Raw genomic sequence first — 113,795 nt, forward strand, 5'->3', positions numbered from 1 at the left:
GCAGCAGCGCAGGTGTCCGAGCTGCGGCCAGGGTGAACATGAACACAGCGCACGATTTTGTAACCGCTGCGGAAGTGCGTTACCGGATTAAATAAAAAAGGCTGCCATCGCAGCCTTTTTTATCATTCGCGCCAGAGAATATGGCACAGCTTGTGGTCTTTCTCTCGACACAGCAGCACGCGCGCGAAGATGTCGTTAATTTCGCCGCCGTCTTCATCGGCCAGGCCAATCACCACTTCGGCAAAGAAATCAGGATTCAGGTCGAAATCAACGTGTTCAGCCCAGTCCTCCGCAGGGTCGAACAGCTCGGCACCGCCGCGTTCTTCAAACTGCAGATTAAAGAGGATCACGTCAGCGGGATCGAGGTTATCAACCGCCAGTTCGAGAAAAATGTCGTAGGCCTGCTCGAGCGTTTCGTCTTCGGTCAGGCGATTGTTCAGATCCATTTCCATGATGACTACCTAATTAACATCGTTGGGCACGTTTTACAGCAACGGGCTAAAGAAGTAAAACAGTCGTTCGGCAATTCGCTGCCAGAGCGGGCGTTTCACCCAAAGCCGGGCATCAAGCAGGCGTGAACGGGAGATATAATCGTCCTGAACCGCGGCCAGATCGCCGCCAAAACCGGCATCGTCGATCACCAGCGTGATTTCAAAGTTCAGCCACAGGCTGCGCATATCAAGATTAACCGTGCCCACCAGGCTCAGCTCGCCGTCGACCAGTACGCTCTTGGTGTGCAGCAGCCCGCCTTCAAACTGGTAAATTTTCACGCCGGCAGCCAGCAGTTCCGTAAAGAACGCCCGGCTGGCCCAGCCGACCAGCAGGGAGTCGTTTTTGCGCGGCATGATGATGCTGACGTCGACGCCGCGCTGTGCGGCGGTGCAAATGGCGTGCAGCAGATCGTCGCTCGGCACAAAGTAAGGCGTCGTCATGATCAAGTATTCACGCGCCGAGTAGGCCGCCGTGAGCAGCGCCTGATGGATCAAATCCTCCGGAAAGCCCGGCCCGGAGGCGATAGTGTGAATGGTATGACCGCTCGCTTCTTCAAACGGCATGATATTGCCGTCCGGCGGCGGCGGGAGAATACGTTTACCAGTTTCAATTTCCCAGTCGCAGGAGTAAACGATCCCCATAGACGTGGCGATGGGGCCTTCCATCCTCGCCATCAGGTCAACCCATTGCCCAACCCCCGAATCCTGCTTGAAGAAGCGCGGGTCGACCATGTTCATACTGCCGGTATAGGCAATGTAGTTATCGATCATGATCATTTTGCGGTGCTGACGAAGGTCCATTCGGCGCAGAAATACGCGCAGCAGGTTGACCTTCAGCGCCTCGACCACTTCAATGCCGGCATTACGCATCATCCCCGCCCACGGGCTGCGGAAAAAGGCGACGCTGCCGGCGGAATCCAGCATCAGTCGGCAGTGGATGCCCCGGCGCGCGGCGGCCATCAGCGACTCGGCCACCTGATCGGCCATCCCGCCAGGCTGCCAGATATAGAACACCATCTCGATATTATGGCGAGCGAGCTGAATATCGCGGATAAGCGCCTGCATCACATCATCGGAGGAGGTTAACAGCTGGAGCTGATTGCCTTTTACCCCACCGATGCCCTGGCGGCGCTCGCACAGCTTGAACAGCGACGAGGCGACGCTGCTGTTCTCTTCGGCAAAGATATGTTTGCAGGCCTTAAGGTCGTTCAGCCATTTCGCGGTCGAAGGCCACATGGCGCGGGCGCGCTCGGCGCGGCGCTTGCCCAGATGAAGTTCACCGAACGAGAGATAGGCGATAATACCCACCAGCGGCAGAATATAGATAATCAGAAGCCAGGCCATGGCAGAGGGTACGGCTCTGCGCTTCATCAGGATGCGTAACGTCACACCCGCGATTAACAGCCAGTATCCCAGAATGACCAGCCAACTCACCACGGTGTAGAAGGTTGTCATAGACAGAAAAATCCTTTTGAAAGCGTATTGTTATGAGTGTACGCATCAGGATTCATCTGGTAAATAAAAACGCCAGATAAAAGCGCTGGCATGCCGCTGGGTTGGGTTTATAATGGCGCCTCTGTTAGAGAATGAGTTGTAGACATGAAGCGCAGTAGAACAGAAGTAGGGCGCTGGCGCATGTTGCGACAGGTGAGTCGTCGTAAGGCTCGTTGGCTGGAAGCACAATCCCGCCGCAATATGCGTATACACGCCATCAGAAAATGTGGACTGAACAGACACCGTAATGCGTTACTGTTCGCAGTCCAGGATATCTGAATAAAGCAGGGCACCGTCAAGGTGCCCATTGTTTATATAAAGGCTATCAATTTTTGCAGTCTATCCCCTCCTGATATCCGCGCTATACTGTGCCCCCCTAACGTCATGAAATTAAAAGATGAATCCATATCTCTGGGTTTTTATTGTGCTTATGGCGCTGGATGCGCTCAGGGAAGATTTAGGGCTGTCATCATTCTCCTCGCTGGCAAAATATGTTTTCACCTGGGGAGCGCATTGGCTTAATTAAAAGGATAAAAGGAAAAAAGGATGAATGGAAAAATGGTAGCGGCACTTCTGGGCGTGGTGATAGTCAGCGGCTGTGCCAGCACCAAAACCTCGCCAGAGCGACACGCCTTCTATTTTGTGTCGCATAAATCCAGCTTTATCGGCGGAAACTACACCTCGAGCGTCTCGCAAAATTATCGACTCAACGTGCCTCAGTTCAAAGAGCTGTATGCTCAGGGCAAAAGCGATCGCGCAGCGGGACGCACGCCAGATGAAGCCCAGGAGTATGCGCAAAGCATCCGCGAACAGCTGAAGAAAGAGGCGAACACGGACCAGTCCTTCACCGGTAATGCGAGCGATAAATGGTCTTCAAAGATGGAGCCGAAGGACGCCGTTTTATTCGGCAATGAACTGGCCGCGACTTATCTTGATGGCTATAACGGCGTACAATAGATCCACTGATTTGGGGGATACCGTTTTTGCAGCGGTATCCCCGTTGTTTTAGCAAAAGGAGGGAGAAGTGTTTGCGGAGTTTGGTGTACTGAATTTCTGGACCTATGTTGTCGGCGCATTTTTTATCGTACTGGTACCGGGGCCAAACACCCTGTTCGTGCTCAAGACCGGGATTGGTCACGGCGTTAAGAAAGGCTACCTCGCCGCGACCGGCGTGTTTATTGGTGATGCAGTACTAATGTTCCTGGCCTGGGCGGGCGTTGCGGCGTTAATTCAGACCACGCCCGTCCTCTTCAATATTGTCCGCTATCTGGGGGCGTTCTACCTGCTGTGGCTGGGTGGGAAAATGCTCTGGTCGGTGATCACCCGACAGAATAATGCCCACGAGAGCGGCACGGAGCCCGCGAGTGCGATCATGAAGCGCTCGCTGGTGCTGAGCCTGACGAATCCAAAAGCGATTCTGTTTTACGTTTCGTTCTTTGTGCAGTTTATTGACGTGCGTGCGGAAAATACGGGGACCTCGTTCCTGATCCTCGCCATTACGCTTGAGCTGATTAGCTTTATGTATATGAGCTTCCTGATTTTTTCTGGCGCGTTTGTTACCCGTTATCTGAAAACCAAAAAGAAACTGGCAAAGTTGGGGAACGGTCTTATAGGGCTGCTGTTTGTGGGATTCGCGGCGAGATTAGCGTCGCTGCATTAAGTGAAATTAAGGCTCCTGAGGGAGCCTTTTTAATTATTTACTGCGAATGAACATTTCTTTCGAGGAGTAAACAACCGAGTTATCAGGGATATCTTTATTGATGAACGTTAAGGCACCAATCGTGACGTTATGACCGACGCTGATATCACCAAGAATACAGGAGTTAGCGCCTATTTCGACATTGTCCCCGATAGTGGTAAAACCTACGTCTTCATCCCTGCGAGCGCCTATAGTAACCCCCTGACGGATAACCGCATTTTTGCCAATCACGGTATGACCACGCATAACAATGCATGAAAAATGGACGATCTTCATGCCCGCACCAATCCGCGCCTTAGGATTGATATCTATCGAATATTTGCGGTTAAGCGATGACATTCTGTTCTTTGCGAAGTGACTTAACCCATATTTGTTGGTTTGATAAAAGTAGGTCCATATCCGGTACCAGAAGTAAAAACGGCGGTCTTTGCACTTTATTGCGCGACGTATCGTTCTTGCCCAGGAGAAGGACTTACTCCCTTTTTGAACTTCTTCTTTGAGACATTCCGTTAAATTTAAATACATTAAGCTATAACCAAACTTTATTTTTTTCAGAAAAATCTGAGCGCTAATGTAATGTTTATCTGCAGTCTGGTCTACGGTTCATCGTAAAGAATACGCATCAGCCTGCCAAAATAATTTCTTTGACACTGTCCGGGTATTTAGTTGTATAGTACAACTAAATAAGGGAGAAAAAGAAATGCACAACAACACGCCCGTCGTTAACGATATCCGTACTGCCTCGCGCCTGATGGTCAGGGAGCTGGGGTTTATGTCCGCCACGCTCGCCTCAACGGACTACTCGCCCTCTGCCGTTCACACCCTCGTTGAAATAGCATTGCGAAAAGAGATGACCGCTGGACAGCTGGTGCAGCTGCTGGGGCTGGAAAAATCCAGCGTTAGCCGCCTGCTGGCGCGCCTGATTGCCGCCGGTGAACTTGAGGAGGGGATATCCCCGCACGATGCCAGAGCGAAATCTCTCCGGCTGACGGAAAAAGGGCGCGCGACGGTTGAACAGATCAATGCCTATGGCAGCAAAAGGGTGATCTCGGCGCTCAAGTCGCTCAGCGCCACGCAGCAACAGTCGATTGCTCAGGGCCTGTCACTTTATGCTCAGGCGCTGCTGTCGTGCCGGGAAAACGAGAGTGACGCACAACCCGACGCGCTCCAGATCGTTCAGGGCTATCTTCCCGGAATGATTGGCCGCATCGCGGAGATGCACGGGTGCTACTACGCGCGAGAGCACAGTTTTGGTCGCTTCTTCGAGGCCAAAGTGGCTGCGGGACTGGCGGAGTTTAGTGACCGTATCGACAAGCCCTGCAACCGGATCTGGCTGGCGGTTATGAACGGCAGGATTGTAGGGTCGGTAGCCATAGATGGTGAGGACCTTGAACAGGGAGAAGCCCATCTGCGCTGGTTTATTCTCGATGATGGGTGCAGGGGAAACGGTGCAGGTAAAAAACTGCTGACGGAAGCGATAACGTTTTGCGACGGTTACGGCTTCTCTGCGGTACATCTCTGGACGTTCAATAAGCTCACCGCGGCCCGCCGTCTGTACGAATCATTCGGCTTTACGCTGGTGAAAGAGTGGGAGGGCGATCAGTGGGGAAGCCTCATTACGGAGCAACAGTTTACGCGGGTCCGTAAGGGATAAGCATGTAAAAAAGGCCCCTTACGGAGCCTTATTTACATCAGAACACTTTCTTATACGGTCGTACGGTCACTTTGGCGTAGACGCCAGCGGCAACATAAGGATCTGCTTCCGCCCATGCGTTTGCGGCTTCAAGAGACTCAAATTCGGCAATCACCGTGGAGCCGGAAAAGCCCGCAGCGCCAGGATCGTTACTGTCGACCGCAGGCATAGGGCCAGCGGTCAGTAACCGGCCTTCATCCTGCAGCAGCTGCAGGCGGGCAAGATGGGCTGGACGCACTGAAAGGCGTTTTTCCAGGGAATCGGCGTTATCTTCAGAATAAATCACGTAAAGCACGGTGAAGCTCCTTAACCGTTAAAAGTGTCATTTACGTTATGTGAAAGCAGAAATGACTGCAATGTAAAGATAGAAACAATGTTAATACCCTGATCTGAATGCGCCTTTTTTGGCCTCTGTTGCGCTTAAATTGCCTCAGAACAAAGTGTCTTATTGAATATGATTGCTATTTGCATTTAAAATCAGGGTTCGGTTTTTTAACGTTGATGATTATGACTTCGATGACCCTTGATTTACCTCGCCGCTTTCCCTGGCCGACGCTGCTTTCTGTCGTTATTCACGGTGCTGTCGTGGCGGGTTTACTCTATACCTCGGTTCATCAGGTTATTGAAATGCCAGCGCCCGCGCAGCCAATTTCTGTGACCATGGTATCGCCAGCAGATCTTGAGCCACCCCAGGTTGCGCCGCCACCGCCTGAGCCGGTTGTAGAACCAGAGCCGGAGCCAGAACCCATTCCGGAGCCGCCGAAAGAAGCGCCCGTGGTGATCCATAAACCGGAACCTAAGCCAAAACCAAAGCCGAAGCCAAAACCGGTGAAGAAGGTGGAAGAGCGTCCGAAACGTGAAGAACGCCCGGTTGAGCCGCGAGCGACCCAGCCTGTTGAAAATGCGGCTCCGTCACGTCCATTAATGAACAATACCGCAACGGCTGCGAAGCCGACGGTCACCGCGCCGGCGGGGCCGCGCGCCCTGAGCCGCAATCAGCCGCAGTATCCTACCCGTGCGCTGGCGCTACGCATTGAAGGTCGTGTACGAGTGAAATTCGACGTTACGCCTGATGGCCGTGTGGAAAATGTTGAGGTCCTTTCCGCGCAGCCTTCAAACATGTTCGAGCGTGAAGTGAAAACCGCAATGCGCAAATGGCGCTATGAAGCGGGTAAACCCGGTAAAGGATTGATAGTCAATATTGTTTTCCGCGTGAACGGCGGGGCACAGATGGAATAAAAAAAGCCTCCGAAAGGAGGCTTTTTTTACGGGGCGTCAGGCCTTTGGAAACTGGCGAGGTTTACCCTCGTTATCGACCGCCACATAAATAAACAGCGCTTCTGTGGCCTTATAGCGCTGCCCGATGGGTTCAGAAGATACCTTTTTCACCCACACTTCAATGTTGATAGAGATCGACGTATTGCCGCGCTTCACGCAGCGTGCATAGCAGCAAACCACATCGCCCACCGCAACGGGACGCAAAAACGTCATGCCGTCCACACGAACGGTAACAACCCGACCATGCGCTATCTCTTTTGCCAGAATCGCGCCGCCCATATCCATCTGCGACATCAGCCAGCCGCCAAAAATATCGCCATTGGCATTGGTGTCCGCGGGCATTGCCAGTGTGCGTAAAACCAGTTCGCCCTGAGGGGCGTCATTTGTTGTCATTGTTTTAACTCGTAACTGAAGACTTCAGGCGGGATGCTACTATGATTTTTAACCGGAGAGAATAGGGGAAAGCGCCCGCGGTGCGGGCACTTGGGTGTTAGAACGTCATGGTCACGCCGGCATAATATGCACGGCCCGGTTCGTTGTAGGTTGATGCACCGTCATTCTCGCGGTAAATCTGCTTATCAAAGAGGTTGCTGATCCCGGCGTTCAGGCGAAGGTTTTTCGTCAGCTGATAGTGACTGCCGATCCCAACGATGGAATAGGCGCCGATCTCTTTATCGGACATGGCGCTTTTCTCATTGCGGATCTCAGCATTCTCCCGCGGCTTCTGGCGACCGTACATTGTCCAGCTAACGTTCGCTGAAAGCCTGCTGTTAACCTCCCAGTCGAGCATCGTGTTGACGGTGTATTTGGGGATAATCGACAGCGGGTTACCGGTGTCTTTATTTTCAGACTGGATCATATACGTCGCATTAGTACGCCAGGTTAAGGTGTCGCGGATGACCGGTACGGTCAGATTACCTTCCAGCCCCTCAACCACGGCCTTCCCACCGTTCTCCCACTGAAGGATGTTTACGCCGCTGCTTGTCTGCCCCAGTACGTCCGTGCCTGAAACGATCTTGTTCTTGTAGTCGTTACGGAACCAGGTGATGCCGGCCTCGTAGCCTTCCAGGGCAAAAGCCAGCCCTATCTCTTTATTCACGCTGATTTCAGGATCCAAATCTGGATTGCCTAGCAGGTAACAGCTTCCCTCAGCGACGTTAGTCGGGCAACCGTTGCCGCGGGTAGAAAGTAAATAGCCTTCGCTTGACTGGTAAAGGTTAGGCGCTTTAAACACCCGCGCGATGCCCGCTTTAACCTTGAACATTTCGCCGACGTCCTGAGAAACGTTCAGGCTTGGGCTCCAGTTGCTGCCGAATTCATTGTGATAATCAAAGCGGACCCCAGGGATCAGGTTAGTGCCCTGGCGCGCTTCAATATTGTCCTCAAGATAGATACCGGTGAGGTCAGCACTGTTTTTGCTATTGCGTTCAGACGCCGTGCCGGGAACTCCGTTAATCACTTCTCCCGAAACGTTCGTCGCCTGCATGGACGCCGGGTCATTAAGTTCATCGCGATTCCACTCTGCGCCTAGCGTGAGGGTCTGTTCGACTAGCCAGAACAGCGGAATGTTTAGCTCACCCGTGGTACGGTATGACTCGAGCCGGCTGGTATCGTATTTGTCACTGTTGATCATCCCCTCAACTTTGCCCGTCGAACCTTCCTCCAGGCGGGTGTTGTTGGTTTTTTCGTAATAGACACCGAATTTCGACTGCCCCCAGTCCCAAATCCCGTTGTGGGTTAGTCCATACGACTGGCGGTACATACGGTTGGTTTCGTGTCCATACAGGGACGACACGACGCCGTTTGGGCTGAGGTTGCCGTTGCTGTACTGCGTATCGCCTGCATAAATGTTGCCCTGGCGACTGTATGAATAATCAAAATCGATTATCTGCTGCGGCGTGAGTTTCCACGAGAGCAGGGCGTTGATATCTTTGTTGCGCACGCCTTCGCGCCCGGCGGCATAGGAGCCATTTTGTGCCGTATTGATATCCTGAGCGTCCGCGTCGGTTTTGTTGATATTGCCGTACAGGCGCATGGTCAACGCATCGCCCGCGAGCGGGCCGCTGAGGTCAAAGTTTGCGCGTTTGGTCGCCCCCTCTTTATCATTTTCGGGCTGATTGGTGTAAAGGGAAAGCGAACCGTGCCAATCGTTGGTCGGGCGCTTGGTAATGATGTTGACGACGCCCCCTGCGGCACCGGAACCATAGCGGGCGGCTGCCGGCCCACGAAGAACCTCAACGCGCTCGACCATTTCTGGCGGTACCCAGTTAGTGTCTCCGCGCGTATCGCGCTCGCCGCGCCAGCTGTAGCGCACCGAGTTGCGTGAGGTGACCGGAACCCCATCAATCAGAATCAGGGTATTTTCCGGCCCCATACCGCGAATATCGATCTGACGATTGTTACCTCGACTGCCCGTCGCGCTGTTTCCGGTGAGGTTAACCCCGGGCATTTTACGAATAATTTCTGAAAGGTCGTTAACCGGGGGATCCTTCTCAATATCCTTTGCCGTGATGATGGAGACCCCCGGCTGCTGCTTCAGCGCCTCTTCGGCCGTCGCCTGAACGACCATGGTTTCCCCATCAGCGAGGTTTTCGTCTGCTGCGTGCGCGCCATGGCTTAATGCCGCAAGGATGGCCAACGTAAGAGAAGCGGGGGTAAATCTTATTATATTATTCATCAACTCGTTTCCATTTGTTAAAAATGCGAGAACGAATATTAATGATAGTGATTCTCATTACAATAAAGTGACGGCAATCTCCACAAAATCTTCATGATTCAGACATTGTTGAAGAAGGAAATGTTGATTGTGAAAGGAAAGAGGAGAAGGGCCAGATCGCGGCGCGATCTGGCCAAACGGATCAGTGCTTGTCGTCCTGAGGCATGTGTCTGTAGATATAGACGCCACTTAGCAGCGTGAAGATAAGCGTCAGGGCGGTCAGGCCGAAGACCTTAAAGTTGACCCAGATGTTCTGCGGCAACCAGAAGGCGATATAGATATTCGCCAGGCCACACAGGATGAAGAACACTGCCCAGGCGATATTCAGGCGCGACCACACTGCCTGTGGCAGCGTCAGCTCTTTACCCAGCATGCGCTGAATGAGGGGTTTTTTCATCACCCACTGGCTTATCAGCAAGGCACCCGCAAACAGCCCGTAAATCACGGTCACCTTCCACTTGATGAATTCATCATTGTGGAAGAACAGCGTCAGGCCACCAAACACAGCCACCATGATGAAGGTGATCAGCGCCATCTTTTCCACTTTGCGATACCGAACCCAGCTGTAAATCAGCACGACAGCCGTAGCGATAATCAGTGCCGTTGTCCCGGCATAAATGTCGTACAGCTTGTAAAACGCGAAAAAGACCACCAGCGGTAAAAAATCAAGAAACTGCTTCATTCTACGATCCCACTTACTGACGAATTAACATATACAGGCGGAACAAGTAGACCAGCAGAACTGCTGAAATCAGGTTGCTCAGCGTATTGGCAACGACCGCGCCGACGTTCGGCGTTAACACGGCAAAATTTGGTGCAAACAACAACAGGAGCGTTTTAGCAAGCAGCCAGCCGATAACGGCAGGCGCCACCAGACGCATGTTAGCCCACGCCAGTCGTATGCTGCTGCGCATCGCCGTGAATATCCCCATTTTATCCTGCACAACCATAATGGGGGCGAAGGAAAGGACAATCGCCAGCAGCACGCCCGGCACCACGACCAGCATAATCCCCATTTGCACCAGCAGGGTGGTTAAAAAGATGAGGATAAAGAGCTTGGGCAATACGGGAGCACTTGCGCCTATTGCACGTAATGCGCTTACGCGATGACCGGCAGACACCAGCTGGATCATCAGCAGAACGCCACCCGCCAGAACCGCATTACCGATCAGGCCAGAAAACGTCGATGCTGCAGAGGCGCGCAGCAGGATTTGCTGCTGGTCCGGCGTCATGTTTTGCACCAGCTCAAACAAGCCGACGCTACCTGCAAGGTGATCCCCCTGGCTCAGACTGGCAATCTGTTCTTCACTTGGAGAGAACGCGTGACCGAGCACCACGGTGATAAAGGCGCATAACAACGCGATCAGCAAAAAGGTAATGAACTGATTGCGGAAAAAATTCCCGGTGTCACGGTAGACAGACTTCGCCGTGATAGACATGCACTCTCCTTGAGTATTGCAGGTGTTAATTAGCCGGCAATTGTACACCGGATAAGAGTGCCGTGGCAGCATCAAGGCTTGTATGGAAAAGCATATCTTTGTAAAGCGGCGGTAATTTTAAGCCTGTCACAAAAATTTGATGTAGAGACAACCTGGCATCTTATGTTTGATTATCAAAAATTAACCCAGATCAATGAATGTTAAGTTACTGGTTCTAATGTGATCTGTGTTAGATCACTTATTACTTATTTGTGAGTATATTGCCTCCGCTATGAAAACCACAACGATGGAGCGGATATGAAAAAATTAGCGGTGGCAGCCCTTATCTTAAGCAGTATCTCTGGCGGCGCGTATGCGCATGAAGCAGGCGAATTCTTTATTCGTGCCGGTTCGGCAACGGTTCGCCCAACGGAAGGGTCTGATAACGTGCTGGGAATGGGCGGTTTTAACGTCAGCAACAACACCCAGCTGGGTTTAACCTTTACCTATATGGCCACGGATAACATCGGCGTCGAGCTTCTGGCCGCAACGCCATTTCGTCATCGCGTTGGTTTAGGACCGACCGGCGATATCGCCACGGTGCATCATCTGCCGCCAACGCTGATGGCGCAGTGGTACTTTGGTGATTCCAGCAGCAAGGTGCGTCCGTACATTGGCGCCGGGGTGAACTACACGACGTTCTTCGATGAGAAATTTAACGACACGGGCAAAGCGGCCGGGTTAAGCGATCTCAGCCTGAAAGATTCATGGGGGATGGCGGGGCAGGTTGGTCTGGATTATCTGATTAACCGCGACTGGTTGATAAACGCCTCGGTCTGGTACATGGATATCGACACGGACGTACGCTTTAAAGCGAACGGCGAGCAGCAGAGTATTAGCACGCGCCTGGATCCGTGGGTGTTTATGTTCTCCGCGGGTTATCGCTTCTAAGCAATAAATCTACTGGCCGCACCGCGGCCAGTAGAGGTTCAGAAGCTGGGGTAAACGGGTCGCTCATCCAGCTTTGCGCAATGTCTGAGCATGGATTCGCCATCATACAGGTAGGTGAACGCGTCGCTTGAAACTGAATGGAACAGAATATCGCCGTTCGCAAAAGGAATGATTTCCGTATCACCGGACCGTTTATGGCCTGCGCCGGTTTCAAAATTACCCTGCCATTTTTCCTGAGTATGCCCATAAAGATGGAGAATAACTTCCACGACGCCCCTGTCAGGGCAGTTCAGTCGTAAAAGAGTGGATGAGAAATTCAGAGACGAAGCGTGAAGTGGCACAAAAAAGATAAAGCAAAAGAATAATCTAAAAAACATCAACCCAATAAAGCCTTACTCAAACCAGGAATGGGATTTTACTTTAGTAAAAAAATTTAGCTTTGCCGTGGATCAATAAGACTTAGTTTTCAAGAGCATGTCAGCGTTGGCCAGAATGACTGACGCATTATCAGACGATATATCCCTGTTAAGCCAATAATTACGGTATGGTGGTTGTTCAATACAACTGGCCGGAGGGGATATCCCCGACATTAAATTTGAGTGTCCGGTCTGTGCGGGGACACAGTTTCATTTCACCAGCTTTGCCCCGACGCAAGACCTTCCTCATGGTGCAGTATGCTCTGAATGCGGAACACGACTCACCGCACATTCATGCCTCCCGAAACTTAAACGACGACGGTGGCCAAAGCCAGTCAATTAATTAAAGGCCTCATAAGAGGCCTTTTTTGATCCCCGACGTTACTTCTGAATCAAATAACGAATGGTGGGCCCATCCTGCTGAATATCCAGCACGGTGTAACCGTGATTTTTGGCATCCAGCGGAATATTATTTATTGACTGAGGGCAATCGCTTACCACTTCCAGAATTTCACCTTTCTTGAGCTGGGGGAGCGCTTCAAGCGTAGCGACAGCGGGATAAGGACAGGGTTCACCGACCATATCGAGGCGATAATCGGGTACTATCTCTTTCATGCAGCATTCTCCTGCGTTGCAGTTTTAACGGTGGCACGACGGAAGAAGCGTTTCTCCTGTGCAATAACCAGTAAAAAGGCGATAAGCAGCAGGGCATAAGTCACCACGAGCCCACCGAGTGGGCCAAAGGTGTTCAGCAGATTAACCTTGTCCCAGTTCGTCGCCAGTACGGGGGACACGTCATCCCAGTAATAGGCCAGGATGGTGGAGCCAATCACGTTCCCGAGTCCTACCCACCAGTAATGTACCTGGCCTTCGACGGCGCGATACATCCAGCCGGTTTCGCACCCGCCTGCCAGCACGATACCAAAGCCAAACAGCAGCCCGCCGATGACCGCGTTAGGGCCAGCCCACATGATTTTCGGTTCCACGCCGAGCTGCACGTAGCTGAAGATGCCGATCGCGCTCACGGCCATCCCGGCAATAATGGCTTTCGCCATCATGGTGCGCCCGGTGATCCACATATCGCGAAACGCTGAGGTAAAGCAAATTTGGGCACGTTCAATCAGCAGGCCAAAGCCCACGCCGAACAGCATCGCCAGCCCCAGCTTCGGCTGGTTTAGCGCCGTGCAAAGCGCCCAGGCAATCATGGCGAAAAAGACCAGCATGCCCAGCCGGAAGCGGCGGCGCGCCTGGGCCGGTTTTTGCGTCAGCGGCGAGGCGGCGCTGACCTTAACAACCTTAACGGGAATGCGGAACAGCGGCAGCAGGGTGAATTTAGCGCCAAAGTAGGATCCAACGGCGGTGGCGACGGCAAAGAACCATGCGTGGAGTGAAAACTGAGGAATGCCGGTAAAGAAGGCGGCGAGATTGCAGCCCATCGCCAGGCGTGCGCCAAATCCGGCAATGATGCCGCCGGTCACCGCCTGCAAAATGCGAATCCGGCTTTTAGGCATTCTCAACTTAACGTTGTTTGCCCACAGCGCCGCGGCAAAACAGCCGCCGAACATGCCGATAATCATCATTCCGTCGATGCGGGTCAGCGGCGTGCCGTCCAGATGAATCAGTTTGAAATATCCCCACTCCTCTGCGTGCACGCCCGCAAGCTGCAGGAGCTGACCGCCCCAGCGGGTAAATTCGCCGGTGACGGCCCAGAAGGTGCCGGTAATGCCGAAATAATAGGTAGATAGAATGCCCGCCGCGATGACCGCCGGAACGGGTGACCAGAACTTAACCAGGTAAGCCTGTTTGAAGTGTTGCCATGACATGTGTAAGCCTCTGAACTCAGAAGGTATAACCAGAAAGAAACCGAATCATACGCTTACGATGGGTTTTGGAAAGTCATTCACGCCAGGAATATCGACGCGATCAATTTTGACGTAACCCTAAAGGGGAGGCGGGGGACCCGTCTGGCAGGCGCGCCAGACGGGTTAGGGCATCAGGCTTTGCGCGTTGCCGCTTTCATCTCGGTGACGAACGTTTTCAGTTCAGCCAGCATCTGCTCTGGCTTATCGACGTTTTTCTCAATAATTTTGACGATAGCGGAACCGGAAATCGCCCCGGCGGCTTTCGCATCGATTGCCGCTGCGACCTGATCGGGGGAAGAGATCCCAAAGCCCTGCAGCGGCGGTGCGGCGTGGTACTCCGCCAGCTTTTCAACCAGATGGTGTAAAGGAACCGCCGCCTTATTCTCCGCGCCGGTTACGCCCGCACGGGAAAGCAGGTACGTATATCCGCGACCGTGAGAAGCAATCTGGCGCAGCAGTTCATCATCGGCGTTCGGCGGGCAGATGAAGATAGGTGCGACGTTATGGCGCATGGCCGCCTGACGAAACGGCGCTGACTCTTCAACCGGCACGTCCGCCACCAGCACGGAGTCGACGCCAACGCGCGCGCACTCGGCGTAAAACGCATCAATACCGCGGTTAAAGACCAGGTTGGCATACATCAGCAGGCCGATCGGAATGGTCGGATGCTTCTGACGGATCGCCGCCAGCATTTCGAAGCACTGGGTTGGGGTCACGCCGGAGGCAAAAGCGCGCAGCGTCGCATTCTGAATGGTCGGGCCGTCCGCCAGCGGATCGGAGAACGGAATACCCAGCTCCAGCGCGTCGGCACCGGCTTCAATCAGGGTGTCGATAATCTTCAGCGACTGTTCCGGGCCCGGATCGCCCAGGGTGACAAAGGGAACGAACGCGCCTTCCTGGCGAGCCTTCAGCTGTGCAAATGCGTTATCGTAGCGTTCCATCAGATTTCCCCTCGTGCTTTCAGAATATCGTGAACGGTGAAGATATCTTTGTCACCGCGGCCGGAAAGGTTCACCACCAGCAGTTGCTCTTTTTCCGGGTTCTCTTTAATCATTTTCAGCGCGTGTGCCAGCGCGTGTGAAGACTCCAGCGCCGGGATAATCCCTTCGTTGCGGCACAGGGTTTTAAAGGCTTCAAGCGCTTCATCATCGGTAATGGAAACATACTCCGCACGACCGGTGCTGTTCAGGTACGCATGCTGTGGCCCCACTGACGGGAAATCCAGACCGGCAGAAATGGAGTAAGATTCCTCAATCTGGCCTTCATCAGTCTGCATCATCGGGGACTTCATGCCGAAGTAGATCCCCACGCGGCCATGCTTGAGCGGCGCGCCGTGTTCACCCGATTCTATGCCGTGACCGGCAGGCTCAACGCCAATCAGGCCTACGCTGGTGTCGTCGATGAAATCAGCGAACATGCCGATGGCGTTAGAACCACCGCCTACGCAGGCAATGACGGCATCCGGCAGGCGGCCTTCTTTTTCAAGGATCTGCGCTTTGGTCTCTTCACCGATCATGCGCTGGAATTCACGCACGATGGTCGGGAACGGGTGCGGGCCTGCGGCTGTGCCGAGCATATAGTGCGCGGTGTCGTAGCTGCCGGACCAGTCGCGCAGCGCTTCGTTACAGGCATCCTTCAGCGTCGCGGAGCCGCTGTGTACCGGGAGCACTTCGGCCCCCATCAGGCGCATACGGAACACGTTCGGGGACTGACGCTCAACGTCTTTAGCACCCATATAGATACGGCATTTCAGGCCGAGCAGGGCGCTGGCAAGGGCAGAGGCCACGCCGTGCTGGCCTGCGCCGGTTTCGGCGATGATTTCGGTTTTACCCATACGCTTGGCGAGAAGCGCCTGGCCCAGCACCTGGTTAGTTTTATGCGCGCCGCCGTGAAGGAGATCTTCGCGCTTGAGGTACAGCGTGGTGTTGGTGCCTTCCGTCAGGTTGCGGCATTTGGTCAGCGCCGTAGGACGACCCGCGTAGTTTTTCAGCAGGTCGGTAAATTCAGCCTGGAACGCCGGGTCTTTCTGCGCGCTCACAAACGCTTCTTCCAGCTGGCGCAGGGCGGGCATCAGGATTTGCGGGACGTACATCCCGCCGAACTCACCAAAATAGGGGTTTAGTAATGTCGTCATCTTCTCTTCCTTAATATGCACGCAGAGTTTTAAAGACCGAGGCCAGCTTGCTGGCATCTTTGATACCCGGTTGGGACTCTACGCCTGAATTGAAATCGAGGCCTGCGCAGCCTGCTTTAGCGGCTTCTACGCAGTTATCCGGGCTTAATCCGCCCGCCAGCAGGACGTTGTCCAGCTTTTCGCCGCTCAGCAGCGACCAGTCAAAACGCTGGCCGGTGCCGCCCTGGCCGTTATCGAGCAGGTATTTATCCACATGGTTCAGGTTACGCGCGGGCAGGGTCTCGCCGACGCTTTGCGCTTTCCAGATCTGAACCTGAGGCGCCAGCGCGGCGCGCAGAGCATCGATATAGGCCTGATCTTCATCGCCGTGGAGCTGCACCGCGCTCAGGGATAACGCCTCGGCTTTTGCCGCAACGTCTGCAATATCCGCGTTGCGGAAGACGCCGACGTAGCCGAGCGGGGCCGCCGCTATCACCTTATGCGCCTGTTCTTCGCTGACTGCGCGAGGGGACGAATCCACAAAGATCAGCCCGCCGTAAATCGCCCCGGCTTCATACGCGGCCTGCGCATCCTGTTCGCGGGTTAAGCCGCAGACTTTGTTCTCACCCAGCAGCAAGCGGCGCACCGCAGCGTTGAGATCGTCATGCTCCATCATCGCGGAGCCAATCAGGAAACCGTTGGCGAAGTGGCTGAGTTCGCGCACCTGGGCGTAGCTGTTAATCCCGGATTCGCTGATCACCGTGACGCCAGACCCCAGACGCGGCGCCAGCTGGCGCGTGCGGTTCAGGTCAATGGACAGGTCGCGCAGATCGCGGTTGTTAATGCCGACCACTTTGGCTTCCAGCGCAATCGCGCGCTCAAGCTCTTCTTCGTTGCTCACTTCGGTCAGCACGCCCATGTTCAGGCTGTGCGCCACGGCGGAAAGCTGGCGATACTGCTCGTCGTCGAGCACCGAGAGCATCAGCAGGCAGGCGTCGGCCTGGTAAAAGCGCGCCAGCCAGATCTGATACGGGTCGATAATAAAGTCTTTGCACAGGATCGGCTGCGGCGCGATGCCGCTGACGATCGGCAGAAAATCGAAGCTGCCCTGGAAATATTTCTCATCCGTCAGCACGGAGATGGCGGACGCATGGTGCTTATAAATTCCGGCAATACGCGCCGGGTCGAAATCGTCACGGATAACGCCTTTCGACGGGGAGGCCTTTTTGCACTCAAGAATAAACGCGGTGCGCGCGCCCTGCAGGGCGTCATAGAAGCGTCGTTGGCTTGGAACGACGTCATTCTGGAAGCTGGCAAGCGGCTGCTGCTGCTTGCGGGTTTCAACCCAAATGGCCTTATCGGCAACGATTTTCGCTAAAACGGTCTGCATTCTTTACCCTCTTGCCGCAAGTGCGGTAACGCGGTCGTAAGCTGCACCGGAGCGCAGTACGTCCAGAACTTTTTGGGCGTTGGCCTTGAGGTCTTCCTCGCCGTGCAAACGCATCAGCATGGCGACGTTGGCGGCCACGGCGGCCTCATGGGCGACCTCTCCCTTACCTTGTAATAAGCGCGTGAGAATGTCACGGTTTTCTTCCGGCGTGCCGCCTGCCAGGGCTTCCTGGTGATACGGCGCCAGGCCGAAGTCAGACGCGTCCAGCTGGTAGCTCAGGATTTCACCGTTGTTCAGTTCGGCCACCAGCGTCGGCGCATGAAGCGATACTTCATCCATTCCGCCGCTGTGTACGACGGCAGCACGCTTGTAGCCCAGCACCCGCAGCGTTTCCGCAATCGGCAGCACCAGTTCAGGGCTGTAGACGCCAATCAGCGCCAGCGGCGGATGCGCCGGGTTAATCAGGGGGCCAAGCACGTTAAACAGCGTGCGGGTCTTGAGCTGCTGGCGCACCGGCATCGCGTGGCGGAAACCGGTGTGATACTTCGGCGCAAACAGGAAGCAGACGCCCAGGTCATCCAGCGCCTCACGGGAGCGTTCTGCTTGCATGTCGAGGTTAATACCAAACGCGGCCAGCAGGTCAGACGAACCCGAACGGCTGGAGACGCTACGGTTACCGTGCTTTGCTACCTTCAGACCACACGCCGCCGCAACGAACGCGCTGGCTGTAGAAATATTGATGCTGTTGCTGCCGTCACCGCCGGTCCCGACGATATCGGCAAACTGATAGTCCGGGCGCGGGAACGGCGCGGCATTTTCCAGCAGGGCCGTAGCGGCACCGGCAATCTCCTGCGGGCTTTCACCGCGCACCTTCATGCTGACCAAAGCGGCGGCCAGCTGCTCTGGCTTCAGCTCGCCGCGAACGACCGCAGAGAAAAGCTGGTGGCTCTCCTGCTGGCTCAGGGTCTGCGCCTGATACAGTTTTTCCAGAATCGGCTGCAGGGTATTGGTTTGCTCCAGTTTCTGTAATGCCCAGTCGAGCGTTTGCTCCAGCAGGCGCGCGCCGTTCGACGTCAGAATGGATTCCGGGTGGAACTGCAGGCCGCAGACGCGATCCGCATCGTGGCGAACCGCCATCACCATGCCTTCAAAGGAGGCGTTAATGGTCAGCCCGGCCGGAATGTTGCTGCCCACCAGCGAATGGTAACGCGCAACGGGGAGCGGATTGGGCAGACCGGCAAACATCGCCTGGCCGTCATGTTCAATGCTGGACGCTTTGCCGTGCAGGATCTCACCCGCCTGGCCGACGTAGCCGCCGTAGGCTTCAACAATCGCCTGATGGCCGAGGCAGATGCCGATGATAGGCAATTTGCCCCGCATACGGGTCAGTAGTTCCGGCATACATCCCGCTTCGCTCGGTGCGCCTGGCCCAGGGGAGAGCATCAGCACCGGATTTTGCATGGTGCCGAGACGATCGATCAGCGTCTGGGCCGGAACGTGGTTGCGGTAGATAACGACGTTATGCCCATTCGCACGCAGCTGATCTGCCAGGTTGTAGGTAAATGAGTCAATATTATCGAGCAGCAGAATGTCAGCCATCAGAAAATCTCCTGTGCATGGTGTGCGGTCGCAATGGCGCGAAGGACCGCGCGAGCTTTACTGCGCGTTTCGTCAGCTTCAGACTGCGGAACAGAATCAAGAACAATCCCTGCACCTGCCTGTACGGTGGCGATGCCATCTTCAACGTAGGCAGAGCGGATCACGATGCAGGTATCCAGGTCGCCGTGTGCGGTGAAATAACCCACCGCACCGCCGTAGCTGCCGCGACGACGGCCTTCTGCTTCGGCAATCAGCTGCATCGCGCGAACTTTAGGCGCGCCGCTCAGGGTGCCCATGTTCATGCAGGCTCGGTAGGCGTGCAGCACGTCGAGGTCGTGGCGCAATTCACCGACCACGCGGGAGACCAGGTGCATCACGAACGAATAGCGGTCGACTTTAGTCAGGTCCGCCACGTAGCGGCTGCCGGGGGTGCAAATGCGGGCCAGATCGTTACGCGCCAGGTCGACCAGCATCAGGTGTTCTGAAAGCTCTTTGTGGTCGGTACGCATCTCCAGTTCGATGCGGCTGTCGAGGTCGCGATCCAGTGAACCATCGGCACGGCGGCCGCGCGGACGGGTTCCGGCAATCGGGTAGATCTCAATCTGGCGGCTGGTGGCGTCGTATTTCAGGGAGCTTTCCGGCGACGCGCCAAACAGGGTGAAGTCGTTGTCCTGCATGAAGAACATGTACGGGCTCGGGTTGCTCTTTTTCAGCACGTCATACGCTGCCAGCGGTGACGGGCAGGGCAGCGAGAAGCGGCGGGAAGGCACCACCTGGAAAATTTCCCCGGCGCGAATCGCTTTTTGCATCTGGCGCACGACGGCACCGTACTGGTCGTCGGTCTGGCTGACGTCGCACTGCATCTCCTCAACGCGCTGCACCGGCAGCGCAGGCGGTTCTTCCGTCATCTGCTGCTGCAGCTGTGCGATACGTTGCAGAAGACGATTTTTCTCCGCGGTGGAGGGCGTGAACAGGCTGGCCTGGATGCGGGTATATTTTTTCTGATGGTCGATCACCAGCAGCGTTTCAGCCAGGTAGAAGCAGTAATCCGGGCAGCGGTTGCCCTGTTCGGTTTCCAGTAATTCCTCGAAACCGGCGACCAGGTCGTAAGCAAACAGCCCGCCGAAGAACATGGCTTCGCGTTCATCTTCCGGCACGGTGACCAGGCCTTGCAGCAGGCGGAAGGCATCGAAAACGGACAGTGAGCAGAGGCGCGCGTCTTCGTCCAGCAGCTGGCTCACCGGCGGAAAATGCAGAATGCGCATGTCCGGGTGACGCTCGTTTTCAATACCTGAAGGAAGGGCGGCGTCCAGCAGCGGCAGCAGCGATGCGCCGTTGTCGGATAATGCCTTGATGGTGACGGTATCGCCTAACGCGGTAATGCGCAGGGCGCTATCCACCAGCAGCAGGCTTTTCAGATCGTCCTTGCTGTCGATATCGGCAGATTCCAGCAGCAGCGTGGCAGGACGAGCGCCGCATACCTGATGAAACAGCGCGGTTGGGTTGTGGCGATAGGCCGCCTCGCAGGTCAGCAGTTCGAGGTGTGGTTTGGCTGTTTGCATGGTGTTGTTCTCATATTTTGTTCAAAAAAAAGCCCGCTTGTGAGCGGGCTGGGTATCTGTTTGCATTTCGCAGACGCGTGACACTGCCCGATAGTCAGGAAGTGCGCCACCAACCGTGCAGAGTGAAATGTGCTGTCATTTTCAGATACCTTTCTCGTGTGAACTTGCGTACTAGTTAACTAGTTCGATGGCCTATTGTCAACCCTTGATTTCAGAATTTCGCGGCAAGTCGTTATCATAGGGTTTTTGGAAGTCTCCAACCTGTGACGGGAAGTGCTTTGAGCGATACCACCTACGCCATAATTTACGATTTACACAGCCACACTCAGGCTTCTGATGGTCTGCTTACGCCCGAAGCGTTGGTTCATCGCGCCGTTGAAATGCGAGTCGGCACGCTGGCAATAACCGATCACGATACGACTGACGCCATTCCGGCCGCGCGCGCAGAAATTGCCCGCAGCGGGCTGGCGCTGAATCTGGTGTCCGGTGTCGAAATTTCGACCCTCTGGGAAAACCATGAAATTCATATCGTTGGCCTGAACATTGATATAGAACATCCGGCAATGTGCGCGTTTTTGCAAGAACAAAAAACGCGCCGCAACCAGCGCGCGGAGATGATAGGCGAGCGTCTGGAAAAAGCGCACATTCCGGGTGCGCTGGAAGGCGCAAAAAAGCTGGCAAACGGCGGGGCGGTAACGCGCGGTCATTTTGCTCGTTTTCTGGTTGAGGCCGGCAAAGCGACGACGATGGCGGACGTCTTTAAAAGGTATCTGGCGCGCGGGAAAACCGGATACGTTCCGCCACAGTGGTGTACAATAAAACAAGCTATTGATGTGATTCATCATTCTGGCGGTAAGGCGGTACTGGCCCATCCGGGACGGTATAATCTTTCTGCTAAATGGCTGAAAAGACTGCTGGCGCACTTTGCCGAATGCGGCGGTGAGGCGATGGAAGTCGCCCAGTGTCAGCAGGCGCCCAACGAGCGTGCACAGCTCGCAACCTACGCCCGTCAGTATGGCCTGCTTGGGTCACAGGGTTCTGATTTTCATCAGCCCTGCGCGTGGATTGAGCTGGGGCGCAAGCTCTGGCTACCGGCAGGCGTTGAGCCTGTCTGGCAGCTTTGGGAACAGCCGCAGCAAATTGAAGAGAGGGAAGTATGAGTCAGTTTTTCTATATTCATCCGGATAACCCGCAGGCCCGTCTGATTAATCAGGCCGTGGAAATCGTCCGCAAGGGGGGCGTTATCGTCTACCCGACCGATTCAGGCTACGCGCTGGGCTGTAAAATTGAAGACAAAGGGGCGATGGAGCGTATCTGCCGCATCCGCCAGCTGCCGGACGGCCACAACTTTACCCTGATGTGCCGCGATCTTTCCGAGCTGTCGACCTATGCCTACGTCGACAACGTGGCGTTTCGTCTGATCAAAAACAACACGCCGGGCAACTACACCTTTATCCTGAAAGGGACGAAAGAGGTGCCGCGTCGTCTGCTGCAGGAAAAACGCAAAACCATCGGGATGCGCGTGCCGTCTAACCCGATTGCCCAGGCGCTGCTGGAAGCGCTTGGGGAACCCATGCTCTCGACCTCCCTGATGCTGCCGGGCAGTGAGTTTACCGAGTCCGACCCGGAAGAGATCAAGGATCGTCTTGAGAAGGTGGTTGAGCTGATTATTCACGGCGGTTACCTCGGCCAGCAGCCAACCACCGTGGTCGATTTAACGGAAGATGCACCGGAAGTGATTCGTGAAGGCGTGGGTGATGTTAAGCCTTTCTTGTAAGGGTGTAAGCAGATATACTACGCGGCCATCAAAGCTGGGCTCAATCCCGCTTTGACCTGATTCGACGCCTGTGAAGGCGACACCTGAGGAAGCTCAATGAGCGAGAAGTTACAGAAAGTGCTGGCGCGCGCCGGCCACGGTTCGCGCCGTGAAATCGAAGCCATTATTGAAGCAGGTCGCGTGAGTGTGGACGGTAAAGTCTCCACTTTGGGCGACCGCGTAGAAATCGTACCGGGGCTGAAGATCCGCATCGACGGTCATCTCATTTCGGTCAAAGAATCTGCTGAACAAATCTGTCGCGTGCTGGCTTACTACAAGCCGGAAGGCGAGCTGTGTACCCGCAACGACCCTGAAGGTCGCCCGACGGTGTTTGATCGTCTGCCTAAGCTGCGCGGTGCCCGCTGGATTGCCGTTGGGCGTCTGGACGTGAACACCTGCGGCCTGCTGCTGTTCACCACCGATGGTGAACTGGCAAACCGTCTCATGCACCCAAGCCGCGAAGTTGAGCGTGAATACGCCGTTCGCGTCTTTGGTCAGGTTGATGAAAACAAACTGCGCGACCTGTCGCGCGGCGTGCAGCTTGAAGACGGCCCGGCGGCGTTCAAGACGATCAAATTCACCGGTGGTGAAGGGATCAACCAGTGGTACAACGTGACCCTGACGGAAGGCCGTAACCGCGAGGTTCGTCGACTGTGGGAAGCGGTAGGCGTGCAGGTTAGCCGCCTGATCCGCGTGCGTTACGGCGATATCCTCCTGCCAAAAGGCCTGCCGCGTGGCGGTTATACCGAGCTGGATCTCACCCAGACCAACTACCTGCGCGAGCTGGTCGGCCTGACGCCGGAAACCACGTCTAAAGTCGCGGTCGAGAAGGATCGTCGTCGCATGAAGGCGAACCAGATCCGACGTGCGGTGAAGCGTCACAGCCAGGTGAGCAACAACCGCCGCTCTGGCAGCCGGAATAACAACGGTTAATCAAAAAGCCCGGTCAACACACCGGGCTTTTTCTTTAGTAATCAATACCGATTTGCGCTTTGATACCGGCGTCAAAGGCATGCTTCACCGGACGCAATTCGCTGACGGTATCCGCAAGCGCCAGAATATCCCGATGGCAGCCGCGCCCGGTGACGATTGCCGTCTGGTGCACGGGGCGATTCTTTAACGCTTCCAGCACCTCTTCAAGCGGCAGATAGTCGTAGGCCACCATGTAGGTGATTTCATCCAGCAGCACCATGTTCAGGCCGGGATCTGCCAGCATGCGTTTAGCATGTTCCCACACGGCCCGACAGGCGGCGGTATCGGTTTCGCGGTTCTGGGTATCCCACGTAAACCCGGTCGCCATCACCTGGAACTCAACCCCGTGAGGCTCCAGTAGGTTACGCTCTCCGTTAGGCCATTCGCCTTTGATAAACTGAATCACGCCCACCTTCTGGCCGTGGCCGACGGCTCGGGTAGCGGTGCCAAACGCGGCGGTGGTTTTGCCTTTACCGTTGCCGGTAAAGACGATGATAATTCCGCGTTCGTCCTGCGCCGCGGCGACGCGGGCATCCACTTGCTCTTTCAGACGCTGCTGGCGCTGCTGATGACGTTCTTCACTCATTGCGAAATCCCCGGCTTGCGCCCCGGCTGGGCATCAAAGGTCATCCCGGTTTTACGGCGGCTGTCATCGCCCATCAGCCAGAGATAGAGCGGCATAATATCGGCGGGCGTTTTGAGCTTCTGCGGATCTTCCGTCGGGAAGGCGCTGGCGCGCATTTTGGTGCGCGTCCCGCCTGGGTTAATGCAGTTCACGCGCAGATGGCGGCTTTGATACTCCTCCGCCAGCACCTGCATCATTCCTTCGGTCGCAAATTTAGATACGGCGTAAGCGCCCCAGTTTGCGCGCCCCTCGCGACCTACGCTGGAGGAGGTAAAGACCAGCGAGCCGGATTCAGAGCGGAGTAATAAAGGAAGCAAAGCCTGGGTCAGGAAAAAGGTGCCGTTGATATTGACCTGCATCACCTCCTGCCAGATAGCCGGGTCTTGTTCATCCATCGGGCGTACTTCGCCCAGCAGACCGGCATTGTGCAGCACGCCGTCGAGACGGGGATAGTCATCTCCAATACGTTCGGCAAGCTCCTGGCAGGTCGCCGCGGTGCAGGTGAGCAAATCAAGCGTGTACCAGCGGGCGGGGAGGCCGCCTGCAGCGTCAATCTCACGGGCGACGTTTCGTAATTTATCGTCGTTACGGCCAATCAGGATGACGCTTGCGCCATATTCTGCGTACGTCAGGGCGGCTTCACGACCAATTCCGTCGCTGGCACCGGTGACAAGGATGATGCGGTTCTGCAGTAAATTTTTTTGTGGCTGATAATGCACGGTGACTCCTCTGGCGCACTGAGCGGCTATTGCGCCTTCTTTTATGACTTTTCGGCTTTATGCCCGAAATAGCATGAGAATTCAATCAGTCTACAGGAGGCATCGCTGCGTAATTAACAATTTGCAAATATTTAAACCCGTTTCGGGGGATTCCTGAAGCAGGCTCGCAGAGGTAATGTCACGAGCGAGACGCCCGAGCAGGGCTGTTGTACACTGGCGTGTAGGAATCGTGGTTAAATCAAGGTGGAGCGCGTGGAATTACTTTCTCAATATGGGTTGTTTTTAGCCAAAATCGCGACGGTTGTTATCGCCATCGCGGTGATTGCCGTTCTGATTGTTAACCTGACGCAGCGAAAGCGTCAGCGTGGTGAATTACGCATTACCCGCCTGAGCGAACAGTATAAAGAGATGCAGGAAGAGATGTCCCTGGCGCTGCTCGATAGTCATCAGCAGAAGCTATGGGTGAAAGCGCAGAAAAAACAGCATAAGCAGGAGGCTAAAGCGGCAAAAGCTAAAGCCAAAGCGAATGCGCCGCAGGACGAGGCAAAGCCACGCGTCTACGTGCTGGATTTTAAGGGCAGCATGGATGCACATGAAGTGTCTTCTCTGCGTGAAGAGGTCACGGCTGTACTTGCCGTCGCAAAACCGCAGGATCAGGTGGTTGTACGTCTGGAAAGTCCAGGAGGCGTCGTTCACGGATACGGGCTGGCGGCTTCCCAGCTTCAGCGCCTGCGTGAAAAACAGATCCCGCTGACCGTGGCGGTGGATAAAGTGGCGGCGAGCGGCGGCTACATGATGGCCTGCGTAGCGGATAAAATTGTCGCAGCACCGTTCTCTATAATCGGTTCTATCGGCGTGGTTGCGCAAATTCCGAACTTTAACCGCTTTCTGAAAAACAAAGAGATTGATATTGAACTGCACACCGCAGGTCAGTACAAACGTACCCTGACGCTGCTGGGTGAAAATACGGAAGAGGGGCGTCAGAAATTCCGTGAAGATCTGAACGAAACGCACCACCTCTTCAAAGACTTTGTCCACCGCATGCGCCCAACGCTCGATATTGAGCAGGTCGCAACCGGCGAACACTGGTACGGCACTCAGGCGCAGGATAAAGGGCTGGTGGATGAGGTTGGTACCAGCGACGATCTGCTGCTGAGCCTGATGGAAGGCCGTGAGTTAATCGGCGTACGCTTTACGCAGCGTAAGCGTATGCTCGACCGCTTCACGAATAGCGCGGCAGAGAGCGCGGATCGCCTGCTGCTACGCTGGCTGCAGCGGGGGCAGAAGCCGCTGCTGTAAACAAAAACGCGAGGCATCTGCCTCGCATTTTGCATTAATCGACCAGGTGATACTTCTCTGAGAGGGTGTGCGCCAGGTATTTAAACATGTTAAATACGGCGGTGCTTTTTGGCGTAGGCAGCCCCTGTTCATCAAGGAAGTACTCCCCGCTGAATACCAGCACACCGTTACGCTGTTCCACTCCCGTGGCTTCAATACCCGCAAGGGTGTCTTCATGGTTGCGAATCAGTTTATTCGCTTCGACAAGCAGAGAGGCTCGGTCAATAGGTTGGGTTGTATTCTGCATAATCCACTCCTTAAACAGTGACAATAGTCTACGCCCGAGGGGCTTTGGGGGCAAATTTTCCCTGTAATGTGAGAGGGTAAGGCAACGGTGGTCGGCTGGCGGGATTTGCTTTTGCATGCTAATAAAGTTGCGTAACGAATTTTATCAGGTACAGTGTGCGCTTTCGTCATTCTGGCAACAGAATTGCTTGACATTCGACCGGGAATTCGTCACGAATTATAGTAAGTGTGAAAAAAATACCCGTTAAGTCAATGACCTGGGCATCATCTGTTTGAGGTCAGGCAAGACAAAGGGGTTGATATCCCCTGACGCAGTCGCAATATCAATGGCTCGTCGTCAGCGGAAGGGAAATCAACGTGCGGCGTATTCCTGGAAGAATTAAATTAGGTAAAGGTGAATATGGGTAAAGCTCTCGTCATCGTTGAGTCCCCGGCAAAAGCCAAAACGATCAATAAGTATCTGGGAAATGACTACGTGGTTAAGTCCAGCGTTGGTCATATCCGCGATTTGCCGACCAGTGGCTCAGCCAGCAAAAAGAGCGCAGACTCTACCTCCACCAAAGGGGCCAAAAAGCCTAAAAAGGATGAACGTAGCGCGCTTGTCAACCGCATGGGTGTTAACCCATGGCATAACTGGGACGCACAATATGAAGTGCTGCCCGGGAAAGAAAAAGTCGTTAACGAGCTGAAGCAGCTTGCTGAAAAAGCAGACCACATTTATCTCGCAACCGACCTTGACCGCGAAGGGGAAGCCATTGCATGGCACCTGCGGGAAGTGATCGGGGGTGACGACAAACGCTACAGCCGTGTAGTGTTTAACGAAATTACTAAGAATGCGATTCGTCAGGCGTTTGAGAAGCCGGGCGAACTGAACATTGACCGTGTAAACGCCCAGCAGGCACGTCGCTTTATGGACCGTGTTGTGGGCTACATGGTATCTCCACTGCTGTGGAAAAAGGTTGCACGCGGTCTGTCCGCAGGCCGTGTACAGTCTGTCGCTGTACGTCTGGTCGTTGAGCGTGAGCGCGAAATTAAAGCCTTCGTGCCGGAAGAGTTCTGGGAAGTGGACGCCAATGTGACCACGCCGGGCGGTGACGCTCTGCCGCTGCAGGTAAGCCATCACAACGATAAGCCTTTCCGTCCTGAAAACCGCGACCAGACCATGGCCGCCGTAGCGCTGCTGGAAAAAGCACGCTATCAGGTGCTGGATCGCGAGGATAAACCGACCAGCAGCAAGCCGGGCGCACCGTTTATTACCTCTACGCTGCAGCAGGCTGCAAGCACGCGCCTGGGCTACGGCGTGAAGAAAACCATGATGATGGCCCAGCGCCTGTATGAAGCGGGTTACATCACCTACATGCGTACTGACTCAACTAACCTGAGCCAGGACGCGGTCAGCATGGTGCGCGGCTACATCAGCGATAACTTCGGTAAGAAATATCTGCCGGAAAGCGCAAACCAGTACGCCAGCAAAGAGAACTCGCAGGAAGCACACGAAGCGATTCGTCCTTCTGACGTCTCCGTTTTAGCGGAATCGTTGAAGGATATGGAAGCGGATGCGCAGAAGCTCTATCAGCTGATCTGGCGCCAGTTCGTGGCCTGTCAGATGACGCCTGCTAAGTACGACTCCACGACGCTGACCGTCGGCGCGGGTGATTTCCGCCTGAAAGCGCGCGGTCGTATTCTGCGCTTCGACGGCTGGACGAAAGTCATGCCTGCGCTGCGTAAAGGTGATGAAGACAGAACGCTGCCTGCGGTCAACAAGGGCGATGAGCTGTCGCTTGTCGATCTGGTTCCGGCCCAGCACTTTACCAAGCCGCCTGCACGATTCAGTGAAGCATCACTGGTGAAAGAGCTGGAAAAACGGGGCATTGGCCGTCCGTCCACCTATGCGTCGATTATTTCGACCATTCAGGATCGAGGCTATGTCCGCGTTGAAAGCCGCCGTTTCTACGCCGAAAAAATGGGTGAAATTGTCACCGACCGTCTGGAAGCAAACTTCCGCGAGTTGATGAACTACGATTTCACCGCACAGATGGAGGACAGCCTGGACCAGGTTGCCAGCCATCAGGCGGAATGGAAAAAGGTTCTCGATAGCTTCTTCAGCGACTTTACCGACCAGCTGGAAAAAGCCGAAAAAGATCCTGAAGAGGGCGGCATGCTGCCAAACCAGATGGTACTGACCAGCATCGACTGCCCAACCTGCGGCCGTAAGATGGGGATCCGTACCGCGACGACGGGCGTCTTCCTCGGATGCTCCGGCTACGCGCTGTCGCCAAAAGAACGCTGCAAAACCACCATCAATCTTGTACCTGAGAACGAAGTGCTCAACGTGCTGGAAGGTGACGATGCGGAAACCAATGCCCTTCGCGCCAAGCGTCGCTGCCAGAAATGCGGCACGGCGATGGACAGCTACCTGATCGATCCTAAACGCAAGCTGCACGTCTGCGGTAATAACCCGACCTGCGACGGCTATGAGATCGAAGAGGGCGAGTTCCGCATTAAAGGCTATGACGGCCCGATCGTTGAATGTGAGAAGTGTGGATCTGAGATGCACCTGAAAATGGGGCGCTTCGGTAAGTACATGGCTTGCACCAACGACGAGTGCAAAAATACGCGTAAAATCCTGCGTAACGGTGAAGTGGCTCCGCCGAAGGAAGATCCGGTTCCGCTGCCAGAGCTGCCGTGCGAGAAGTCTGACGCCTATTTCGTGCTGCGCGACGGTGCTGCAGGCGTATTCCTGGCGGCCAACACCTTCCCGAAATCGCGCGAAACGCGCGCGCCGCTGGTCAAGGAGCTGTATCGCTTCCGCGACCGTTTGCCGGAAAAACTGCGTTATCTGGCCGATGCACCGCAGCAGGATCCTGAAGGCAATAAGACCGTGGTGCGTTTTAGCCGCAAGACCAAGCAGCAGTACGTTGCCGCTGAAAAAGAGGGTAAAGCGACCGGATGGTCAGCGTTCTTTGTTGACGGAAAATGGGTTGAAGGTAAAAAATAACCTTCTCTTACCGTAGCTTACCTGTGAAAGGGCCGGAATTCCGGCCCTTTTTTATTACGATGTTATTATTTTTTGTTCCGTACTATACAGTCAGGCTATAAGTGATATAGTGGTTATAGTTAACCCTTTTCTTATTATCAAATCGTCTTAAGCGATTGACCGCGTGCGCTAAATCGGATGGTCTGGCATGAAACTACAGCAGCTTCGTTATATCGTTGAGGTGGTAAACCACAACCTTAACGTCTCCTCTACCGCTGAGGGGCTTTATACCTCGCAGCCGGGCATCAGCAAGCAGGTTCGCATGCTGGAGGATGAGTTAGGCATTCAGATATTTGCCCGCAGCGGTAAGCACCTGACGCAGGTGACGCCCGCCGGGCAGGAAATCATCAGAATTGCACGGGAAGTCCTCTCTAAAGTTGATGCGATAAAATCCGTAGCGGGGGAACATACCTGGCCGGATAAAGGCTCGCTCTATATAGCGACTACGCATACTCAGGCGCGCTATGCGCTGCCTGGCGTGATCAAAGGCTTTATTGAACGCTATCCACGCGTTTCCTTACACATGCATCAGGGATCGCCAACGCAAATTGCAGAGGCGGTTTCTAAGGGCAATGCGGATTTTGCTATCGCTACGGAAGCGCTCCACCTGTATGACGACCTGGTCATGCTGCCGTGCTACCACTGGAACCGTTCTATTGTGGTCACGCCCGATCATCCTTTAGCGGGTAAAGGCTCGGTGACCATCGAAGAGCTGGCCCAGTATCCGCTAGTGACCTACACCTTTGGATTTACCGGGCGCTCAGAGCTTGATACGGCATTTAACCGCGCGGGGCTTACGCCGCGTATCGTCTTTACAGCAACCGATGCTGACGTCATTAAAACCTACGTCAGGCTCGGGCTTGGCGTCGGCGTTATTGCCAGCATGGCGGTAGATCCGATTTCGGACCCCGATTTGGTACGCCTGGATGCGGACGACATCTTCAGCCACAGCACCACGAAGATTGGCTTCCGTCGAAGCACCTTCCTGCGCAGCTATATGTATGATTTTATTCAGCGCTTTGCTCCTCATTTAACGCGTGACGTAGTCGATACGGCCGTTGCACTGCGTTCAAATGAAGACATTGAAGAGATGTTTAAGGATATTAAGCTCCCCGCCAAATAATCACTTCCGGTATCTTTCCCCTGTGGAAAGATACCGAAATAACCCCTCAAACCTAAATTAGAATTATCATCATCTGCACCCTGCTGACGTAAAATGTCATTACCCTTTTAATGTTTAAGGTTTTACTGTCGCGAATTTGCGACAAAAGTAGAAAGTAATTAACGCCTTCGCAAATATTTCTTTTCAATTATTTATTTCTGGTCAAAAGAATGAATATTTCCCAGGTACAGATGCGTAAATTCACTGGCTTTTCAGCTAAAGTTTCTTTAGGATTTATCTCAACAGATGATTAATTGTACCAATTGTTTGGTCATAAAATGATAAGTGATATCGATTGTATGAGGTTAGCAATGCCTTCAGGAAGTGAAGAACCGCAAAGGGATCCTGCTCTCAAACGCAAAGCCTGGTTAGCGGTCTTTCTCGTCTCTGCCCTGTTCTGGGTTGCGGTTGCTCTCCTGGCCTGGAAATATTGGGGTTAACTATGGCAGTCACGGCACGTTCAGAAATGACAAAACCAATGTGTCAGCCGCGTGACAACGGTCACAAAGCTCGCAAAGCACCTGCGACCAGTGTTCCTGCGTCCTGGAAACTGACGCCTCAACAGCAAGCCTTTATTGATGTGTTCGCAGAAGACGAACCCAAAAAACAATAATTTAGTTAATTGCGTAACGATGCAAATAGTCTGAATAAAGACTCTGCGCTTTTGTACTCTTTAATAAATACACATCAGCAATATAGAACTGAGGGCAGACCTCGGAAACTTTAATAAATAAAGCCTGGTGTCCCTATGATGAATAACATGACAACTCTCAAATACTGGTCATGGATCGGCGTTTTCTCCGTGTCGATTCTGTTCTGGTGTCAGCTCATCTGGCTGGCTCTCCACTAAATCCAAAAACCTCGCTTCGGCGGGGTTTTTTGTTTTCATGGCGCGAGACCATTCCTAAATTTATCAATTTGGGTTGTTATCAAAACGTTACGACATCTATGTGTTATCTTTAAATACAGCCCTGATGATTGTCAGGACATCTCTGTAATTAAGGAGGAGCTTATGTCGTTAACCCTACGCGAAGCCAGTAAGGACACGTTGCAGGCAGAAAATAAAACCTGGCACTACTATAGCTTGCCGCTGGCATCCAAAACGCTTGGTGACATTTCGCGGTTACCCAAGTCGTTAAAAGTGTTGCTGGAAAATCTCCTGCGCTGGCAGGATGAGGATTCCGTCACTTCTGAAGATATTCACGCGCTGGCAGGATGGCTAAAGGATGCCCATGCTGACAGAGAGATAGCCTACCGTCCCGCCAGGGTTCTGATGCAGGACTTCACCGGTGTTCCTGCGGTGGTCGATTTAGCCGCAATGCGTGAAGCCGTTAAGCGCCTTGGTGGCGATACGGCCAAAGTGAATCCGCTCTCGCCCGTTGACCTAGTTATTGACCACTCGGTAACCGTCGATCGTTTCGGTGACGATGATGCCTTTGGCGAGAACGTTCGTCTGGAAATGGAACGTAACCACGAGCGCTATGTGTTCCTGAAGTGGGGGCAGCAGGCGTTTAGCCGCTTCAGCGTTGTGCCGCCCGGCACGGGCATTTGTCACCAGGTCAACCTTGAGTATCTTGGCAAAGCCGTCTGGAGTGAACTGCAGGATAAGGAGTGGGTAGCCTATCCTGACACGCTGGTGGGCACCGATTCGCATACCACCATGATTAACGGCCTGGGCGTGCTGGGCTGGGGCGTCGGGGGCATCGAAGCCGAGGCGGCTATGCTCGGCCAGCCTGTCTCTATGCTTATTCCGGACGTGGTGGGCTTCAAGCTTACCGGTAAACTCTCTGAGGGGATCACCGCCACCGACCTGGTGCTGACGGTAACGCAAATGCTGCGTAAGCACGGCGTGGTAGGCAAGTTTGTTGAATTCTACGGCGATGGCCTGGATTCTCTGCCGCTGGCGGACCGCGCCACCATCGCCAATATGGCGCCCGAGTACGGCGCGACCTGCGGCTTTTTCCCTATCGATAGCGTAACGCTGGAGTACATGCGCCTGAGCGGCCGCAGCGAAGAGCAGGTGGCGCTGGTTGAGGCATACACCAAAGCGCAGGGGATGTGGCGAAACCCGGGCGATGAGCCGGTATTCACCAGCTCGCTTGAGCTAGATATGGGCTCCGTCGAGGCGAGCCTGGCCGGCCCGAAACGTCCGCAGGACCGCGTAGCGCTGAACAACGTGCCGAAAGCCTTTGCGGCCAGTAACGAGCTCGAGGTCAATTCCTCACAAAAAGATCGTCATCCGGTCGACTACGTCATGAACGGGCATCAGTATCAGCTGCCTGACGGGGCCGTGGTCATCGCGGCGATTACCTCCTGTACCAATACCTCTAACCCAAGCGTGCTCATGGCCGCCGGGCTGCTCGCTAAAAAAGCGGTGGAGCTGGGCCTTAAGCCTCAGCCGTGGGTGAAGGCTTCCCTGGCGCCGGGGTCGAAGGTCGTTTCCGACTATCTGGCGCAGGCCCGTCTCACGCCATATCTTGATGAGCTAGGCTTTAACCTTGTGGGCTACGGCTGTACGACGTGCATCGGCAACTCCGGTCCGTTACCCGAGCCTATCGAAGTGGCGATCAAGCAGGGTGACCTGACCGTGGGCGCCGTGCTCTCCGGTAACCGAAACTTTGAAGGGCGTATTCACCCGCTGGTGAAAACCAACTGGCTGGCCTCGCCGCCGCTGGTTGTGGCTTATGCCCTGGCCGGAAATATGAACATTAACCTGGCGACCGATCCGATTGGTCACGACCGCAAGAATGAACCTGTCTACCTGAAAGATATCTGGCCGTCGTCGCGTGAAATTGCGCGCGCGGTGGAGAAGGTATCGACCGACATGTTCCGCAAAGAGTACGCCGAGGTGTTTGAAGGCACGCCGGAATGGAAGGAGATCAAGGTCGTTGGGTCTGATACCTACGACTGGCAAGCAGATTCTACCTATATTCGCCTGTCGCCGTTCTTCGATGAAATGCTGGCAGACCCTGCACCGCTTAAGGATATCCACGGCGCGCGGGTTCTGGCGATGCTGGGCGACTCCGTCACCACCGACCACATTTCACCGGCGGGGAGCATCAAGGCCGACAGCCCTGCAGGCCGCTATTTACAAGGGCGCGGCGTGGAGCGTCGGGATTTTAACTCCTACGGCTCACGCCGTGGCAACCATGAAGTGATGATGCGCGGGACGTTTGCCAACATCCGCATACGCAACGAAATGGTGCCAGGCGTAGAGGGCGGCATGACGCGCCATCTGCCGGGTACAGAAGTCGTTTCAATTTACGATGCCGCGGTGAAGTATCAGAAGGAAGGGACGCCGCTGGCGGTCATCGCCGGGAAAGAGTACGGTTCAGGCTCCAGCCGCGACTGGGCGGCCAAGGGACCGCGTCTGCTCGGCGTGCGGGTAGTGATTGCCGAGTCGTTTGAACGTATCCACCGTTCAAACCTGATCGGCATGGGTATTCTGCCGCTGGAGTTCCCGCAGGGCGTCACGCGTAAGACCCTCGGTTTAACCGGGGAGGAGCAGATCGATATCAGCGGTTTGCAAAGCCTTCAGCCGGGCAAAACGGTGCCGGTGAAGCTAACGCGTGCGGATGGGAAAACAGAGGTGCTGGAATGCCGGTGCCGCATCGATACCGCGACGGAGCTGACCTACTACCAGAACGACGGCATTTTGCATTATGTGATTCGTAAAATGCTGGATTGATAAGACAAGCCCGGCATTCGTGCCGGGCTTTTTGCGATCACTCGCTCAGCAGGTGGCCCATTTTAGCCGCTTTGGTATCGAGATAGTGCGCGTTCTTCGGGTTACGCCCGACGATCAGCGGCACGCGTTCAACGATATTGATGCCCGCCTCGGTCAGAATTTCGACTTTTTTAGGGTTGTTGGTTAACAGACGCACTTCGTCCACGCCCAGCAGCTTGAACATATCCGCACACAGGGTGAAATCGCGCTCGTCGGCGGCAAAGCCCAGCTGGTGGTTCGCTTCAACCGTATCGTAACCCTGATCCTGCAGCGCATACGCGCGAATTTTATTCAGCAGACCGATGTTGCGGCCTTCCTGACGATGATAAAGCAGAACGCCTCGGCCTTCCTCTGCAATATGGGAAAGCGCGGCCTCCAGCTGAAAACCGCAGTCGCAGCGCAGGCTGAACAGGGCGTCACCGGTCAGACATTCCGAATGTACACGAGACAGCACCGGCGTCTGTCCTGAAATATCGCCAAACACCAGGGCGACGTGATCCTGCCCGGTTGCCAGTTCTTCAAAACCCACCATCAGGAAATCGCCCCATGGGGTAGGCAGTTTGGCTTCTGCCACACGTTTAAGCTGCATGTGATTCTCCAGAGTAGGCTGACACGTTTCGTGTCTTTGCCTGTTTTGCTTTCTGTATCTGTTCATTTTGCCACAAGCGCGGCACGTTCGCCTAATGGCCGCCATGCTATATGAACGTTAAACGCACGATCCGACATATCCACCAGATGAATAAATTTCAGTTATGATTGTGATGCTTAGAAAAAGGAGAAGACATGCTTTTAATCGCCAGACGAACGGCAGCGGGTGCGGCCATATTACTGATTATGCCTGTGATCGTATGGGCCTCCGGCTGGATGTGGCAGCCCGGGCATAACGCCCTGTGGCTTAAATCACTGTATTGGGTTACCGAGACGGTGACTCAGCCCTGGGGCATAATTACGCATGTCATACTGTGCGCCTGGTTTCTGTGGTGCCTGCGCTTCCGGCTACGTCCGGCCATCATGCTGTTTGCCATTCTTGGCGGGGCGATCCTGGTGGGGCAAGGGGTAAAATCCTGGGTGAAAGATCATGTACAGGAGCCGCGTCCTTTTGTCGTGTGGCTTGAAAAAACGCATCATATTCCGGTAGATGAGTTCTACACTTTAAAGCGTAAAGATCGTGGTGCGCTGGTGAAAGAGCAGCTTACGGAACAGCAAGATATTCCTAAATTTTTACGCAAGCACTGGCAAAAGGAGACCGGGTTCGCGTTTCCTTCCGGGCATACTATGTTTGCGGCAAGCTGGGCGTTACTCGGCGTTGGGCTGCTGTGGCCGCGGCGCAGAACGGTGACGATAGCCCTTTTGCTGGTGTGGGCAACGGCGGTAATGGGGAGCCGCTTATTGTTGGGTATGCACTGGCCGCGAGATTTGGTGGTGGCGACGCTGATATCCTGGCTGCTGGTGACGCTTGCGACCTGGCTCGCTGAGCGGCTATGCGGTCCGTTAACGCCGCCGCCAGTTGAGAAGAAAGAAATCGCCGAAAGGGAACAAACCGGGGCGTAAAGGTTGAAATTAACGCTTATGCCCATAAATCCATGACTGGCGCGCTATTATTTCCATTTCGCGTCCGTCGCTAAAATGGTAGTTTATAAGGCTGATTGCGGTGAGTTGAACACACTTTATTCGCTTGAACCACATAACGGGAAGTAATGTGAAATATTTACTCATTTTCTTACTGGTGTTGGCGATTTTTGTCATTTCAGTCACATTGGGCGCGCAAAATGATCAACAGGTAACCTTTAACTATCTGCTGGCGCAGGGCGAGTATCGCGTATCGAGCCTGCTGGCGGTGTTATTCGCAGCGGGTTTTGCCATTGGCTGGCTGGTTTGCGGCCTGTTCTGGCTCAAGGTCCGCGTTTCACTTGCGCGCGCTGAGCGCAAAATCAAGAGACTCGAACATCAAATTGCGCCTGCGTCCGACATTCCGGAGAGCTCTGGTGTGCCGGTAGTCAAGGAATAATCGAATATGCTGGAGTTGTTGTTTCTGCTTTTGCCTGTAGCCGCAGCCTATGGCTGGTATATGGGCCGCAGAAGTGCGCAACAAACAAAACAGGATGAAGCCAATCGCCTCTCCCGCGACTACGTTGCGGGGGTGAACTTCCTTCTGAGCAATCAACAGGACAAAGCGGTAGACCTGTTCCTCGACATGCTTAAAGAGGACACCGGTACCGTTGAAGCCCATCTCACCCTGGGTAACCTGTTCCGCTCTCGCGGCGAGGTTGACCGCGCCATACGCATTCACCAGACCCTCATGGAAAGCGCATCGCTGACCTACGACCAGCGTCTTCTGGCGGTACAACAGCTGGGCCGTGATTACATGGCGGCAGGTTTATACGACCGCGCCGAAGATATGTTCGCGCAGCTGGTGGATGAGACGGATTTTCGCATCAGCGCGCTGCAGCAGCTGCTGCAAATTTATCAGGCTACCAGCGACTGGCAGAAAGCCATTGATACCGCCGAGCGCCTGGTTAAGCTCGGCAAAGACAAACAGCGCGTGGAGATAGCCCATTTCTACTGCGAGCTTGCCCTTCAGCAAATGGGGAACGACGACATGGAAAAAGCCATGGCGTTGCTCAAGAAGGGGGCCGCGGCAGATCGCAGCAGCGCGCGCATCTCCATTATGATGGGGCGCGTCTTTATGGCCAAAGGTGAGTTTGCTAAAGCCGTTGAAAGCCTGCTGCGGGTTATCGATCAGGATAAAGAGCTGGTCAGCGAAACCCTGGACATGCTGCAGACCTGCTATCAGCAGCTGGATAAGCAGGACGAGTGGTTTGCCTTCCTGCGCCGTTGTGTAGAAGAGAACACCGGTGCGACCGCCGAACTGATGCTATCGGACGTGGTAGAGCAGCATGAAGGCAGCGACACAGCTCAAATCTACATCACGCGTCAGCTCCAGCGCCACCCCACCATGCGTGTCTTCCACAAGCTGATGGATTATCACCTGAACGACGCGGAAGAAGGGCGAGCGAAAGAGAGCCTGATGGTGCTGCGCGACATGGTCGGCGAGCAGGTTCGCAGCAAGCCGCGCTACCGCTGTCAGAAGTGTGGCTTCACCGCCTATTCCCTTTACTGGCACTGTCCTTCCTGCCGTGCCTGGTCGACGATCAAGCCGATACGCGGCCTGGACGGGCAGTAGTTTTTAAAAAGCCCTAACTTTAGTTACAACATACTTAACGTTTTCTCAACCCGTCTGGCACCGTGCGGCCTGTAGCCTAGCAGGAAAGTAAATCGATTCTGTCAATTTGTAGCGCTGGCAGGTAGAATGCTGGCCGTTTATCTGTTCCGCGCCGCAGCGCGCCCATAGACGAAAAGGGCTGGTCATGACGTCTGTTACTTCCTCCACTTCCCGCGTAGTTACTGATTCTCCCGTTGTTGTTGCTCTTGATTACAACAAGCGTGATGCCGCACTGGCCTTTGTCGACGGTATCGATCCGCGCGACTGCCGCCTGAAAGTGGGCAAAGAAATGTTCACGCTCTTCGGGCCGCAAATTGTTCGTGACCTCCAGCAGCGTGGTTTTGACGTTTTCCTCGACCTGAAATTTCACGATATCCCAAACACCACTGCGCATGCCGTTGCGGCAGCGGCAGAGCTTGGGGTCTGGATGGTTAACGTTCACGCTTCAGGTGGGGCGAGAATGATGACGGCCGCGCGTGAAGCGCTTCTGCCGTTCGGTAAGGATGCGCCGTTACTGATTGCCGTGACCGTCCTGACCAGTATGGATGAAAGCGATTTGCGCGATCTCGGCGTGACGTTGTCACCTGCAGACCATGCTGAACGGCTGGCGCGTTTGACGCAAAACTGTGGCCTTGATGGCGTGGTTTGTTCGGCGCAGGAAGCCGTGCGCTTCAAAAATGAACTGGGTCAAGAATTTAAGCTGGTTACGCCGGGTATCCGTCCCGCAGGGAGCGACGTGGGCGATCAGCGCCGTATTATGACGCCCGAGCAGGCGCAGGCGGCGGGCGTTGATTATATGGTTATCGGGCGACCGGTGACGCAGTCTGCAAACCCTGCCGGCACGCTGAAAGCAATTAATGCATCACTGAAAAAGGGGGCGTAATGTCCGACTCCAATAGCCGTCTGGTCTATTCCACTGACAGTGGACGCATTGACGAACCAAAAGAAAAGGTGGTACGTCCGAAGGGAGATGGCATCGTTCGTATTCAGCGTCAAACCAGCGGGCGAAAAGGAAAGGGCGTATGCCTGATTTCCGGCATTGACCTTGATGACGCTGAGCTAGTAAAGCTGGCTGCAGAGTTGAAGAAGAAGTGCGGCTGCGGCGGTGCTGTAAAAGATGGCATTATCGAAATACAGGGCGACAAACGCGACCTCATAAAATCTCTGCTCGAAGCCAGGGGGATGAAAGTAAAACTGGCGGGTGGTTAAAATAAATGAGCCACGGTGCATACCGTGGCTCTTATTCTTGACGTGCGTAAGTCAGGCCTGAAATTCGCTCAATATAATGTTATACCGGCGCAGGCTTTTGATTAATTATTTGCCGACCTGGTGACCGATAATACCACCAACGGCCGCGCCACCTAATGTACCCAGCGTGCTACCATCAGTTAATACCGCACCACCAAGAGCACCGGCACCCGCACCGATAGCGGTGTTACGGTCGCGTTTAGACCAGTTAGAGCATGCGCTCAGGGACATTGCTACAGTGATTGCCAGTACAGCGGCGGCTAATTTTTTGCTGGTTAAGGTCATAATACTTTCTCCTGAATTATCGATTCACGGAAAGGAATGCCCCTTAAGTATAGACAATATCAATACCTAAATATGCTTTTCCGTGAAAGCTAGTGGCGCAGGCGTTACGTAATCACGCAGGTGATAGTCACTTCCTGTTATATCGCTAACATTAATTTTACGACTTTAGGTCAGCTTATACAGGTAAAAACTCTTAAAGGCGGGATAGGAATTATCTCAGAGAGGGGCTTGCGTACGCCCGAAATAATTCGGGCGCATAAGAAGGCTCAAACGGGCTTTTTAATAATATCGACGTTCAGGCCATGACTTTCGAGTTTAATACGATGCTCATCGCTCAGGCGTTCATCCGTAATGACGCGGCTGAAGCGTGATACCGGGCCCATGGTGTAGGGATGGACAGCACCAAACTTTGAACTGTCGGTGAGCACTATCGCCTCGCACTCTTTCTCAAGAACGGCGTTAACGACGTCTGTGCGCATCATATCCCTGCCGGTAAAACCGGTCTCAGGCTGCCAGCCGTCAATGCCGATAAACGCCTTGCTGAAATGTACCTGCTGTACGTACTGACGCGTCAGCGGGCCAACCATGCTTTCGCTTTTCTTCTGGTAGATTCCCCCGAGCAGGATCACTTCGCAGCGCGTCTCCTTCAGCAGATGCGCAATATAGCTGCTCACTGTGATGATAGTGACATCTTTCTGATCGGCAAGGGTGCGTGCCAGCAGCGCATTGCTGCTGCCGTTCTCAATAAAGACCGTCTCACCGTTATTCACTAACGACGCCGCAAACTCTGCCAGTTCACGCTTGAGGGCATAGTTGTTCATCATGCGGGTTTCTACGTCCTCACTGTCCAGCGGGACGGCATAGCCATGCGCACGACGCAGGTAGCTCTGTTTTTCCAGAAGATTAAGATCCTGACGGATTGTGACCTCAGAAACGCCTGTCGTTTTGGCAAGATCGACCACGCTTACGCGACCCTGATCGATGACCATCTGCAAAATGAGTTGTTGTCGGGAATTCATAGCATCCATTTATTAAAGCAAAACGAGGTCGAAAAGGGTGGGGTTAGACTTCCCACGGCGCTTTTGGCTGTGTGTTTTCAGCGGCGGTTTCTGAACCATTCCGGGAAAGAAGTTCAGATTTGAGGATCTCCAGATTGCGAATAGCGGACTGGTAATCACCCGCAACCAGAATATCCAGCACCGTATCAATACGTTGTGCCACGGCCAGTGCATCAATGTTAGACATAATCTCACCTTAGGCGCGAAAAGTTAATATTTTCAATGATGCAGAAAATGGAATCAAAAGAGAAGGGAAAAAATACGATAACCAAATTACATAAATGAAAGTGATAATTTTAACCCCTCACATACAGCGTGTTGATTGGGTGGATTAGTCTAAAACTGCGCGCAAGGCGCTTTATTATATGAGGAATTAGGCTATGACAGTTATCAATCAGGCAACCTGCACACTGTTTACCGATGCTGAACGTTTCACCCAGCTGGCTGCTTATTATGAGGAGGAGCGACGTACCGTCTGGATGATGTTGCGGGCGCAGCCACGTCCCTGCTTCAACCATGCGCTCATTGAGGAGATCATGAACCTCTCCTGGCTGGTTCGCCAGTCCGGATTTGCCGTGGATTTCTGGGTAACCGGCTCGCTGGTGCCCGACATGTACAATGCGGGAGGCGATTTGCAGTTCTTCGTCGAATGCATTCAGAACGGTCGCCGGGAGGCGCTTCGGGCGTATGCCCGCGCCTGTGTCGATTGTGTCCATGCGGCGTCACGGGGGTTTGATACCGGTGCGATATCTTTAGCTATGGTCGAAGGAAGCGCGCTGGGCGGAGGGTTTGAAGCCGCGCTGGCGCACCATTTCGTGCTCGCCCAGCGCGATGCCCGCCTGGGCTTTCCTGAAATTGCCTTCAACCTGTTTCCCGGCATGGGGGGATATTCACTGGTCGCGCGCCGTTCAGGCATGAAGCTGGCCGAAGAGCTGATCTATAAAGGGGAGTCGCATACGGCGGAATGGTATGAGCAGCATGGGCTCGTGGACGTGCTGTTTGAGCCCGGACAAAGCTACGTTGCCATCCGGACCTTTATCGACACGCTGCAGCCAAAACTGAACGGCGTCAGGGCCATGCTTCGCGCCCGCACGCGCGTTCTGCAGCTGCCGCGCAGTGAGCTGATGGATATTACGGAAGATTGGGTCGATGCGGCGTTCTGCCTCGAACCCAAAGATATCGCCTATATGGAGCGTCTGGTGATGCTGCAAAACCGCCACCAGGCGGGTTTACGCAAGGCCAGCTAACGCATTTTTCGTGACTGATAGCGCTTGAGCCATCGCTCGAATGCGGCAGCGGGCATGGGCTTTGCGAAAAGGAAACCCTGCCGTTCGTTGACGCCGTTCTTAGTCAGAAAGGCGTCTTCTTTTGCGCTCTCCACACCTTCGGCAATCACCTGCAGGTTAAGCGCCTGCGCCACGGCCACGATGGCGCGCACCAGTGACTGTGAAATTGATTGCTTATGAATATCCCTGACAAAAGACTGGTCGAGCTTAATGGCGTCGATGGGGAAACGGGCGAGCTGTGAAAGGGAAGAATAGCCGGTACCAAAATCATCGAGATGAATTTGTGCGCCAAGCCGGCTGAACTGCTGGATCACCGAAAGCGCCAGCTCCTCGTTTTCAATCAGGCAGCTTTCCGTCAGCTCAACGTCGATAGGGCAGTATTCAAAATCTAAATCCTTAAGCGCCTGTTTTAAATCGCTGAAGATAGTTTGGTCGGCCAGCTGACGTGCAGATACGTTTACCGCAACGCGAAGGTTGATCCCCTTGTCGCGCCACTTTGCCACCTGCCGAACGACGTCGAGCATCACCCAGCGGCCGAGTGGAACAATTAACCCCGACTCTTCCGCGTAGGAAATAAATTCCAGCGGGGGAATAAGCCCACGCTCCGGCGACTGCCAGCGCACCAGGGCTTCCAGGCTGCGGATTTCACCGCGCCAGGTCATTTTCGGCTGGTAGTGGATCAGGAGCTGATCGTTATCGAGCGCTTTGCGCAGGTTGGTATCCAGCCAAAGGTATTCAAATACCCGCTGGTTCATTTCCGGTGAAAAAACGCAGAACTTGCCGCGACCGCTCTCTTTAGCCGTATACATGGCGGTGTCGGCGTTACGAATGACGCTTTCCCGATCGGTGCCATGCTGCGGCGCCAGGGCAATCCCCAGCGAGCAGCCTGTGTAGATCTCAATCAGGCCTATTCTGAACGGCTGGCGTAAGCGCGTCAGGATGCGAGATGCCATCGCTTCCAGGGAACCTTGCGAGGTATCCGTCGCCATGACAATAAACTCATCGCCGCCGAGACGGGCGAGGGTCTGGCCTTCATCCAGGCAGCTCAGGATCGCGAGGGCTACCGCCTGTAAAAGCTGATCGCCAAACATGTGCCCGTAGGCATCATTAACTTTTTTGAAGTTATCCAGATCGAGATACACCACGCCAACCTGGGTTTCTCCCCGGGCGTCGATGGCGTCTGAAATCAACTCATGAATGGCATTCCTGTTTGGCAAACCGGTAATGGTATCGGTATTAGCCAATACGCGCAGGCGCTCCTGGGCACGGCGCTCCTCGGTAATATCGGTGCCTGAACAGATAAGGAAAATTTCGTTTTTACCGCTCCCGCTGTGAACAAATTTGTTCCTGAACAGAAACAGCCTTTGACCCTTACGGGTTTTAATCCAGCGCTCAACCTCGTAGGAGCTACCGTTGCGAAAAAAGCCGGTGATATTGCGCTTAGAGGCGGCGGCTTCGCTGCGGCTCATAAACAGCTTGAACACGTTCTGGCCGATAACTTCCTGTTCTTTCAGGCCGGTATATTCTTCACTCAGCCGGTTGAAGCGTTGAATATTGCCGTGCTGATCGAGAATAACAATGACGGAGTTGGCTTCGGAAACAACCTGCTCAGCGAAAGAGAGCCCTTGCGCCAGATCGCGGGCTACGGAAGGGGTATCATTCCAGGCCGATGCCGTACCGGCCCACTCCTTTTTACTGATTTTACGACCCACCAGATGGACAGGGACGTCAACGCCGTACAGAGACAGCGTCATCGAAATACTGGAGGTAATCACGGTTAGCTCGCGGATAAGGTCGGCCTGCTCGTCATCCAGCGCAACGACCTGGATCACATCAGCACTTTCGCTGGCTGCCAGATGGAGAGCATTGCTGTCGGCTGTCAGTCGCCACCAGGGACTGTGCGTGCCCATGTAGCGAAACAGCAAATTCTGCTCCAGATCGTCCATCATTTTTCTCCCGCGGCTAGTCATTAGCGCAAAATCTATTCAGTTTAAGTCGTGTTTTCCGCAGTAAAAGAGCGGCAAAATCGAAGCGAACGTCTTGTTTTTTCCCGTTTTCTTATCTTAAAACGAGTCGGGTTAAAAAAAATACTCAACGTATAAAAATTCACGTAACCGAATATGACGGCACTCTTTTACTGTAGATAATTCTGGCGAATTTGGGCGAGGGAAGACTGAAAATTGTCAGAAAAAATGAAGATTTGTGGGCGAGGGATGAAAGGAAAAAATGTCGGCCTGACCTAAAAGGAAATGGCCGACATTTTAGCAGGTTATCAGGCGACAGGGCGCGCGATAATGCTGCGGGTTTCCATGCGAACTTCGGCGATGTTAACGTCGATCACGTCAGTGACTTTGTAAACCGTTTCACCTTTGATTTGCACCGTACCGTTTTCCTGACTGCAGACCAGCTCGTCGCGAACGGCATGCAGGAAAGGCGCGGGGATAAAGGCCACGGCGCCGTTATCGACCAGACGCACGCGCATACCCCCACGGCTGATATCAATGATTTCAGCGGCGAAACGGGTGTCGGTCCCGGCTTTGTCCTTCAGGAAGCGGGCATACAGCCAGTCGCCGACGTCGCGTTCCGCCATGCGGTTCAGGCGGCGGCGCTCGGCCATTTGCAGCGTGGTGTCATCCTGCGGACGCGCAATGGATTCGCCCTTGACGATCGCTTTCAGCAGGCGGTGGTTAACCATATCGCCATACTTACGAATCGGAGACGTCCAGGTGGCGTATGCGTCGAGGCCCAGGCCGAAATGTGGACCCGGCTCAGTGCTGATTTCCGCGAAGGACTGGAACCGGCGAATGCGACTGTCGAGGAAACCGGACGGCTGGGCATCCAGCTCGCGGCGAAGCTTGCAGAAGCCCGGCAGCGTGAGGACCTCTTCCGGATCGACTAGAACGTCGTGGTTCTTCAGCAGGGCGGCCAGCGCTTCCGTGTTCGCGGGATCGAATCCGGTGTGGACGTTGTAAATGCCGAAGCCCAGCCTGTCGCGCAGTATGCGTGCCGCGCAGATGTTGGCAGAGATCATGGCTTCTTCAACGATGCGGTTCGCAATACGTCGCGGTTCAGCCACGATATCCAGCACTTCCCCTTTTTCGCCTAATACAAAGCGATAGTCAGGGCGATCCTTGAACACCAGGGCATGGGTTTTACGCCATTCGCTACGGTTCAGGCAGATGCGATGCAGCAGGCGAATTTGCGCAGCAATGGCGTCGGTTTCAGGTTTCCAGCTGCCGGTATTTTCCAGCCAGTCAGATACGTTGTCGTAAGCCAGCTTAGCTTTGGATTCAATGGTCGCGGCGAAGAATTCAATATCGTCTTCGATCGTGCCGTCCGCCGCAATCGTCATCCGGCAGGCAAGGACCGGACGCACTTCATTCGGGCGCAGCGAGCAGAGATCGTCAGAGAGTTCGCGCGGCAGCATAGGGATGTTGAAGCCCGGCAGATAGTTGGTGAACGAGCGCACTTTGGCCATATCGTCCAGCTTGCTGCCTTCAACAATCCACGCGGTTGGATCGGCAATCGCGACGGTCAGATGCAATTTGCCGTCGGGACCTTCTTCAGCAAACAGCGCGTCATCCATGTCTTCCGTACTGGCGCTGTCGATGGTGACGAACTCCAGAGCGGTCAGATCACGACGCGTCAGGCCTTCATCCTGCATTTCGGTCGCGATACCGTCCGGGGCTTCTTTTTCCAGATTATGGCGCGCCAGCGTAACCCACCACGGCACGAAATGATCGTCGCCAAAGGTGATGAACTGCGTCAGTTCAGCATAAAAACCGCGGTCGCCTTTCAGAGGATGACGGCGCATTTCTGCGACGGCCCAGTCACCCTCTTTAAAATCATGTTCAACACCACGCTCGGCGCGGCAAGGGATTGCATCCTTCAGCAGGGGATGATCCGGCACAATGGAAAGACGATCGTCTTTTCTGTGCACTTTGCCCACGAAACGGCTCAGGAACGGTTCGACCAACTCTTCCGGCTCGGCGGATTCACGTTCCTTTTCGGTATGAATAACGGCCATCACGCGATCGCCGTGCATCACTTTCTTCATCTGCGGTGGCGGAATGAAGTAGCTTTTCTGCCCGTCAACTTCAAGGAAGCCAAAGCCCTTTTCCGTGGCTTTTACGACCCCTTCTGCACGCGGCGTCTGGGAATGCAGTTGCTGTTTAAGCTGCGCTAGCAGCGGGTTGTCCTGAAACATAATGTTCTATTTTCGTAGCCATTGAGCGGCTGACAGTTTTACGCGATTCTCACTGCTACAGCAAGCGCTCTTTGGGGAATGAGTCCGGTTATTCCTGTTTGCCAAGCGCGATGCCGAGGCGCTCAAGCCAGCCATAAATAGCGCTCCGCGAGAGCAGGTTAATCGCGCTGACGGCAGACAATCCTTCATCGGTTAACGGCGTGAACTGCGCTGCGCTGAAGCGGTCGGGAGAGCAGGTTAAAAGGTCTATCGCAGAAGACAGCACCGCAAGGGACGGCGTTTGGTCTTCACGGCAGTGAATGAGGATCTCTCCCGTAAGGTCAAGCAGCGTCGGCTCGTGACAGAGTACCGGCGTCAACGCCTCAAGCGCAGGCTCCGCTTGCCAGCGGGAAAGGGTTTCAAGCTGTTGTGCGCTGGCGTAACGCAGCTCAACGACGGGCAGAAGCGATACCCACGGTGTGATACAGGGAGGGCGCGCGTGCGGCTGAATATGATGTCCCGGCAGCCAGCGTACCGGATGGCCCAGCAGCGCCTGGAAAACAGCGACCACGCGTGCCTGAAAGCCGATGAATCCAATAATCTGATTGATAACCACGATGTCAAAGGTTGTCAGCCCGACCTCGTCAAGCTGGCCGTGTGCTTTATCGTCAATGATGTCGGGAGAACTGGCAAGCTGGCGCGCGTACTGCGTGATTTGCGCCAGACGGCGGTTGCTTTCGCGCGAGGAGTCCGGGCCGGGAAGCGGGGCGAGCAGGGCGGCGTAGTGGTTACAGAGCCTCTGCACGCCGCACGCCTGCGCGACCGTCAGCGCGGTACTCAGCCTGTCGTAAGCGCTTAGCGTATGCAAACGATTAACGGCAATTTCAAGCGGAAACAGCATATGGCATAGGTTTCTGGCAGGGGTAAGCCAGCCAGAACAGGCGGCGACAATCTCGTCAGGCAGGGCTAAATCGAGCAAAAAACGATCGTCGACGTTAGCGGCTTCGGGCACCAGAGGCAGAACGTCCGTCTGCGAGTGATTCGACTGGGTTTCATGATACCAGTGGCCTTTGCCGGAAAAACGGCGTTGTTCCATGGGCGTTCCTTGATCTCAAATGGCGATCAATATCCTGGCGTAAGGCGGATGAGGGGAAAAATATTGTTAGGTGATAACAAATAGCAGAACGGAATAACGAAGGGGATAACGGGGGAGGAATAACTCTCTTCCCTTGCGGGAAGAGAGCGTCAAGCTTACTTAATTTCCAGCTCGTTCATTGCAGCGATGTTGAAGCCGCCGTCAACGTGAACCACTTCGCCGGAGATACCTGCGGAAAGGTCAGAGCACAGGAATGCTGCAGAGTTACCCACATCTTCGATGGTCACGGTACGGCGAATCGGGGTCACCGCTTCGCAGTGTGCCAGCATTTTACGGAAATCTTTAATACCGGAAGCCGCCAGAGTACGAATTGGACCCGCAGAGATGCCGTTAACGCGCACGCCTTCTGGACCCATTGCGTTCGCCATGTAGCGCACGTTTGCTTCCAGGGAGGCTTTAGCCAGACCCATTACGTTGTAGTTAGGGATTGCACGCTCAGCGCCCAGGTAGGACAGGGTCAGCAGGGCGGAGCCCGGGTTCAGCATGGCGCGGCAAGATTTAGCCATCGCCACGAAGCTGTAAGAGCTGATGTCGTGAGCGATTTTGAAGCCTTCACGGGTAACCGCGTTCACGTAGTCACCGTCCAACTGGTCGCCAGGCGCGAAGCCGATGGAGTGAACGAAACCGTCGAATTTCTCCCACGTTTTAGCCAGTTCAGCAAACATGCCATCGATGCTTTCGTCTTGAGCAACGTCACATTCCAGAACAATGCTGGAACCCAGCTGCGCGGCAAACTCTTCAACACGGCCTTTCAGCTTGTCGTTCTGGTAGGTGAACGCCAGCTCAGCGCCTTCGCGGTGCATAGCCTGTGCGATGCCGTATGCGATGGACAGTTTGCTGGCAACGCCGGTCACCAGAATGCGCTTACCGGAAAGAAAACCCATAGCTTTAATCCTTATATTCATTGTTGTGGCGATCGTCATCTTGTCTGGACAATCGTCGTTAAAACGCGGCGATAATATCACGTGTCGCGTGCTTAGTTAATCCGACCACTCTTTTGAGGCGTGGTTATCTGTCTTTTCGCCACGCATCAGCCGTTAATGCTTCACCAAAATGCCCGGCAATCAGTCGCTTAGTCAGTTCATGAAGCGGGGAGGCCAACACGTCCGCCGTGCTTCCACGCTCGACTACTTCACCCTGGTGCATGACCATCACCTGGTCGCTGATGTGCTTCATCATGCCGAGGTGTTGGGTGACGTAGATATAAGAGATACCCTGTTTTTCCTGCAATTCCAGCATCAGATTAATTAACTGCGAACGCATCGACATATCCAGTGAGGCAAGCGCCTCGTCGGCGATAATGACCTTCGGGCGCAAAATCAAGGCGCGCGCCAGCCCCAGACGCTGTTTCTGGCCGGGCGCGAGCATGTGCGGGTAATAGCTTTCGTGGTCGGGCAGCAGCCCAACCATGCGCAGGGTTTCGAACACGCGCTTGCGGCGCGCTTCGGGCTCCAGATCGGTATTCAGGCGCAGCGGGAAATCCAGAATTTGCGATATGCGCTGTCGGGGATTGAGGGATGTAGACGGGTCCTGAAAAATCATGCGGATGCGCTGGCTACGGAAAGAGTAATCCCCGAACGCCAGCGGATGATCGTCTATCAGCACTTCCCCCGCTGAGGGTTCAATCATCCCGGCGAGCATTTTTGCCAGGGTAGATTTTCCTGACCCGTTTTCACCGATAATTGCCAGAGTCTGTTTTTCGCGCAGCGTAAAGCTCAGCGGCTTAACCGCCTCAACGGTCTGACGGTGAAACAGCCCGGTACGATAGCGAAAGGTCTTACTCAGGTTACGGACTTCCAGTAAGGTTTCGACCATTTCACTCTCTCTCCATGTTCAGCGGGAAATGACAGGCGTAAAGATGATTTTTGGCTCCCGACAGACGCGGCGTTTCAATGCATTTGCGTTGAGCATAGGGGCAACGAGGACCCAGGCGACAGCCAATCGGCAGCGATTCCAGCAGGGGGATCGCGCCCGGCAGCGTATTCAGACGACTCTTGTGCGGCATCGCGCTGCCAAAATCAGGGATCGCGCGGATCAGCGCCTGCGTGTACGGATGGTGAGGCGTGTTGACCAGCTCTTCGCTGACGGCGGTTTCAACAGTCTGCCCGCAGTACATCACGTCGATTTTATCCGCCCATTTGCTGAGCATTTGCAGGTCGTGGCTGATGAGCAAAATGGTGGTGTTGTTGTTCTGATTCAGGCGCGTCAGCAGGCGGAAGATCTGCGCCTGGGTAGTCGGCTCCATCGCGTTTGTAGGTTCATCCGCAATCAGCAGACGCGGCTGGTTGGCGAGGGCGATGGCAATCATCACCTTCTGGCATTCGCCGTCGGTGAGTTCATAAGGGAAACTGCGCATCGCATCCTTATGATCTTTAATCCCAACCCGGTGAAGCAATTCAATGGCGCGGCGTTTACGCCAGCCGAAGCGCTGCCACCAGCGGCCCTTATAGGTCCAGCCGGGAATGTTTTGCATCAGCTGTTTGCCCACGCGCTCGGACGGATCGAGGCAGGACTGGGGCTCCTGGAAGATCATTGAGACGTTGTGACCCACCAGCTTACGGCGCTCGCGCGGCGAGAGGCGCAGCAGGTCGATATCGTCAAAACGCATACGATCGGCGGTGACGCGCCAGTTGTCTTTCGCGACCCCGCAAATGGCTTTGGCAATAAGGCTTTTCCCCGAGCCTGACTCACCCACAAGGCCGCGAATTTCGCCTTCTGCAAGCGTAATGCTGATGCGATCGACGGCCTTAACCCAGCCTTCGCCGGTCTTAAATTCGATGGTGAGGTTGCGGATATCAAGAAGCGGCATTATTGCACCCCCGCGTTAATGGCACGGCGAATACCGTCACCCAGAAGGTTAATAAGCAGCACGCTCACCATAATGGCGGCGCCCGGCAGCATAACCGTCCAGGGGGCCACGTAGATAAGTTCCAGCGCATCGCCCAGCATGGCGCCCCATTCAGGCGAGGGCAACTGCGCGCCCAGATCGAGGAAACCGAGCGCCGCGATGTCCAGAATCGCCATAGACAGGGCGCGGGTGATCTCGGTGACCAGCCCGGCGGCAATGTTTGGCAGTACGGCAAACCATAAAATGTTGAGCGTAGTGGCACCGTCCAGACGGGCCGCGACAACGTACTCTTTTTCCAGCTCGCCATGCACCAGGCTGTAAACCGAACGCACCATGCGCGGCAGAATGGCCAGCCAGACGGCGAACATGGCATGGGAGAGATGCGGCCCGGCAAACGCCACCACGATAATCGCCAGCAGCAGAGACGGAATAGAGAGCAGGGTGTCGAGGATGTGATTGAGCACCGCCGAGCGCAGCCCGTGCGTTGAACCGGCAAAGATCCCCAGCGCCAGCCCACAAATCGTCGCCGCAAGGGTTACCACAAATGCCCCACCGACGGTGGGGGCCGCTCCGCTTAACAGTCGGCTTAATACGTCGCGCCCAAGATCGTCTGTTCCCAGGAAGAAGGAGACTTCACCGTAGCGTGACCACGAGGGCGGCAGCAGCTGATAGCCGAGGAACTGCTGATCGATACCGTAAGGCGCAAACCACGAGCCAAAGACGCACAGCAATACCAGCCCGCCACAGCCGTACAGGCCAATCATTGCCGTGGTGTCACCATAGAATTTACGCCACACGGTACGTAGCGCACCGGGCGTGCGCTTTTCACTGTAAACGTTATCGTAAGGCATACCATTCCTTATGCTTCAACGGGTTGGCCATGGCACCCAAAATATCGGAAATTACGTTAACAATAATAACCAGAGAGCCAATCACCATCACCCCTGCGGAGATAGCGGCGTAATCCTGCTGGCGAATAGCGTTAATCATCCAGCGCCCCAGGCCCGGCCAGCTAAAGACCATCTCGGTGATCATCGCCAGGGTCAGCATGGTCGAGAACTGCAGCCCCAGGCGGGGGATAACGGGCGGCAGCGCGTTGTGAAGGACATGACGACGCAAAATGGTCAAACGGGACAGTCCGCGCGTGGCGGCCGCTTTGACATAGTTTTGATCGAAGACGTCAATCGTGCTGATGCGCATCAGACGAATCACCTCGGTAGTCGGCGCGACGGCCAGCGTCAGCACCGGCAGAACCATATGGCGCAGGGCGCTAACAATCATCTCGTGACGCCAGACGGAATCTGACAGCCAGGCATCAATGATGGCGAATCCGCTCACGGTTTTTACTGTATACAGCAGGTCAAAACGACCCGACACCGGCAGCCAGCCCAGGGTGAGAGAGAAGAAAAGCGTCAGCAGCAGCGCCAGCCAAAATACCGGGATGGAAAAGCCGAGCAGGGCGAGGGCGCTGATAAACTTATCCTGCCACTTGTTGCGATATATCCCTGCCAGCATCCCCACCGGGATCCCGACCATCAGGGCAAAGCTGAAGGCCAGAATGCACAGCTCCATGGTGGCCGGGAAAACGTCTTTCAGCTGTTCGGAAATCAACTGCCCGTTAATGCTCGAAACGCCAAAGTCCCAGTGCAGCACGCCGTTGAACCAGAAGGCCCAGGCATCCCACAGTGAAGAGCCCTGAAGCGGCGCGTGCGGGGTGAAATAGCTCAGGCTGAAGCCCACGATGGTCAGGAAAAAGAGCGTCACCAGCAGCAGCAGGAGACGACGTAAGGTGTAAATGATCATGGTTTTTTCACCTCTTGCTCTTTTTCACGGAACACGCCGGCAAAGGAGGCGTTACCAAACGGACTCAGCACCAGCCCTTTGATGTCGTAACGATAGGCCTGAAGGCGCAGGGACGACGCGAGCGGCAGCACGGGCAGTTCCCGGGCGAGAATATTCTGCGCTTCATCATAAGCGTCGATGCGGGAAGCCAGCTGCTGCGAGGCCAACGCCTTTTGCAGTACGGCGTCAAACTCACGATTGCACCAGTGGGCATAGTTCGTCTGGGAATTTATCGCCGCGCAGCTCAGCAGCGGGCGGAAGAAGCTGTCGGGATCGTTACTGTCCGTGGCCCAGCCGGTCAGGGTTAAATCATGATTCATGTCCATCAGGCGCGCCTCCTGGAAACGTCCCTCGACCGGTACGATGATCACTTTAACCCCCACCTGCGCCATATCTGCCTGCAGCAGTTCGGCGGTTTTCAGCGGGCTTGGGTTCCATGCCTGAGAGCTTGTCGGAACCCAGAGCTGAAGCGTCAGGTTTTCAGCCCCCAGCGCTTTGAGCTGTTCGCGCGCCTTCGGGGGATTATATTCCGTAATTTTAGCCTCGCCGTCATACGCCCACGAGGCGCGCGGTAAAATAGAGGCCGCAGTTTCTGCCGTACCGTAATAGATCGACTGCATCAGACGCTGGTTGTTAATGGCCAGCGCCAGCGCATGGCGGACGGCTGGGTTATTCAGCGGCGGCTTGTCGGTGTTGAAGGCCAGGTAGGCGATGTTCATGCCCGGACGCAGCGTCAGGCGCAGGCGCGGATCGTCACGCAAAATCGTCAGCTGGCTCGCGGCAGGCCAGGCAAGCACGTCGCATTCACCGGTCAGCAGCTTTGACAGTCGGCCTGTACCGCCCGAACCCAGATCCACGACAACCTGCGGCATCAGGGGCTTGCCGCGCCAGAATTTCTCATGGCGCTGCAGGCGGATATATTGCCCGGCGCGGTATTCGGCCATCTGGAAGGGACCCGTACCGACCGGCTGGCGGTCGAGCTGCTCCTGACGATCCTGTTTGGTTAACTGCGCCGCATATTCGGCAGACATGACGGACGCGTAATGCGTTGCCAGATGCCAGAGGAAAGAGGCATCCGGCCGCTTCAGGCTGAACTCAACCGTCCGGTTATCCAGCTTACGAACGCTTTTAACGGTGTCGGCAAACTGCAGGCTGTCGAAATAGGGAAAGTTCCCCCCGTTTACGTTATGCCACGGGTGGTTACGGTTAAAGATGCGCTGGAAGGTAAAAACGACGTCATCCGCGTTCAGCCTGCGCGTAGGGGTGAACCACGACGTGTGCTGGAAGGCAACGTCGTCTCGCAGGCGAAAACGGTAGGTTGCGCCGTTATCCAGCACTTCCCAGCTCTCTGCAAGCTCGGGCACCAGGCGATAGGTATAGGGATCAACATCCAGCAGGCGATCGTAAAGCTGGGCGGCGAGGGTATCAACAATCAGGCCGCTGCCTGCTTTTTGAGGGTTAAAGGTATCAACCTGGCCGCTGACGCAATAGACGAAGCCGCTGTCGCGAATATCCGGGAGCGCAGCACGCTCGGGCGCAGCAGAGGCCATGCCGCTGAACAGACCGAGAGCAAAAAGGGATGATAAAACCAGACGCATAATTTTTAAGGTTTTTAGGTTCGATCTGCAAAGTGTATCGCACTTACGCCTGCTTCGTAAAAATGTCTGCGGGTAAGTGCTGATAATGTCAGCGCATTTGATGCTTTTTGAGCAATGCCCTTAATTGATGGTAGGTCAGACCCAGCAGTTCGGCCGCCTGCTTCTGGTTATATTTCGCCTGCTTCAGGCTCTGTTCCAGCAGCTGGTGCTCCTGATCGTGCTGGAACTGACGTAAATCGAGAGGAAGTGCAGGGGCATCTGCAGAGGCAGGCGGCAGGGCTCCCGGCTGCGTCTCGCGCTGGAAGGGGTCGATAATGATGTTGTCCAGCTCGGTTTCACTGCTGCCGTGCCGGTACACGGAACGCTCGACGACGTTTTTCAGTTCGCGAATATTTCCGGGCCACGGATAAGCCAGCAGCGTTTGCTGCGCATAGTCGCTGAAGCCGGGAAACAGCGGCAGGCCCAGCTCCCGACACATCTGAATAGCAAACTGTTCCGCCAGCAGCATGATGTCGCTGCGGCGCTCGCGAAGCGGGGGGAGATTCACCACGTCGAAAGCCAGACGGTCCAGCAGGTCAGCACGGAATTTATCCTGCGCCACCATTTCCGGCAGGTTGGCATTGGTAGCGCAAACCAGACGCACGTTAACCTGCAGAGGCTGGCTTCCACCGACGCGCTCCAGCTCGCCATATTCGATCACGCGGAGCAACTTTTCCTGTACCAGCATGGGGGCTGTCGCCAGTTCATCGAGGAAAAGCGTACCGCCGTCGGCACGCTCGAAACGGCCGGGATGACGTTTTTGGGCGCCGGTAAAGGCCCCGGCTTCATGACCAAAGAGTTCAGTATCGAGCAGGTTTTCATTTAACGCCGCGCAGTTTAGGGAGATGAAGGGGCCGTCCCAGCGGCCGGATAAATAGTGCAGGCGGTTGGCAATCAGCTCTTTGCCTGTACCGCGCTCGCCGATGATCAGCACCGGTTTATTCAGCGGCGCAAGGCGCGAAACCTGCTCGAGCACTTCCAGAAAGCTGTTTGCTTCACTTAATAAGTTATCTTTGTATCCAGCCATGATGAAATTAACCACTCCTTAGTGATATTCACCAGGTGAGGATAGTCTCAAGATGCACATTAATCAATCTCATCCAGTAAAATCAACGACATAAAAACTTGGCATGGGATTTGTATTATCGATACAGCAGGGCATCGCCCGATAACAGAAATGTGAGGATTGAATTATGGGTATTTTTTCTCGTTTTGCCGACATCGTGAACGCCAACATCAACTCGCTGCTTGAGAAAGCGGAAGATCCGCAGAAGCTGGTGCGTTTGATGATTCAGGAAATGGAAGATACGCTGGTTGAAGTTCGTTCCACCTCTGCACGCGCGCTGGCTGAGAAAAAGCAGTTAACGCGTCGAATTGAGCAGGCGACAGGCCAGCTCAACGAGTGGCAGGAAAAGGCGGAGCTGGCGCTGCGTAAAGATAAAGAAGATCTGGCGCGCGCCGCGCTGATCGAAAAGCAGAAGCTTGCCGATATGGTCACCGCGCTGGAACACGAAGTGACGCTGGTGGACGATACGCTTACGCGCATGAAGAAAGAGATTGGCGAGCTGGAAAACAAACTCAGTGAGACCCGCGCGCGCCAGCAGGCGCTGACGCTGCGTCACCAGGCCGCAAGCTCTTCTCGCGATGTTCGCCGTCAGCTCGACAGCGGCAAGCTGGATGAAGCAATGGCGCGTTTCGAATCGTTTGAACGCCGCATCGATCAGATGGAAGCGGAAGCGGAAAGCCACAGCATTGGAAAACAGAAATCGCTCGATCAGCAGTTTGCCGATCTGAAAGCTGACGACGACATCAGCGAGCAGCTGGCGGCGCTGAAAGCCAAAATGAAGCAAGACAACCAATAATAATTAGCGCGGCACCCTGGCGTGCCGCTATACAAGGAGTACACATGAGCGCGCTTTTTCTGGCTATTCCTCTGACCATTTTCGTGCTGTTCGTTCTGCCGATTTGGTTATGGCTGCATTACAGCAACCGCTCCTCGCGGGGCGATCTGTCCCAGAGTGAGCAACAACGTCTGGTGCAGCTGTCCGATCAGGCGAACAAAATGCGCGACCGTATTCAGGCGCTGGAAGCTATCCTGGATGCGGAACACCCGAACTGGAGGGACCGTTAATGTCTGGACTGAACCTGAACAAAAAATTGTGGCGCATTCCGCAGCAGGGCATGGTTCGTGGCGTTTGTGCGGGGCTTGCACACTACCTGGACGTACCGGTAAAGCTGGTGCGGGTAGTGACCGTGTTATCCCTGTTCTTCGGCCTCGCGTTTATTACCCTCGTGGCCTATATCATTCTGTCGTTTGTGCTTGATCCCATGCCGGATGGTGAACTGGCAGCGGAAGGCGCGCCCACCAGTCACGATATCCTTAATCGCGTGGATGATGAACTGGCAGCGGGCGAGAAGCGGCTGCGGGAAATGGAACGTTATGTCACGTCTGATACCTTTACGCTGAGAAGTCGTTTTCGTCAGCTTTAAGAGAGATTATTCATGAATCGAAACTGGCAACAGGCCGGTCAGAAGGTAAAACCCGGCCTGAAAATCGCAGGTAAACTGGTCCTGCTGACGGCGTTACGTTATGGCCCGGCGGGTGTCGCCGGCTGGGCGGTAAAAGCTGTTGCCCGCAAACCGGTGCGAATGCTGCTGGCCGTGGCGCTGGAGCCCCTTTTACAAAAACTGGCCAAACGGCTTTCTCGCCGCTACATGCCCTGATCATTTCGCATTGCGCGCGCCCTGTCTCAAACGAGAGCAGGGCGCGCGGCATTTTTGACTATTTTCCTTTCTTTTCATCCTTTCTTTGCAGCAGCTCACATTAATGCCTTTCCCTCATTTCAGATCGTGATTTTCTCCTTCCTGGTGCGTTGACAGATATTTTTCATGGGAGTAGATTGCTTTCCGTGGGACCGCTACCATGGAAAATAATGTGAACGCAAAAATTAAGAATTTAATCGATCTTGTTTACGGGGATTCGTTTACCGAGGGCCATCTAAAGATGCTTTCGGAAAAAATGGAAAGTGCTCGTGAGGTTATTACCGATAAACGTAAGCAGAATTGGGATGAAAAAGATGTGGTCCTGATTACCTACGCCGATCAGTTTTCTGCGCAAGGGGAGGATGCCCTGCCGGTGTTTACCCGGTTTTATAATAAGTGGCTTCGCCGTTCCTTTTCTCATGTCCATTTATTGCCTTTTTATCCCTGGTCCTCAGATGACGGTTTTTCGGTTAAAGATTATCACCAGGTTTCACCGGGAACGGGAACCTGGCAGGACGTTAAGGCATTAAATAAGTCTGCCTACCTGATGTTCGACTTTGTTTGCAACCATATGTCGGCAAAGAGTCAGTGGTTTGCTAATTACCTCGCTCAAAAACCGGGCTATGACGATTTCTTTATTTCTGTCGATCCCAATACCGACCTGTCCGCTGTTACGCGTCCGAGAGCATTGCCGCTTTTAACGCCGTTCAGGCTACAGGATGGACGCCTTCGTCACCTGTGGACAACCTTTAGTGAAGATCAGGTCGACCTCAATTTTGCCTCACCTCAGGTCCTCATCGCGATGGTGGAGGTGCTGCTTCATTATCTGGCCGAAGGGGCAAGTTACATCCGTCTGGATGCCGTGGGCTTTATGTGGAAGACACCCGGCACAAACTGTATTCATCTTGAAAATACGCATCGGCTCATTCAGCTTTTCCGCGCGATTACGGACGCAGTTGCACCGGGTACGGTCATCATCACTGAGACGAATGTTCCCCATAATGACAACATTTCGTACTTCGGCAATGGCGAAAATGAAGCGCACATGGTCTATCAGTTCTCCTTGCCTCCGCTGGTGCTGTATGCCGTGCATCATCAGAACGTACAGGCACTTTGTCAGTGGGCGGCATCGTTAACGCTGCCATCCACGAAAACCACCTGGTTTAACTTTTTAGCCTCGCACGACGGCATTGGTTTAAATCCACTGCGCGGTATTCTAACTGAGTCTGAGATCCTCTCCCTGGTGGAAAAACTTCAGCAGGAAGGGGCGCTGGTTAACTGGAAAAATAACCCTGATGGAACGCGTAGCCCTTACGAGATTAACGTAACGTATCTTGATGCCTTAAGCTCGCGGGACAGCGACGATAATAGCCGTATTGCCCGATTTATTCTGGCGCACGCGGTGTTATTGAGCTTTCCTGGCGTACCTGCCGTCTATATCCAAAGTATCCTGGGTTCACGCAATGATTATGACGGCGTAGAACGTTTGGGATATAACCGTGCGATAAATAGGCGAAAATACCTTGCCGGAGAAATCGACCGAGATTTCGACGATAATAAGAGTCTTCGCCATAACATTTATCATGCATTGAGCAAATTAATTGACGTGCGTCGCGGAGAGAAAGCATTTCACCCTGACAGTCAGGCTATTTTTTCTACGTCAGGCAAGCATGTGTTTAAAATAGTTCGCACAGCAGAGTGCGGTGAGAAAATTTCCTGTTTGTTTAATTTCAGTAATCATATTCAGAACATTGATTCGGATATTCACTCAGGCAGGGAATTGATTGCCGGAGATGATATTAGCGGTACGACTCTGACCCTAAATCCATGGCAGGTTATGTGGATTAAAGAAAACTAAAAAAGGACCTTAAAAATGAAAGTGCCAAGAATTGTGCTGTTATCAGCACTGGTTTCGTGCGCCCTGATATCAGGCTGTAAGGACGACAAGCAATCTGCTGTCACCATCGAGTTTATGCACTCATCGGTTGAGCAGGAGCGTCAGGCCGTTATCACGCAGCTGATTGAAAAGTTTGAGAAAGAAAACCCCACTATCACGGTGAAACAGGTGCCCGTGGAAGAGGACGCCTATAACACCAAAGTGATTACGCTGGCCAGAACCGGTGCGCTGCCGGAAGTGATTGAAGTCAGCCATGATTACGCAAAAGTCATGGATAAAGAGCAGCTGCTGGATCGCGCTGCGATCGCTGCAGCTATCAACGCCGTGGGCGAAAAGACCTTCTACGACGGCATCCTGCGCGTTGTGCGTACGGAAGATGGCGAAGCCTGGACCGGCGTGCCGATCAGCGCCTGGCTTTCCGGCGTCTGGTATCACAAAGACGTGCTTGCGGCGGCAGGTATCGCCGAACCCAAGAACTGGGAACAGCTGCTGAAAGCCAGCCAGACGCTGAATGACCCGGCCAAAAAACATTACGGTATTGCGCTGCCAACCGCCGAGAGCGTTATGACCGAACAGGCTTTCTCCCAGTTTGCGCTTTCCGGCGGCGCGAACGTCTTTGATGCCAATGGCAACGTAGAAATCGATACGCCAGAAATGTCGAAAGCGCTGGCGTTCTATAAAGGGCTCGCGGCAACTACCATGCCGGGGTCAAACGATGTCATGGAGATTAAAGACGCCTTTATGAACGGCTCGGCACCGATGGCCGTTTACTCCACCTACATCCTTCCGGCGGTCTACAAGGACGGCAATCCTGCCAATCTGGGCTTTGTGGTTCCGACTGAAAAATCCTCCGCCGTCTACGGCATGGTGACATCCCTGACGATCACCACGGGGCAAACGGAAGAGGAAACGCAGGCGGCGGAGAAATTTGTCACCTGGATGGAGCAGGCTCAAAACGCAACGGACTGGGTCATGATGTCGCCTGGCGCAGCGCTGCCCGTGAATAAGCTCGTGGTTGATACCGCAACATGGAAAGAGAACGACGTCATCAAAGCCTTCGGCCAGCTGCCTTATGAGTTGATTGCCCAGTTCCCAAATGTGCAGGTGTTTGGTGCGGTGGGCGACAAAAACTTTACCCGCATGGGCGATGTCACCGGCTCGGGCATTATCAGTTCCATGGTGCATAACGTCACGGTGGGTCAACAGGATCTCAGTGCAACGCTAAGCAACAGCCAGAAGCGACTGACCGACTTGATTTCACAACGATAGGAGCGCACTGCGAAGGGAATTATGAAGACGTTGTTTTCTGGTCGTTCAGATATGCCTTTCGCCATGCTGCTGTTGGCCCCCAGCCTGCTTTTGCTGGGGGGCCTCGTGGCCTGGCCAATGATTTCCAACATTGAAATCAGTTTCTTACGCTTGCCGCTTAACCCGCGCATAGACGCTGTTTTTGTCGGACTTGATAACTACATTCGTATTCTGAGTGATGCCGCGTTCTGGCATTCACTGTGGATGACATTCTGGTACACGGCGCTGGTGGTGATCGGCAGTACCGGGCTCGGGCTGGCGGTTGCCATCTTCTTTAACCGGGAGTTCCGTCTGCGGAAAACGGCGCGTTCGCTGGTCATTCTCTCTTACGTCACACCCTCTATTTCGCTGGTATTTGCCTGGAAATACATGTTCAACAACGGCTACGGCATCGTGAACTATCTGGGCGTCGACCTGCTGCACCTGTACGACCAGGCTCCGCTGTGGTTCGACAATCCCGGCAGCAGCTTTGTGCTGGTGGTGCTGTTTGCCATCTGGCGCTACTTCCCCTACGCGTTTATCTCGTTTCTCGCGATTTTGCAGACGATCGATAAATCGCTGTACGAAGCGGCAGAAATGGATGGTGCCAATGCCTGGCAGCGTTTTCGCATCGTGACGCTACCCGCAATTATGCCGGTACTGGCCACGGTCATTACGCTGCGCACCATCTGGATGTTCTACATGTTTGCGGATGTTTATCTGCTGACGACGAAGGTCGATATTTTGGGCGTTTACCTCTACAAAACCGCGTTTGCGTTCAACGACCTGGGCAAAGCTGCGGCTATCTCCGTGGTGCTGTTTGTCATCATCTTTGCCGTCATTCTGCTGACCAGAAAAAGGGTGAACCTCAATGGCAACAAATAAACGCGTAATGGGCCGTATCGGCTTTTATATGGGGCTGGCGGTATTTCTGAACATCACGCTGTTCCCGTTCTTCGTGATGCTGATGACCTCGTTCAAGAGTGCGAAAGAGGCGATATCTCTGCATCCGACCATCCTGCCGCAGGCATGGACGTTGCAGCACTACATCGACATTTTTAACCCGCTGATCTTCCCGTTCGTGGACTATTTCAGGAACAGCATGGTGGTGTCGTTAACCTCCTCGGTGATCGCCGTGTTCCTCGGTACGCTGGGTGCTTACGCCTTGTCCAAGCTGCGCTTTAAGGGGCGAGCGACGATCAACGCAAGCTTTTACACCGTCTACATGTTCTCCGGGATTTTGCTGGTCGTACCGCTCTTCAAAATCATTACCGCGCTTGGGATCTATGACACCGAGCTGGCACTGATCGTCACCATGGTGACGCAGACGCTGCCGACGGCGGTATTCATGCTGCGCAGCTATTTCGACACCATCCCGGATGAAATTGAAGAGGCAGCGATGATGGACGGGCTTAACCGCCTGCAAATCATCTTCCGTATTACCGTGCCGCTGGCTATCTCAGGGCTCGTATCGGTCTTTGTCTACTGCTTCATGGTGGCATGGAACGACTACCTGTTCGCCTCTATTTTCCTGTCCAGCGCCAGCAATTTCACCTTGCCGGTGGGGCTGAATACGCTCTTTAGCACGCCAGACTACATCTGGGGTCGCATGATGGCGGCATCGCTGGTGACCGCGCTTCCGGTTGTCATCATGTACGCGCTGTCAGAACGTTTTATTAAAAGTGGTTTGACCGCCGGCGGCGTTAAGGGCTGAGGCGGCCAATTTTAACAAGGAGTGAGTCATGAAAAAGTTAGTTGCGACAGCGCCTCGCGTAGCGGCGCTGGTGGAATATGAAGATCGTCCTGTGGCCGGGCATGAGGTAAAGATCCGCGCGCGTTTTGGTGCGCCGAAACACGGCACCGAAGTGGTCGACTTCAGAGCCGCGAGCCCGTTTATTGATGAGGAATTTAATGCGGAGTGGCAGCTGTTCACCCCGCGCGAAGAGGGGGCGGCGCGCGGTATTGAGTTCGGTAAATTCCAGTTGGGCAACATGATCGTCGGCGACGTTATTGAATGCGGTGCCGACGTGACGGAATACCAGATGGGCGATCGCGTGTGCTGCTACGGCCCACTGCAGGAAACCGTCATTATCAATGCCGTTAATAACTACAAGCTGCGCAAAATGCCGCAGGGCGCCTCCTGGAAAAACGCGGTCTGCTATGACCCGGCGCAGTTCGCGATGAGCGGCGTGCGTGATGCCAACGTTCGGGTAGGGGATTTTGTGGTGGTTGTCGGGCTGGGGGCAATTGGGCAGATTGCGATTCAGCTGGCGAAAAAGGCCGGAGCGTCCGTTGTGATTGGCGTAGATCCTATCGAACACCGCTGTGAAATTGCCCGTCGTCATGGTGCGGACGCCTGCCTGAATCCGATCGGTACGGATGTTGGCCTGGAAATTAAAAAGCTGACCGGCAAGCAGGGCGCGGACGTGATTATTGAAACCAGCGGCTTTGCCGACGCGCTGCAGTCCGCGCTGCGCGGTCTCGCGTACGGCGGCACGATCTCCTACGTTGCCTTTGCTAAACCTTTTGCGGAGGGCTTCAACCTCGGGCGGGAAGCACATTTCAATAACGCGAAGATAGTCTTTTCCCGCGCCTGCAGTGAGCCAAACCCGGATTACCCGCGCTGGAGCCGCAAGCGTATCGAAGAAACCTGCTGGGAATTGCTGATGAACGGCTATCTCAACTGCGAGGATCTTATCGATCCGGTGGTTACCTTTACCACCAGCGCGGAGAGCTACATGAAGTATGTCGACCAGCACCCGGAACTGAGTATCAAAATGGGCGTCACTTTTTAAGCTAAGGAGAGCAACAATGAAAATCGCAACGCAAAACCAGGCCTTTTTCCCCGCCCCAATTCTGGAAAAATTCGAGTACATCAAGGCGATGGGGTTCGACGGCTATGAGATTGACGGCAAACTGCTGGTGGAGAATCTCGACGAGGTAAAAGCCGCCATCAAAGCAACGGGCCTGCCGGTTACCACTGCCTGCGGTGGCTACGACGGCTGGATTGGCGACTTCATCGAAGAGCGTCGCCTGAACGGATTGCAGCAGATTGAACGCATTCTTGAAGCGCTTGCTGAGGTGGGGGGAAAAGGGATTATCGTCCCCGCGGCATGGGGCATGTTTACCTTCCGCCTGCCGCCGATGACCTCGCCGCGCAGCCTGGACGGCGATCGCAAAGTGGTGAGCGCATCATTGCGCTGGCTGGATGAGGTTGCGGCACGCACTGGTACTACCGTTTATCTGGAGCCACTGAATCGCTATCAGGATCACATGATCAACACTCTGGCGGACGCGCGGCGTTACATCGAAGAAAACGCGCTCAGGCACGTGCAGATCATCGGCGACTTTTACCACATGAACATCGAAGAAGATTCGCTGACGGACGCGCTGCACAACAACCGCGATCTGCTTGGACACGTCCATATTGCCGACAATCATCGCTACCAGCCGGGCAGCGGCAGCCTTGATTTCGCCGCTTTGTTCGACCAGCTGCGTGCAGACAATTATCAGGGCTACGTGGTCTATGAATGTCGTGTGCGCGCAGGCGATCCGGCTCAGGCTTATCAGGATTCACTTACCTATTTGCGTGAATGCTAAGGATGACCTGCGTGATGAGTGCTTCAACATCTTTGCCTCTGCGCGTCGCCATTATTGGCGCCGGGCAGGTCGCAGACAAAGTGCATGCCTCGTATTACGCCACACGCAGTGATGTTCAAATGGTGGCCGTCATGGACAGCCGCCTTGAACAGGCTCAGATGTTTGCCGAACGCCATGCTATTCGCTCTGCATGGCACGACATACACGAGATGCTGCGGGTGGTTAAGCCGGATGTGGTGAGCGTCTGTTCACCAAACCGGTTCCATTTTGAACATGTCATGGCGGCACTGGAAGCCGGGTGTCATGTGATGTGTGAAAAGCCGCCAGCCATGGCGCCACAGCAGGCTGATGAAATGCGGGTAGCGGCCCGCAGGGCGGGAAAAGTGCTGGCGTATGATTTTCATCATCGCTTTGCCCTCGATACGCAGCTGCTGCGTGAGGCCGTGCAGAACGGCACGCTGGGCGAAATCTACGTGACGACGGCGCAAGCCCTGCGTCGCTGCGGTGTGCCGGGCTGGGGCGTCTTTACCAATAAGTCGTTACAGGGTGGTGGGCCGCTGATTGATATCGGTATTCATATGCTGGATGCCGCGATGTACGTCTTAGGATTCCCGGCGGTGAAACGCGTGACGGCACACAGCTTCCAGAAGATCGGTAATCATAAAAACAACGGTCAGTTCGGCGAGTGGGACCCCGCTCAGTTTACCGTTGAAGATGCGCTCTTTGGCACGATTGAATTCTGTAACGGCGGCATTCTGCGTCTGGATACGTCGTTTGCGCTTAATATCCGCGAGCAGTCCATCATGAATGTTTCATTCTGCGGTGAGAAAGCGGGGGCCACGCTGTTCCCGATGCATGTCTACACGGATGAGGCAGGGGTTTTGCAGACCCTTATGCAGCGTGAAGAGGCGGATGACCAGCGCCATTTACGCAGCATGGAGGCTTTTGTTCGTCACGTTATGGGAGAGCCGGTGATGATCGCCGACGCAGAGCAAGGGCTGGTTATCCAGCAGCTGGTCGCCGCCTTGTATGAGGCGGCGGAAACAGGGGAAAGCGTAACGTTATGCTGAACCTGTCTTCTTTAACCGATCCGGGTTTTTGCCCGCATAGCCTGAATAAATATGCCTCCATTATGGCCTGCGGCAACGGCTACATGGGCATCCGCGCGACCCATGAGGAAGCCTATACCCAGCAAACGCGCGGGATGTACCTCGCGGGCCTTTATCATCAGGCTGGGCGCAACGAGACTAACGAACTGGTCAACCTTCCCGATGTCATTGGAACTGAAATCGAACTGGATGGGGTGAATTTTACTCTGTTGTCCGGTGAGACGGTGGCCTGGCAGCGAGAACTGAATTTCGCTAATGGCGAGCTGCGCCGCAGCGTTCTGTGGTGTTCACCGGAAGGGAAGCGCTACCGTCTGGAGAGCCGACGATTTGTATCGCTGGATCAGCTGCCGCTAATGGCGATGCAGCTGTCGATCACACCGCTCGATGCGCCTGCGCAGGTTGTGTTGAAGACCGGTATTGACGCGACGCAAACGAACAGCGGCAGACAGCACCTGGACGAAGCTTCCGTAAGAGTCTTCGACCAGCACGTTATGCAGGGCGTGTATGAAACGCAGGATCGCACAGCTGACGTGGCGATCTCCGCATTTTGTCGTCTCTCGGCTGACAGCGATAGCTGCTTCACCGCAAAGAATCGACGCGTATCGGTGCATCACGCCCTGACCGTACCGCAGGGTGACACTGTCACGCTTGAAAAACTGGTTTGGATCGTTCATCGCAGCGACAAAGCGCTTTCACAGGAAACGTTCGCGCGCGGTGCGCTAGCCGACCTCAAGGCTTGCGCGGCAAGAGGCTATGCGGCTTTGCTCGACAGCACCGCACGCGCCTGGGAAACCGTCTGGCAAGACTGCCGGGTACGGATTGACTCCCCGCATGCGCAGGATCAGTTGGCGCTGGACTATGCTGTCTGGCATCTGACGGCCATGACGCCCGCCCATGATGAGCGAAGCAGCATTGCGGCGAAGGGGTTGACCGGGGAAGGCTACAAGGGTCACGTATTCTGGGATACCGAAATCTTTATGCTGCCTTTCCACCTGTTCACGCGTCCGCAGGTCGCCCGCAACCTGCTGCGCTATCGCTGGCATAACCTGCCTGGCGCGCGTGAAAAAGCCCGCCGCAACGGCTGGCCGGGGGCGTTATTCCCGTGGGAAAGTGCCGCCAGCGGTCAGGAAGAGACGCCGGAATTTGCGGCGATCAATATCCGGACGGGCTTGCGCCAGAAGGTGGCCTCGGCGCTCGCTGAACACCACATTGTGGCGGACATCGCCTGGGCCGTCGTCGCCTACTGGCAGGCGACGCATGACGATGAATTTATGCGCAATGAAGGGCTGTCGTTACTCATGGAAACCGCATCGTTCTGGATGGGGCGGGCGACGGAAGTGAATGGGCGGCTGGAAATTCATGATGCGATCGGGCCGGATGAATACACGGAGCACGTTAATAACAACGCCTACACCAACTATATGGCCTGGCAGAACGTGGCCAGCGCATGCCAGTTCATGTCGCGGTTTGAGCGCAAGGACGCGCGCTTTACGGAAAATGCTAACCGCTTCCTGACGCGTTTATGGCTCCCCGAAGCTAATGCAGATGGCGTAGTGCCGCAGGATGACAGCTTCATGGCTAAACCGGCCATCGATTTGAGTCGCTATAAAGCGCAAGCCGGGAAACAGACCATTTTGCTGGACTACTCGCGTGCGGAGGTCAATGAGATGCAGATCCTCAAGCAGGCTGATGTCGTGATGCTCAACTACCTGCTGCCGGAGCGTTTTACGTCAGAGCAGTGTGCCGCCAGCCTCGCGTTCTACGAGCCGCGAACCATTCACGATTCTTCCCTGAGCAAAGCCATCCATGGGATTGTCTCCGCTCGTTGCGGAGAGATCGAAAGCGCATATGCCTTCTGGCGGGAGGGTATCGCGATCGATTTGGGCGACGATCCGCACAGCAGCGATGACGGCATTCACGCTGCCGCGACGGGGGCGATTTGGTCCGGCGTGATCCAGGGATTTGCCGGTTTACAGATAATCGACGGGGCGTTACATCTTGCTCCTGCGATGCCGCTGCACTGGAAAAAATTCGCATTCCCCCTGCGCTGGCGGGATGCGCGCATGCTATTTACCTTTGAAAACAAGGCGCTAACGATCGAAACCACGTCGCCCGTCAGCTTAACGCTGTGGGGAAAAGCGGTAATGACATCGGGGCGGCAGGTCTGGTCAATGAAGGATTTTCTTACGCCTGTTAATGGGACCGCTACCACGGAGGTGAGTGACGATGCTTAAAGCGGTTATTTTCGATCTGGATGGCGTCATCACCGATACCGCGCACCTGCATTTTTTGGCATGGCGTTCCGTGGCGCAGGAGATGGGTATCACCTTTGATGAGGCCTTTAACGAGCAGCTCAAGGGGATAAGCCGTATGGACTCTCTGCTGCGCATCCTTCGCCACGGCGGGAAAGAGGGCATGTTCAGCGATAAGCAGTGTCTGGCTCTCGCCAGTAAAAAGAACGAACGCTATGTCCAGTCGCTGGCTTCGCTAACCCAGCAATCCGTTCTTCCTGGCATCGGCGAGGTGCTGGCAAAGATTAGGGCGGCGAACGTCAAGATTGGGCTGGCGTCTGTTTCTCTGAACGCCCCTAAGATTTTGCACGCGCTGGGTATCCATCAGGCTTTTGATTATTGCGTCGATGCATCGCGCATTGTCTGCTCAAAACCGGATCCAGAAATATTTCTTACTGCCTGCGCTGGTTTGCATGTTCATCCCGAGCAGGCCATCGGTATTGAAGATGCCGTAGCGGGCGTTGAGGCTATCAACGCGGCAGGGATGTTGTCGGTGGGAATTGGGGCGGACCTGAAGCACGCGGGACTACAACTTCATTCAACGCGGGAACTGACCTGGAAATGCCTGACGGATTTTTGGGCGTCTCGATCAGAACTGAAAAGGAACTAACAATGGCTCAACTCTCCCTGAAGCACATTCAGAAAATCTACGATAACCAGGTCCACGTGGTTAAGGATTTCAATCTCGAGATTGAGGATAAGGAATTCATTGTTTTCGTGGGGCCATCAGGCTGCGGCAAATCGACAACGTTGCGCATGATCGCCGGGCTGGAGGAGATCAGCGGCGGCGAGCTGATCATTGACGGCGTCTGCATGAACGACGTGCCCGCAAAGTCACGCGACATCGCTATGGTTTTCCAGAACTACGCGCTCTATCCGCACATGACGGTCTACGACAACATGGCGTTTGGCCTCAGGATGCAAAAAATAGCGCCGGCAATTATTGAAGAGCGCGTGAGCTGGGCGGCACAGATCCTCGGTCTGCGCGAGTACCTCAAGCGCAAGCCTGGCGCCCTGTCCGGCGGCCAGCGCCAGCGCGTGGCTTTAGGGAGGGCGATCGTCCGTGAAGCCGGTGTGTTCCTGATGGATGAACCGCTCTCCAACCTTGACGCCAAACTGCGCGTACAGATGCGGGCAGAAATCAGCAAGCTTCATCACAAGCTTAATACCACGATGATTTACGTCACCCACGATCAGACGGAGGCCATGACGATGGCAACCCGCATCGTGATCCTCAAAGATGGCTTCATTCAGCAGGTTGGGGCGCCTAAGCAGGTTTATAACGAGCCCGCAAACATGTTTGTGGCAGGTTTTATCGGCTCGCCGGCCATGAACTTTATCCGTGGGGCAATCGACGATCGTTTCTTCGTGACGGAAACGCTGCGTCTGGAGATCCCCGAGGGTATGCTCGCTGTGCTGAACGCCAGAGGATACCAGCGTAAAGCCGTAGTGTTCGGGGTCCGTCCGGAGGATATTTTAACCCCACAAGCTGAAGGCGAGAATATTGCGGCAAAAGTCAGCGTCGCGGAGCTGACGGGGGCCGAATTTATGCTCTATGCCACCGTTGGAGGACATGAAGTGGTCGTACGCGCAGGGGCAGCGAATGACTATGCTGCAGGCGATACTATTACGATCCAGTTCGATATGAATAAGTGCCATTTCTTCGACGCGGAAACTGAAGCGGCTATTAGATAAGAAAGGTGTTCGCCGGAAATATCTATTTCCGGTTTTTTTGTTTGTTAATTATAAAGGGAATATTTTAATGAGTACTCTACTAAAAAGTGCTGCGCTCGTGCTGTGCGCAGGGGTTAGCTGCGCGCAAGCATCAGAAACAGCAAAACACTGGGACTTTAATATTGGTGCCATGTATGAAATTGAAAACGTCGAAGGTCAGGGCGACGATAAAGATGGATTATATGAACCTTCCGTCTGGTTCAATGCGACATGGGATGCATGGACAATCTCAATGGCTATGTATCAGGAGGGGCCGGTTGACTACAGCAGTATGACCCGAGGGACCTATTTTGATCGCCCTGAATTAGAATTACGCTATCGCTTTATTGGCACCGACGATTTTACGTTTGGGCTGACCGGAGGCTTCCGCAACTATGGTTATCATTTTAAAGATGAGCAGGGTGCCAAAGACGGAAGTGCAAATATGCAGCGCTACAAAGTGCAGCCTGACTGGGATATTAAATTAACCGACGACTGGCGTTTTGGCGGCTGGTTTGCGATGTATCAGTTTGCAAACGATCTGGAAAAAACCGGCTATTCCGACAGCCGCGTCGAAACGGAAACCGGCTTTACGTGGACCATTAACGAAACCTTCGCGGCTAAAGTGAATTACTATTTAGAGCGTGGATTCAATATGGACAGTTCCCGTAATAACGGTGAGTTTTCCACGCAGGAAATTCGCGCATACCTGCCTGTGTCATTAGGCCAGACGACGCTTACGCCTTATACCCGCCTTGGGCTTGACCGCTGGTCAAACTGGGACTGGCAGGACGATCCGGAGCGTGAAGGCCACGACTTCAACCGCCTTGGGCTTCTTTATGCGTATGATTTCAACAATGGTTTATCCATGACGCTGGAATACGCCTACGAGTGGGAAAACCACGATGAAGGCGACAACGACCGCTTCCACTATGCGGGCGTTGGCGTGAACTACGCGTTCTGATAAGCAGTTAGCCGGGGGCGAGGGCCCCCGGGTTTAGCGAAGAGCGTCGGCAAACGTAAAATGGGTCTCAACCAGCACCTTATGCTGAGCGGGTTTACCTGCAATGCGTTTGAAGAGCAGGTCACAACTCTCTTCGCCCAACCTGCGCGTTGGGATATCAAACCCACCCGGCGCGGGCGTCAGGATGAGAGACAGCATCGGATCGCTGTACCCTGCAATGGCCACGTGTTCAGGGATCATCAGATTTAGCTCGTCCGCAGCACGATAGAGGCTGAGTAACTTCATACTGTCGGTGGCAAAGACCGCATCGGGCGGTGTCGCCGAGGAGAGCAGCTGAATCGCCGCCGTTAGCGCGCTCTCGTGGGTATATCCACCGTCAATGATCCAGTCGTCGTTAATGGCAATATTGTGCTTTTGCAGGCTGTATTTATAGCCCGCCAGGCGGTCAATAGAAACGTGGTAATCCAGCGGGGCATGCATACAGGCAATTTTGCAGCGTCCGTTGGCAATGAAGTTATCGGTCAGCGTGGCGCTGTCATGGAAATTATCGGTATCTACTGAGTAAATATTCTGAAATTCGCCTTCAACTTTACCGATGACAACGACCGGTACGCCGTAAGCGTCGAGTCGCGAGAAAAAGGATTCATTCGCCGGTGAGCTCAGCATGATGATCCCTTTGATCATTTTCTGTTTTATTTTACTTTCACACTTCAGTAAATCGTCTTCACTGCTTTTAGACGTTTGTAAAATAACGTCAAAACCTTCCTCTTCTGCTTTTGCCGTAATGGCATGAAGCACGTCAGAGAAAAAAGGATTACCTGCCGTGGTTTTCGTGGAGCGGGTCGAAATAACCATAATGGCATCGAAGCCAGAAGAGGTCAGGGCGCGGGCCAGCTTATTTGGTTGATAATTTAATTCTTCAATCGCCTTCAACACTTTTCCACGCGCTTCAGGGGAAATATTGGTTTGCTTATTCAGAACGCGTGACACGGTTGATTTTGAAACGCCAGCAACACGTGCAATATCATAGATGGTGGGTGACATACACCTTACTCACTCCAGACGGACAGCAATGGCGTTCATCTTACTGGAGAGAAAACGGCAATAGCAATAATTAAGAATTGATAATCAACGATCTGCCCCAATTTACTGTATTCTGAAGCGAGTCATTCCAGGCTTCGAGACAATGAAGGACGGCGATGAAGCGACTTAAAAACGAACTTAATTCTCTGGTGAACCGTGGCGTCGATCGTCATCTGCGTCTGGCGGTAACGGGATTGAGCCGCAGCGGTAAGACGGCGTTTATCACGGCAATGGTCAACCAGCTGCTCAATCTGCATTCCGGGGCGCGTTTGCCGCTGTTGAGCGCAGTGCGGGAAGAGCGCCTTCTGGGCGTTAAGCGCGTGCCGCAACGCGACTTTGGTATTCCGCGCTTTACCTACGATGAAGGTCTGGCACAGCTTTACGGCGATCCGCCCGCCTGGCCGACGCCTACCCGTGGCGTAAGCGAAATCCGCCTCGCGCTGCGCTTCCGCTCAAATGAATCCCTGGTGCGCCACTTCAAAGATACCTCCACGCTTTATCTTGAAATTGTGGATTATCCCGGAGAGTGGCTGCTTGATTTGCCTATGCTGGCGCAGGACTATCTTACCTGGTCACGGCAGATGACCGGCCTGTTGCAGGGGCAACGTGCAGAGTGGTCGATGAAATGGCGGCAGCTTTGCGAAGGCCTGGATCCGCTTGCGCCTGCGGATGAAAACCGGCTGGCCGCCATTGCAGAGGCATGGACGGCGTATCTTCACCAATGTAAACAGGAAGGGCTGCATTTCATCCAGCCGGGGCGGTTTGTCCTGCCAGGGGATCTGGCGGGTGCGCCAGCGCTGCAGTTTTTCCCGTGGCCGGATGTCGACGGTATCGGCGAGTCAAAGCTGGCGCAGGCAGATAAACATACCAACGCGGGAATGCTGCGCGAGCGCTATCACTATTACTGCGAAAAAGTGGTGAAGGGCTTCTACAAAAACCACTTCTTACGCTTTGACCGACAGATTGTTCTGGTGGATTGCCTGCAGCCGCTCAACAGCGGGCCGCAGGCATTCAACGACATGCGCCTCGCGCTCACGCAGCTGATGCAGAGCTTTCACTACGGGCAGCGCACCTTATTCCGTCGGCTTTTCTCACCGGTGATAGACAAGCTGCTGTTCGCTGCCACCAAGGCCGACCACGTGACGGTCGATCAGCATGCCAATATGGTATCGCTGCTCCAGCAGCTGGTGCAGGACGCCTGGCAGAATGCCGCGTTTGAAGGCATCAGTATGGATTGCCTTGGGCTGGCATCCGTGCAGGCAACGCAGAGCGGCCTGATTGACGTTAACGGCGAGAAAATCCCGGCATTGCGCGGCCATCGTCTCAGCGACGGTGAGCCGCTGACGGTCTATCCGGGAGAAGTGCCGGCGCGCCTGCCGGGGCAGGCGTTCTGGCAGAATCAGGGCTTCCAGTTTGAAGCCTTCCGTCCGCAAACGATGAATGTGGATCAGCCTTTACCGCATATTCGTCTGGATGCGGCGCTGGAGTTTTTAATAGGAGATAAACTGCGATGACGGAACCGTTAAAACCGCGCATTGACTTTACCGGGACGCTTGAGAAAGAGCGGCAGGAGGCGTTTAAAACGGCTCAGACCTTCAGCGGCCCGCAGGCGGAAAACTTCTCTCCCGCAGTGGCCGACGAGCTGATTGTTGAGGACGGCCCGGCAGAAGCGGTTGTTGACGCCGCCCTGCGTCCAAAGCGCAGCCTGTGGCGCAAAATGGTCACCGCCGGGCTGGTGCTGTTTGGCGTCAGCGTGGTGGGACAGGGCGTGCAGTGGGCGGTCAATGCCTGGCAAACACAGGATTGGGTTGCCATGGGCGGTTGTGCTGCAGGTGCGCTGATCGTTGGGGCTGGCGTAGGGTCGGTAGCAACAGAGTGGCGGCGCCTGTGGCGGCTTCGACAGCGCGCGCATGAGCGTGACGAAGCGCGGGATCTGTTACACAGCCACGCCACCGGCAAGGGGCGGGCATTTTGTGAAAAGCTTGCCGCTCAGGCAGGGCTGGACCAGTCGCATCCTGCGCTTCAGCGCTGGTATGCCGCTATTCATGAAACGCAGAATGACCTGGAAATGGTGACGCTCTATTCTCATATTGTCCAGCCGGTACTGGATACGCAGGCGCGTCGGGAAATCAGCCGCTCCGCCGCTGAATCCACGTTAATGATCGCCGTCAGCCCGCTGGCGCTGGTGGACATGGCCTTTATCGCCTGGCGCAATCTGCGCCTGATCAATCGTATCGCAAACCTGTATGGCATTGAGCTTGGCTACTACAGCCGCCTGCGCCTGTTCAAGCTGGTTTTGCTGAATATCGCGTTTGCCGGGGCCAGCGAGCTGGTGCGTGAAGTCGGCATGGACTGGATGTCGCAGGATATCGCTGCGCGTCTGTCCGCACGCGCGGCCCAGGGGATTGGTGCCGGATTACTCACCGCGCGGTTGGGTATTAAGGCGATGGAGGTGTGCCGTCCTCTGCCGTGGATTGACGGCGATAAGCCACGGCTGGGCGATTTCCGCCGCGAGTTAATCGGCCAGCTCAAAGAGACGCTCAATAAAAAACCGACTCAGTAAACGATTTGTTTACTATTCGTGCTGGCTGTCAATATTTGTTGACAGCCACCTTCCCGAACACCGTGATCTGACATATCATTTTAGCGTTAATGGCTTAAACGGTGAATTTCCCATGCGTCTGGAAGTCTTTTGTGAAGACCGTCTCGGTCTGACCCGCGAGTTACTCGATCTTCTTGTTTTACGTAGCATTGATTTACGTGGCATCGAGATTGACCCTGTCGGGCGAATTTACCTCAATTTTGCCGAAATTGAATTTAATACCTTCAGCAGCCTGATGGCGGAAATCCGCCGTATCGCTGGCGTTACGGATGTACGCACCATTCCCTGGATGCCGTCCGAGCGCGAGCACCTGGCGCTAAGCGCACTGCTGGAAGCCATGCCGGAGCCTTTCCTGTCTCTGGATCTGAAAAGCAAAGTCGAGCGCGTTAACCAGGCGAGCTGCCAGCTATTTGCGCAAAGCCAGGAAAAGCTCAGTCATCACCACGCGACGCAGCTCATCCCCGGCTTTAACTTCCAGCGCTGGCTGGACAGCAATCCGCAGAATACCCTTAGCGAACATGTCGTGATTAACGGGCAAAATTTCCTGATGGAAATTACGCCGGTGTACCTGAAAGGCGAGAATGACGCCCGGGTGCTGACCGGGGCCGTGATCATGCTGCGCTCGACCGTACGCATGGGTCGTCAGCTGCAGAATCTCTCCAGCCAGGACGTTGGGGCATTCAGCCAGATTATTGCCGTCAGCCCGAAAATGCGCCACGTGGTCGATCAGGCCCGCAAGCTTGCCAACTTAACCGCGCCGCTGCTGATCACCGGCGATACGGGCACGGGCAAAGATCTGCTGGCCCACGCGGTGCACCTGGCAAGCCCGCGTGCCGCAAAACCGTATCTGGCATTGAACTGCGCCTCTATCCCTGAAGATGCCGTTGAAAGCGAACTCTTTGGCCATGCGCCGGAAGGTAAGAAGGGCTTCTTCGAACAGGCGACGGGCGGGTCTGTACTGCTTGACGAGATCGGTGAGATGTCGCCGCGTATGCAGGCCAAGCTGCTGCGTTTTCTCAACGACGGTACCTTCCGTCGGGTTGGCGAGGATCATGAAGTCCACGTTGATGTTCGCGTCATCTGCGCCACCCAGAAAAACCTGGTCGAGCTGGTGCAGAAAGGCGAATTCCGCGAGGATCTTTATTACCGCCTGAACGTGCTGACGCTTAACATTCCGCCGCTGCGCGATTGCCCTCAGGACATCATGCCGCTGACGGAGCTGTTTGTGGCGCGTTTCGCCGATGAACAGGGCGTGCCGCGTCCGAAACTCTCCGCCGATCTCGGTACGGTGCTCACGCGCTACGGCTGGCCGGGGAATATCCGTCAGCTCAAGAATGCCGTGTACCGTGCGTTGACGCAGCTGGAAGGGTACGAACTGCGACCGCAGGATATTCTGCTGCCGGACTACGATGCCGGAACGGTGTCGGTGGGCGAGGAAGCGATGGAAGGGTCGCTGGATGATATCACCAGCCGTTTTGAGCGCTCCGTGCTGACTCAGCTTTATCGTAGCTATCCCAGCACCCGCAAGCTGGCTAAACGCCTTGGCGTATCGCACACCGCGATTGCGAATAAGCTGCGCGAATATGGGCTGAACCAGAAGAAGGGTGAAGACTAAATGAAAAAGCCTCTTTGCAGAGGCTTTTTTTATGCGATTACGCTTTCAGCGCATCCAGCGCGGCGGTGTAATCCGGCTCGGTGGTGATTTCGTTCACCAGCTCGCTGAACACCACGCTGTCGTTTTCGTCGATAACCAGAACGGCACGCGCGGCCAGGCCCTTCAGCGCCCCTTCAGAAATGCCAACGCCGTACTTCTCCAGGAAATCAGCGTTGCGCAGGGTAGACAGGGTGATGACGTTGCTCAGGCCTTCGGCACCGCAGAAGCGAGACTGGGCAAACGGCAGGTCAGCAGAAATGCACAGCACCACGGTGTTGTCCATTTCAGTTGCCAGCTGGTTGAATTTACGCACGGAAGCGGCGCAGACGCCGGTGTCGATGCTTGGGAAAATGTTCAGGACTTTGCGTTTGCCAGCAAACTGGCCCAATGTGACGTCAGACAGATCTTTAGCCACCAGAGTAAAAGCCTGTGCCTTGCTACCAGCCTGAGGAATGGAACCTGCAACAGCAACCGGGTTGCCCTGGAAATGAACGAGTTGTGACATAGATATCTTCCTGTTTACATATAGTTAACGTCGGGGCTAGTGTATGTCATCCGCAGTTAGCACGGCAAACCAATTTTTATGCCTTACCGGGCCGCAAGGAGTCAGTGATGAGAAGCGTTAAGGTCTATGAAGAAGCCTGGCCATTACATACCCCGTTCGTCATCTCGCGCGGCAGCCGGAGCGAGGCAGGCGTGGTCGTGGTGGAAATCGAAGAAGACGGCGTAAAAGGCGTGGGGGAATGTACGCCGTATCCCCGTTACGGTGAAAGTCTGGCTTCCGTAATGGCCCAAATCATGACTCTGGTTCCAGCCCTGCAAACGGGGCTTTCGCGCGAGGCGCTGCAGCAGCGCTTACCGGCAGGAGCGGCTCGTAACGCAATTGACTCTGCGCTCTGGAGCCTGGAGGCGGCCGCGCGGCAAACATCCTTACCTGTGGTGGTCGGCGTAACCTTGCCCGCCTCGGTAGTCACTGCGCAAACGGTGGTGATCGGTGAGCCAGAGCAGATGGCAGCCAGTGCCAAAGCCCTGTATGAAGCAGGTGCCAGGTTGTTGAAGGTTAAGCTCGACGACCACTTAATCACTGAACGTATGGTTGCCATTCGCTCGGCCGTTCCCGCGGCCACGCTGATTGTGGATGCAAACGAATCGTGGCATCCCGAAGGGCTGGCGGCGCGTTGCCAGCTTTTAGCGGATCTGGGCGTGGCCATGCTGGAGCAACCGTTACCCGCAGACGATGATGCGGCGCTGAAAAACTTTATCCATCCGCTGCCGATATGCGCAGATGAAAGCTGCCATACCCGCGAGAGCCTGGCTGGTTTAGCAGGCAGCTACGATATGGTTAATATCAAGCTCGACAAAACCGGCGGCCTGACGGAGGCGCTGGCCCTGGCGGAAGACGCGCGGGCGCAGGGGTTTTCACTGATGCTGGGATGCATGCTCTGTACATCCCGGGCGATCAATGCGGCATTGCCGCTGGTTAATCAGGTGAGTTTTGCCGATCTGGACGGCCCGACCTGGCTGGCCGTGGATGTTTCACCCGCGCTGAACTTTACCAGCGGTACGCTTCATCTCTGAGGCTGCCAGCGCAGCAGTTCCACCATCGCCTCGAGGTATTTTTCGCTCGCCTCATCGGAGGAAATAGGGGGGAATTCTGCCGTGATGCAGTGCAGATCCAGATCGGCGCACCAGCTTCCAAACGAACCGGGGGTCTCATACCCGACGCTGGTCACGAGCGGCAGGGCGAAAGCATCCGCCAGCCACTGTCCCAGCGCGGTGCGGCGCGGATCTTCAATACAGGCCAGCGGATCGTGGAAGGAGACAACCCAGGCGGGATGGATCTTATGGATAAGCTGGCAAAGCGCCTGCGTTTCTGGCTCTGAGCCTGGCTTTTCTCCGGTCAGCAGGACGACGTCTCGTTCTTCAGCCGAGCTGTTCCAGCGATACACGGTTTCCCCCGCGCGCCAGTTTGCCGCCGGAAAGTTACGGTTTAAGTCGATCCCCCTCGCATTTGCCCGCAGCCCAAGCTGACAGCCGTCCGGGTTTACGGTCAAAATCACATGATGTCGACGCAGTGCCGGGGCGAGCGTTCGCAGCGCGCAGGAGAGGGTGACAACGGATGAATTTTCATCGCCGTGGGTGCCGGCAATAATCAGGCCGCTGTCTCTGTCGGCGTCAGGGGCCGGAAACCAAATCAGGGGCGCGCCCAAAAATGACTTTCCGTAGTGTTCGGTGCCTGGCGGAAATGCGCCACGTTCCGTTCTTGGTCGGGTGAGAGCCATAGGAAATCCTGATAAAGAAGTGTCTACTGGCAGTGTTGTGCAAAACTCGCGGTTAATCAAATAGTTTCATTAAGGGCGGAGAGTTGTCAGATATCAACTTTACGGACTAAGGTATTTGCATTTCGCCTTTTCAAAACAAATAATTACGCATCTGCGTTTTACCGACTTCTTAAGGGGATCTCATGAAGCATCCTGTTTCGCTACTTTTCTCTGCGCTCTGCCTGTGCGGGCTATCTTCCCTCTCTTTTGCTGCTGATGTTCCACAAGGCACCGTGCTGGCGCAAAAGCAGGAGCTGGTCAGGCACATTAAAGATGAACCGGCTACGCTCGATCCGGCAAAAGCCGTGGGGCTTCCGGAGATTCAGGTGATCCGCGATCTCTTTGAAGGGCTGGTTAATCAGAACGAGAAAGGGGAAATCGTGCCGGGCGTGGCGACGCGCTGGCAGAGTAACGATAACCGTGCCTGGACGTTCACGCTGCGCGACAACGCGAAATGGTCCGACGGTACGCCCGTCACCGCACAAGATTTTGTCTACAGCTGGCAGCGTCTGGTTGACCCTAAAACGACGTCTCCCTTTGCCTGGTTTGCGGCGCTAGCGGGTATCAGCAACGCGCAGGCGATTATTGACGGGAAAGCGACGCCCGAGACGCTGGGCGTTACGGCGGTTGATGCCAAAACCTTGCGCGTTCAGCTGGATAAACCGCTGCCGTGGTTTAGTAACCTGACGGCCAACTTTGCGTTTTATCCGGTGCAGAAAGCTAACGTTGAGAGCGGCAAAGAGTGGACTCGCCCGGGGGCGCTGGTTGGAAATGGCGCTTACGTACTCAAGGATCGCGTGGTGAATGAAAAGCTGGTCGTAGAGCCGAACGCTCACTACTGGGACAACGCAAAAACCGTTCTGAAAAAAGTGACGTTTATACCGATCAACCAGGAATCTTCAGCAACCAAACGCTACCTGGCGGGTGATATTGATATCACCGAATCGTTCCCGAAAAATATGTATCAAAAATTACTCAAAGATATTCCAGGCCAGGTCTATACGCCGCCGCAGCTGGGAACCTACTACTATGCCTTTAACACGCAAAAAGGCCCAACGGCAGATGCGCGAGTCCGTCTGGCGCTGAGTATGACCATCGATCGCCGTATTATGGCGGATAAAGTGTTAGGTACTGGGGAGAAGCCTGCATGGCACTTTACCCCTGACGTGACGGCAGGCTTTACCCCAGAGCCGTCACCGTTTGAGCAAATGTCGCAGCAGGAGCTGAACGCGCAGGCGAAAACCTTGCTGCTGGCGGCGGGCTACGGTCCCCAGCGTCCGCTTAAGCTGACGTTGCTGTATAACACATCGGAAAACCATCAGAAGATCGCAATCGCCGTTGCATCGATGTGGAAGAAGAACCTGGGTGTCGACGTCAAGCTGCAGAATCAGGAGTGGAAAACCTACATCGATAGCCGTAACACCGGTAATTTTGATGTGATTCGCGCCTCATGGGTTGGCGATTACAATGAGCCGTCGACGTTCCTGTCGTTGCTGACCTCATCCCACAGCGGCAACATCTCCCGCTTCAACGATCCCGCCTACGACAAGATTATTCACCAGGCGACGCTTGAAACGACGGAAAAAGCGCGCAATACAGATTACAACATGGCCGAGAAGATCCTCGCCGAAAAAGCGCCGATCGCGCCAATCTATCAGTACACCAATGGCCGACTGATTAAACCCTGGGTAAAAGGGTATCCAATTAATAACCCGGAAGACGTGGCGTACAGCCGCACGATGTATATCGAAAAGCACTAAATACTCTGGCTGGCGCGATCCCGCGCCAGCTTCTTCCCCTCGTTATTAAATATCACCGTCCAATATAGGACGGTGACAAGCCAGATTTACTATCTATAATTTCTATAGCGCTCCCTTAGCCTGACTCTTATTTATTCATATCTACTTCCACTCTCCGGCCGACGCTGTCAATACTAGGGCTGACGGTGTTGTTTAAATTTTGTCGTTTATTACTGGCTAACTTTTTGTTGCCTTAGGGAAAGACCTGCCTTATTTCATTGATTTTTTGACGAGGGGTTTATGTATTTTATCAATCGAATATTAAAATATAGTCCGGTGTGTTTGTCGGTCGTTGCTGCTCACGCCTGGGCAGCTAATTGCTCGGGGGCGGATGATATTATCTGCACTGAGAAAGATTATGAGTCAGCAGCCAGTTACTACAAATATAATTATGATGGCGATCTTTCGCTGTCGTTTACTGACAGCGCGATAAGCGCACCGGGCGTTGCCATAAACGAAGGGGCAAGTACGTCCGGTGAAGCATCGCTGCAGGCGGATAACCTGACGACCTCTGCCGGTGGAATAGCGATAAGCGGCGGGGGCGTGGACGTCCAGCTCAATAACAGCACTATTGGCGGCGGCGCGGCGTCAGGTACGGCGCTCTCTGTCTCGCAGACGGCGCTGAATATGAACACGACCATCGCTATCACTGACTCAGCGTTAAATGGCGCCACCTTTGTGAATGAAGCTGACGGTAATGTGGTGTTTTCCGCAGAGGATAGTGTCTTTTACGGAGAAATTCATATTCATGAAACCAACGCCGCCTCGGGAGCTGACAATGATAAAACGACAAACGTGTCCCTGACTAACAGTACAATAGACACCTCCGGCGTTATTTCATCCTCGGAAAATTACCCTGTGTATGTCGAATCCGAAAAAGGCACGGTGAATGTGTTAATGGAGGGGGATACTATCATCCAGACGGGATCGCATAATGATGTGACGATTACGTCCGGAACAGGAAATAACTCAGGAAGCGCCGTCAATGCCGAGATTGATAATTCGTCCCTAACCAATGGAATTAGCGCCAGCACCAGCAACCCCTACAGCAGTAGCACCGTGACGGTCAGGAACAGCTCTATTGCACAAAATACGCCTTCATGGGGAACCGCTATTGTGGCCTCCGCAGGCGAGACGGACAGTGAGTATTCCGGTAGCGGCAATGCCACCATTAATATTGAAAATAGTCAGATTAATGGCAATGTGGCCGCCGAAACGTTCGGCGGCGGAAGTTCTACGGTGTCGCTTAGCGATAATGCCGCCGTGAACGGTGACGTGTTGGCTATCGGGACGGAGAATAGCGTCAATATTGACGGCGCGATATTGAATGGCGATATCCAGTTTAGCACCAGCCATGACGATTCCTCCATTACTACCAGCAGTACCGTCAACCTGGCGAATGCGCGTTATGACGGCAATATCGCCACCAATGACGGGAGCGCGGAAGATAATCTGACAATCAATATTAACAGCAACGCGGTCATTGGCGGAGATAGCGTCAGTGACGCCATGCAAATCACCGGATTTGACACCGTTGGCGTCAATATTAACTATCTGGACCCCTCGCTGGTGAACAGCGATGAGGCGAAATACTTCTATTTCAACAGCGGCGAAACGGTTGCCGTTCAGAATGGAACCTCCGGGACGCTTTCCCCGGTGCGCAGCGGGTCATACATTTACGACAACATTAAATACGTTGCCACAGATGAAAGTGCTTCCCAGGCGGCAGGGCTGGACGGTTCAACATGGGCGGTGTCGTTTATTGACGATACGCCGGTGCCGGATGACAAGAGCAACGTCGTGAGTGATATTCAGGCAGCGCAGGCCGGGCTGGTCGCCAGCGACGATATGATCCATCGGGTGGCAGACGATATTACCGGCCATCTGGATATGCGCACCGGAGGAAGCAACGTCTGGCTGTCCGGACTGTACGCTGGCAGTAACCGCGAGGCGGGACAGACGAAGTATCAGAACGACATCAGCGGCGCTCAGTTCGGCGGGTATTTGAGCGTCGATTTAGCGAGCGGGGACTCTCTGACCGTCGGGGTGGCTAACGCCTGGCTGCATAACGCCCTGGATTTACAGGATAAGGACGGCCACAACAGTATCAACGGCACCTACTATAGCCTGTATGGCCGCTGGGAGCAGCCGAAAACCCGCGATATCCGCTGGTTCTCTGACGCCGTTGTCGCATGGGGAAATATGTCCTATAGCGCCTCAGGAAATGACGACGGGATCCGGGGACACGGAGACTATGATGGCAACACCTGGCTGTTGCAGGGGCGAGTGGGGGCAACGTTCGTTGCGAATCGTATTGAATTCCAGCCCTATACCACCCTGGGCTATGTAAACGTTAAGACAGACGGCTATAGCGACGGATACAGCGATATTGGCGACGGGAAACAGACGAACTATTTTGCGGGCGGTGGCGAACGCATGATGACCCACGTAGCCGTGCCCGCTGTGCAGGACGTGAAGCCCTATCTGACGCTGGGGTACAACGCGCAGTTCGGCGGTTCTACCGAACTGAATACGGATGACTACTCATTCAGCGGAGAGGATCTCAACGGAGGAACCGCAGCGGCGGGCGTGATGGTGGACTTTACGCCGCGCTGGGCCGGAAAGGTGCAGGTCGCCACTGAATTTGGTCATGCGATTGACGCCGCTGTCGCGGGGGACGTGATGCTAAGCTATCGCTTCTAAGACTGAATATATGAAAACTAGCCCGGTAATATTACCGGGCTTTTTTATGTTTGCAGGCTAATTATATTGCGCTGAATATTCTGATGATATTTTAAAATTAGCTATCCAATCCTGGATAGCTAATGTAGTGGCGTAAAGAACTGTAAGTGCTCATACTTAATTGCGGCGGTAGTTAAAGGTGATATTCCACCTGATTTAATTCAGATGAACACGAATTTATTCATCGCGGGCTCGTGCGTCTGAATTTTATGAAGCGAATAAAATGGAACTGAAATATTAACTTGAGGTATTTATGAAAAAGCAATTAGCAATAATGGTGGCAACGATGTTCACCGTTGGGATGGGGGCAGCACATGCGGTAGACGGTACGATTAATTTTACCGGTACGGTGACCGCGGATACCTGCACGATTGATATTAACGATCAGACTAATCCAACCCTGAATCTGGGTACGGTCAATACGGTCGATCTGGCAAAATCTGGCGATACGGGGCCTGCGACGAACTTCACGCTGAACCTGACGTCTTGCCCGACTACGGTCACGGCGGCCAGCGTCACCTTTAGCGGTAACCAGGATTCTACGATGAACACCGCGTTCACTAACGAAGCCATCGAGGGCGCGGCAACCAACGTTGGCGTACAGCTCTATGATGGGGCGAATACCGAGGTTTCACCGGATGAGGTTATCGACGTCACGTCAGCACTGACGCCAAACTCCGATGCTACTTCTTCCGAAGCGCATATTCCTTTTACCGCCCGCATGATCGCCGTGGGTGATGCGGCTTCGGCGGGTTCGCTGGTTTCTCACGCAGACTACACCATCAGCTATCAGTAATAATTCTGCTCAGGGAATACGTAAGAGCATGGATGCTCTGCTTTGGTGTCTGGAATAACAAGGGAAAACCCGATCCATGAGAAAGTCAGTTATTCATTGCCTCTTGGCGACATGCCTGGGTGTCGCGACATCTGCGCACGCCGGCGTCATTATTAGCGGTACGCGTCTTATTTACCATGGCGATAGTAATGAAGCCTCAATTCAGGTTAAAAGCGAAAATGGGGATAAATATCCCTATCTGATCCAGAGTTTTGTTGATGATAACGGGCCAAAAGGCGACCAGCCCAGCACAACGGGGAAATTACCTTTTACCGTTACGCCACCTTTATTTCGTCTGGAGCCCGGCACTGAAAATGGTATTCGCGTCATTAAGACCAGCGGCAATTTCCCGGCCGATCGCGAATCTGTTTATTGGCTGGATGTTAAAGCCATTCCGGCAAATAATCCTGCGGATAAAGGGAAGAATGTCCTGCGATTTTCGTTAAAGAACCGCATTAAGATTTTCTATCGTCCGGCAGGGCTCGGCGACCCAACGCAAAAAGAGTTCCAAAAAATCACGTTCAGGCGTAACGGCAATACGATCGCGGTCACCAACCCGACGCCCTGGTATTTGACCTTTTTCAACATGAGCGTGGGGGGAGTCAAGGTGAATACGGCCTTTACCATGGTTGCGCCGCATGGAAGTAAGGAATACTCCCTCCCGGCGGGCGCCGTGGGCAAAGTCACCTGGCAGTATATCAATGATTATGGCTCTGCATCGCCAGTGATGGACGGGGGGGTGTAAATGCGTGAACCCTCAGCAAGCCCGCCGGGCGATAAAAGGAGGAGAGCATTTCGCCTGACGCCTCTCGCATGTGCATTACTGTTTATGCTGCAGGGGGTTGATAGCGTTCGGGCCGAAGACGAGTTCGATATGGCAGCCCTTGAAACCAGCGGGCCAAAACTCAACGTCGACCTCAGCAAATTTGCCAACACCGGGTCCGAACTGCCGGGCCGCTACCTTGTTGAGGTGTACATTAACCATCAACTGATCGACTCGCGGGTGCTGGAGTTCGTACAGAACAAAAAGGGCCAGCTTACGCCGCTGCTTTCCGCCACGCTGCTGGAACAGTGGGGGGTAAAGGTCAGCGACATTCCCGGCCTGGCGGGAAAAACCAAAATAGATAACCTTGTCGACTATATTCCGGAGAGTCAGGTTACGCTGGATTTCAGCCAGTTGCGGCTCAACCTGACGATTCCGCAGGCGAATGTTGATAGCGCCGCGCAGGGCTCCGTTAGCCCCTCGCTGTGGGACGAAGGCGTCCCGGCCCTGATTGTTGGCTACGATTTTAACGGCTCTAATACCTGGCGGGATGACGACGACAGCGGCGGCCATGAGGACAGCTATTTCTTAAATTTACACAGTGGTCTGAATCTGGGGGCATGGCGACTGCGAAACTACAGTACCTGGACCTACAGCAAAGCGCCGTCCGGAGACACCGGCGACGACCCGCAGAGCGCCGGCGATCGCGGGGACAGCAGTGAGAATCACTGGAACTCTATTAACACCTTTTTGCAGCGCGATATTCAGCGGCTGGACGGGGCGCTTACGATGGGGGACGCCACCACGCCCTCGGATGTCTACGATGGCTTTACGTTTCGCGGTATTCAGCTGGCCTCCGATGACAACATGCTGCCGGACAGCTTGCGCAATTTTGCCCCTACGGTCCGCGGTATTGCATCAAGCAATTCCACCGTCACCATTCGCCAGAATAACAGCGTGATCTACCAGAAGCAGGTGCCCCCCGGACCGTTTGAGATAAACGATCTTTATCCGAACTCAACCAACGGCGATCTAGTGGTTACGATAAAGGAGTCTGACGGGCGCGAGCGTACGTTCGTGCAGCCCTTTTCCAGCGTGGCGATTATGCAGCGCGAAGGGCATCTGAAATACGATGTCACCGGTGGAAAATACCGTAGCAACAGCGACGGTGAAGAACCCAAATTCGCCCAGATGACGATGATATACGGCCTGCCGCACGACCTCACGGCCTATGGCGGCTCGCAGCTGTCGGATGAATATCAGAATGGCCTGGCGGGGATGGGTTTTACCCTCGGGGAGCTGGGGTCAATCTCGCTGGATATGTCCTTGTCCTCGGCGGATCTCAGCACGGGTGAGCATAAGGACGGCCAGTCCTATCGCGCCCAGTATTCCAAAAGCATGTTGAGCACAGGCTCAACGCTCACGCTGGCGGCCTATCGTTACTCAACGAAAGGCTATTACAGCTTTCAGGATGCCGCCGATCTGCACGTCGATGATGACAACGACGACGGCGAAAACGATCGGGACGAGTTCGATCTCAGCCACAACAAACGTACACGCTGGCAGGTCTCGTTGAGTCAGTCACTGAGTGAAGGCTGGGGCTCGGTCTATGTGAACGGCTATCAACAGGATTATTGGGATGATGAAGGGTACGAACGAAGCCTCTCCGTAGGCTACAACACCTCGATTCTGGGGATCACCTACAGCATTAACTATAACTTCACCAGCACGCCGGGCAGCGAGAACGATCATCAGGCGGCGATGAACGTCAGCATCCCGCTGGATAAATGGCTGCATAACGCCTACGCCGGCTATAACGTCAACACCAACAGGCATGGCGACACGACGCAGCAGGTCAGCCTGTACGGCACGGCGCTGGCGCACGATAACCTGAGCTACAGCGTGATGGAAGGCTACAGCAACCACGATGACGCCGGCAGTAACGGAACGATGACCCTCGACTATACCGGCAGCCAGGGGGAAGTCAGCGCTGGCTACAACTACGATCCGGACAGTCGTCAGGTGAACTACGGCCTTCAGGGCGGGATCGTGGTGCATCCCCATGGGGTGACCTTCTCTCAGGCGTTAAATCAGGACATTCAGTCCATTGCGATTGTGCGGTCCCCAGGCGTTAGCGATGCCATTGTGGAAAACGGCACGGGGGTGGCGACCGACTGGCGCGGCTACGCGGTGGTTCCCTATCTGACGCCTTACCGACAAACCACCGTGCGGCTGGATACGAAATCCCTGGCGGGTGATGCAGAGGTAGAGACGAACTCGAAGGATGTGGTACCGACCGAGGGCGCGGTGGTGATGGCAGGCTTTAAGACCCACATAGGTGCCCGGCTGCTCGTCCATCTACAGCACCCGGGGACGGGCATTCCTTTCGGCACGACGGCGAGCCTGGTCGACGCTGACGACGTTACCGGGATCGTGGATGACAAGAGTGACGTCTATCTGAGCGGGATGCCGCAGCAGGGAGAGATACTTGCGCTGTGGGGCAAAAAGGCCAGCGAGCAGTGTCATGCCCACTATCAACTTGATGATGACGATGCGCAAAAGAGCAGCGGCGTAAAAACGCTGGATTTGGTGTGCCGGTAATGCCTCTCCGTCGGGTATCCCATTGAGAAACGACTGAACGTAGGGTTAGAAACAACATGCAAATATACAACAAAAAACGAGCGGGAATAATACGGTGGGCTTATAGCCGGGTCCTGATGTTCACGCTTATTGCCGCTGCCAGCGTCATTCCCCACGCGGTACTTGCCGCGGATTGTAAAACCACTGTCGGCTCGACGATGGTCAATATTTCCCCGGTCAACGTCTCATCCGATATCGCGGTAGGGCAATCAATCACGGGCGACCAATCTTACGACAAGGTGGCGTTTGCCACCTGCGAATCGTCGTTTACCTGGAGCAAAACGTTTTATGGGGGAATTACCGCGCAGCTCGGTTATGTCGGCAATTATAACGGGCGCCAGACCTTTAGCACCAATATACCCGGCATTGGCGTGCAGTTTGGGGCAGACATGCCCATTACCTCCAATAAAGGGCACAGCTCCAGCCACAGCGGTTGGATTACGGCGAACTCTAGCGCGCAACTCTTTTCAATGAGCGATATCGGCTGGGGGGAGGTGTTTACCATTTCGATTACGCCAAAACTGAATCTGATTAAAACGGCCACCTCCGTTGGCAGCGGCGCGCTGTCCGGAAGCGTGGGCTACGGTAGCGCCTCGGGGAATGAAGGCAACGCAAAAATCACGGTGAACTTCAGTGGAACAATTTCCGCCAGCGGGTGCACGATCGCCAATAACCAGGATATGACGATTACGCTGGCAGACGCGCACAAGGCCGATTTACCGTCGGTGGGAAGTACCTGGGGGCAAAGCGGCGAAAAAGACATTTCGCTGAGTTGTAATGCCGGAACTAACGTTTACGCCACGTTTTCCGGTAGCCAGGCATCCGGAACAAGCGATACGTCTGTGTTGCAAAATAACGGTACGGCGCAGGGGATCGGCGTTCAGCTGATCGATCTGCATGATGGAAATAATAACCCTATAAACATGAACTATCGATTTAGCCCCGTCACCAATGCAGGGGCGACCGCGACGATCCCCATTGCGGCACGCTATATTCGTACCGGCGACCTGAGCGCAGGATCGGTTGATGCCAGTGCAACCTATACGCTTGATTATGACTAATAAGGGCAGGGAGGCATTATGAAAGGGCATCGGTTATTTCCCCTTATATTAACGGTCGCTGCCTGGCACGCGTCGGCGGCAAGCAATGGTTCCGTACATGTCACTGGAAACCTTTTAACATCAAGCTGCTCGGTCACCAGCGGGACCAATTTAACCTATGATTTATCGACCGCAATGACCGACGATCTGCCTTCGGTAGACTCCACCACGGGGCGGCAGGAGCAAAACATAGTGCTAAGCTGCGATACCGGCGTTGTTGTTTATATGACCATTAACGGCGACCACAGCGCTAATGATAATACCATCCTCAATAATTCCGGCACGGCGCAGGGGGTCGGCATCCAGCTATTGAATGTGAATGACAATTATACCCCCATCGTAATGGGCGATCGTTGGGTATTAATTAACAGCACGGCGGCAACAAATACCGTACCTATCGCTGCGCAGTATATTCGCACCGGAACCCTTGCCACCGGCACGGTGGAAAGTAGTGCTACCTACACCCTGGACTATGAATAATCCTGACTGTCAGCAAAGTGAATGAGAGAACATGATGAATTTCTCGCGACTATTATTTACCTTTTTCATCGTATTAAATGAACTCGTTTTTTCCTTAGCCCAGGCCGAAACCGGAACGATTACCGTCCATGGCGCGGTGGCGAGCAGCGGGTGTTCTGTTTCTGGCGCCACGGATGTCGATATTGGGCTGGGCGATGTACACGATACCGACCTCCCCAGCGTAGGCAGTACCTGGGGACAAAGCGCCGAATACGACATTACGTTAAGCTGCTCCGCCGGCGCCAGGGTGACAATCTCGTTCGCCGGAGACAACGATCCCGACTACGGAGATAACACGGTATTGGAGAATACCGGCACGGCGTCGGGCGTGAGTACGCAGCTCATTGATTTACACGGCGGGGCGAATAGCCCCATAGCGATGGGGTCCAGTTGGACAGTCACCAGCAGCTCGGGGGCATCAGAAACGATTCCGCTGGCGGCGCGCTATATCAGAACAGGCACGGTTGGAGTGGGTACCGTGCTATCCAGTGCGACCTATACGATGAACTATGAATAAGACGGTGCAAGGAGGGGATATGTTGCGATACTTTTGCGCAATGCTGCTTATGGGGATCAACCTTCCGCCCGTGCTGGCGGACGGCGGCCATGTCAATATTGCCGGTAATGTGACTAATGGAGGGTGTACTATTCATGACGGTACTTATTTAACCTTCAATCTGGAGCCGGTAAAAACGACCGATCTACCCAGCGTAGATTCTGTCGCTGGGCGGCAGGAAAAAAACATTTCAGTTATTTGCCCTAAGGGGATATTTCCCTATTTCCAGTTTATTTATACCCCGGCCAGCGGTGGTCAGACGGTGTTAAAAAATAAGGGAACGGCAACAGGCATAGGCGTTGAACTGCTGAATGCCAGCTATGATGATTCGCCAATACATACGCTGGCCTACAGCGTTATGCGGCCAACCTCTGCGGGCAAGTACACCCTTGCCGTTCACTATATAAGAACCAGCCAGGATATGACGCCAGGCACCGTTGAATCCGACGCGGAATATGATTTGGTTTATGATTGATTGGGGGCAGGATGAACGGTACATATAAAATAAAGACGGTCGGCCTGCTGGCGCTATTGCTGATGCTCGTGCCAGGACCAAACGTTTATGCAGAAGGGTATATCGCAATCAATGGTGAACTGCAGGCCGTTGGCTGTACCGTAAACGGGGATGGAAATATTGATGTTCCTCTGGATGGCGTTAAGCTCAATACGCTTAATCAAAAGGGTGCAGTAGCGGGAAAAACGCCGTTCACCATAGGCCTGAACTGCTACAGCAATACTCAGGTTAATATCAGCTTAAGCAGCAGCCACCAGGACAGCTATGGCACGGGCGTATTATCAAACACCACCGGCGACGGCCAGTCCTCGGGCATTGGTATTCAGGTGCTCGATCAGAATAGTGCGCCAGTCACGCTTGGGAAGTCATTTACGGTAATTAACAGCGCCACTGACGGTAGCAATAGTATTCAGCTTTATGCACAATATATCCGGACGGGCGATTCCGTCAGCGCCGGGAGTATTAAAACGGATGCGGATTACACGCTTTCGTATAATTAGCCAAACTGCGCTGGCGCGAAATACGCGCCAGCGTTTCAGCTTATCGGCAGATGTTTAATCTCTACCAGCCGACCGTCATTCAATACGATAGCTTCGTCATTTTTCAGGGTGGAAAGGATCTTCATCACCCCGCTGCGCGATAAATGCGTCTTCTCCCTGATATAGCGCTCGGCCGTGATGCTGGTGCGAAACGCCTCAGGTTCACTCATGAGTTCATGCAGCTGGTGGCAAATCATCTCATAGGCCGTCGGTGCGCTGAGGCGCTTGCTGTAGGCAAACAGCTTCGAGTTAATCACCTGAAGATGCATAGCCAGCGTCGACCAGAGATCTTTCTCGGCGATAAGGGAATGCGCCCGATCGAGAGATAGCGTGGCCAGGCGACACGGTTGCGCAGTGACGACGTAAACATCCCGCACGCTCAAACCAATCATGGACGGAGCGTTAATCGTCGTGACGATTAAATCATCATCAAGGCGATGTACCTCCAGCGCGCCCTTTAACAACAGAATGCACTGCTGTTCATTCTGCTCCTTCAGATATATTCGAACGCGAACAGGATATTCTTTCGTTTTTGCGTAAGGGGATAACTGCTCCACCAAAATAGTTTCGTAAGGTGAAGGCTGATTGGTCGGTAACAGTGCTTGTTTCTTAATCATTATTCAGTGTATAGGCAAAGTGTTAGAAGTAATCGACCCTGACTGCCGTTTAGATGAGGTAAGCACCCGCATTAAAATTTTTCAGGTAGTCGGTGTATGGCGTTCAGCAATCCTTTTTCCATCTCAATAAACCCGCCCTCACGCAGCGTAGAAAGGATACTTAATATCCCGCTGCGGGAAATAATGCTGCGGTCAGAGATGTAATTAACCACGCTTGTTGCACGCCGGAGACTTTCAGGTTCATTGAGCAGTTCTGATAGCAATATCTTAACCACATTGTATGAGTTTTGCTGGGATACGCGCTTGCAGTGACATAAAATCCGGTGAACAACATACTGCAATAAAAACGATAATTCCTTCCATAACTTTTCTTTACGAATTATGTCTAATGCGACAGTTTTCGGGACCTCACTCACAACAGCATCTTCTGGAACCATCATCTTCACGCCAAGTCGGCCCATGGAGGGCGCACTTAAACCAAATATAAAAGGGGCTGTTTCAGTGTTTAATGCCACGTTATCGCTTTCACGAATAACAATGACATGCCCATGGTGTAATAAATAACAGTGGTCGGAATTTTCTGTTGAGTACTTCAGGGTGATATTATTTTTGGGGATTCGCGTTGATTCTTTCTTTAGGGATTCTATAAGTCTTTCAATATCGTGCACAGGTTTGGTGTAGGTAGACATGTGTTGGTGTGGGCTATAGCTGTGAATGAGTAAAAATTATATATCACAATAATTATGTGGGCAATCGGTGCGCGCTGTGAAGATATTCGCGATCCAAAACTAGACTCAGGGTAAATTACCCGGCAAAGGCGCCATATTGAAAATATAACGGTCTAAGAGTAGACCCCAATCCTTTTGTCAGAAAAAAATGCCCTCGCTAATATTACATTCGAAATGACGCGCTGCAGCGAACTGCTGATGTGAGGGTCATTTCAGAAATCTTTATCAATTAAATAATAAGGACCAAAGAATGAAACATAATATTATTGCTTGTGCATTAGCCTGCGCGACCGTTTTTTCTTCCGCCTGGGCTGCTGATGGCACGGTAAACTTTACGGGTGAAATCCTCGACGAAGCTTGCAAAGTGAATATTGGTGCAAACAACACGATGGCTGTTGACCTGGGTAAAGTGTCTAAGGGCGCTTTCAGCGGTAAAGATAGTGAAGCGTCCGTCACTAAGTTCACCATCAAGCTGAAGGATTGCCCGGCGGCGGTTACGTCTGCGAAGGTGAAGTTTGACGGTAAACCAGACGCAGTCGACACCTCTCTGCTGGCAATCGCGCCGGTGACCGGTGCGGCGACGGGCGTGGCGATCAAGCTGATGACCGCCGATAAAGCGGCGCTGGGTCTGCATCAGGTTAACGACTATGCCTATACCCTCAAAAGCCGTGAAGAAAATAAACTGGATTTCTACGCGGGCTATAAAGCAACAGCGGCTACCGTTACTGCCGGTCCAGCTAACTCCGTAGCTAACTTTACCGTTAACTACAACTAATTCTGTTGTTGTATTAAATCGAAGGGCCGGGATCTCGGCCCTTTTTATACCGAGGTATCACATGCTCTCACTGAGTAAATCCCTTATTGCCTGCCTGCTTTTTACTGCGGGTATTTCTGCTGCCAATGCAGGCGTGATCATCGGCGGGACGCGCATTATTTTTGACGGCAATAAAAGGGAATCCTCTATTAGCGTCAGTAACCCCGATACGACGCCATATTTAATTCAGTCGTGGATAGAAACACAGGCGGGCGGCAGTGAGAAAGCCCCGTTCATTATCACGCCGCCATTATATCGACTGGATAAAGATCAGAAAAACGTCGAGCGAATTATTTTAACCGGTTCGGTTCCGCAGGATAAAGAATCACTCTTCTGGCTAAATATTAAAGCTATTCCGTCAGGAGAGCGTAAAGACAACACCCTGCAAATTGCGGTGAAAACCAGAATTAAGCTTATCTATCGCCCGGCAGCGCTGAGCGGCGTCATTCCAGAAGAGCTTGCCGACAGGTTAACCTGGCAGTTCAGCGGGCGTCAGATTCAGGTGACCAACCCAACGAACGTGGTGATGAACTTCAATGAAATAAACGTCAACGGTAACAGGCTGGACGATGTTTCGTATGTATTACCTGGATCAACGGCGCGTTTTGATTTACCGAAAGGTATCACCGCGGGGACGGTGACCTTCAAAATAATTAACGACTACGGCGGCACCGGAAACGTACATAACGCCAGAATGTAATCCGCTCCAGGGTAAATGACGCCTGTTTCGTACGGATGGAGTAACGTTTTTATGATAAAAAATAAGCAGGTAATGTTTAAACCTGCACGCCTCGCTTTTTTGATGGCATTAGCGGCAGGGACACTTTCACCTATCGCCCATGCGCGTGATTATTTTAACCCTGAACTGATTGAACTGGATAACTCGGCGATGAAGGGCGTGGATCTGTCGGCGTTTGAATCCGGTTCGCAGCTGCCAGGCAGCTATCGTGTAGACGTCATTATTGACGATCTCATTGTGGATACCCGTGAAATTGAATTTGACGCAGTAAAAGGCGCTGACGGTGAGGAGTCGCTACAGCCCTGTTTGAGCGTGTCGCAGCTGAAGCGCTGGGGGGTAAAAACCGAGCAATTCCCGACGTTAGGCACGGACGATGAATGTGCGAAGCTGTCGGCAATCCCAAAGGCTTCTGCCGAGTTTTTGTTTACTGCCCAGCGGCTGCTCCTCAGCATTCCGCAGGCCGCACTGTCGCCGCAGGTGCGCGGCTACGTGCCGCCGGAAATGTGGGATGAAGGAATAACCGCAGCCATGCTCAACTATAGCCTGAGCGGTTCAAACACCCGCGTGCAGAACGGGCGTGACAGCAATACGCAGTACGCCAACCTGCGCCCGGGGATTAACGTGGGGCCGTGGCGATTGCGCAATTACACCACCTGGAGTCGGGACGGAAACGGTAGCGACGCGTGGGATACGGTGTACACCTATGCCCAGCGGGCGATCGTCCCGCTTAAGGCGCAGCTCACCGCCGGGGACAGCTCCTCTCCGGCAGACGTGTTCGACAGCATGCCCTTTCGCGGTATGCAGCTGGCCTCTGATGACGACATGATGCCGGATTCGCTAAAAGGCTATGCGCCCGTGGTGCGCGGCATCGCCCGGAGCAACGCGCAGGTGATCATCCGCCAGAATGGCTATCAGATTTATCAACGCTACGTGGCGCCGGGCGCGTTTGAAATTACGGATCTGTTTCCCACCGGCGGAGCGGGGGATCTGGCCGTTACCGTCAAGGAGAGCGACGGCAGCGAGCAGCACTTCACCGTGGCCTTTGCGTCCCTACCGGTACTGCAGCGTGAAGGGCAGATTAAATACGCGGCGACGGGAGGCCAGTACCGCGCCTATAACAGTGAGGTAGAGAAAACCCCTTTCGGGCAGCTGACGGGAATTTACGGCCTGCCTCATGGACTGACGCTGTATGGCGGGGTACAGGGTTCCAGCAAGTATCAATCGCTGGCGCTGGGCGTAGGGAAAAATATGGGCGACCTGGGCGCATTCTCTACCGACGTTATACAGGCATGGTCAACGCCACAGAAGATGCCGAAAAGCCGCGGCCAGTCCTGGCGCATACGCTACAGCAAAAACTTTGTGGAGACGGGTACAAACTTTGCCATCGCCGGTTATCGCTACTCTACCAGCGGGTTTTACGGCATGCAGGAGGTGCTCGACTCTTACGGCGACAGCAATGCGTTACAGGATCGCCGTCGCAATCGTGCGGAGCTGACCATGAGTCAACATCTTGGCGAAAGCTACGGCACGGTGATGTTAAGCGCGATTCGTGAGAACTACTGGAATTCCGCTAAGACCCTGGCGTCTCTTAGCCTGGGATATAACAACGCCTGGAACAGCGTGAGCTATGGGATCGCTTACACCTACAGCAAAAACGGCAGTACCGACAGCAACGGCATGGTGATCCGCTATGATACCGATCGTCAGATTGCGTTAAACATCAGCGTACCGCTGGACGCCTTCTTGCCCCGCACCTGGGCCAGCTACGGCATGAACTCCAGCAGGAATGCCAGCACGACACATAGCCTGGGGCTGAATGGCACCGCGCTGGAAAACAATGCCCTGAGCTGGAGCGTACAGCAAAGCTACGGCACGGATGGCGTCGGTTATACGGGCAGCGTCAACGGCGATTACAAAGGAACCTATGGTGAGGCTTCGTTAGGGTATGGTTACGACAAGGAGAGCAACCGCCTGAACTACGGCCTTCAGGGAGCGGTTATGGCGCATGCCGATGGGGTAACACTTTCTCAGCCGCTGGGTGAAACCAACGTACTGTTAAAGGCTCCCGGCGCGAAAGGGGTGAGCATTCAGAACCAGAGCGGGGCGAAAACGGACTGGCGCGGCTATACCACGGTCAGAGACCTTACGCCGTATCGGAAAAATAACGTGGCGCTGGCAACCGAAACGCTGCCGGAAGATGTTGAGCTGGAATTAACGGACAGAACCGTTATTCCCACCCGAGGCGCAATCGTGAAAGCGGATTATGTGGCGGATGTAGGGATGCGCGCATTAATAACGCTTACGCAGATGAATGGGCAGTCCGTGCCTTTCGGTGCCATTGTGACAGTAGAAAAGGGCGAAAAATCAAAAAGCTTTATTGTAGGCGATAGCGGCCAGGTGTTTATGTCAGGGTTAGAGCCGCAGGGGGCGTTATATGCGAAATGGGGCGACGAGCGTGCGCAGTCGTGTCGGGCAACGTTCACGCTTAATAAAGAAAATCTGCTGAATGGAATAGCATTATCAAAAATGGCGTGCGTATAACTTACTGGATTTAATATCCCTTTTAGCGCCTTTAAAATTCTCATTTCTTTACGGATGTTATTTTGATGATCAATAAATTTAAACTGAATAGGCTGTTAGGCTTATCGCTGATGCTGGTCGGGATTTATTCTTCAGCCTGTTTCGCAGGTTGCAGAATGTACTCATCAGTGAGGGGGGACGTTAATTTTGGAAATGTATACGTGCAAAGGGACGTTGCGATAGGCAGCACGATAGCCTCGACAACCGTCAGGGCAACCGGATCGCGATTAGCGCACTGCGATCCTGGAGCGCAATATCTCAATATAGTGTATTTAGGCGGCGTGAAAACAGGGCTGCGGGATGTCTTTGCCACCAATATTACCGGGGTTGGTATCCGGGGCAAGGTATGGGGAAACTATCCGCTGTCCGTGCCCGCCTCAGCGCAGTACTCTGACGGTTCCACGAGCTTTTACGATAACTACACGCACCACTATGAGCTGGTAAAGGTGGGGGATATACGCTCCGGACAGTTATCTGGCGGCGAAATACTGCGAGTGACCTATGACGGCGGCGGCGTTGGCCTTGTCCATACGGTTACGTCCGCAACAGTAACGCAGCTTAGCTGCAGTATTTCAGGAAATAATATCAATTTTCCGATAGGGAATGTTCCGTTAGCGAATTTTAAAAATAGAATCGGCAGTAATCCGGAGGGATCTACAGTAATAAAAAATTTGCAGCTCAGCTGTGACCCGCAGGCCAATATCCATATCACCATGCGAGGCGCGCAAAACCCCGATGTTTACGACCGCAGCGTATTAGCGTTAACGGGACAGGGTAATAATGATGTTGCAAGTGGCGTTGGTGTGCAATTGCTCTATCACAATATACCGCTGACGTTTAATGAGCGCATTCATCTAAAACGATCCGGGGGCGGGCAGGAGATGTTACCTATTACCGCTCGTTATTATCAAACAAGAGAGTCGGTTTCTGCAGGGAAAGCTAACGCATCAGCGACCCTGGACCTGACCTACCAATAACCATAAGGAAATAAAAATGGCGAAATTATCCATTATCGCTTTGGCGACGCTCGGCTTAATGATGGCAAACAGCAAGATAGTTGCGGCTGATACGGTCAATCTGAATATTACCGGAAACGTGGTTTCCGCGCCGTGCATCGTGAACGGTGGATCGGGGAATATTAATGTCAATCTGGGCGATATTCAGGCGAGCACGCTGGCAGAGGCTTATTCTGCTTCTACGGTGGTTCCATTTGATATCAGATTATCAAATTGCCCGAATGGAATATCAAGAGTAGAAGCAACCTTTACAGGCACCAGCGATCCGGTGGCCGGAACCAGTTTTTACAAGAGCACCGGTACGGCCAGTAACGTGGCGGTAGCATTACTCACGGCGAGCACCGGCACGCTTAAGGGCAACGGAACGACAAGTATTATGCATGTACAAACCGACCGTACTGCCTCATTACCCATGCACGCCAAGGCATACTCACGCATGGGTGGGGCCAGTGCGGGCACCATCAGATCCGTGGTGACGCTGGGCTTTACCTATCAGTAAGCATTGTTCAAGGCGAGTAGGTTGATTCAAATAAAAAAAGCCCGTCAGAGAACGGGCGAAATAAGCAAATGATTTATTGATTCGTTACCTGCCATCAAGGAAGCTAACGACGCGTATTCTATGCGTCTGGCATAATTGCGGATAGCTGACAAATTCGGTAGGTGAAACAAGGGATTAAACGTGCGTTACGGGGCTTCAATGGTCGGGTAAATACTGTTTTCCAGATAGGCGACCAGATACCAAATCTCACCGCTGAAGATAAACCAGAAGCCGAATATAATAAGGCTTGAAATGATTATGATGAGTATAATTTCTGTTTTTCCCATCGCAGATATTACCCACCCTGATTCTGTTTATCCAAGGTGGGCATTGTAGCGAGGGTTTTTAAGACACACCAGTTTTATGCTGCCAGCACTTTATTGCGTCCGTCATTCTTGGCGCGATACAGCGCATCATCCACCCGCTTGAACAGCTCATCGATGCTTTCCCCCTGATTGTGCCGCGCCACGCCGATACTAACCGTGAATCTGGGTAAGCCTGGAATGGTGATATGGGCGACGGCGGCGCGAAGGGTTTCGGCAATCTGCATGGCGGTTTCGAGCGAGGTTCGCGGCAACAGGATCACAAACTCTTCGCCGCCCCAGCGAAAGACAACATCGTCTTTACGACTGCAGGCTTCGAGCATACGCGCCAGGGAGATGAGTACTTCATCCCCCTTCAGATGGCCAAAGGCGTCGTTTATGTTTTTGAAGCGATCGGTATCCACCAGCAGCAGGCTAAACTGCTGCTGCGCAGGAAGGTGAGACGGGTTGGTCTGCTCCGTGATGGTATAGAACTGACGGCGGTTGAGCAGACCCGTCATCGAATCCCGCTGCGCGGCGTATTCCAGCTCTTGCTCCAGGCGCTTTTGCTCGGTGATATCGTGAATGATGCACAGCATCAGTTTGTCACCGTAAATTTCGATGGGCCCCGCATAGGTCTGCACGTGACGGGTTGAGCCATCAGCCAGGCGGTGAATGAAATTAAGGGGTTTATGCCCGCCCGGCAGCGCGGCGATTTCGGTCATTACCGGCAAAATATCCCGGCCGAGAGCGTTTATCTCCCAGGTATGCCTGGCGCACATGTCATCGTGGGAATAGCCGTAAAAGTTAAGTGCCGCCACGTTTGCATCAACAATTTGGCCGTCCCGCGCCGGGTCGATTAAGAGCATCGGCGCGCTATTGGTCAGGAAAAATCGAGCATAAAATCCCTGTTTTTTGCGCTGATAGGTTGCGGACCGGCTGGCTTTGAGACCGGACAGGGCGGGTTGAGGAAGCCCTTCAAAAACGATGACCTCGCCAAACGGTTCGTAGTGGGCAAGGGACAGACGGCAACTCAGGGTCGAGTGCTGCTGATTGCGCCAGACGGTCCAGATTTCGATAATTTCCTGCTCGGTTTTTAGCTCTGGAACATACATTGACAGCTGCTGTTGCGCGTTCGCGGAATAGATGCCTTTGCGCAACTCATCAAGCGATTTATCCTGCATAATCTCAGCGGCAGCCGCGTTGGCAAAGATAATATGTTCAGATGCAGCTGAAATCAGCCACACGGGAGTTTTAATAAAGTTAAGCGCATCAAAACTGTATTGCGACATAGGGAATTCCTGTACATCGGCACAGCGTGCCTGACGATCGCGGTGGAACTGACTCGCGTAGACTCCTCTGAAACATACTCCACTCAATGACATCAGGCATGATTTTTTTGTGAAACAAAGGGGGTATCCGAATTTATTTTCCCGATGGGGATAATTTGTTTATCCGAATTCTTCTGCAGCAGCAGCCACGGAACCTGCTCGGCAGGCAACGGGCGAGAGAACAAAAATCCCTGCAGATAATCGCAGCCAAGGTCGGTGAGTACGGCCTGCTGCTCTTCTGTCTCGATCCCCTCGGCAACGATACTCATCTCCATCGTTCTTGCGATATGAATGATGGTTTCAACCAGCTTGCGGCTTTTTTCATTTTCCAGCATTGAGCTGACAAAGCTTTTGTCGATCTTCAGCTCTTTCGCCGGTAGCACGCTGAGCATCAGCAGGTTGGAATAGCCCGTACCAAAATCATCAATAGAAACCGTTATCCCGGCCTGATTGAACGCATTCAAAAGCTCAATGCTGCGGTCGAGGTTTTTAAGCGCAGTGCTCTCGGTGACTTCGAGGATAAGGCGGGAGGGGGAGAGATCATATTTTTGCAGCATTGACGAGACGATAGTAAAGATATCCGGCTGTTCAAACTGAATCGGGGATAGGTTAAAGGACAGCGTCCACTGGCTGAATCCTTGTTCAGTCCAGAAGTGAAGCTGCCGACAGGCTGCCTCAATCGCCCAGTTTCCAACGGGAATAATCAGCCCCGTTTGCTCCAGCGACGGAATGAACAGGTTGGGGAGTAAAACGCCTTGCTCAGGGTGCCGCCAGCGCAGAAGCGCTTCAAAGCCGTGGATAGTCTTTTGCCCGGCGTACCAGGTAGGCTGATACCACAGCTCAAACTGATCGCGCTCAAGCGCCTGAGACAGCTCCTGCAGGAAACCGGGTTTTGCCGGGACGGCGGTCGACATCTCAGGACGGTAAATCGCCCAGCCGTTGCGTCCTTCCTCTTTGACATGGTGCATGGCCGCGTCGGCCTTCAGCTTCAGCTCATGCAGCGTTTCGCCATGCTGAGGGTAGAGGCTTACCCCGGCGCTGATCGTGCTGTTTAGCGCATGCCCGCAGAGTGAAAGCGGGCGGCGCATATCTTCAAGCAATGCTGAAAGAAGGGCATTTAGCCTCTCGTCATCGCACTCGGGCACCAGCAGGATGAAGGCGTCGGCCCCCAGCCTTGCCAGCGTCATTTCGCGTGTTAATCTGGCGGTGATCCGCTGGGCAAGCGTGATTAACAGCTCGTCGCCGACGTGGTGGCCCCAGGTATCATTGACGCGTTTGAAATGGTCGACATCGAGAAAAATGACGGCAAACTGCTTTTTGCTGAGGAGCGCGCTGTGCAGGCAGTCCTGCATGCGGATATCCATCTGGTGGCGATTGGCAAGGCCTGTAAGCGCATCGAAACGCGCCTGCAGCTCCAGCTGGCCGTTGAGCTGACGAAGATTTTCGGTTAGCCGATTGGTGCGCCAGTGTGAATCAACGAGTGAGATAATGAGCATAAGGCCGAGCAGGCACAGCGTTGTTACCGATACCCATAAAGACAATCCAGATTCGCTGACGCCGCCGGACATTGTGTGGTCCATTTCCCCAAACTGCGCGGCGCTCATCCCCGTGTAATGCATTGCGCAAATGGCCGCGCCCATGACTAGAGACGCAATGATGCGGTTTACAAAGATGCCCTTGCGCTTATCCCGCAGATGAAATGCCAGCCACAGCGCCGCGCCGGACGCGATCGCGGCGATCGCGATAGACAACGCAACGATGCGGCGATCCCAGACGATGCTGCCATTAAGCAGTAATGCGGTCATCCCCACGTAGTGCATGGACACGACGCCGGCGCTGAGGATCAGCGTGGCAAAGAGCAGTCGAAAACGAGAAAGGGATTTACCCGATACGGCGATGTTGATGGCGAGGGTAGAGGCCAAAACGGAGATACCCAGCGAGGCGAGGGTGAGCCACAGGTCATAGCTCATCATCACAGGCATCTTCATCGACAGCATACCAATGAAATGCATCGACCAAATCCCTATCCCCAGCGTACATCCCCCGGCAATACGCCAGAATATTGCCGCTTTACGGCTGGAAAGGGGAATTTTCCCTGCGCTGTCTAATGCCACAAACGAAGCAATAAAGGCCACCAGATAGGAGAGGGCTATTAACACAGGGTCCCACGACACGTTGAGCATTATGCAATCCCACGCCAAAAAAGGTTACGCATTTCGCCTGCCGGGCATCTCTTTCATCTGGCAAAGGACATGCACGTTCAAACAATATTAGTTATTTATCGTGAAAAACGACCAGTCATATTAAAATTTTAGCGTTAATAAAGAATATAAAATATATCATCGTTATTAACGTATTAAGTATTGCTAAACAACGGCGAAGAATTGCAGCAACACTCCTTAAATATGCGGGCGAACGGTCTTTCTCACCTGAGGCGATGGTATCGCTTAAGTCGGGGTGAGGCCAGTATCACAGCAGTCCAGGGCTAACTTTTTCACCAATACGCGCGTTTGCTCTGACCTAAGCTAAATTGCAGATATCTAACGGCGAAACTAAAAACCAGCGCGGTTCGTGAGGACAAATAATCTGGCTGGTGCTATAAACGTTAATGCCGACTAAAATATAAAGTTGTGGGAATAATCATGCTAAGAAATATTAGTGTCAGGACATTCATTATCTATTTCCTTTTATGTGTTTTTTTGGTAAATGCAGGTGTGGTGGCGTTATTATCAACCCAATCTACGCTCTTTATTTCAGTTAATATCATCAATATCATTGCCTTATTTTTGTTATGGACCTACATGACAAAATATCTTGTGACGCCGATCAATACTGTGAAAAAAAGTATTGAAGAAGTGACATCCGGCAATCTTGCGGTATCGATCCCCGAGTTTGGCAATAACTGCGCGGGGCGATTGATTCCCGGCATTAATAGCTTGTCCAGCAGCATTGCCACGCTGGTTCGGGAGATCAGGGCTTCGTCGCAGAATGCCATGACCCTGTCAGAGCAGCTTTCGGCGCGCAGCGCACAGCTCTCGGTGAAAACAGAGCAGCAATCCGCGTCGCTGATTGAAACCGCGGCCAGCATGGAACAGATGGCGGCAAGCACAAAAAATACCGCCGATAACTCGCGCCTGGCCAGCGAGCAGGCCAACGTGGCAACGCTTCAGGCGAGAAAAGGCGGGGAGCTAATGGGTCAGGTTGCGACCAATATGGAGTCAATTACTGAATGTGCTCAGCAAATGACGGAAATTATCTCGCTGATTGACGGAATTGCCTTCCAGACCAATATTCTCGCGCTGAATGCGGCCGTTGAGGCAGCCAGAGCGGGCGATCACGGCAAAGGGTTCTCGGTGGTGGCAGAAGAGGTAAGAAATCTCGCACACCGGAGTGCCGAAGCCGCAAAGAATATTAAAACATTAATTGAAGTGACCAGCAGCAACGTCACCCAGGGCGTGACCGTAGTGTCTGAAGCTGAAAAAAACATGCGTGAAATTGTGGCCGGCTCCGGCAACGTCAGCCGACTGATGGATGACATTTCCGCATCGACCTCCGAGCAGGAAAAAGGGATTTCGCAGATCACGCTGGCGCTGACCGAGCTGGAACGCGTCACTCAGAGCAACGTGGCGATGGCAGAGGAGCTGAACGGGTCATCTGACGTTTTGCGCAATCAGGTCATTGAACTTCAGGCCCGGACGCGGAATTTCAGGCTTGAGCAAGGTTACTCATCACTGGCGGAGGAGCGTTCCTTGCCGGTCCGCCAGCGGCACGAGCACCTGGTGTGATAAGAATATACAGCCTGGTACGCCAGGCTTTTTTATGCCTCGATCCAGCGATTGCGCCCTTGCTGTTTTGCCGAGTACAGCGCTTTGTCGGCCTGGGCGATGACGGCCTGCGCGGTTTGACCAGGCTGCCAGACCGTTAACCCCTGACTCACCGTGACGGTATCGCTTACCGGGGAAAGGGCGTGTTCAAGGGCTTTTGCCCGCAGCGCACGAGAGATGCTTTCGGCGGTGGTTTGCAGCAGATGGGCATCAGCATCAGGGAGTAATACGACAAACTCCTCGCCGCCGACGCGGCCCACGGTGCCGCGGTGAGCCTGAGTGGCTGATTCAAGAATTCTGGCGATCGTGACCAGACAGCTATCGCCATTCTGATGGCCGTAGCGGTCGTTATAAAGTTTAAAGTGATCGACATCCAGCATGATCAATCCAAAACCCTTGCCATCGCGCTCATGGCGGGCGATCTCCTGATCCAACCGCGCCTTGATGGTTCTGCGGTTCGCTATACCGGTTAAGGGATCTTTGCTCGCAAGCATGCTTAACTGATTAATCAGATCGGCGTTTTCCTGCTCGCGACGTAGCGCCAGGATAAACCAGCTGTTAAGAATACGCCTGCCGGATTCGATTAATCCCGCCAGCAAAACCCACTGTAATGCGCTCAGTACGGTGAGCTGGGCCGGATGGAACAACGTTGCAACCAGAATGGTTAACCACACCGGAAGTATAAAACTCAATAGCACCTTCGGATCGAAGTAGAGAGAGATCAGCGCGGTAAACAGCAGGAGGGCGGCAAAGGGGAAAACGATGCGGATATCTTCGCTGTTGATCAGAATATAAAAGCAGGTTGCCCAGCAAAAGCTCAAGCCAACGACGATGCCTTTTGCCAGCCCCACCAGCCAGGAGGCATTTTGTAAGGGGGCCATGCGCAGTATAAAAAGCACTGCGGCAGAGAGCATCAAAACGATAACCATCATGGTTTCCATCAGCCCCGCGGGATGAAGTGGATTGGTTAAGGTTTCGTGCGTAGCGAAAAAACGGCGGCCCAGTATGAACAGCGAAAAGAGGATGTTCACCCACAGGAACCAGCCCATGCTGGTTTTTATCGCAATGGCTCGCATTTCAGCCAGGCGTACATCGAATGCTGCACAGCTCTTTGTTAGCGTCACTCACTTACCTCAGTAAACATTGAGATCACATCGACAGCATTTCATTAACTCTATCCGATCGCCTGCGGCTGTCTACTGGAACCTGTGTGAAAACGTCTAATTCATGAGCTATTTCAGCGCGATGCGGGACAAATTTGTTGCTTAACCCAGGACGAAAGCTAGACTGACAACGAAAGAGATGAAAAGGTGGAGGCCTTGTGGAGAGCATTAAAGGATCGGAACTCAACGTTCCTGACGCTGTGTTTGCGACGGTGTTCGATGGCCGCGGCGGCGCACGGCCGCTGGAAAACAGCGATGAGATTGATAACGAGCATCCATGCTGGCTACACCTCAACTATACCCATGCGGATAGCGCTGACTGGCTGGCGTCGACGCCGCTCCTGCCGAACAACGTTCGCGACGCGCTGGCGGGGGAAAGCCTGCGCCCGCGCGTGAGCAGAATGGGCGACGGTACGCTGATCACGCTGCGCTGTATTAATGGCAGCACGGACGAGCGCCCGGATCAGCTGGTGGCGATGCGCGTGTACATGGATGAACGGCTGATTGTGTCTACGCGCCAGCGTAAGGTGCTGGCGCTGGATGACGTGGTAAACGATCTGAAAGAGGGCACCGGGCCGACCGACTGCGGAAGCTGGCTGGTGGATGTCTGTGATGCACTCACCGATCATGCGAGCGAGTTTATCGAAGAGCTGCACGATAAAATTATCGATCTTGAGGATAACCTGCTCGATCAGCAAATCCCACCGCGCGGTTTTCTCGCCTTGCTGCGCAAGCAGCTGATAGTGATGCGTCGCTATATGACGCCGCAGCGCGACGTCTACGCCCGCCTTGCCAGCGAACGTCTTAGCTGGATGAATGACGATCAGCGCCGCAGAATGCAGGATATTGCCGACCGGCTGGGACGCGGTCTGGATGAGATTGATTCCTGTATCGCCAGAACGGCGGTGATGGCAGATGAGATTGCCCAGGTGATGCAGGAGTCGCTGGCGAGACGAACCTATACGATGTCGCTAATGGCAATGGTGTTCTTACCCAGCACCTTCCTGACCGGGCTCTTTGGCGTCAACCTCGGCGGTATACCCGGCGGAGCCTATCACTACGGCTTTACCGCTTTTTGCGTAATGTTAGTTGTTTTGATTGGCGGTGTTGCGTGGTGGTTGCATCGCAGTAAATGGCTGTAAATTTACACTTTTTCGTGGTTTTACGGGGTTCAAAACGCTCTTTTAATTGAGCGAAGTCAATAAACATCTACCCCGTAAGGTGCAATATTACTCCCGCAGGTGAATGCAACGTCAAGCGATGGGCGTTGCGCTCCATATTGTCTTACTTCCTTTTTTTGAATTACTGCATAGCACAATTGATTCGTACGACGCCGACTTTATAGTCGGCTTTTTTTTGCCTCCTGTTCGTCAGCGACTACCCTAAAAGGGAGAGCGCCTAAACCTGGAGGCAAAGATGAGCATTCCACTCACTCTTCGACAGCGAAATTCAATTCCCGTTGGCCCAGAACCCAACGATCCCGTCCCGATGCCGGACCCTATCCCGCGTCCCCAGCCGATGCCCGACCCGCCGCCGGATGAAGAACCGATTAAAATGTCGCATCAAACCTCGAGATCTGCGAGGATACGCGCCATCTGACCGCAAAGATGACCACGAGAGACGATTGTGACCGCTTTTTCTACCCTGAATGTTCTGCCCGCAGCCCAGCTCGATAACCTCAACGAGTTGGGATACCTCACTATGACCCCTGTGCAGGCGGCCGCGCTGCCGGCCATCCTTGAAGGCCGAGATGTACGGGTACAGGCAAAAACGGGCAGTGGGAAAACCGCGGCATTCGGCCTCGGGCTGCTGCAGCATATTGATGCTGCGCTGTTCCAGACCCAGTCTCTGGTCCTCTGTCCAACCCGCGAGCTGGCGGACCAGGTCGCAGGCGAGCTGCGTCGTCTGGCGCGTTTCCTGCCGAACACCAAAATTCTTACGCTTTGCGGTGGACAACCGTTCGGCGCACAGCGTGATTCCCTGCAGCATGCTCCGCACATTATTGTGGCGACGCCGGGCCGCCTGCTGGATCACCTGCAAAAGGGCACCGTATCGCTTGATGCCCTGCAAACGCTGGTCATGGATGAAGCAGACCGTATGTTGGATATGGGCTTTAGCGATGCGATTGATGAAGTCATTCGTTTCGCGCCTGCCGATCGCCAGACGCTGCTGTTCTCTGCGACCTGGCCAGAAGCCATCGCGGCAATTAGCGGTCGGGTGCAAAAAAATCCGCTCACCATTGAAATCGATACCGTTGACGCGCTGCCCGCCATCGAACAGCAGTTCTTTGAAACCTCGCAGCAGGGAAAAATTACGCTTCTGCAGAAGCTGCTCAGCCAGCATCAGCCGGCCTCGTGCGTGGTGTTCTGCAATACCAAAAAAGATTGTCAGGCGGTATGCGATGCGCTGAACGATGCCGGGCAGAGCGCGTTGTCTTTGCACGGCGATCTGGAACAGCGCGACCGCGATCAGACCCTGGTGCGCTTTGCCAACGGCAGCGCCCGCGTGCTGGTGGCAACCGACGTTGCCGCGCGTGGCCTGGATATCAAATCCCTGGAGCTGGTGGTGAACTACGAGCTGGCATGGGACCCGGAAGTACACGTCCACCGTATAGGCCGTACCGCGCGTGCGGGCAACAGCGGTCTTGCGATTAGCTTCTGCGCGCCGGAAGAGGCACAGCGTGCCAATATTCTGTCTGAAATGCTGCAGATAAAGCTGAACTGGATGAATGCCCCTGGCAATGTGAGCATCGTTCCGCTGGACGCCGAAATGGCGACGCTGTGCATCGACGGCGGTAAAAAGGCCAAGATGCGTCCGGGTGATGTCTTAGGTGCGCTGACCGGGGATATTGGTCTGGACGGGGCGGATATCGGCAAGATTGCGGTGCATCCTGCGCATGTCTATGTGGCGGTACGCCAGTCGGTGGCGCACAAAGCCTGGAAGCAGCTGCAAAGCGGCAAGATTAAGGGTAAAACCTGCCGCGTTCGCCTGCTGAAATAATAAAAATTGCGTCTCAGAAGCCGCTTCTGAGACGCTGCTTTATCACTTCACTTCCACCACGTTCAGACGCAGTTCTTCAAGCTGATTCTCATCTTCTTCCGGCTGCCAGCCCGCCGGCTGCATCGGGATCTCTTCACGATCGAATGCCAGATCGCCGCCGTTTACCACTTCTGAATCGTGGTTAATGCCTTTGAAATCGAAAAGCTCAATGTCCGCCAGGTGGGAAGGCACCACGTTTTGCATGGCGCTGAACATGGTTTCGATGCGGCCCGGATAGCGTTTATCCCAGTCGCGCAGCATATCGCCAATCACCTGACGCTGCAGGTTTGGCTGCGAACCGCACAGGTTGCATGGAATGATCGGGAACTCTTTAGCCTGGGAAAAACGTTCGATATCTTTCTCACGGCAGTAGGCGAGCGGGCGGATCACAATGTGCTTGCCGTCGTCGCTCATCAGCTTCGGAGGCATACCCTTCATTTTGCCGCCGTAGAACATGTTCAGGAACAGCGTTTGCAGAATATCGTCACGGTGATGTCCGAGCGCAATTTTGGTCGCGCCCAGCTCCGTCGCGGTACGGTAGAGGATGCCGCGGCGCAGACGCGAGCAGAGAGAGCAGGTGGTTTTCCCCTCCGGGATCTTCTCTTTCACAATACCGTACGTATTTTCTTCGACGATCTTGTACTCTACGCCAAGCTTTTCCAGGTACTCTGGAAGAATGTGCTCCGGGAAACCCGGCTGTTTCTGGTCAAGGTTAACCGCCACCAGAGAAAAATTCACCGGTGCGCTTTGCTGAAGATTACGCAGGATCTCCAGCATGGTGTAGCTGTCTTTACCCCCTGAGAGGCAGACCATAATGCGATCGCCTTCTTCAATCATGTTGAAGTCCGCAATGGCTTCGCCAACGTTACGGCGCAGGCGCTTTTGCAGCTTGTTCAGGTTGTACTGTTCTTTTTTGTTAATCTCTTGATTTTGCGACATTTATAATTTACTCAAATCTCAAAGGGGGCACCGGTGGGGCAAAAATGGCCATCAGGGCACCAGCATCGCATTATGGTACGGATTGCGGCGGCGAATACCAGCACGTTTTACAATACTGCTGCTAATCTTTTCAGTGGCACAAGGGAGCTATGAAATGAAGAACAAAGACGAACAAACAGGGTTGGTTGGGCTGGCGATCGGTGCTGCGGTCATTGGTCTGGTTTCATCGCAGGAAACCATTAACCGCGAAAGCATTGTCGCTGAACTAAGACGGCTTGGCAGGCAGAAGGGGGATGGGGTGGAGGATGAGGTTTTTGTTAAGGCCGCTGAACTGGTAAGTAAAGGGGTGTAACCATGGCAGAGATCCGTAACGCGCAATGTCATTGCGGGGCAGTAGCCTTTACGGTTGAGCTAACCGACGGGCTCAATACGGCGCGGCGCTGCAGCTGTTCTTTTTGTCGGATGCGGGGGGCAGTGGTGGTTTCCGCGCCGTTAACGGGCATCACCGTGACCAAAGGCCAGGACAAACTGACCGAGTACCGTTTTAACACGGGAACGGCGCGGCACTTCTTCTGTTCGGTCTGCGGGATTTACACGTTCCGCCAGAGGCGCTCTAACCCTGATCAGTACGGGGTTAACGTCGCCTGCTTCGAAAATGTCACTCCGTTCGATTTCCCGGAGGTGGCGGTGATGGACGGCGTTAACCACCCTGCGGATGGCGACAGCGGCGTATTTGGCTATCTGTCGTTTCGACGGAAAGACGACGATTAGTCTGCATCCAGCGCGTTTAAGAGAACGCCCAGATGGTGAACAATACCGCCAAAATCGAAGATTAGCGCAATCCAGATGCAGCCTAAAAGGGCAAGCAGAGTCAGTGAAACGCGGGTAAACACGCAAATATCCTTATATGCACTCAACGTTGTATTTCACTGTACCCTGATTTCCTTAAACTTGCCCTTAACAACCCCGTCGTAGAAGCGGCCTTTTGAGACAACGCTCAAAAAATCAGTAAAAATGCGGGGGGGAACGGACTGATACCGCAGCGTGGTGCGGTTGCGAAAGCGAACTTCAAGCGTGGCGCTGGGTTCATCGTAGGCAACAGAGGCAATGCGCGATGATATGACAGGATGATGAACCATGGTGTTAGGCCTCGTATCGCGTATAACAAGAGCCTTATCATCTATCATGACGGTTGCGGTATGCAAGCTGAAAGTAATATATGCTTTACCGTTAAATATAAAAGAGTTAGCCCGCAAAATTTTGCGGGCTATTGCGATTAGAACTGGTAAACCAGGCCTAAGGCTACGATATCATCAGTGCCGATACCGTTATTTTTGTAGAAGCTGTCATCTTCGTCCAGCAGGTTGATTTTATAATCAACATAGGTGGACATGTTTTTGTTGAAATAGTAAGTTGCGCCAACGTCAGCGTATTTCACCAGATCCTTATCACCTTCGCCGTTACCCAGATCTTTGCCTTTTGACTGCAGGTAAGAAATAGCCGGGCGCAGACCGAAGTCGAACTGGTACTGTGCGGTTACTTCGAAGTTCTGGGTTTTATTGGCAACGGCGTATTTCTTGTCACCGTATGGCGTCATATTGCGGGTTTCGGAATACATGGTCGCCAGATAAACGTTGTTAGCATCGTATTTCAGGCCTGCGGTCCACGCATCCGCTTTATCGCCGCCCGCGGTGGTACGCGTCACCTGGTCGTTGGTACGGTCAGAAGAGGCGTAAGCAGCACCTGCGCTGAAGCCCATGCCAATGTCGTAAGTGGTGGAGATACCGAAGCCGTCGCCGTTTTCATGACGGGTGTCGCGACCGTTGTTGGTGCCTTCCTGGTTATTGTTGCCGGACTCGTTATTGCCCTGATACTGCAGCGCAAAGTTCAGACCCTGCACCAGACCGTAGAAGTCGGTATTACGGTAGGTTGCCACGCCGTTGGCACGGCCGGTCATAAAGTTATCGGCATAGGTATAGGAGTCGCCGCCGAACTCCGGCAGCATATCGGTCCAGCCTTCTACGTCGTACAGCACGCCGTAGTTACGACCATAGTCGAATGAACCGTAATCACCCACTTTCACCCCTGCGAACGCCAGACGAGTCCAGGACTGGTTGTCAGAACCTTCGGTGTTATTCGCCTGAATGTTGTATTCCCACTGCGCGTAGCCGGTCATCATGTCATTAATCTGGGTTTCGCCTTTGAAGCCCAAACGCATATAGGTCTGATCGCCATCTTTAGAGGAATCATCAGAGAAGTAATGCAGGCCATCTACTTTTCCGTACAGATCCAGTTTATTACCGTCTTTGTTATAAATTTCTGCAGCGTGTGCAGCGCCAGCCATTAAGATAGCCGGAATCATGAGAGCCAGTACTTTTCTTTGCATTGTGATATTCCTTTGCAGTTGTTTTTATTTAATTACGTATTGAACTTTCCAAATGGGAAAGATGTCTCATGCTAAATCACTACCGTAAGGAGTAATAAAGTATAATTGTTACTAACTAAGTAAATTCTAAACCGAATAATGCAAAGGAAATGATGATTAGTTTGATGAATGAATTAACAGAAAATATACAAAATAAAAATTATTAATTTCTCCCTAAAGACGGTACGCTTTGCGCCGTTATATGCCTTTAAGATTTCTTCATCCATAATTCGTGTGAATATAATTCGCGTTATTAACGCTATATTCATTGATGGTTTGGATTAGCCCGATGTCAATTCATCGGGCTTTTTTTATGCAAAAAAATGCCCGGACAGGCCGGGCATGAAAATTACTCGTTGGTCGATTTTTCAGCTTTCCCGGCCATCTGGGCCAGGAAGTCATAGCGCTTTTGCAGATCCGCAGCGGCATCTTTCCACAGCTGCTCGGCCACTTCAGGCTGCTGGGCATTGAGGCGGCGGAAGCGCTGCTCCTGCATTAACGTCTCGGCAAGGGCATCTGACGGCGGGCGCGAATCGAGCGCCAGCGGCAATTTACCTTCATCGGCACGACGCGGGTCGAAGCGGTACAGCGGCCAGAAGCCGGTAGCCGTCAACTGCCGCATCTGATCGTGGCTCAGCGCGAGATCGTAACCGTGCTCTTCGCAAGGGCTGTAGGCGATAATCAGCGAAGGCCCCGGATAGGCCTCGGCCTCCTGGATTGCTTTCACCGTCTGGTTAAGCTGTGCGCCCAGCGAAATTTGTGCAACGTAAACGTGACCGTACATCATCATGCTCACGCCGAGGTCCTTACGAGCCTTGCGCTTGCCGTGTTCGCCAAACTTCGTGACGGCGCCCAGCGGCGTGGCTTTCGACGCCTGACCACCGGTATTGGAATAGCACTGGGTATCAAGCACCAGGATGTTAACGTTCTCGGTCAGGCTTAATACGTGATCCAGCCCGCCAAATCCGATGTCGTAGGCCCATCCGTCGCCACCAATCAGCCAGATCGATTTCTCGACCAGGGCATCGGCGTCGGTCAGCAGCTGTTCAGCGCCTTCCACGCCGTGCAGGGCAGCACGCAGCTCGGCGACCTGTTCGCGACGCACCTCAGGTGTGGCTTCAGCGTGCAGCGCGTCGTTCAGCGCCGCTGGGATTTTATCGGCAAACTGTTCCAGCAGGCGCATCACGCGCGCGCGGTGCTGGTCGACGGTGAGACGGAAGCCCAGACCAAACTCGGCGTTATCCTCAAACAGTGAGTTAGCCCATGCTGGACCGCGTCCGTTTGCATCCGTGGTATACGGCGTGGAGGGCAGGTTGCCCCCGTAGATTGAAGAGCAGCCGGTCGCGTTAGCAATCAGCATGCGGTCGCCGTAAAGCTGCGTCAGCAGCTTGATATACGGCGTTTCACCGCACCCAGAGCAGGCGCCAGAGTACTCAAACAGCGGCGTAATCAGCTGCGAGGTACGGATATCGATTCGCTCCAGCTTACTGCGGTCGATCTCCGGTAAGCCGAGGAAGAAGTCATAGTTCACTTTTTCTTCTTCAACGTGCTCAAGGCGAGACATCATGTTGATGGCTTTGATTTCCGGGTTCTGACGATCTTTCGCCGGGCATACCTCTACGCACAGGTTACAGCCGGTGCAATCCTCAGGGGCGACCTGGAGAACGTATTTTTGCCCGCGCATATCGCGGGATTTTACGTCCAGCGAGTGCAGGCTGGCCGGTGCGGTTTCCATCTCTTCAGGCGACACCACTTTTGCACGTATGGCCGAGTGCGGACAGGCCGCCACGCAGTGGTTGCACTGGGTGCACAGCTCCTCTTTCCAGATAGGGATCTCTTCGGCGATGTTGCGCTTTTCCCAGCGCGTGGTGCCCACCGGCCAGGTGCCGTCCGGCGGCAGCGCAGAGACGGGCAGGGCGTCACCCAGTCCGGCGAGCATGGCTGCCGTAACGGTCTTAACAAAATCAGGTGCAGCATCCGATACCACCGGCGGGCGGTTCGGGCTGGCGGCATTCACCTGCTGCAGCGGCACTTCGAATACTGACTCGCGCGCCAGCGCCAGCGCCTGCCAGTTACGCTCAACCAGCTCCTTGCCTTTGCTGCTGTAGCTTTTGGCTATCGCACCCTGCAGTTCCATCAGCGCGCTGTCGCCGGGCAGAATATGGGTCAGGTGGAAGAAGGCCATCTGCATAACGGTGTTGATACGGGCGGCAAGGCCGCATTCGCGGGCGATTTTCGCCGCGTTAATCACAAACAGACGGGCTTTTTTCTGATTTAGCACCGCCTGCACGTCCTGCGGCAGGCGCCCCCAGACCTCATCCGCGCCGTACGGCGTATTGATCAGGAAGATACCGCCGGGCTTCAGCCGCTCGGCCATCTGGTATTTGTCGATAAACTGCAGCTGGTGACAACCAACAAAGTCGGCCTGCGAAATCAGATACGCCGAGCGAATGGGGTGTTCGCTGACGCGCAGGTGCGAGACGGTCAGGCCGCCTGCTTTTTTGGAGTCGTAGACGAAGTATCCCTGGGCATACCACGGCGTCGAATTACCGATAATCTTGATGTTGTTCTTGGTTGCCGAGACGCTGCCGTCGCTGCCCAGACCATAGAACAGCGCTTCGAGTTTGGCCGTCGACGGCAGGGTGTTCTCCGGTAGAGGCAGGGAGAGGTTGGTGACGTCATCGTAAATACCCACCGTAAAGCGCGGTTTTGGCTTCGCTGCGCTCAGCTCACTAAACACCGCCAGCACGCAGTCCGGGCCAAACTCTTTTGATGACAGGCCATAACGCCCGCCAATGACGCGCGGCAGGGTTTCGCGTTCGCCGTTGTTAAAGGCTTCTGCCAGGGCGGTCATGACGTCCAGATACAGGGGCTCCGCGTGGGCGCCCGGCTCTTTGGTGCGATCGAGCACCGCGACGGCGCGCGCGCTTTCCGGCAGTACCGAGAGCAGATGTCCGGCAGAAAACGGGCGATAAAGACGCACTTTCAGCACGCCGACTTTTTCACCGCGCGTCAGCAGCTCGTCCACGACCTCTTCACAGGTGCCAATGGCCGAACCCATCAGCACAATGACGCGTTCTGCCTGCGGGTGTCCGTAGTATTCAAAGGGCTTGTACTCGCGCCCGGTCGCCGCGCCGAAATCATTCATCGCCTGCTCGACATGGTCGTAAACGGCGTTGTACCAGGGGTTCGTCGCTTCGCGGGACTGGAAGTACGTATCCGGGTTGGCGGATGTTCCACGGATAACCGGATGCTCAGGGTTCAGGGCGCGCGCACGATGTGCGTCAATGTCCGCCTGCGGCAGCAGATTAAGGATCGTGTCGTCTGCCAGCGGGACGATTTTATTGATTTCGTGAGAGGTGCGGAAACCATCGAAGAAGTGAATGAACGGAACCCGGCTTTTCAGCGTCGCGATATGCGAAATAAGCGCAAAGTCCTGGGCTTCCTGAACGCTGCTGGCGCAGAGCATGGCGCAGCCTGTCTGACGGACGGCCATCACATCCGAATGATCGCCAAAAATAGAGAGGGCGTGGGTGGCAACGGTTCGGGCCGCAACGTGCAGCACGAACGGCGTAAGCTGCCCCGCCAGCTTGTACAGCGTTGGGATCATCAGCAGCAATCCCTGCGACGAGGTGAACGACGTGGAGAGGGCACCGGTCTGCAGCGCACCGTGTACTGCCGCGATCGCGCCCGCTTCGGACTGCATTTCAACCACGCGTGGGACATCACCCCAGACGTTTTTTAAGCCGTTCCCGGCCCAGGCGTCCGCCTGCTCGGCCATCGTAGAACTTGGCGTAATTGGGTAGATGGCGATAACTTCGCTGGTGCGGAACGCGACTGAGGCGACTGCACCATTACCGTCAATAGTTTGCATAGGACGACACCCTTACATTGCGCAAAAAAGAGGGGGCTGAAATAGCTCAACAGACCCTGAATATTATTTCTCTATTTTAGCAAAGCTGGGGTTTAACGATTTTCGCTTTTGTGTCCTTGATATTCTCGCTATCAATGAGTAGATCAAACTATTGGCGGAAAAATTGCGAGAAATTGTTTCTGGAGCGCATAAATACGCACTTCCGCTCTCGACGGCTCGGGACATGATGCCTATTATGCATAGGTTTCGCTTTATTTATGGGGGAGAGAGTATGCGTTCAGCGTTTTGGGTAGGGTGTGCCGCGTTATTATTATCGGCATGTAGCAACGAGCCTGTTCAGCAGGCAACGGCGGCGCACGTCACGCCGGGTATGAAGGCGGCGATGTCCAATTCGGGACAGGCCAACTGCGCGATGATCGGTGGTTCACTGTCCGTTGCCCGCCAGCTTGACGGCTCCGCCATCGGCATGTGCGCCTTGCCAAACGGCAAACGCTGCAGCGAACAGTCGCTTGCCGTTGGAAGCTGCGGTAACTACTGATTACTCTGCGCGTTTAAACGTCAGCGTTTTGTCTGCCGTCGCCAGCGTCAGCTGATCTTCAGTCAGGTCGACCTGCGCGCCTTTGCGCAGCATGTCGCCGATGTTGCGATCCAGCTCGTTAAGCTTTTCGTCGGCACAGAGTTTACGGGTCATCGCCAGCGTTTTGACTTTAAGCTCCCCCTCGGACAATTTCCCCTGTCCGTTGAAGCTATTACACATTGCGCCTGAAACCGTAATGTTGTTTACCAGGCTAATATCCGGCAGGGCACTAAAGCCGATCTCGGGTTGCGCTGCCGCGCCCTTCACCGCTTTGCCATCCACGCTTTCCAGCACAAACCGGTGGTTCTGAAGCTGCTCCGGTTGTACAGACGCTTTGCCTGGATTGACGCAGCCGCTGAGGACAAAACTCATAACAGTTAACGCAACACGCTTTTTCATTTTTCTTCTCAAACTATAAATACTGTGAATCTGTTGTAAGTGTAACGATACTCTGCGATGAATTAATGGGGTTTATCTGAAAGTGCGGGGTCCTCATCCGGGCAACGTCGTCGCTGCCCGGATGCGGGCCTAGTGGGATTTAAACCCTGCCGCCGCCATGAGCATCCGAAAGAGCATACTCACGCACGCCAGCGCCAGCACGCTGCCGCCCCAGATAATGACCAGCCACATCAGGCGTTTCCAGACAGGTTGTTGCATCAGTGATAACCCTCCCCATGCTGAACTTTTCCGCGAAAAACGTAATAACTCCAGAAGGTATAGACCAGAATTACCGGAATGATTAACAGCGCGCCCACCAGCATAAAGCCCTGGCTTTGCGTCGGCGCCGCAGCCTGCCACAGTGTGATTGACGGCGGGATGATATGCGGCCAGATGCTGATCCCCAGTCCGCTAAACCCGAGGAATATCAGCCCAAGCGTTTGCACGAAGGGGAGAGTGTGGCTCTC

General features: G+C 54.2%; 117 protein-coding genes, 1 pseudogene and 1 other annotated feature (2 of these 119 cut by a window edge). Of the genes and pseudogenes, 66 read left to right on the forward strand and 52 right to left on the reverse strand.

The window, feature by feature from the left end; translation table 11 throughout:
* Positions 1–91, forward strand: the 3' end of a protein-coding gene (locus E0L20_RS01765) for an ion transporter (RefSeq protein ID WP_131632398.1). Its footprint begins 746 nt before the window's first position; the window shows 91 of its 837 coding nt (coding positions 747–837); the start codon falls outside the window, past its left edge; it ends in the stop codon at positions 89–91.
* A gap of 31 nt (positions 92–122) precedes the next feature.
* Here the strand turns inward: E0L20_RS01765 and E0L20_RS01770 are convergent, their stop codons facing one another.
* Both E0L20_RS01770 and cls read right to left on the reverse strand, forming a co-directional pair.
* Entirely contained in the window at positions 123–452 is a 330-nt protein-coding gene (locus E0L20_RS01770) for an HI1450 family dsDNA-mimic protein (protein WP_003856748.1), read from the reverse strand.
* Positions 453–485: 33 nt separating this feature from the next.
* A complete protein-coding gene (gene cls / locus E0L20_RS01775) occupies positions 486–1,946 on the reverse strand; it encodes a cardiolipin synthase (protein ID WP_131632399.1) in 1,461 nt (486 codons plus the stop codon).
* A 144-nt stretch (positions 1,947–2,090) separates the two neighbouring features.
* Between cls and E0L20_RS01780 the strand changes: the two genes are divergently transcribed.
* The 4 genes from E0L20_RS01780 to leuE all read left to right on the forward strand — a co-directional run bounded on the left by E0L20_RS01780 (position 2,091) and on the right by leuE (position 3,645).
* Positions 2,091–2,264 (forward strand): YciY family protein, encoded by a 174-nt coding sequence (locus E0L20_RS01780; protein ID WP_017384232.1) that lies wholly within the window; start codon positions 2,091–2,093, stop codon positions 2,262–2,264.
* Positions 2,265–2,382: 118 nt separating this feature from the next.
* Entirely contained in the window at positions 2,383–2,511 is a 129-nt protein-coding gene (locus E0L20_RS24250) for a KPN_01571 family protein (RefSeq protein ID WP_427854496.1), read from the forward strand.
* A 20-nt stretch (positions 2,512–2,531) separates the two neighbouring features.
* A complete protein-coding gene (locus E0L20_RS01785) occupies positions 2,532–2,942 on the forward strand; it encodes an Exc2 family lipoprotein (protein ID WP_131632400.1) in 411 nt (136 codons plus the stop codon).
* Between the two features lie 67 nt (positions 2,943–3,009).
* Positions 3,010–3,645 carry a leucine efflux protein LeuE gene (gene leuE / locus E0L20_RS01790; protein WP_131632401.1) on the forward strand — a complete coding sequence of 212 codons (636 nt, stop codon included), beginning with the start codon at positions 3,010–3,012 and terminating at the stop codon, positions 3,643–3,645.
* 33 nt (positions 3,646–3,678) lie between these two features.
* Here the strand turns inward: leuE and E0L20_RS23970 are convergent, their stop codons facing one another.
* Positions 3,679–4,023, reverse strand: a complete 345-nt coding sequence (locus E0L20_RS23970) for a serine acetyltransferase (protein WP_242673375.1) — start codon at positions 4,021–4,023, stop codon at positions 3,679–3,681.
* A gap of 361 nt (positions 4,024–4,384) precedes the next feature.
* Here E0L20_RS23970 and E0L20_RS01800 point away from each other — a divergent pair, with 361 nt between their 5' ends.
* Positions 4,385–5,338: a helix-turn-helix domain-containing GNAT family N-acetyltransferase gene (locus E0L20_RS01800; protein WP_131632403.1), complete on the forward strand. Its 954-nt coding sequence runs from the start codon at positions 4,385–4,387 to the stop codon at positions 5,336–5,338.
* Between the two features lie 37 nt (positions 5,339–5,375).
* Here E0L20_RS01800 and E0L20_RS01805 read toward each other — a convergent pair whose 3' ends face one another.
* Positions 5,376–5,672 (reverse strand): YciI family protein, encoded by a 297-nt coding sequence (locus E0L20_RS01805; RefSeq protein ID WP_131632404.1) that lies wholly within the window; start codon positions 5,670–5,672, stop codon positions 5,376–5,378.
* Between the two features lie 221 nt (positions 5,673–5,893).
* Between E0L20_RS01805 and tonB the strand changes: the two genes are divergently transcribed.
* Positions 5,894–6,616 carry a TonB system transport protein TonB gene (gene tonB / locus E0L20_RS01810; protein ID WP_207389434.1) on the forward strand — a complete coding sequence of 241 codons (723 nt, stop codon included), beginning with the start codon at positions 5,894–5,896 and terminating at the stop codon, positions 6,614–6,616.
* A 36-nt stretch (positions 6,617–6,652) separates the two neighbouring features.
* Here tonB and yciA read toward each other — a convergent pair whose 3' ends face one another.
* The 5 genes and pseudogenes from yciA to E0L20_RS01835 all read right to left on the reverse strand — a co-directional run.
* Positions 6,653–7,048, reverse strand: coding sequence for an acyl-CoA thioester hydrolase YciA (gene yciA / locus E0L20_RS01815; protein WP_131632405.1), 396 nt, complete (start codon positions 7,046–7,048; stop codon positions 6,653–6,655).
* A 97-nt stretch (positions 7,049–7,145) separates the two neighbouring features.
* On the reverse strand, positions 7,146–9,332 hold the full coding sequence (locus E0L20_RS01820; protein ID WP_131632406.1) for a TonB-dependent siderophore receptor: 2,187 nt from the start codon (positions 9,330–9,332) through the stop codon (positions 7,146–7,148).
* A 181-nt stretch (positions 9,333–9,513) separates the two neighbouring features.
* The gene (locus tag E0L20_RS01825; RefSeq protein WP_131632407.1) at positions 9,514–10,053 is read right to left on the reverse strand and encodes a septation protein A; all 540 of its coding nucleotides are present in this window, start codon (positions 10,051–10,053) and stop codon (positions 9,514–9,516) included.
* Between the two features lie 13 nt (positions 10,054–10,066).
* Positions 10,067–10,810 (reverse strand): YciC family protein, encoded by a 744-nt coding sequence (locus E0L20_RS01830; RefSeq protein WP_131632408.1) that lies wholly within the window; start codon positions 10,808–10,810, stop codon positions 10,067–10,069.
* Between the two features lie 25 nt (positions 10,811–10,835).
* Positions 10,836–10,925, reverse strand: a pseudogene (locus tag E0L20_RS01835) (YkgJ family cysteine cluster protein); the annotation flags it as partial.
* 182 nt (positions 10,926–11,107) lie between these two features.
* Between E0L20_RS01835 and ompW the strand changes: the two are divergent.
* Entirely contained in the window at positions 11,108–11,740 is a 633-nt protein-coding gene (gene ompW, locus E0L20_RS01840) for an outer membrane protein OmpW (protein ID WP_131632409.1), read from the forward strand.
* Positions 11,741–11,778: 38 nt separating this feature from the next.
* Here the strand turns inward: ompW and E0L20_RS01845 are convergent, their stop codons facing one another.
* A complete protein-coding gene (locus tag E0L20_RS01845; RefSeq protein WP_242673376.1) occupies positions 11,779–12,009 on the reverse strand; it encodes a hypothetical protein in 231 nt (76 codons plus the stop codon).
* A gap of 319 nt (positions 12,010–12,328) precedes the next feature.
* On the opposite strand from E0L20_RS01845, the gene ymcF reads away from it, so the two are divergent.
* Positions 12,329–12,499 carry a cold shock small protein YmcF gene (gene ymcF / locus E0L20_RS24325; protein WP_464244538.1) on the forward strand — a complete coding sequence of 57 codons (171 nt, stop codon included), beginning with the start codon at positions 12,329–12,331 and terminating at the stop codon, positions 12,497–12,499.
* Positions 12,500–12,537: 38 nt separating this feature from the next.
* On the opposite strand, the gene yedF is transcribed toward ymcF, so the two are convergent.
* The 8 genes from yedF to trpL all read right to left on the reverse strand — a co-directional run bounded on the left by yedF (position 12,538) and on the right by trpL (position 20,821).
* Entirely contained in the window at positions 12,538–12,771 is a 234-nt protein-coding gene (gene yedF, locus E0L20_RS01850) for a sulfurtransferase-like selenium metabolism protein YedF (protein WP_003856774.1), read from the reverse strand.
* Complete coding sequence (gene yedE, locus E0L20_RS01855) at positions 12,768–13,979, reverse strand: selenium metabolism membrane protein YedE/FdhT (RefSeq protein ID WP_131632411.1); 1,212 nt, start codon at positions 13,977–13,979, stop codon at positions 12,768–12,770. Before yedE ends, yedF begins: the two co-directional genes overlap by 4 nt.
* 170 nt (positions 13,980–14,149) lie before the next feature.
* Positions 14,150–14,959 (reverse strand): tryptophan synthase subunit alpha, encoded by an 810-nt coding sequence (gene trpA / locus E0L20_RS01860; protein WP_131632412.1) that lies wholly within the window; start codon positions 14,957–14,959, stop codon positions 14,150–14,152.
* The gene (gene trpB / locus E0L20_RS01865; RefSeq protein ID WP_131632413.1) at positions 14,959–16,152 is read right to left on the reverse strand and encodes a tryptophan synthase subunit beta; all 1,194 of its coding nucleotides are present in this window, start codon (positions 16,150–16,152) and stop codon (positions 14,959–14,961) included. Before trpB ends, trpA begins: the two co-directional genes overlap by 1 nt.
* Before the next feature lie 10 nt (positions 16,153–16,162).
* Positions 16,163–17,521 carry a bifunctional indole-3-glycerol-phosphate synthase TrpC/phosphoribosylanthranilate isomerase TrpF gene (gene trpCF, locus E0L20_RS01870; protein WP_131632414.1) on the reverse strand — a complete coding sequence of 453 codons (1,359 nt, stop codon included), beginning with the start codon at positions 17,519–17,521 and terminating at the stop codon, positions 16,163–16,165.
* A gap of 3 nt (positions 17,522–17,524) precedes the next feature.
* A complete protein-coding gene (gene trpD, locus E0L20_RS01875; protein WP_131632415.1) occupies positions 17,525–19,120 on the reverse strand; it encodes a bifunctional anthranilate synthase glutamate amidotransferase component TrpG/anthranilate phosphoribosyltransferase TrpD in 1,596 nt (531 codons plus the stop codon).
* Entirely contained in the window at positions 19,120–20,682 is a 1,563-nt protein-coding gene (locus E0L20_RS01880) for an anthranilate synthase component 1 (protein WP_131632416.1), read from the reverse strand. The genes trpD and E0L20_RS01880 overlap by 1 nt, the downstream gene beginning before the upstream one ends.
* Before the next feature lie 23 nt (positions 20,683–20,705).
* Positions 20,706–20,800 (reverse strand) — a sequence feature (Trp leader region).
* Positions 20,777–20,821 (reverse strand): trp operon leader peptide, encoded by a 45-nt coding sequence (gene trpL / locus E0L20_RS24255; protein ID WP_106993556.1) that lies wholly within the window; start codon positions 20,819–20,821, stop codon positions 20,777–20,779. (Overlaps the previous feature by 24 nt.)
* 139 nt (positions 20,822–20,960) lie before the next feature.
* Between trpL and rnm the strand changes: the two genes are divergently transcribed.
* From rnm to rluB, 3 genes are all read left to right on the forward strand, one after another.
* The gene (gene rnm / locus E0L20_RS01890) at positions 20,961–21,842 is read left to right on the forward strand and encodes an RNase RNM (RefSeq protein WP_131632417.1); all 882 of its coding nucleotides are present in this window, start codon (positions 20,961–20,963) and stop codon (positions 21,840–21,842) included.
* Positions 21,839–22,459, forward strand: a complete 621-nt coding sequence (locus E0L20_RS01895; RefSeq protein ID WP_131632418.1) for an L-threonylcarbamoyladenylate synthase — start codon at positions 21,839–21,841, stop codon at positions 22,457–22,459. The genes rnm and E0L20_RS01895 overlap by 4 nt, the downstream gene beginning before the upstream one ends.
* 96 nt (positions 22,460–22,555) lie before the next feature.
* The gene (gene rluB, locus E0L20_RS01900; protein WP_014070506.1) at positions 22,556–23,431 is read left to right on the forward strand and encodes a 23S rRNA pseudouridine(2605) synthase RluB; all 876 of its coding nucleotides are present in this window, start codon (positions 22,556–22,558) and stop codon (positions 23,429–23,431) included.
* A gap of 34 nt (positions 23,432–23,465) precedes the next feature.
* Here rluB and cobO read toward each other — a convergent pair whose 3' ends face one another.
* A complete protein-coding gene (gene cobO, locus E0L20_RS01905) occupies positions 23,466–24,056 on the reverse strand; it encodes a cob(I)yrinic acid a,c-diamide adenosyltransferase (RefSeq protein ID WP_131632419.1) in 591 nt (196 codons plus the stop codon).
* Positions 24,053–24,814 (reverse strand): YciK family oxidoreductase, encoded by a 762-nt coding sequence (locus E0L20_RS01910; protein ID WP_131632420.1) that lies wholly within the window; start codon positions 24,812–24,814, stop codon positions 24,053–24,055. Before E0L20_RS01910 ends, cobO begins: the two co-directional genes overlap by 4 nt.
* A gap of 252 nt (positions 24,815–25,066) precedes the next feature.
* Here E0L20_RS01910 and sohB point away from each other — a divergent pair, with 252 nt between their 5' ends.
* Positions 25,067–26,113, forward strand: a complete 1,047-nt coding sequence (gene sohB, locus E0L20_RS01915) for a protease SohB (protein ID WP_131632421.1) — start codon at positions 25,067–25,069, stop codon at positions 26,111–26,113.
* 34 nt (positions 26,114–26,147) lie between these two features.
* On the opposite strand, the gene E0L20_RS01920 is transcribed toward sohB, so the two are convergent.
* On the reverse strand, positions 26,148–26,399 hold the full coding sequence (locus E0L20_RS01920; RefSeq protein WP_131632422.1) for a YciN family protein: 252 nt from the start codon (positions 26,397–26,399) through the stop codon (positions 26,148–26,150).
* A 399-nt stretch (positions 26,400–26,798) separates the two neighbouring features.
* Between E0L20_RS01920 and topA the strand changes: the two genes are divergently transcribed.
* From topA to acnA, 6 genes are all read left to right on the forward strand, one after another.
* Positions 26,799–29,396, forward strand: coding sequence for a type I DNA topoisomerase (gene topA / locus E0L20_RS01925; protein WP_131632423.1), 2,598 nt, complete (start codon positions 26,799–26,801; stop codon positions 29,394–29,396).
* A gap of 187 nt (positions 29,397–29,583) precedes the next feature.
* On the forward strand, positions 29,584–30,558 hold the full coding sequence (gene cysB, locus E0L20_RS01930; protein ID WP_131632424.1) for an HTH-type transcriptional regulator CysB: 975 nt from the start codon (positions 29,584–29,586) through the stop codon (positions 30,556–30,558).
* Positions 30,559–30,896: 338 nt separating this feature from the next.
* Positions 30,897–31,037 (forward strand): YmiA family putative membrane protein, encoded by a 141-nt coding sequence (locus E0L20_RS01935; protein WP_216689425.1) that lies wholly within the window; start codon positions 30,897–30,899, stop codon positions 31,035–31,037.
* Positions 31,038–31,039: 2 nt separating this feature from the next.
* Positions 31,040–31,210 carry a hypothetical protein gene (locus tag E0L20_RS23835; RefSeq protein ID WP_165500670.1) on the forward strand — a complete coding sequence of 57 codons (171 nt, stop codon included), beginning with the start codon at positions 31,040–31,042 and terminating at the stop codon, positions 31,208–31,210.
* A gap of 138 nt (positions 31,211–31,348) precedes the next feature.
* Positions 31,349–31,447 (forward strand): small membrane protein YmiC, encoded by a 99-nt coding sequence (gene ymiC, locus E0L20_RS23975; RefSeq protein ID WP_242673382.1) that lies wholly within the window; start codon positions 31,349–31,351, stop codon positions 31,445–31,447.
* Between the two features lie 162 nt (positions 31,448–31,609).
* The gene (gene acnA / locus E0L20_RS01940; protein ID WP_131632425.1) at positions 31,610–34,285 is read left to right on the forward strand and encodes an aconitate hydratase AcnA; all 2,676 of its coding nucleotides are present in this window, start codon (positions 31,610–31,612) and stop codon (positions 34,283–34,285) included.
* Positions 34,286–34,322: 37 nt separating this feature from the next.
* On the opposite strand, the gene ribA is transcribed toward acnA, so the two are convergent.
* Positions 34,323–34,913, reverse strand: a complete 591-nt coding sequence (gene ribA / locus E0L20_RS01945) for a GTP cyclohydrolase II (protein ID WP_003856813.1) — start codon at positions 34,911–34,913, stop codon at positions 34,323–34,325.
* Between the two features lie 194 nt (positions 34,914–35,107).
* On the opposite strand from ribA, the gene pgpB reads away from it, so the two are divergent.
* From pgpB to yciH, 5 genes are all read left to right on the forward strand, one after another.
* On the forward strand, positions 35,108–35,875 hold the full coding sequence (pgpB, locus tag E0L20_RS01950; protein WP_131632426.1) for a phosphatidylglycerophosphatase B: 768 nt from the start codon (positions 35,108–35,110) through the stop codon (positions 35,873–35,875).
* Positions 35,876–36,023: 148 nt separating this feature from the next.
* Positions 36,024–36,332, forward strand: coding sequence for a LapA family protein (locus tag E0L20_RS01955; RefSeq protein ID WP_013096374.1), 309 nt, complete (start codon positions 36,024–36,026; stop codon positions 36,330–36,332).
* A 6-nt stretch (positions 36,333–36,338) separates the two neighbouring features.
* Positions 36,339–37,508: a lipopolysaccharide assembly protein LapB gene (lapB, locus tag E0L20_RS01960; protein ID WP_131632427.1), complete on the forward strand. Its 1,170-nt coding sequence runs from the start codon at positions 36,339–36,341 to the stop codon at positions 37,506–37,508.
* A 184-nt stretch (positions 37,509–37,692) separates the two neighbouring features.
* Positions 37,693–38,430 (forward strand): orotidine-5'-phosphate decarboxylase, encoded by a 738-nt coding sequence (pyrF, locus tag E0L20_RS01965; RefSeq protein WP_131632428.1) that lies wholly within the window; start codon positions 37,693–37,695, stop codon positions 38,428–38,430.
* The gene (gene yciH, locus E0L20_RS01970) at positions 38,430–38,756 is read left to right on the forward strand and encodes a stress response translation initiation inhibitor YciH (protein ID WP_131632429.1); all 327 of its coding nucleotides are present in this window, start codon (positions 38,430–38,432) and stop codon (positions 38,754–38,756) included. The genes pyrF and yciH overlap by 1 nt, the downstream gene beginning before the upstream one ends.
* A gap of 105 nt (positions 38,757–38,861) precedes the next feature.
* Here yciH and osmB read toward each other — a convergent pair whose 3' ends face one another.
* From osmB to E0L20_RS01985, 3 genes are all read right to left on the reverse strand, one after another.
* The gene (gene osmB, locus E0L20_RS01975) at positions 38,862–39,080 is read right to left on the reverse strand and encodes an osmotically-inducible lipoprotein OsmB (protein WP_008501216.1); all 219 of its coding nucleotides are present in this window, start codon (positions 39,078–39,080) and stop codon (positions 38,862–38,864) included.
* Between the two features lie 266 nt (positions 39,081–39,346).
* On the reverse strand, positions 39,347–40,099 hold the full coding sequence (gene yciT / locus E0L20_RS01980; RefSeq protein WP_131632430.1) for a DNA-binding transcriptional regulator YciT: 753 nt from the start codon (positions 40,097–40,099) through the stop codon (positions 39,347–39,349).
* 43 nt (positions 40,100–40,142) lie between these two features.
* Positions 40,143–40,325, reverse strand: a complete 183-nt coding sequence (locus E0L20_RS01985) for a YciZ family protein (protein ID WP_131632431.1) — start codon at positions 40,323–40,325, stop codon at positions 40,143–40,145.
* A 193-nt stretch (positions 40,326–40,518) separates the two neighbouring features.
* Here E0L20_RS01985 and E0L20_RS01990 point away from each other — a divergent pair, with 193 nt between their 5' ends.
* Entirely contained in the window at positions 40,519–41,385 is an 867-nt protein-coding gene (locus E0L20_RS01990; protein WP_131632432.1) for a crotonase/enoyl-CoA hydratase family protein, read from the forward strand.
* Here the strand turns inward: E0L20_RS01990 and pdeR are convergent.
* From pdeR to pspF, 10 genes are all read right to left on the reverse strand, one after another.
* Positions 41,382–43,373 carry a cyclic di-GMP phosphodiesterase gene (pdeR, locus tag E0L20_RS01995; protein ID WP_131632433.1) on the reverse strand — a complete coding sequence of 664 codons (1,992 nt, stop codon included), beginning with the start codon at positions 43,371–43,373 and terminating at the stop codon, positions 41,382–41,384. The two genes, E0L20_RS01990 and pdeR, sit on opposite strands and share 4 nt — an antisense overlap.
* Positions 43,374–43,696: 323 nt before the next feature.
* A complete protein-coding gene (locus E0L20_RS02000; protein WP_131632434.1) occupies positions 43,697–45,631 on the reverse strand; it encodes an exoribonuclease II in 1,935 nt (644 codons plus the stop codon).
* Positions 45,632–45,719: 88 nt separating this feature from the next.
* Positions 45,720–46,706 (reverse strand): CMD domain-containing protein, encoded by a 987-nt coding sequence (locus E0L20_RS02005; RefSeq protein ID WP_131632435.1) that lies wholly within the window; start codon positions 46,704–46,706, stop codon positions 45,720–45,722.
* Positions 46,707–46,861: 155 nt separating this feature from the next.
* A complete protein-coding gene (gene fabI / locus E0L20_RS02010; RefSeq protein ID WP_131632436.1) occupies positions 46,862–47,650 on the reverse strand; it encodes an enoyl-ACP reductase FabI in 789 nt (262 codons plus the stop codon).
* Between the two features lie 124 nt (positions 47,651–47,774).
* Entirely contained in the window at positions 47,775–48,581 is an 807-nt protein-coding gene (sapF, locus tag E0L20_RS02015) for a putrescine export ABC transporter ATP-binding protein SapF (protein WP_131632437.1), read from the reverse strand.
* A 1-nt stretch (position 48,582) separates the two neighbouring features.
* Entirely contained in the window at positions 48,583–49,575 is a 993-nt protein-coding gene (sapD, locus tag E0L20_RS02020; protein WP_131632438.1) for a putrescine export ABC transporter ATP-binding protein SapD, read from the reverse strand.
* Positions 49,575–50,465 (reverse strand): putrescine export ABC transporter permease SapC, encoded by an 891-nt coding sequence (gene sapC / locus E0L20_RS02025; RefSeq protein ID WP_131632439.1) that lies wholly within the window; start codon positions 50,463–50,465, stop codon positions 49,575–49,577. Before sapC ends, sapD begins: the two co-directional genes overlap by 1 nt.
* Complete coding sequence (gene sapB / locus E0L20_RS02030) at positions 50,452–51,417, reverse strand: putrescine export ABC transporter permease SapB (protein ID WP_131632440.1); 966 nt, start codon at positions 51,415–51,417, stop codon at positions 50,452–50,454. Before sapB ends, sapC begins: the two co-directional genes overlap by 14 nt.
* Positions 51,414–53,054: an ABC transporter substrate-binding protein SapA gene (sapA, locus tag E0L20_RS02035; RefSeq protein WP_131632441.1), complete on the reverse strand. Its 1,641-nt coding sequence runs from the start codon at positions 53,052–53,054 to the stop codon at positions 51,414–51,416. Before sapA ends, sapB begins: the two co-directional genes overlap by 4 nt.
* A gap of 88 nt (positions 53,055–53,142) precedes the next feature.
* Complete coding sequence (gene pspF / locus E0L20_RS02040; protein ID WP_131632442.1) at positions 53,143–54,120, reverse strand: phage shock protein operon transcriptional activator; 978 nt, start codon at positions 54,118–54,120, stop codon at positions 53,143–53,145.
* A gap of 166 nt (positions 54,121–54,286) precedes the next feature.
* Between pspF and pspA the strand changes: the two genes are divergently transcribed.
* The 15 genes from pspA to E0L20_RS02115 all read left to right on the forward strand — a co-directional run bounded on the left by pspA (position 54,287) and on the right by E0L20_RS02115 (position 68,717).
* A complete protein-coding gene (gene pspA, locus E0L20_RS02045; RefSeq protein ID WP_131632443.1) occupies positions 54,287–54,955 on the forward strand; it encodes a phage shock protein PspA in 669 nt (222 codons plus the stop codon).
* 44 nt (positions 54,956–54,999) lie between these two features.
* Positions 55,000–55,224: an envelope stress response membrane protein PspB gene (gene pspB, locus E0L20_RS02050; RefSeq protein ID WP_131632444.1), complete on the forward strand. Its 225-nt coding sequence runs from the start codon at positions 55,000–55,002 to the stop codon at positions 55,222–55,224.
* A complete protein-coding gene (pspC, locus tag E0L20_RS02055) occupies positions 55,224–55,583 on the forward strand; it encodes an envelope stress response membrane protein PspC (protein ID WP_131632445.1) in 360 nt (119 codons plus the stop codon). The genes pspB and pspC overlap by 1 nt, the downstream gene beginning before the upstream one ends.
* A 12-nt stretch (positions 55,584–55,595) precedes the next feature.
* Entirely contained in the window at positions 55,596–55,817 is a 222-nt protein-coding gene (gene pspD, locus E0L20_RS02060; RefSeq protein WP_131632446.1) for a phage shock protein PspD, read from the forward strand.
* 199 nt (positions 55,818–56,016) lie between these two features.
* The gene (locus E0L20_RS02065) at positions 56,017–57,714 is read left to right on the forward strand and encodes a sugar phosphorylase (RefSeq protein WP_131632447.1); all 1,698 of its coding nucleotides are present in this window, start codon (positions 56,017–56,019) and stop codon (positions 57,712–57,714) included.
* A 15-nt stretch (positions 57,715–57,729) separates the two neighbouring features.
* Positions 57,730–59,022, forward strand: coding sequence for an ABC transporter substrate-binding protein (locus E0L20_RS02070; RefSeq protein ID WP_131632448.1), 1,293 nt, complete (start codon positions 57,730–57,732; stop codon positions 59,020–59,022).
* Positions 59,023–59,043: 21 nt separating this feature from the next.
* Positions 59,044–59,925 (forward strand): carbohydrate ABC transporter permease, encoded by an 882-nt coding sequence (locus E0L20_RS02075; RefSeq protein WP_131632449.1) that lies wholly within the window; start codon positions 59,044–59,046, stop codon positions 59,923–59,925.
* Entirely contained in the window at positions 59,912–60,754 is an 843-nt protein-coding gene (locus E0L20_RS02080) for a carbohydrate ABC transporter permease (protein ID WP_131632450.1), read from the forward strand. The genes E0L20_RS02075 and E0L20_RS02080 overlap by 14 nt, the downstream gene beginning before the upstream one ends.
* A gap of 28 nt (positions 60,755–60,782) precedes the next feature.
* Complete coding sequence (gene ycjQ, locus E0L20_RS02085) at positions 60,783–61,835, forward strand: D-guloside 3-dehydrogenase (RefSeq protein WP_131632451.1); 1,053 nt, start codon at positions 60,783–60,785, stop codon at positions 61,833–61,835.
* Between the two features lie 16 nt (positions 61,836–61,851).
* Positions 61,852–62,640: a 3-dehydro-D-guloside 4-epimerase gene (gene ycjR, locus E0L20_RS02090; RefSeq protein WP_131632452.1), complete on the forward strand. Its 789-nt coding sequence runs from the start codon at positions 61,852–61,854 to the stop codon at positions 62,638–62,640.
* 11 nt (positions 62,641–62,651) lie between these two features.
* Positions 62,652–63,710, forward strand: a complete 1,059-nt coding sequence (gene ycjS / locus E0L20_RS02095) for a D-glucoside 3-dehydrogenase (RefSeq protein WP_131632453.1) — start codon at positions 62,652–62,654, stop codon at positions 63,708–63,710.
* Positions 63,704–65,983 (forward strand): glycoside hydrolase family 65 protein, encoded by a 2,280-nt coding sequence (locus E0L20_RS02100; protein ID WP_131632454.1) that lies wholly within the window; start codon positions 63,704–63,706, stop codon positions 65,981–65,983. Before ycjS ends, E0L20_RS02100 begins: the two co-directional genes overlap by 7 nt.
* Positions 65,976–66,650 carry a beta-phosphoglucomutase gene (gene pgmB, locus E0L20_RS02105; protein WP_131632455.1) on the forward strand — a complete coding sequence of 225 codons (675 nt, stop codon included), beginning with the start codon at positions 65,976–65,978 and terminating at the stop codon, positions 66,648–66,650. The genes E0L20_RS02100 and pgmB overlap by 8 nt, the downstream gene beginning before the upstream one ends.
* Before the next feature lie 2 nt (positions 66,651–66,652).
* Positions 66,653–67,735 (forward strand): ABC transporter ATP-binding protein, encoded by a 1,083-nt coding sequence (locus E0L20_RS02110; protein WP_131632456.1) that lies wholly within the window; start codon positions 66,653–66,655, stop codon positions 67,733–67,735.
* A 67-nt stretch (positions 67,736–67,802) separates the two neighbouring features.
* Positions 67,803–68,717, forward strand: a complete 915-nt coding sequence (locus tag E0L20_RS02115; protein WP_131632457.1) for an OmpG family monomeric porin — start codon at positions 67,803–67,805, stop codon at positions 68,715–68,717.
* Positions 68,718–68,750: 33 nt separating this feature from the next.
* On the opposite strand, the gene E0L20_RS02120 is transcribed toward E0L20_RS02115, so the two are convergent.
* Positions 68,751–69,761, reverse strand: coding sequence for a LacI family DNA-binding transcriptional regulator (locus E0L20_RS02120; protein WP_131632458.1), 1,011 nt, complete (start codon positions 69,759–69,761; stop codon positions 68,751–68,753).
* Between the two features lie 155 nt (positions 69,762–69,916).
* Here E0L20_RS02120 and E0L20_RS02125 point away from each other — a divergent pair, with 155 nt between their 5' ends.
* From E0L20_RS02125 to tyrR, 3 genes are all read left to right on the forward strand, one after another.
* Positions 69,917–71,314 carry a YcjX family GTP-binding protein gene (locus E0L20_RS02125; RefSeq protein WP_131632459.1) on the forward strand — a complete coding sequence of 466 codons (1,398 nt, stop codon included), beginning with the start codon at positions 69,917–69,919 and terminating at the stop codon, positions 71,312–71,314.
* Complete coding sequence (locus E0L20_RS02130) at positions 71,311–72,363, forward strand: YcjF family protein (RefSeq protein ID WP_131632460.1); 1,053 nt, start codon at positions 71,311–71,313, stop codon at positions 72,361–72,363. Before E0L20_RS02125 ends, E0L20_RS02130 begins: the two co-directional genes overlap by 4 nt.
* Positions 72,364–72,475: 112 nt before the next feature.
* A complete protein-coding gene (gene tyrR, locus E0L20_RS02135) occupies positions 72,476–74,017 on the forward strand; it encodes a transcriptional regulator TyrR (protein WP_131632461.1) in 1,542 nt (513 codons plus the stop codon).
* A gap of 37 nt (positions 74,018–74,054) precedes the next feature.
* Here the strand turns inward: tyrR and tpx are convergent, their stop codons facing one another.
* Positions 74,055–74,561 carry a thiol peroxidase gene (gene tpx / locus E0L20_RS02140; protein WP_131632462.1) on the reverse strand — a complete coding sequence of 169 codons (507 nt, stop codon included), beginning with the start codon at positions 74,559–74,561 and terminating at the stop codon, positions 74,055–74,057.
* A 107-nt stretch (positions 74,562–74,668) separates the two neighbouring features.
* Between tpx and ycjG the strand changes: the two genes are divergently transcribed.
* Positions 74,669–75,634: an L-Ala-D/L-Glu epimerase gene (gene ycjG, locus E0L20_RS02145; RefSeq protein WP_131632463.1), complete on the forward strand. Its 966-nt coding sequence runs from the start codon at positions 74,669–74,671 to the stop codon at positions 75,632–75,634.
* On the opposite strand, the gene mpaA is transcribed toward ycjG, so the two are convergent.
* Positions 75,625–76,338, reverse strand: coding sequence for a murein tripeptide amidase MpaA (mpaA, locus tag E0L20_RS02150; RefSeq protein WP_131632464.1), 714 nt, complete (start codon positions 76,336–76,338; stop codon positions 75,625–75,627). The genes ycjG and mpaA overlap by 10 nt on opposite strands.
* Before the next feature lie 182 nt (positions 76,339–76,520).
* On the opposite strand from mpaA, the gene E0L20_RS02155 reads away from it, so the two are divergent.
* The 10 genes from E0L20_RS02155 to E0L20_RS02200 all read left to right on the forward strand — a co-directional run bounded on the left by E0L20_RS02155 (position 76,521) and on the right by E0L20_RS02200 (position 88,345).
* Entirely contained in the window at positions 76,521–78,137 is a 1,617-nt protein-coding gene (locus E0L20_RS02155; RefSeq protein ID WP_131632465.1) for a peptide ABC transporter substrate-binding protein, read from the forward strand.
* A gap of 321 nt (positions 78,138–78,458) precedes the next feature.
* On the forward strand, positions 78,459–80,879 hold the full coding sequence (locus tag E0L20_RS02160; RefSeq protein ID WP_165500671.1) for an autotransporter family protein: 2,421 nt from the start codon (positions 78,459–78,461) through the stop codon (positions 80,877–80,879).
* A gap of 292 nt (positions 80,880–81,171) precedes the next feature.
* Positions 81,172–81,714: a fimbrial protein gene (locus E0L20_RS02165; protein WP_131632467.1), complete on the forward strand. Its 543-nt coding sequence runs from the start codon at positions 81,172–81,174 to the stop codon at positions 81,712–81,714.
* Between the two features lie 76 nt (positions 81,715–81,790).
* Positions 81,791–82,498, forward strand: a complete 708-nt coding sequence (locus E0L20_RS02170) for a fimbrial biogenesis chaperone (protein ID WP_131632468.1) — start codon at positions 81,791–81,793, stop codon at positions 82,496–82,498.
* Entirely contained in the window at positions 82,499–85,117 is a 2,619-nt protein-coding gene (locus E0L20_RS02175) for a fimbria/pilus outer membrane usher protein (protein WP_131632469.1), read from the forward strand. It begins immediately after the preceding gene.
* A gap of 116 nt (positions 85,118–85,233) precedes the next feature.
* The gene (locus E0L20_RS02180; RefSeq protein WP_165500672.1) at positions 85,234–86,217 is read left to right on the forward strand and encodes a fimbrial protein; all 984 of its coding nucleotides are present in this window, start codon (positions 85,234–85,236) and stop codon (positions 86,215–86,217) included.
* Between the two features lie 18 nt (positions 86,218–86,235).
* Positions 86,236–86,736: a fimbrial protein gene (locus tag E0L20_RS02185; protein ID WP_131632471.1), complete on the forward strand. Its 501-nt coding sequence runs from the start codon at positions 86,236–86,238 to the stop codon at positions 86,734–86,736.
* Between the two features lie 31 nt (positions 86,737–86,767).
* Positions 86,768–87,292, forward strand: coding sequence for a fimbrial protein (locus E0L20_RS02190; RefSeq protein ID WP_131632472.1), 525 nt, complete (start codon positions 86,768–86,770; stop codon positions 87,290–87,292).
* 19 nt (positions 87,293–87,311) lie between these two features.
* A complete protein-coding gene (locus tag E0L20_RS02195; RefSeq protein ID WP_165500673.1) occupies positions 87,312–87,806 on the forward strand; it encodes a fimbrial protein in 495 nt (164 codons plus the stop codon).
* A gap of 11 nt (positions 87,807–87,817) precedes the next feature.
* Complete coding sequence (locus E0L20_RS02200; protein ID WP_131632474.1) at positions 87,818–88,345, forward strand: fimbrial protein; 528 nt, start codon at positions 87,818–87,820, stop codon at positions 88,343–88,345.
* Between the two features lie 35 nt (positions 88,346–88,380).
* Here E0L20_RS02200 and E0L20_RS02205 read toward each other — a convergent pair whose 3' ends face one another.
* Positions 88,381–89,001: a helix-turn-helix domain-containing protein gene (locus E0L20_RS02205; protein WP_131632475.1), complete on the reverse strand. Its 621-nt coding sequence runs from the start codon at positions 88,999–89,001 to the stop codon at positions 88,381–88,383.
* Positions 89,002–89,072: 71 nt separating this feature from the next.
* Complete coding sequence (locus E0L20_RS02210) at positions 89,073–89,690, reverse strand: helix-turn-helix domain-containing protein (RefSeq protein WP_131632476.1); 618 nt, start codon at positions 89,688–89,690, stop codon at positions 89,073–89,075.
* A 289-nt stretch (positions 89,691–89,979) separates the two neighbouring features.
* Here E0L20_RS02210 and E0L20_RS02215 point away from each other — a divergent pair, with 289 nt between their 5' ends.
* The 5 genes from E0L20_RS02215 to E0L20_RS02235 all read left to right on the forward strand — a co-directional run bounded on the left by E0L20_RS02215 (position 89,980) and on the right by E0L20_RS02235 (position 95,377).
* A complete protein-coding gene (locus E0L20_RS02215) occupies positions 89,980–90,504 on the forward strand; it encodes a fimbrial protein (protein ID WP_131632477.1) in 525 nt (174 codons plus the stop codon).
* 61 nt (positions 90,505–90,565) lie between these two features.
* A complete protein-coding gene (locus E0L20_RS02220; protein WP_131632478.1) occupies positions 90,566–91,243 on the forward strand; it encodes a fimbrial biogenesis chaperone in 678 nt (225 codons plus the stop codon).
* Between the two features lie 72 nt (positions 91,244–91,315).
* Positions 91,316–93,823: a fimbria/pilus outer membrane usher protein gene (locus E0L20_RS02225; RefSeq protein ID WP_242673377.1), complete on the forward strand. Its 2,508-nt coding sequence runs from the start codon at positions 91,316–91,318 to the stop codon at positions 93,821–93,823.
* Positions 93,824–93,888: 65 nt separating this feature from the next.
* The gene (locus tag E0L20_RS02230; protein WP_207389432.1) at positions 93,889–94,839 is read left to right on the forward strand and encodes a fimbrial protein; all 951 of its coding nucleotides are present in this window, start codon (positions 93,889–93,891) and stop codon (positions 94,837–94,839) included.
* A 16-nt stretch (positions 94,840–94,855) separates the two neighbouring features.
* Entirely contained in the window at positions 94,856–95,377 is a 522-nt protein-coding gene (locus tag E0L20_RS02235) for a fimbrial protein (protein WP_131632481.1), read from the forward strand.
* Between the two features lie 185 nt (positions 95,378–95,562).
* On the opposite strand, the gene E0L20_RS23845 is transcribed toward E0L20_RS02235, so the two are convergent.
* The 3 genes from E0L20_RS23845 to E0L20_RS02245 all read right to left on the reverse strand — a co-directional run bounded on the left by E0L20_RS23845 (position 95,563) and on the right by E0L20_RS02245 (position 99,232).
* Complete coding sequence (locus E0L20_RS23845; protein WP_165500674.1) at positions 95,563–95,703, reverse strand: Ecr family regulatory small membrane protein; 141 nt, start codon at positions 95,701–95,703, stop codon at positions 95,563–95,565.
* A 74-nt stretch (positions 95,704–95,777) separates the two neighbouring features.
* A complete protein-coding gene (locus E0L20_RS02240) occupies positions 95,778–97,010 on the reverse strand; it encodes a sensor domain-containing diguanylate cyclase (RefSeq protein ID WP_131632482.1) in 1,233 nt (410 codons plus the stop codon).
* A 92-nt stretch (positions 97,011–97,102) separates the two neighbouring features.
* Complete coding sequence (locus E0L20_RS02245) at positions 97,103–99,232, reverse strand: putative bifunctional diguanylate cyclase/phosphodiesterase (protein WP_131632483.1); 2,130 nt, start codon at positions 99,230–99,232, stop codon at positions 97,103–97,105.
* 459 nt (positions 99,233–99,691) lie between these two features.
* On the opposite strand from E0L20_RS02245, the gene E0L20_RS02250 reads away from it, so the two are divergent.
* Complete coding sequence (locus tag E0L20_RS02250) at positions 99,692–100,834, forward strand: methyl-accepting chemotaxis protein (RefSeq protein ID WP_131632484.1); 1,143 nt, start codon at positions 99,692–99,694, stop codon at positions 100,832–100,834.
* A 32-nt stretch (positions 100,835–100,866) separates the two neighbouring features.
* On the opposite strand, the gene E0L20_RS02255 is transcribed toward E0L20_RS02250, so the two are convergent.
* Entirely contained in the window at positions 100,867–101,997 is a 1,131-nt protein-coding gene (locus E0L20_RS02255; RefSeq protein WP_131632485.1) for a GGDEF domain-containing protein, read from the reverse strand.
* Positions 101,998–102,194: 197 nt separating this feature from the next.
* Here E0L20_RS02255 and zntB point away from each other — a divergent pair, with 197 nt between their 5' ends.
* From zntB to dbpA, 3 genes are all read left to right on the forward strand, one after another.
* The gene (gene zntB, locus E0L20_RS02260) at positions 102,195–103,178 is read left to right on the forward strand and encodes a zinc transporter ZntB (protein ID WP_131632486.1); all 984 of its coding nucleotides are present in this window, start codon (positions 102,195–102,197) and stop codon (positions 103,176–103,178) included.
* 274 nt (positions 103,179–103,452) lie between these two features.
* Positions 103,453–103,635, forward strand: a complete 183-nt coding sequence (gene ynaL, locus E0L20_RS24170; protein WP_131632487.1) for a proline-rich small protein YnaL — start codon at positions 103,453–103,455, stop codon at positions 103,633–103,635.
* Positions 103,636–103,662: 27 nt separating this feature from the next.
* A complete protein-coding gene (gene dbpA, locus E0L20_RS02270; protein ID WP_131632488.1) occupies positions 103,663–105,036 on the forward strand; it encodes an ATP-dependent RNA helicase DbpA in 1,374 nt (457 codons plus the stop codon).
* 42 nt (positions 105,037–105,078) lie between these two features.
* Here the strand turns inward: dbpA and ttcA are convergent, their stop codons facing one another.
* A complete protein-coding gene (gene ttcA / locus E0L20_RS02275) occupies positions 105,079–106,014 on the reverse strand; it encodes a tRNA 2-thiocytidine(32) synthetase TtcA (protein ID WP_131632489.1) in 936 nt (311 codons plus the stop codon).
* Positions 106,015–106,168: 154 nt separating this feature from the next.
* On the opposite strand from ttcA, the gene E0L20_RS02280 reads away from it, so the two are divergent.
* Together E0L20_RS02280 and E0L20_RS02285 are read left to right on the forward strand one after the other, a co-directional pair.
* On the forward strand, positions 106,169–106,366 hold the full coding sequence (locus tag E0L20_RS02280; RefSeq protein WP_131632490.1) for a hypothetical protein: 198 nt from the start codon (positions 106,169–106,171) through the stop codon (positions 106,364–106,366).
* A 2-nt stretch (positions 106,367–106,368) separates the two neighbouring features.
* A complete protein-coding gene (locus E0L20_RS02285; RefSeq protein ID WP_131632491.1) occupies positions 106,369–106,785 on the forward strand; it encodes a GFA family protein in 417 nt (138 codons plus the stop codon).
* Here E0L20_RS02285 and E0L20_RS24175 read toward each other — a convergent pair.
* The 4 genes from E0L20_RS24175 to nifJ all read right to left on the reverse strand — a co-directional run bounded on the left by E0L20_RS24175 (position 106,782) and on the right by nifJ (position 112,313).
* Positions 106,782–106,907: a hypothetical protein gene (locus E0L20_RS24175; protein ID WP_263609578.1), complete on the reverse strand. Its 126-nt coding sequence runs from the start codon at positions 106,905–106,907 to the stop codon at positions 106,782–106,784. The genes E0L20_RS02285 and E0L20_RS24175 overlap by 4 nt on opposite strands.
* Before the next feature lie 33 nt (positions 106,908–106,940).
* Positions 106,941–107,153: a KTSC domain-containing protein gene (locus E0L20_RS02290; RefSeq protein WP_131632492.1), complete on the reverse strand. Its 213-nt coding sequence runs from the start codon at positions 107,151–107,153 to the stop codon at positions 106,941–106,943.
* A gap of 137 nt (positions 107,154–107,290) precedes the next feature.
* On the reverse strand, positions 107,291–108,400 hold the full coding sequence (gene ompC / locus E0L20_RS02295; protein ID WP_131632493.1) for a porin OmpC: 1,110 nt from the start codon (positions 108,398–108,400) through the stop codon (positions 107,291–107,293).
* A 388-nt stretch (positions 108,401–108,788) separates the two neighbouring features.
* Positions 108,789–112,313, reverse strand: coding sequence for a pyruvate:ferredoxin (flavodoxin) oxidoreductase (nifJ, locus tag E0L20_RS02300; protein ID WP_131632494.1), 3,525 nt, complete (start codon positions 112,311–112,313; stop codon positions 108,789–108,791).
* A gap of 271 nt (positions 112,314–112,584) precedes the next feature.
* On the opposite strand from nifJ, the gene E0L20_RS02305 reads away from it, so the two are divergent.
* Positions 112,585–112,851, forward strand: a complete 267-nt coding sequence (locus E0L20_RS02305; protein ID WP_131632495.1) for a putative hemolysin — start codon at positions 112,585–112,587, stop codon at positions 112,849–112,851.
* Here E0L20_RS02305 and hslJ read toward each other — a convergent pair whose 3' ends face one another.
* The 3 genes from hslJ to cydB form a co-directional block, all read right to left on the reverse strand.
* Positions 112,852–113,289: a heat shock protein HslJ gene (gene hslJ, locus E0L20_RS02310; protein WP_131632496.1), complete on the reverse strand. Its 438-nt coding sequence runs from the start codon at positions 113,287–113,289 to the stop codon at positions 112,852–112,854.
* Positions 113,290–113,418: 129 nt separating this feature from the next.
* Positions 113,419–113,547, reverse strand: a complete 129-nt coding sequence (locus tag E0L20_RS02315) for a DUF2474 domain-containing protein (protein WP_131632497.1) — start codon at positions 113,545–113,547, stop codon at positions 113,419–113,421.
* Positions 113,547–113,795 carry the 3' end of a cytochrome d ubiquinol oxidase subunit II gene (gene cydB / locus E0L20_RS02320; RefSeq protein ID WP_131632498.1) on the reverse strand. 762 nt of this gene lie beyond the right edge of the window, so only the last 249 of its 1,011 coding nucleotides appear in the window; its start codon lies beyond the right edge, outside the window; it ends in the stop codon at positions 113,547–113,549. Before cydB ends, E0L20_RS02315 begins: the two co-directional genes overlap by 1 nt.

Source organism: Enterobacter wuhouensis, from assembly GCF_004331265.1.
In the GTDB taxonomy this organism is placed as follows: Bacteria; Pseudomonadota; Gammaproteobacteria; order Enterobacterales; family Enterobacteriaceae; genus Enterobacter; species Enterobacter wuhouensis.

Excerpts from the sequence above, each read along its gene's own strand:
- E0L20_RS01770 (WP_003856748.1), bottom strand. The coding sequence starts at position 452 with ATGGAAATGGATCTGAACAATCGCCTGACCGAAGACGAAACGCTCGAG.
- cls (WP_131632399.1), bottom strand. The coding sequence starts at position 1,946 with ATGACAACCTTCTACACCGTGGTGAGTTGGCTGGTCATTCTGGGATAC.
- E0L20_RS01780 (WP_017384232.1), top strand. The coding sequence starts at position 2,091 with ATGAAGCGCAGTAGAACAGAAGTAGGGCGCTGGCGCATGTTGCGACAG.
- E0L20_RS24250 (WP_427854496.1), top strand. The coding sequence starts at position 2,383 with ATGAATCCATATCTCTGGGTTTTTATTGTGCTTATGGCGCTGGATGCG.
- E0L20_RS01785 (WP_131632400.1), top strand. The coding sequence starts at position 2,532 with ATGAATGGAAAAATGGTAGCGGCACTTCTGGGCGTGGTGATAGTCAGC.
- E0L20_RS23970 (WP_242673375.1), bottom strand. The coding sequence starts at position 4,023 with ATGTCATCGCTTAACCGCAAATATTCGATAGATATCAATCCTAAGGCG.
- E0L20_RS01800 (WP_131632403.1), top strand. The coding sequence starts at position 4,385 with ATGCACAACAACACGCCCGTCGTTAACGATATCCGTACTGCCTCGCGC.
- tonB (WP_207389434.1), top strand. The coding sequence starts at position 5,894 with ATGACCCTTGATTTACCTCGCCGCTTTCCCTGGCCGACGCTGCTTTCT.
- yciA (WP_131632405.1), bottom strand. The coding sequence starts at position 7,048 with ATGACAACAAATGACGCCCCTCAGGGCGAACTGGTTTTACGCACACTG.
- E0L20_RS01820 (WP_131632406.1), bottom strand. The coding sequence starts at position 9,332 with ATGAATAATATAATAAGATTTACCCCCGCTTCTCTTACGTTGGCCATC.
- E0L20_RS01825 (WP_131632407.1), bottom strand. The coding sequence starts at position 10,053 with ATGAAGCAGTTTCTTGATTTTTTACCGCTGGTGGTCTTTTTCGCGTTT.
- E0L20_RS01830 (WP_131632408.1), bottom strand. The coding sequence starts at position 10,810 with ATGTCTATCACGGCGAAGTCTGTCTACCGTGACACCGGGAATTTTTTC.
- ompW (WP_131632409.1), top strand. The coding sequence starts at position 11,108 with ATGAAAAAATTAGCGGTGGCAGCCCTTATCTTAAGCAGTATCTCTGGC.
- yedF (WP_003856774.1), bottom strand. The coding sequence starts at position 12,771 with ATGAAAGAGATAGTACCCGATTATCGCCTCGATATGGTCGGTGAACCC.
- yedE (WP_131632411.1), bottom strand. The coding sequence starts at position 13,979 with ATGTCATGGCAACACTTCAAACAGGCTTACCTGGTTAAGTTCTGGTCA.
- trpA (WP_131632412.1), bottom strand. The coding sequence starts at position 14,959 with ATGGAACGCTACGATAACGCATTTGCACAGCTGAAGGCTCGCCAGGAA.
- trpB (WP_131632413.1), bottom strand. The coding sequence starts at position 16,152 with ATGACGACATTACTAAACCCCTATTTTGGTGAGTTCGGCGGGATGTAC.
- trpCF (WP_131632414.1), bottom strand. The coding sequence starts at position 17,521 with ATGCAGACCGTTTTAGCGAAAATCGTTGCCGATAAGGCCATTTGGGTT.
- trpD (WP_131632415.1), bottom strand. The coding sequence starts at position 19,120 with ATGGCTGACATTCTGCTGCTCGATAATATTGACTCATTTACCTACAAC.
- E0L20_RS01880 (WP_131632416.1), bottom strand. The coding sequence starts at position 20,682 with ATGCAAACAGCCAAACCACACCTCGAACTGCTGACCTGCGAGGCGGCC.
- E0L20_RS01895 (WP_131632418.1), top strand. The coding sequence starts at position 21,839 with ATGAGTCAGTTTTTCTATATTCATCCGGATAACCCGCAGGCCCGTCTG.
- rluB (WP_014070506.1), top strand. The coding sequence starts at position 22,556 with ATGAGCGAGAAGTTACAGAAAGTGCTGGCGCGCGCCGGCCACGGTTCG.
- cobO (WP_131632419.1), bottom strand. The coding sequence starts at position 24,056 with ATGAGTGAAGAACGTCATCAGCAGCGCCAGCAGCGTCTGAAAGAGCAA.
- E0L20_RS01920 (WP_131632422.1), bottom strand. The coding sequence starts at position 26,399 with ATGCAGAATACAACCCAACCTATTGACCGAGCCTCTCTGCTTGTCGAA.
- topA (WP_131632423.1), top strand. The coding sequence starts at position 26,799 with ATGGGTAAAGCTCTCGTCATCGTTGAGTCCCCGGCAAAAGCCAAAACG.
- cysB (WP_131632424.1), top strand. The coding sequence starts at position 29,584 with ATGAAACTACAGCAGCTTCGTTATATCGTTGAGGTGGTAAACCACAAC.
- E0L20_RS01935 (WP_216689425.1), top strand. The coding sequence starts at position 30,897 with ATGAGGTTAGCAATGCCTTCAGGAAGTGAAGAACCGCAAAGGGATCCT.
- E0L20_RS23835 (WP_165500670.1), top strand. The coding sequence starts at position 31,040 with ATGGCAGTCACGGCACGTTCAGAAATGACAAAACCAATGTGTCAGCCG.
- ymiC (WP_242673382.1), top strand. The coding sequence starts at position 31,349 with ATGAATAACATGACAACTCTCAAATACTGGTCATGGATCGGCGTTTTC.
- acnA (WP_131632425.1), top strand. The coding sequence starts at position 31,610 with ATGTCGTTAACCCTACGCGAAGCCAGTAAGGACACGTTGCAGGCAGAA.
- ribA (WP_003856813.1), bottom strand. The coding sequence starts at position 34,913 with ATGCAGCTTAAACGTGTGGCAGAAGCCAAACTGCCTACCCCATGGGGC.
- pgpB (WP_131632426.1), top strand. The coding sequence starts at position 35,108 with ATGCTTTTAATCGCCAGACGAACGGCAGCGGGTGCGGCCATATTACTG.
- lapB (WP_131632427.1), top strand. The coding sequence starts at position 36,339 with ATGCTGGAGTTGTTGTTTCTGCTTTTGCCTGTAGCCGCAGCCTATGGC.
- pyrF (WP_131632428.1), top strand. The coding sequence starts at position 37,693 with ATGACGTCTGTTACTTCCTCCACTTCCCGCGTAGTTACTGATTCTCCC.
- yciH (WP_131632429.1), top strand. The coding sequence starts at position 38,430 with ATGTCCGACTCCAATAGCCGTCTGGTCTATTCCACTGACAGTGGACGC.
- osmB (WP_008501216.1), bottom strand. The coding sequence starts at position 39,080 with ATGACCTTAACCAGCAAAAAATTAGCCGCCGCTGTACTGGCAATCACT.
- yciT (WP_131632430.1), bottom strand. The coding sequence starts at position 40,099 with ATGAATTCCCGACAACAACTCATTTTGCAGATGGTCATCGATCAGGGT.
- E0L20_RS01985 (WP_131632431.1), bottom strand. The coding sequence starts at position 40,325 with ATGTCTAACATTGATGCACTGGCCGTGGCACAACGTATTGATACGGTG.
- E0L20_RS01990 (WP_131632432.1), top strand. The coding sequence starts at position 40,519 with ATGACAGTTATCAATCAGGCAACCTGCACACTGTTTACCGATGCTGAA.
- pdeR (WP_131632433.1), bottom strand. The coding sequence starts at position 43,373 with ATGATGGACGATCTGGAGCAGAATTTGCTGTTTCGCTACATGGGCACG.
- E0L20_RS02000 (WP_131632434.1), bottom strand. The coding sequence starts at position 45,631 with ATGTTTCAGGACAACCCGCTGCTAGCGCAGCTTAAACAGCAACTGCAT.
- E0L20_RS02005 (WP_131632435.1), bottom strand. The coding sequence starts at position 46,706 with ATGGAACAACGCCGTTTTTCCGGCAAAGGCCACTGGTATCATGAAACC.
- fabI (WP_131632436.1), bottom strand. The coding sequence starts at position 47,650 with ATGGGTTTTCTTTCCGGTAAGCGCATTCTGGTGACCGGCGTTGCCAGC.
- sapF (WP_131632437.1), bottom strand. The coding sequence starts at position 48,581 with ATGGTCGAAACCTTACTGGAAGTCCGTAACCTGAGTAAGACCTTTCGC.
- sapD (WP_131632438.1), bottom strand. The coding sequence starts at position 49,575 with ATGCCGCTTCTTGATATCCGCAACCTCACCATCGAATTTAAGACCGGC.
- sapC (WP_131632439.1), bottom strand. The coding sequence starts at position 50,465 with ATGCCTTACGATAACGTTTACAGTGAAAAGCGCACGCCCGGTGCGCTA.
- sapB (WP_131632440.1), bottom strand. The coding sequence starts at position 51,417 with ATGATCATTTACACCTTACGTCGTCTCCTGCTGCTGCTGGTGACGCTC.
- sapA (WP_131632441.1), bottom strand. The coding sequence starts at position 53,054 with ATGCGTCTGGTTTTATCATCCCTTTTTGCTCTCGGTCTGTTCAGCGGC.
- pspF (WP_131632442.1), bottom strand. The coding sequence starts at position 54,120 with ATGGCTGGATACAAAGATAACTTATTAAGTGAAGCAAACAGCTTTCTG.
- pspA (WP_131632443.1), top strand. The coding sequence starts at position 54,287 with ATGGGTATTTTTTCTCGTTTTGCCGACATCGTGAACGCCAACATCAAC.
- pspB (WP_131632444.1), top strand. The coding sequence starts at position 55,000 with ATGAGCGCGCTTTTTCTGGCTATTCCTCTGACCATTTTCGTGCTGTTC.
- pspC (WP_131632445.1), top strand. The coding sequence starts at position 55,224 with ATGTCTGGACTGAACCTGAACAAAAAATTGTGGCGCATTCCGCAGCAG.
- pspD (WP_131632446.1), top strand. The coding sequence starts at position 55,596 with ATGAATCGAAACTGGCAACAGGCCGGTCAGAAGGTAAAACCCGGCCTG.
- E0L20_RS02065 (WP_131632447.1), top strand. The coding sequence starts at position 56,017 with ATGGAAAATAATGTGAACGCAAAAATTAAGAATTTAATCGATCTTGTT.
- E0L20_RS02070 (WP_131632448.1), top strand. The coding sequence starts at position 57,730 with ATGAAAGTGCCAAGAATTGTGCTGTTATCAGCACTGGTTTCGTGCGCC.
- E0L20_RS02075 (WP_131632449.1), top strand. The coding sequence starts at position 59,044 with ATGAAGACGTTGTTTTCTGGTCGTTCAGATATGCCTTTCGCCATGCTG.
- E0L20_RS02080 (WP_131632450.1), top strand. The coding sequence starts at position 59,912 with ATGGCAACAAATAAACGCGTAATGGGCCGTATCGGCTTTTATATGGGG.
- ycjQ (WP_131632451.1), top strand. The coding sequence starts at position 60,783 with ATGAAAAAGTTAGTTGCGACAGCGCCTCGCGTAGCGGCGCTGGTGGAA.
- ycjR (WP_131632452.1), top strand. The coding sequence starts at position 61,852 with ATGAAAATCGCAACGCAAAACCAGGCCTTTTTCCCCGCCCCAATTCTG.
- E0L20_RS02100 (WP_131632454.1), top strand. The coding sequence starts at position 63,704 with ATGCTGAACCTGTCTTCTTTAACCGATCCGGGTTTTTGCCCGCATAGC.
- pgmB (WP_131632455.1), top strand. The coding sequence starts at position 65,976 with ATGCTTAAAGCGGTTATTTTCGATCTGGATGGCGTCATCACCGATACC.
- E0L20_RS02110 (WP_131632456.1), top strand. The coding sequence starts at position 66,653 with ATGGCTCAACTCTCCCTGAAGCACATTCAGAAAATCTACGATAACCAG.
- E0L20_RS02115 (WP_131632457.1), top strand. The coding sequence starts at position 67,803 with ATGAGTACTCTACTAAAAAGTGCTGCGCTCGTGCTGTGCGCAGGGGTT.
- E0L20_RS02120 (WP_131632458.1), bottom strand. The coding sequence starts at position 69,761 with ATGTCACCCACCATCTATGATATTGCACGTGTTGCTGGCGTTTCAAAA.
- E0L20_RS02125 (WP_131632459.1), top strand. The coding sequence starts at position 69,917 with ATGAAGCGACTTAAAAACGAACTTAATTCTCTGGTGAACCGTGGCGTC.
- E0L20_RS02130 (WP_131632460.1), top strand. The coding sequence starts at position 71,311 with ATGACGGAACCGTTAAAACCGCGCATTGACTTTACCGGGACGCTTGAG.
- tyrR (WP_131632461.1), top strand. The coding sequence starts at position 72,476 with ATGCGTCTGGAAGTCTTTTGTGAAGACCGTCTCGGTCTGACCCGCGAG.
- tpx (WP_131632462.1), bottom strand. The coding sequence starts at position 74,561 with ATGTCACAACTCGTTCATTTCCAGGGCAACCCGGTTGCTGTTGCAGGT.
- ycjG (WP_131632463.1), top strand. The coding sequence starts at position 74,669 with ATGAGAAGCGTTAAGGTCTATGAAGAAGCCTGGCCATTACATACCCCG.
- mpaA (WP_131632464.1), bottom strand. The coding sequence starts at position 76,338 with ATGGCTCTCACCCGACCAAGAACGGAACGTGGCGCATTTCCGCCAGGC.
- E0L20_RS02155 (WP_131632465.1), top strand. The coding sequence starts at position 76,521 with ATGAAGCATCCTGTTTCGCTACTTTTCTCTGCGCTCTGCCTGTGCGGG.
- E0L20_RS02165 (WP_131632467.1), top strand. The coding sequence starts at position 81,172 with ATGAAAAAGCAATTAGCAATAATGGTGGCAACGATGTTCACCGTTGGG.
- E0L20_RS02170 (WP_131632468.1), top strand. The coding sequence starts at position 81,791 with ATGAGAAAGTCAGTTATTCATTGCCTCTTGGCGACATGCCTGGGTGTC.
- E0L20_RS02175 (WP_131632469.1), top strand. The coding sequence starts at position 82,499 with ATGCGTGAACCCTCAGCAAGCCCGCCGGGCGATAAAAGGAGGAGAGCA.
- E0L20_RS02180 (WP_165500672.1), top strand. The coding sequence starts at position 85,234 with ATGTTCACGCTTATTGCCGCTGCCAGCGTCATTCCCCACGCGGTACTT.
- E0L20_RS02185 (WP_131632471.1), top strand. The coding sequence starts at position 86,236 with ATGAAAGGGCATCGGTTATTTCCCCTTATATTAACGGTCGCTGCCTGG.
- E0L20_RS02190 (WP_131632472.1), top strand. The coding sequence starts at position 86,768 with ATGATGAATTTCTCGCGACTATTATTTACCTTTTTCATCGTATTAAAT.
- E0L20_RS02195 (WP_165500673.1), top strand. The coding sequence starts at position 87,312 with ATGTTGCGATACTTTTGCGCAATGCTGCTTATGGGGATCAACCTTCCG.
- E0L20_RS02200 (WP_131632474.1), top strand. The coding sequence starts at position 87,818 with ATGAACGGTACATATAAAATAAAGACGGTCGGCCTGCTGGCGCTATTG.
- E0L20_RS02205 (WP_131632475.1), bottom strand. The coding sequence starts at position 89,001 with ATGATTAAGAAACAAGCACTGTTACCGACCAATCAGCCTTCACCTTAC.
- E0L20_RS02210 (WP_131632476.1), bottom strand. The coding sequence starts at position 89,690 with ATGTCTACCTACACCAAACCTGTGCACGATATTGAAAGACTTATAGAA.
- E0L20_RS02215 (WP_131632477.1), top strand. The coding sequence starts at position 89,980 with ATGAAACATAATATTATTGCTTGTGCATTAGCCTGCGCGACCGTTTTT.
- E0L20_RS02220 (WP_131632478.1), top strand. The coding sequence starts at position 90,566 with ATGCTCTCACTGAGTAAATCCCTTATTGCCTGCCTGCTTTTTACTGCG.
- E0L20_RS02225 (WP_242673377.1), top strand. The coding sequence starts at position 91,316 with ATGTTTAAACCTGCACGCCTCGCTTTTTTGATGGCATTAGCGGCAGGG.
- E0L20_RS02230 (WP_207389432.1), top strand. The coding sequence starts at position 93,889 with ATGATCAATAAATTTAAACTGAATAGGCTGTTAGGCTTATCGCTGATG.
- E0L20_RS02235 (WP_131632481.1), top strand. The coding sequence starts at position 94,856 with ATGGCGAAATTATCCATTATCGCTTTGGCGACGCTCGGCTTAATGATG.
- E0L20_RS23845 (WP_165500674.1), bottom strand. The coding sequence starts at position 95,703 with ATGGGAAAAACAGAAATTATACTCATCATAATCATTTCAAGCCTTATT.
- E0L20_RS02240 (WP_131632482.1), bottom strand. The coding sequence starts at position 97,010 with ATGTCGCAATACAGTTTTGATGCGCTTAACTTTATTAAAACTCCCGTG.
- E0L20_RS02245 (WP_131632483.1), bottom strand. The coding sequence starts at position 99,232 with ATGCTCAACGTGTCGTGGGACCCTGTGTTAATAGCCCTCTCCTATCTG.
- E0L20_RS02250 (WP_131632484.1), top strand. The coding sequence starts at position 99,692 with ATGCTAAGAAATATTAGTGTCAGGACATTCATTATCTATTTCCTTTTA.
- ynaL (WP_131632487.1), top strand. The coding sequence starts at position 103,453 with ATGAGCATTCCACTCACTCTTCGACAGCGAAATTCAATTCCCGTTGGC.
- ttcA (WP_131632489.1), bottom strand. The coding sequence starts at position 106,014 with ATGTCGCAAAATCAAGAGATTAACAAAAAAGAACAGTACAACCTGAAC.
- E0L20_RS02280 (WP_131632490.1), top strand. The coding sequence starts at position 106,169 with ATGAAGAACAAAGACGAACAAACAGGGTTGGTTGGGCTGGCGATCGGT.
- E0L20_RS02285 (WP_131632491.1), top strand. The coding sequence starts at position 106,369 with ATGGCAGAGATCCGTAACGCGCAATGTCATTGCGGGGCAGTAGCCTTT.
- E0L20_RS02290 (WP_131632492.1), bottom strand. The coding sequence starts at position 107,153 with ATGGTTCATCATCCTGTCATATCATCGCGCATTGCCTCTGTTGCCTAC.
- ompC (WP_131632493.1), bottom strand. The coding sequence starts at position 108,400 with ATGCAAAGAAAAGTACTGGCTCTCATGATTCCGGCTATCTTAATGGCT.
- nifJ (WP_131632494.1), bottom strand. The coding sequence starts at position 112,313 with ATGCAAACTATTGACGGTAATGGTGCAGTCGCCTCAGTCGCGTTCCGC.
- E0L20_RS02305 (WP_131632495.1), top strand. The coding sequence starts at position 112,585 with ATGCGTTCAGCGTTTTGGGTAGGGTGTGCCGCGTTATTATTATCGGCA.
- hslJ (WP_131632496.1), bottom strand. The coding sequence starts at position 113,289 with ATGAAAAAGCGTGTTGCGTTAACTGTTATGAGTTTTGTCCTCAGCGGC.
- E0L20_RS02315 (WP_131632497.1), bottom strand. The coding sequence starts at position 113,547 with ATGCAACAACCTGTCTGGAAACGCCTGATGTGGCTGGTCATTATCTGG.